The following is a 115,343-nucleotide window of genomic DNA, read 5'->3' as shown; positions in this document are numbered from 1 at the left end:
CAGTGCTTTGGGGAACCAGCGCGGGAGGTTTTTCCTCCATAGGTGTTTGGTGTTGGCTATGGCGACTTACTCGTGCAACGTCTCTTAAGAGGTTTGAATTCTGATGGTTAAATGAAAAAACTCTTTCTGGCTTTTGACTTAAAAGTTTTTAGAGGATATTTCTTCTATTTTTAGTGTCATCTCTTCTATTCATATCTTACACTTACCAAATGACTCACACCTAAAATAAATTACAGGCGAATGCTTTAACTCTGCTACATCTGGCTAACAAGATAGAGTTACTCTATTTTTATCTCGTTTTTGTGGGTTTAAATTTTGCGTATTCAGCAACTCAAAATTCACAAAACGAGAAATTAAAAATGGAAAAGCTAAATCTTGGCGATTATCCCAGCAATTATGGTATACAAATTAAATATTTGAAAACTTATTTACATATTCTCAGGTTTGGGAAGGAGCATCAATCTGTTTTTTAGCAAATTAAGCTCGATTTGAGCGCTTATAGAGGTTTTCACTCAAAAGACTTATAGTCTCCTAGTTGCTTCTGCCCAAACTGCCCCTCTGAAAGCGTTATAAATTATTCTTTGAATAAAGTATTTTTATGACTTTAGAGATATGCTTTGGTAATTAAGTTATGAAAAAATGAAAACCTTTCTAATATATCAGCAAAAATAGTAATTTTTACGGGTAGAATTTGGACTAAAAATACATGATTTGAAATTACCAATATTCCATCAGAAATACAATAAGCAAATAAAATACTTATAAAATTTGCCTGTTACGTCTTTATACTCTTGCTAAAATGGCAAGTCTTGTCTAAATATGGTTTAGCAATGCCAAAGCCAAAAGATTTATAAGTCATCTAAAATCTGCCAATATAAAGTGCAATAATACCCGTGCCTGTGTCTCAACTGCCCTCTCAACCCACTGATAATAATAGTAGCGCCGCGACGGATGTCACACCAGTCGTGGCACTCAAAGAACTCGTGGCAAGGTTGCACCGGGAACAGAACAAAATTCAAGATTTGCTAAGTTCTTTAGGATTTGCCCTGAGAAGTTTCAATAATTTGAATCAGTTTTTAGAACTGATTCCGCTGATGGCAACAAGAGTGACAGATGCAGACGGTAGCGCCCTGTTTCTCTACAAACCTAATGGTCAAGTCAGGTTAGAACAATTACACTGGCAAGATAGTGGCCAGCGCAAAAATATCCGCAAAGCGCTAGAAATAGCCAGTAGTCAAATTACGCTTTTGCCCAATAGTGCCCCCCTAGCGAATGCTACGGGGATTTTGGATGACCAGATGCATCGGTATTTGGGGCCAGATGTGCAAATTTTTGGTACGGCAATTCTGGTAAAGCATACAGAACGGGGATGGCTCTATGTCTTGAGCCGCGATCCAGAATATAGTTGGACAGAAACCAGACAAAAGTTAGTTAGGTTAGTGGCAGACCAAACAGCAGTAGCGATCGAAAACGATGAACTAGCTGTAGAACTAAGAAAAAAAGAACGCCTAGACCAAGAATTAGAAATTGGCGCAGAAATTCAACGGCGACTTCTACCACGTCAATGCCCTACAATCCCTGGTGCAGTCCTAGCGGCACGGTGTAAACCTGCCAATCGCGTCGGTGGAGACTACTACGACTTTATTGCTACCAATCATAATAAGATTCAGCCCAAGATCAAAGGTGGCAGCGAAACTAGTCGCTGGGGTTTGGTTATTGGAGATGTCATGGGCAAAGGTGTCCCTGCTGGACTGATTATGACGATGATGCGGGGAATGCTACGAGGAGAAGTGTTACATGGTAATTCCCCAGCCGGAATTCTACAAAACTTAAATAGGGTTATGTATGCGGATTTGGAAAATTCCCACCGCTTTGTAACGCTATTTTACTCAGAATATAACCCCCACAGCCGAATTCTGTCTTATAGCAATGCAGCGCACAATCCTCCCTTGTGGTGGCACGCAGCGACAAAAACTGTCACCCGTTTAGATACTTTGGGAATGTTAATCGGTTTGGATGCTAACAGCCAATATGAAGATGCACAGGCACAGTTAGAGCCTGGGGACACAATTATTTACTATACAGATGGCTTGACTGATGCCGCTGCTGCTGGTGGCGATCGCTTCGATGAAGACAATTTTGTTACTGGCTTCAATACGGCTTGTAAATACTGCAATGGGCCAGAGGAGATTGTGGATTACCTCTTTGACCAAGTTCAGCAATTCATCGGTGCTGATAAACAAAACACTGATGATATGACACTAGTTGTTCTGCAAATTTTATAATTATTGGCTATTTATACTCGATCGAGTCCATTGGTCAATGCTTGAGTTTATGGTGACAGAGGATTCACCACAGTGATTCCACTAAATTTAATTTTTTATTTATTTTTATTTGAATTTTCGTAGCGATCGCCCAAATGGTTGTACATCAACCTTTTTTGGTAACTTGTTTGTATTTAGCCTTTAGGATAATACATAAAAAATGATCGTTAGAATACTTTTCTGTTCAATTAAAAACTATATATTTTGCACATCTAGCACAGTAGGAAACGCCAAGGGGGAGAGCAGGTAAAAGGTAAAATGTACAAGGTAAAAAGTAAAAGGTAAATTTACTTCTTCATTTTTGCTTTCTTTCTATCCTTGTGACGCAAGCATTTGGTCTGCTCCCTTTTGGCGTTTTAATTTTTCCTTTCTCCGCCGTAGCAAGTTCACAACAGCTACGACGGAGTTTTGCTTTCTTTGTTTCTTCGTCCCAGATTTGGATTTTTTTAAACTTCCTTTAATGATTTGTCAAGATATTTCTGAAAATATTTTAGATGAAGAATTGAGATTGCTATTCTTGCGCCCCAGCTTTTTGCAGACTCCGCACCACATTTTTATAACCATTAAATTCTGCAATCATCAAAGCAGTATAACCGCCACGGTTTTTCAAATTTACATCTGCCCCAGCTTGGAGTAACAACTGCACAATTTCGTCATAACCTGCTGAAGCCGCCCACATCAATGATGTGGCCCTCGCTGAGTCTTGAAAATTCACATCTGCCCCCTTTGCTAGCAGCAAATGTACGATCTCTTTGTGTTTGCGTTCGGTTGCCTCGATCAAAGCAGTTTTGCCATCATCCCCTGGAATGTTGACATCAGCACCATAGTCTAACAACACTTGCACCGTTTGGGTGTGTCCTTGTGATGCAGCCAACGTCAAAGGTACTTCACCAAGATTTTTCCCATTTATATCTCCGCCAGAACGTAGTAGTGCCTCGACAATTTGGCTATGTCCCTGCAATGCTGCTACAAGCAGTGGTGTATCGCCCAAGTGGTTCTTTATTTGGACATCTGCACCCCTGTTAAGTAAGATTTGCACGACATCAATGTAGCCTTCCACAACGGCAAGGTGTAAGGCAGTTTCACCATCTCGATCTTGAAGATTAATCTGGGCACCTCTATCTAGTAAAGCTGCTACGATCGCACTGTGTCCAGCCGCTGCTGCTGCCGATAGGGCAGTTCCACCATCAGCGTTTTTCACATTCACATCAGCCCCTGCTGCTAGCAGTGCTTCCACAATCTCCAGATGTCCCAAATCTGCCGCTAGCATTAAAAGTGTCTCACCCTCCTCATCTGGGATATTGACATCGACACCAGTTTGCAGAATTGCTTGTAAAACTTCTATTTTTCCCTGCTTAACGGCAAGTTTCAACGCCGTATCATTATCTTTATCAGCAATATTAACTTGGGCACCAGCAGCCAATAAAACTCGCACTACATCGATATAACCTTTGAGGACTGCTGCCATTAATGCTGTACTGCCATCTTCATTAGTGGCATTGACATCTGCACCTTTGGATAATAAAAGTTGCAAAATGTCAAGCTGTTTGGCACTAGCCGCCAACATCAAAGCCGTTAAACCATAGAGTTTTCTGGGCAAGTTGATATTTGCCCCAGCATCCAGCAGCGATCGCACAATTTCGGTGTAGCCTAAATTGGCAGCAAACATTAACGCCGTGGTACCTTGGCGATCGCACGCGTCCACCCTCGCACCAGCAGCCAATAGCGCACACAGATCCTTAATATCACCACTTTTAGCAGCTTTGAGCAGCAAAGTATCGTTGTTTTCAGTCATGGATCAGATCCCACACAGGGGGTTTTGTTCGTCTACCCTCAAAATTTAGTCTGAGATTGTTTATCCACTTTGGCAAGAGGGCAAAGGAAAATAGTCGGGGGAGCCTCTTTTAATTTGTGCAAATTTAAGCACAGAAAATAGAGTTATGCTAATTTTTATGAAGATTTAATTATTAGGCGAGAACACGATGAGTCTGGAACTTTCTACGTCGGTGAAATATTGGCTGAACTTCTTCCATCCGGTGCTCATGTGGGCGCTATTAGTACTCTCAATTTATGCTGCCTATTTAGGACTGCAATTGCAGCGTACTAGAAATGCTCAGGGGGAAGAAAAAAAAGAATTGATTAAAGGTAGATATAACGTCAGACATTACCAAATCGGATCTATACTCCTAGCTTTGATGGTAGCAGGTGCGATCGGAGGGATGGCTGTCACTTACATTAATAACCAAAAGTTATTTGTCGGGCCTCACCTACTAGCAGGACTGGGTATGACAGGTTTGATTGCATTTTCTGCTGCCTTGTCCCCTTATATGCAAAAAGGAGCAAATTGGGCACGTGCAACTCATATTTTAATAAATTTCACCCTTTTGGGACTTTTTGCTTGGCAGGCTGTTACTGGCGTGCAAATTGTCCAAAAAATTCTCACTCAAGCATAGTTAGCAAAGTAGGGTAGCACAGCTGTGCTACCCTACAAACGTACAAATAATTTAGAATTATTGATTTTTTAGAAATCCCTATCAACGCTTTTGCTTAAAATTAGCAGGAAACGGTATTCCCAAAGATTTATGAAAATCTTCCTGAACTTTGCGAGTTAAGCGGCGGGAGACTTGGCGGACAATTTGATTAAGTAAGCGATCGCCTGTAGATTGAATTATAGACTTGGGTAATCGCTGAATAAACCGGGGAAAGTGAAGATAAACGATCAAATCCAATTCCCATTCAACTCTTGTAACCTTACCAATGCTAGTGGAAACATCGGCTTCTTTTAACTCTAGAGATGCGTGATAGTCTACGTCATAACCAGGCGGTTGGTAGTCAGGAATGGGAATTGTACGGATGCGGTAAATACCCTCTTCTGGGGGCAACAATTCCAAACCTATTTTCGGTTCTACTTCATAACCAAAAGAACCAAAACGACCAATTGTTAAAGCATAGCCATTTTCCCCAAGTGATTGTACCTTCATGGGTTCAGCGCAGCGCGAAAACCATGAGGCGTGAGAATTGAGATACTCAGCAACCTTCTCTACTGGGGCAGCCATTTCCATAAAATCTTGATAACGACCGTAAAATTTTGTCAGCGTCGCTACATTTGGTTCTGTTAATGTGTCCTCGGCTTCTTGGGTGGACACTACAGGTAAAACTGCTTCTGTTATTTCCCAGGATTTATATTCGCCTTTTCTTGAAAGCATAAATGCATTACTCTATATTTTGGCGTTAGTCTATATTAATGATTCCCCACACACCTGGGTCATTTCGCATTCAGATCCCATTTTGACCGAAACCTCATTAATCTGCGAGTAACTCCATAGAATTACTAAAATAAAGAACTGAACAAGCACACAATAGTTTCCCAGGATAGCATTTATCATGAAAGCATTTGTAGCAGGGGCAACAGGTGAAACAGGTCGCCGGATTGTGCAAGAATTGATCGCGCGGAATATTCCCGTCCGAGCCTTGGTGCGGGATATAGAGAAAGCTAGGGGTATTCTGTCTCCTGAAGCCGAATTAGTGGTAGGCGATGTGTTACAACCAGAAAGTTTAACTGCTGCGTTGGGAGATAGCACAGTTCTGTTGATTGCGACTGGGGCAAAACCTAGCTTTGACCCTACTGGCCCCTATAAAGTGGATTTTGAAGGGACTAAAAATTTAGTAGATGCTGCTAAGGCTAAGGGAATTGAGCATCTTATCTTAATTTCTTCTTTGTGTACTTCCCGGCTTTTCCATCCGCTGAACTTGTTTTGGCTAATTTTGTTGTGGAAAAAACAAGCTGAAGAGTATATTCAGAAAAGTGGTCTTACTTATACGATTGTCCGGCCTGGTGGGTTGAAGAATGAAGACAACTCCGACCGCATCGTGATGCAGAGTGCAGATACGCTGTTTGATGGTAGTATTCCCAGACAGAAAGTCGCCCAAGTTGCTGTTGAGGCGCTGTTTGAAGCAGATGCACGCAATAAAATTGTCGAAATTATTGCCAAACCTGAAGCAGCCTCAAAAAGCTTTAAGGAGTTATTTCAGCAGTGCTGATATTCCACAGAATTTTATTGCTTCTGTCTCTTAATTCTCATCTTCAAGATCGTCAGATCGCATCTTTATGGAAAAGTGATTCTTATGGCTCTACCTATGCACTTTTTCAATTCGCCCCTTGATTTTGCTCCTTAAAGCGATCGCTCTATCTTCCCTGCAAGGACTTGTTCCCAAATTGGCAGATCCTCCGGTCGGTCAACATCAGCTAAGGACAACAAGTCCGCGTATGATAATTTAAGTTTCTGGGCAATATCCACGGTTTTCTGGAATACTTGATCAGTTCCCCACTCGATGTTAACGAATAGCTCCGGGATGGGTTGGCGCAAACCAATTAAGTAATATCCACCATCGATCGCAGGCCCAAGTACGAGGTCAAAGGCGTGTAACTTCTCAAAAGCTGTTGCTAAAATCTGGGCATTCACTCCAGGGCAATCTGTACCAATGATAATTACTTTTTCTGCACCAAATTGAAAAGCATCAAAAAGCGATCGCGCCATCCGCAAACCTAGATCCCCTTCACCTTGAGACTGGTAAACCAAATCCAACCCCAGCCAGTCTTGCATGAGTTGCGAATCCCCACCTGTAAAACGCACTTCCACAGATATGTCAGTGGCTTTTTGCAATTCTTGAACCTGAAATATTGTATGCTCAGTCATTTCCCGTTGAAGATTGGCAGCACCAACATTTCCCAAAGCAGGTATCAATCGGGTTTTTGTCCTACCTGGTTCTGGATAACGGGTGAAAATAATCAGGTGCTGTTTTGGGCTTGCTGGTAAATTCAGCACAAAATACCTTATTTGAATTAACTAAAAATATCTTAATAGCAATACTTGTCGTTTTCGTTAGCTCTAGTATGATCTTTTCCCGTTCGCATAGCCCCCAAAATTGTAGAAACATAGACACAACGTCTAGCTTTACCACCATTCAAACTGTAGAATGTTATCTGCCCTAATCCGCCTACTGTACACTGATTTCCAATTTCAGAGATAGGACAACCGTGATAGTTAAATAAAACTCGCCACATTTGCTGTGAAGTATGTTTTTGTAAAGTTGTCTCCTTTTTTCCTTTATTGTTTTCCTCTTCATCAATGCCAATGTTTGGCTCAAGGTTATGCCATAGGTTGCTATTATTTTTAACAGCATCAGAAATAAATTGTCCTGCCTCCGCTTGATGAACTGCCCATTGCACGACACCATTTTGTATGCGAAAACTGGTTTGCCTGGTTAATTTATCTTTAGTAGCTTGGCTTTGCGCTTGGCGCATAGCATAATAAACCTCTTTTTGGGTAGCGTTGAGACGGCGAGTTTCCACAAAAGCCAGCCAATTGGATATTCCGATCGTAGCTAATATACCAATTAATACAATAACTACTAACATCTCTGGTAAGGTAAAACCACTGTTGGAATGATTATTCTTCAAGAAATTTTTTGCATAAACTAAAGATGGTAGATGCACTAGGCTATCCATTTTTATTCTGAGAGTTTTTCAGCTACTTAGCCGTTAAACAATTTTCAATTAGTTTAGTTTTTTACTTCGCGCTGGTTAGTAATATTTTCGAGCAACGTAGGCATCAAAATCATTATGAAAATTTTTAATAATAATTTTAAAGTAAAATTTATCCGCTGAAGTCTTGAAGAATTATTCAGAACATAATTACATAAAAATTTAGCCCCAGTTAAAGCTTTTTGTCGATTAAATGGCTTTTGTAGGGCTTTGCATGTTAAGTATTTATATAAATTTGTCAGACTTAGATTCCAAGTACTCTTAAGTGCTAAAGGTCTTTCCTTATATGCTCTTTCAAGCACCTGCAAGCAAGCTTTTTCTTGCCTTATAAGATTAGCAGAAACTGAATTAGCACTTATTCTGTACAATATTTGTACAGATGGTACGCATACAAAATCAAACTGGCAAGCTAATCGCAACCACATATCCCAATCTTGAGCAGCACTTAGAGATTCATCAAATCCACCTAATTTGATTAAAGCTTCTCTACGAATCAAAGGATTGGAGCCATTCTCTAAAAAGTTTGTCAACAATAACTTTTCATAAACGTCTCCATTGGCTGTAACGTGTGTACCAGAGAGTACTATTTCACCATTTTCATCGATATAATCAGTCCAACTGTAAGCAACTGCCGCAGTAGCATTTTCTTGTAAAGCCTGTAACTGAGATTGAAGCTTATCTGGTGTCCAAAGATCGTCCGCATCTAAGAAACTGACAAATTCTCCAACTGCAAGCTGTAAACCTCGGTTACGACTAACGTTTCCGCCAGCATTGGTATAGGAAAATATTTTTATTCGGGGATCTTTAATTTGTGTAACAACATCTAAAGTTGAGTCTGCTGAACCATCATTAATTACAATTAATTCTAGGTCACTCGAAGTTTGATTTAGAACAGATTGAATTGTTTGAGCAATAGTGTTTTCACTATTATAAGCGGGGATAATTACAGAAGTTTTCGGCAAATGTTGACTAGAGTTAATCATTTTATAGGGCTAATTTATTTTTTAATCCTTTGCGCAAATTAGATTTTAAGTAGTAAAAAGGACTCATCATACTAGCCAAGTAAAATTCCATTTCAAAAAGTGCAATTAAATTATTTTTCAATTCACCTCTATAGTGAATACGGTGCTTTAATACTCGGCGTAAATTCCCTAAAATAGTTTTTATAAACACTATTGGTTTTTGCCAATTTTTAGTATTTATCAAGCTTAACTGGAAAATACACAAGCCACAACCGCGTGCCAGAGTTAAGAGATAATCTCTCTCAAGTCGCCAGCGTGGTATTTGATGATAAGTGTGCATGGTAGGATTATACCAAATCTGCCAGCCTGCATAATGTATATAAAGCAATGGTTCATAGTCATCACCCTGTACCAAAATACCAGGCAACTTCCCACTTAAATTAGGACGCTGTGGTACATTTTCACGCCATACCTGTTTCCGAACAACAAGCGCTGCACCAGGAGGAAGTCTTAAGTTATCTGCGTCAAACAAATATGGATTTGAACCATGTTCTCTAATAGCTAAAAAAGCTTGAATTCTTTCAAAATTTTCTGGTGGGTTTACTTCAAAATCACCATGAATCTGTCCACTCCAAGCACCTGCTTGAGGATGCTCTAACCCAAAGGTATATGCTTCTGATAACCAATCAGGAGCAGGTAAATTATCATCATCTAAAAATGCGATTAGCTGCCCTTTGGCTTCACGTACTGCTCGTAATCTGGCAAAAGCTGCTCCCTGTTCGCGTTCTAAAAAATATCTTAAATGACAGTTTCCATTATATCCATTATATATTTTTTGGTAATTTTGAATTATTTCATACGTATTATCAGAACTATTATTATCCACAATAATAATTTCCCAGCTAAGTTGTTCTACTCCTGTCTGGGTTAATAGCTTATCCAAAATTTTAGGTAAACGGGTTGCTCCATTGTATGCAGGAATGGCTACGCTAATATCTAAACTTTCAGCTGTTAATTCAGTCATAATTCTTAATGTTTTAATAATTTATTTTTTAAAGTATCCATTTTTCCAAAGATAAAAAGGACTAATGAAACTACTTAAAAAAAGTTCCATTTCACAAGCAGCTACCAAATCATCTTTCAGATTAGTTCGATATTTGAGTAAGTGTAACGTGATTTTACGCAAGTCATTTATCATATAAGATAAAAGCGCAAATGGTCTATATATTTGTTTTATATTTATCATTCTAGTTACACAACGGCTAAGTCCAATCCCTCTAAAAAATGGGATCAAATAATCTTTTTGCAAACGTAATTTAGGTATTTTATGTGATATTTCCATTTCTGGGTTGTACCAGATTTCCCATCCTGATTTTTGGACGTAAGACAACATTTCTAAATCTTCACTGGTAAGCATATTGCCTTTAACTCTACCAGTTAAAATCGACTTATCTGGTACACTTTCTAACCATGCTTGTTTACGGACAACAAGTCCGGCGGAAGGGGGTAGTAGTTTTTTAGACGCTTCATATAATAGTGGTAAATTTCCCCGTTCTGTAATTGCTAAGAATGGAGCAATTCGCTTAAAGTTTTCCGGTGGTTCTACTTCCCAGTCTGGATGAATTTGGCTGCCATATGCTCCAGCTTTAGGATGTTTTTCACCAAAAGTATAAGCTGCAACTACCCAATTTGATACTGGGTAGTTGTCATCATCTAAAAAACCTATCAATTTACCTTTAGCTTCTAAAACTGCCTTTTTTCGAGCATAAGCTGCGCCTTGTTTTGCTTCAAAGCAATACTTTAGAGGATAAGGACATCGCCAATCTTTTTGATAAGTTTGAACAACTTTAGCTGTATTATCAGTGCTGTTATTGTCTACAACTATAATTTCCCAAGATAAATTTTCGGTGTGAAGTTGGTTTTTTAGTCGTTCTAGTAGTTCAGGCAAACGACTTTCACCGTTATAAGTTGGGATAGCTACAGTAAAGTCAAGGTTCTCAGTCATTTTCAGAAAAGTATATTTTGATGATGACGCTCTTTATTATGTTCAGGCAATGGCTAATTTATCAATGGCTCTTAAATAACTCTATCAAACATTAAAACTGCACATGATGTTTCAATTTTGCTATCAACGTGCAGTTTTATGTTCAGCAATATTACGTATTTTTAAACAAATCTTGGTATTTAAATTACTTAATTGCAATTATTATCTTTTGCTGTCACCATTGAGCCTAAGAGAGTTTTCACAATGACACATCGCTTTATGCTACTAGCCAATGTAGGATTTGCAGAGCTTGGTACAGCTACCACTATTTGTAACCCAGATGTTCCAAGACTTGCATTGGGTAAAGTTCCCATATAGTCAAAAGTAATTTTTGCTGATGGATTTAAAGAATAGGATACATTATCAGCAGTGTTTTCAGTAGTGCTATTTAGGTTTGTACCTAGCAAAAATTTATCAGAGCTAACACTTACATCCGTTCCTAAAGGCTTCCATGTGCTGATTCCAATATCGGTACGATAAATAGCAACCTCTTGGGTTGTGCTATTTTTCCGAAAACTGACACTGTAGCTAAGTTTTTTGATTTTAGCTTCGCGCTGTGCTTCTTGCAGTGCGGCGAAAACGGCGTCGTTAACTTTATTTATTCGCTGCCGATTTACAAAGGCAGCCCAACCAGGAGCTGCGATCGCTGCTAAAATTCCTACTAGCAGCAGTACTACTATTAACTCTATAAGACTAAATCCAGCATCTTGTTGCTTGTAGCCATTAGTGAAGGGTCTATTTGCTAAATATTGCTGCTTTAGTTTTGTTTTTCGGCTGTGCAACTGGAAATAATTTAATAGTCTTAAACTAAGAATATTCGCCATACTATCCTGCTTTTATTAATATTTGTCAAAGATAGAAGCTATTTGGTAAAGATAAAGCTACTTCCTTGAACCTTAATGTTTGCACTCGGAAAATAACTAGATTTACTCTGCGCGTAACGTGCTTTAGTTTCATCTTGTATTAAACGAGCTTGTGCATTACCCCTTAAATAAACTTCCGCAGCACTCCTATTATCTGCGCTAACTGAATCTACACAAGCATAAAAGCCTCTTCTAGCAAGGTTTGCGACTGCTGGAACTTGACTAAAGCCAGTAGAACAAGTCACTGTTGCTGTAGCTGTTGGGGTTTCTTGTGCTGTTGTTGTTTGATCTATAAAATCAACCAACACCACAGGAACTTGATCGTAACTCCCCCCTCCTGCCCAACTATTCATTTTTGCTTGTAATGTTATGCCCTTTTGTGACAAGTCAAATGGTTTAAAACCTTTATCTGGACATGGGAGATATTTGTCGGCTGTAGTAAATCCAGGACAATCAGTTCTAGCACTACTAGTACTATTTGGAACGCCATCTTTAATTTCCCATCTAGCGATACGTGCAGCGTTAGACCAAGTAGTATTAGTATCTTTAATTAAATAGTAGGCAACTAATGAGTAAACAAAAGTATCATCTTTTTGAGTGCCTGTAATTGTAATTGCTTGATTAATTAATTCTCGTTTCCAAAAAACAAGCACAGGAACTTTATCTGTTCCGTTAGGTAGTTGATTTCCAGTTGTACCTGCATTTGGGCAAGTGTTATCGGTACTAGCATCAACAGTACCGCTTAGACAAGCAATTCCAGTAGCATCATAAATATATATTGCTTGTTGGAGATCGCGAGTAATATAATCTAGTGCAGCTTTAATTTCTTGCTCAGAGTTTGCTTTGGCTTGTTCCTGACCATCAGTGTTTAAAATACTAATCATAAAACTTAGTAACGGCGTAATTACTAAAAATGCAATCAGCATAGCCACCAATAATTCAATCAGGGTAAAACCACTATTTTTATTTTGCTTGTGAGAGGGTTTTAGCTGAGTACTTAACAGCCACCTCAATATATTCATTTTGCTACAGGTTCTCCTTAATGACCGATACTGAGTCATAAAATTATTTATATTTAACGAGTTAATTATGGTTGACAACCACCAAGGCGATCGCACAAAGCGTTATAGGAGCTTTGACCCCTAACAATTTCAGTTGTCATTTCTACTAGGGGTGCTTTGCGATCGCCTAGTCCCCCGGTGAATGTTGCTGCTGTTTTTCCATTGCTATCACTACTTTTTTTCAAGCTACCAGTACCGATGAAGGCATCTGAACGGTATACCCGAACTCCCAAACGATAGCTTTGACCGCTATCAATTTGAGCGCTACTTGTGCTGATAGTTCCAACTGCATTGCCAAAAGCCTGGATGTAAAACTGGACAGGACTGGTTGTTTTGTAGGTTGTACAGTCGCTTGGTAGATTTATTTTGCCATCATTGTGAAAGCAATACAAACTAGTTGCGTCTGCGGGAACAGCCGCACTACTAATTAAATAGTCGCCACTGGTAGTTGAGCTTGATACTGTTCTAGGTGCAGCAGCAGTTGCAGCACTAAGTGAAGTAGTATTTGATACTTGATTTTCTGAGATTGTTTTAGACTTAATAGCATCAATAAAGGCTTTAGCCGCTCCTGTCGCCAATTCGACTCGTTTAGCTTGCACGCGAGTTGCTGTTGACATTACTAGAACGGGTGCGATCGCTACCAGCAAAATGGCAACTACGAGGATCGCCACAAGCGACTCAATGATCGTAAAACCAGAATCGTTGGACTGAGCAGATAATTCTTGTAGTTGGCGTGGGTTCATACTCAATTTCTTAATAAGGCTATGTTTTAAAGTAATTTGCGATCGGGTGTAATACACTCGTAACCTAATGGGGGAGAGGCTTTAAATTTTCCCCTCTTCTCCATTCGGGAAGAGGGGGCTAGGCTAGCTCTGTTAACGCGATCTGTTCACCCGAAAAGTGATCTAAAAACTCTCATTCAAACACTTTAGGATGGTTGGAGTTGGCAGCTAGTAGGACGTTCAGTTGCTGGTAGTGCAAATTTGAAACCGTTACCAAAGTAAGTAGTGTCCGCAGTATCAAACCCATCTGATGTTTGAGTTTGTACACTACATAACAGAGTTTTCACCCAAAGGTCATCGCGACCCACTTCTCTGAAGTATTCATTCGGGGGATCTGCTGCTGGAGTTACAAAGCGTTGGGCAAACAAGTCGGGGTTTTGCGCTAATAACGCCACATCAAAACCCCAGTTACGATTAGGAGGCATATAATACGGCGCTTCACCACTAGGATTAGTAATGTAAGTACTATCTGATGTGTAACCAGGTCTGTCAGAATACAGAACTCTGAAAAAGATACTGTTATTCTTGGCAAGGCTAGCAGCATCAGTATTATTAGGGTCAGAAGTGGTTGCAGCAGGAGTTGTGGGTCCTGGTCTGACAAGAGCTTGGAATGGTGCAGTAGCATAGATACTGCGTTTAAATTGGATGAATGAACCGTTGATATTGGCATCAATCCCATCCCAGTTTTCTAAGAAGCGCACAAAGTTATGCAAACCCCCATTGATTTCGTAGGTACTTGAACTCACACGAGCCGGAGTATCACCACCCGCAACTACTAGATTAAAATTGGTTGCACTTGCCTGAGACAACCATCTAGTGTTTTTAACGACACTAGATGCTCCTGCTAAAGCGGCGTAATTTAGAGTATCAGATGGTGCTGCGGTTGTTACTTGTAATTGCAATACAGGTTCAAATAGCGGCTGGTATGACGCATCTCTGGCGGGTGAAGCAGGGTTGAATAGTGACGCGTCTGTGGCTCCAGGAAAATCCCTCAGCGAACCAGAAGCCGGTAGTTTGGGGTATCTGTAGAATACACGATTAGTATTGTTGTATTTGATCTCGTTTATGGGGGACGGTGGTGGGCTAGTAGAAGTATTTATTGTGGTTGCAAACCATAGAGCATTAGAATTTAAGTCAGGTATACTAAGTGGGCTGACTACTGCACTTGCTCCAGTGCCTGTGATAATTAGCGGCAATTCTGCTACTATACCTAATTTAATACCTAGTGGAATGGGAGTAGCATTAGTAAAAATTATGGCATTATTACTAATATCAACAAGCTTGGCAAAATCAGCATTAGTCGTTGCTACATTATATTTCCGTTTGAACGCAACCCTACGAGCAAATCCTTCAAAACCAGCCCTTGGCGATCGCGCAGTTGTACCAGCTAAGAGTCTGGTAAGATCGGTTACACCTACTACTTCACTAGACCTTTTTAGGATTTCTGTGTTTAGGTCTAAAGCATTGCCTGTATTACTATCACTATCTAAACCTACATACCAGTCACCCGGTTGACACTCTGAAACTGGTATCTTGAAGCACATCTCCATTACATACTCTGGGAAACTTCCTCGACGCTGAATGGGCGTGACGAAGTTGTTCACGTAAGAACTGTTATTGTTTACTGAGTCGGCAGCAGCGGGAGTACCTGTGTAGTAGGTATCACCACCAGAGTCAGTCAAGAATTTAGATGAAGTGAGAAAGTTGTTATTCCAGAAACCTACCTTCAGTCGGCTGAGTATGACGTTAGGATCGCTCCCTTGGTTATTTCGCAAATCGTAATCACCCTCATTGCGGAAACCTTCACGGAAGTTACTAGAGAGCAAGGTAACAGCATCGGCAATTACTGATGCTGGTCGCCAAGTTTCGCCTGTTGTGCAATTGGGTAGTCTAGGGTCACTAGGCCGACAAGCAAAGTCAGGATCGCGATTTGCCGCAGCACGAGTGTAAAATTTAGTATCGTAGGTAGCAGCGCTGGGAGCAGGTAAAAGATCCGGGGTTTTGAATTCTTGTTTAGTGTGCAGATTAAAATCGCCTTTAACATACACTGGTAGCTCAGTTGCTAAAATTAAGCCTTTTTCTTCTGCTCTGTAATTAGTCTGGCGACTCAAGTTACTGCCATTTATCAACATAATGGCGTTAGGTCGCCGTTCTGGATCGAGATTGTAGTCACTAGCGCTGATATTTTCACTAGTTGGGTTACTACGATCTTTTTGAGCATCATCACGAGAGGCATAGATAATGCCGCTATTGGGCAATAGATATTCGTTATCCGATGCAGCGCCGATTGCTTGTGTGCGAAGCTGACCTAAATTTATGCTAGTGGCACGAATTTCTAGAGGCTGACGCTGTTCAACTTCTAAATTGTAGTTGCCAGTTAATGTACCACCTTTATCTATAGCTTTAATTTGTCGGGCATCAAGAAATGCAGTTTCTTTGATTGCGCCATCAGGAATGTAGGTAGTACTCCGACTCAGAGTGCCATCAGCAATCTGTATTGCACAGATAGTAGAGTCAATTGCTGATTGCTCAGAGAGAGTGAGTTTACTGGTAGTTGCTTTGGCCAGTGCTTGCCGTAGTAGAGGATTTACAAGGCGGCCATTGGGAAATACCAAGTTAGCTTGATACTTCAAGCGATTTAGCAAAGTTACACCAGTGTTAGTCACATCATCAGCATTAGCCCCAGGTGTAAAAAAACCATTGGTATCTACTGTTTGTCCTCTAGTTATACCATCAGATGCAGTAGCAGGAGCAGCATAAACAAGCCCATTGTTAGATGCTGCTACTGTTGTCGAAGTAAGGGGATCATAAGTGTTTGTAGTTGCTGTTGTCTGATTAGTAGGGTTGTAGTAGCTACTTACACAGGCCATGGGTGTTTGATAATCGTCTGGCGTACTCGCCTGAGGATTGTAAGAATCAAACTTGTAGTGATACACTACCGTTGCACGCATTACCAAATCACCACGTTTTTGTTTACTTGCATTCAGAGGATCGGTCGGATCGGATACAACCATAGGCATAGTATCAGGCCAGACTACAGTGCCATAACTTTCGTTGATTCCCGACGTGCTTGGATCGTCAACCAGTTCGGGCTTTCCTCCTCGTGTTGGAAGAGTAGGTTGGACGAGTGTTCTTAGTCCAGAACCTGTAGGTGTATATACTCCAGCACCTGTAATTACCCTCAGTCCACCAACTACATCAAGGGGATTAGATCGGGGTGAAGCGGCTGAAATTTCCCAAAAACCGTCACGTCCTGTTACCCCTAAATCTGATAACTGTCTGACGCGAGTGGTACGTGTTCGATCTTTGGTAGTACTACTTGTCCACTTCACAGCAGGAGTGATGGCTTGAGGTTCATCGTCTCCTACAAAGTCTCCTTTTGTGTTGTCCCATATAAGTTCAGGTAGGTTGTTGCCTACTACGATGCGATCGCCTAATTCTGTTTCTATTACAGGAGTATTATCTACAACGTCTGGATCTCTGGTAGGTAGTTGCGCTGTATTTAGTGTTAGTGTTGTATTAGTATCTGTTGGATAAATCCAGGCATCCATTGGACGTAGCGTATTAACAGAACCTTTCATAAAGGTTGCTGCATCTGTTATATAGTCGTAATCAGTAGTGCCAGTTTTTATAATAGCAGAAGTACCATAAGGAACTTCTTTAAATGGTACACGCCTAGTACGCTTACGGAACCAGTTTTCTAATTCTTCCTTACGTACTTTAGTGGAATCTAAGCTTGGATCGTTTAGAATCCGGTTAGTTATATTAGTTCTGATGTCTTGAGGATCTGTAGTAGCAGCATTGTTAAGTTGTGCCTTCACTAATAAGTCTATGCGTTGAGCATAAGCCTGAGTGTTATAGGCAATGTCATTTGAGTTATTTGAGGTAGTTTTATTAGTAGGTGCTAAAGTTTTATTTGTAGTAGGCGCACCATTTTCTACAAATAAATCTACGTATGTTCCACCTGTATTACTTGTACTGATTGGACTACTAGTTGCAATATTGCCGCCAACAACTATCTTGCTATTTTCTCGTTCGTAGTAACATGAATATCTACTACTGACCTGAAATAGGGTTATATCTTGACTAGTTTTAGCAGTAAATAAGTTACTGTTGGTAAAGATGCGTCCATTGAGACGGAATCGAGGCCCTGGTGTAATATCTAAGTCATCTTCATAAACAACGGCATTATTAGTAATAGAAACTTGGCTACGATCTTGTTGCATTTCTAATGCGGAAAAGCCCTTATTACCTCGATACTTCTCATATTTGGTTGTATCAAGAGAAGTAGCTTGAGCAATATCACTAATGGGAACCGTTACTGCATATACGAAAAAGCTTTTTTTCAATTCGCCAGTTGGTAGTTTATACCAACCCGAACTTCCTACTAAGCTGGCACTAGTATCACCAGCTACGTCACAAGCTCCACCTGCCTTAGCTGGTAGCATCGGAGGGGTTCTAGCATCTAGTGGGCTTCTATTTCGCAGTGTACCAGTTTGGGGGGGAGTACGGAAGTAGATACCATAGAGAATAAAGCTATCAAATTTACCGTTATTATCTGTATCGGCAGGAAATTTCCAGGCTGTTTGTATGCTTTCTTGATTTTCTAAAGCCATACTACTACTTGCTTCAATCATCGGAGTTGAAGTACTTTTATTAAGGTTATAAGCCAGGGATATAGGAGTTTCATCACCAAATGTATAGATAGAAAGTTTATTAACTAAGGTATTGTATAGTGTTAGATTTGATGGTACAGAACGTGGTAAAGTTGGGTCGGCGAACAGTGCACTTATTTTGGCTTTAGCCCTGTCTAAAGCAGGGGTGGCGGCTTGCATTGTCGCTTCATTTACGCGGACATTACTAGCATTTTTGGAACGCTCAAAAGACCGAAATAGAATTGCAGTTGTTAATAGTACAACTACCAAAACCACCATCGCCACTGTTGGCAATACAAAGCCAGAATTAACCGAACTGCGTCTTCTTTGAGTACCAGAGATAGTTCGCAAAAGCCAAATAAGTTGCTTATTAATTGCAGATAAAAGCTGCTTGCTAATTTGTCTGAAGGTTTTTTGAATTACCTTGAATAGCTGACGTTTTCTAGACATATCTGCTTCCTGGTCAAGTGGATTATAGCGAATTTTCTATTTTTTCAAAGTTTTCAGTCATGCCTATCAAGTATTGTTACAGGCATGACATGAGACGATATTTATCTAACGACTACATTTTGCTTTACTAACTTCCAAACTAAAGTAGCTATAAAAAAGATAATTTATTAAAGTTATATCATTTATGAATTGTTCATTTGCTCCGGTAAACACTGATTTTTTCAGAATTATTTAGTTCGAGGCTGAGAAATAATAAGAGCATTAGTTCACAGTAGAATTGCGTAAATGTGTTTTATTTGAAGACAAATTTATGAAGATGTTGTCAGCAGAGTAGGCTTATAATACCCATCTGTTAAAGGAAAGATATCAGTTAGGTGCAAAATCATCAGATGTGCGGCTTAGATTCCCGACTTTTTAATTAAAGAAGTCAGGAATCTTGTTGTTGACATTGCTTTGATTAATTACTAATTACTCACTAGTACAGTACACCTTGGCGTAAATCTCATTACCACCTTTAAAGGCAAGACAAGCTTCTGCCACAGGGTACTGATTTTTGGTACCTTGTGGCAGAAGCTAGTAAGGATCATAGATGCAACACACGGTTACATTAATGTTACAAAAATGCGAGTAAATCCCAACTATACGGGGTTTACTCACATTCGTGGGTTTCAAACCCTCAATTATTCTTATACTTTGTTTGTGTATCCAAAGTTTGGTCTTCTCCCTACAGCCTTTTGGGTACGTCCCGTTGAATGAAGGGGAGACACCAGGTGTTATGTAGCAATCTGTGGTACTGACACCTTCACCAGCACTTTTTTGCTAAAAGACAGACCATTTTCATTTTTGTCGATGATAATCGTGTCCCCAGAGATAAAAGTATTTTCCAATAACTTGGTGGCAAGGGGGTTTTCTACTTCTCGCTGAATTGCTCGTTTGAGTGGGCGGGCACCGTAAACTGGGTCATAGCCTGATTCGACAAGGTGATCGCAGGCAGATTGGGATATCTCAAAGAAGATTTTTTGCTCGCGGAGGAGATTTTCTACCCGTTTGAGTTGAATGCGGATGATCTGCCGCATTTCTGTGCGATTTAGGGTATGGAAGAGAATAATATCATCGACGCGGTTGAGAAATTCGGGGCGGAAATGCGATCGCAATGCTTCCATTACCCTAACCCGCATTGTCTCATACTTGGAATCATCACCAGATATATCCAAAATATGTTCGCTACCAATGTTACTGGTCATCACAATAACGCTGTTACGAAAATCTACCGTTCTTCCCTGAGAATCAGTAATTCTCCCATCATCCAACACCTGTAACAAAATATTGAACACATCGGGGTGCGCTTTTTCCACTTCATCCAACAGCACCACTGAGTAAGGACGGCGGCGAATTGCCTCGGAAAGTTGACCGCCTTCTTCATAGCCTACATATCCTGGAGGCGCTCCCACAAGACGAGAAACTGAGTGTTTTTCCATATACTCAGACATATCTAAGCGCACCAATGCATCATCAGAATCAAAGAGAAACTGAGCTAAAGCACGGGCGAGTTCGGTTTTGCCTACGCCTGTCGGGCCCATGAACAAAAATGAACCAATAGGACGAGAGGGATCTTTCATCCCCGCACGGGCGCGGCGAATTGCGGCGGCTACTGCTTCTACAGCCTCTTCTTGCCCAATGACTCGTTGATGCAAATGACTTTCTAATTGCAGCAATTTTTGTCGTTCCGATTCCAACAGGCGATTGACGGGGATTCCTGTCCACTTGGCGACGATTTCGGCAATATCGGATTCGGTGACTTGTTCTCTCAGCAACGTTGAACCTTGGTTTTGAATTTCTAAAAGGCTCGCTTCTTTAGCTTCGCGCTCGTGCTGCACTCCCTCCAATTTGCCATACTTTAGTTGGGCAGCTTTGTTTAGATCGTAGGCGCGTTCTGCCTGTTCAATTTGCACTCGCAGCGCATCTTCTTCTTTCTTTAAGGCGCTTATCGCCTCCAATAGTTGCTTTTCGCCTTGCCATTGTTCATTAAATATTTGCTGTTTTTCCGTTAAATTGGCGATTTCTTGTTCAATGCGCTGCAAACGTTCTTTCGTTTGGGGAGTACCCTTTTCTTCGCCAGCTAATGACAGCTTTTCCATTTCTAACTGCATGAGACGGCGATCGATGGTTTCCAATTCGGCTGGTTTGGAGGTAATCTCCATTTTCAACTGTGCTGCTGCTTCATCTACTAAGTCAATGGCTTTATCTGGTAAGAAGCGATCGCTGATATAACGCGCTGACAAGGTTGCTGCTGCTACCAAAGCCGAATCAGAAATTTTGACGTTGTGATGCACTTCATAGCGTTCTTTCAACCCCCGCAGAATGGAAATAGTATTTTCTACACTTGGCTGATCGACAAATACTTGCTGAAAACGGCGTTCTAGGGCAGCATCTTTCTCAATGTGTTTGCGGAATTCGTCGAGGGTAGTTGCGCCAATACAACGTAGTTCTCCTCGCGCCAGCATTGGTTTGAGCAGATTTCCCGCGTCCATTGCCCCTTGCTGGCTGGAACCTGTACCGACTACGGTATGTAGTTCGTCAATAAACAAGACAATTTGACCGTTAGATTCCGTAACTTCTTTGAGGACAGCTTTTAGGCGTTCTTCAAATTCTCCTCGCAATTTTGCCCCAGCAATTAAACTACCGATGTCTAAAGAGATGAGTTGGCGGTTTTTCAGAGATTCTGGAACATCACCATTTACCATCCGTTGTGCTAATGCTTCGGCGATCGCTGTTTTACCTACCCCAGGTTCGCCAATGAGTACGGGGTTATTTTTGCTACGACGAGATAATACTTGAATTACCCGCCGAATTTCGTCATCCCGCCCAATTACCGGGTCGAGTTTTCCCGCTTTTGCCTGTTCTGTCAAATCTCTGCCAAATTTTTGTAAGGCGTCATAGCGGGATTCTGGGGTTTGATCTGTGACTTTTTGGCTACCGCGAATAGTTTTGATCGTAGCTTCGAGTTTAGGTGCATCCGCATTAAAGCCTTTGAGTATTTTTCGTCCAATGCGATCGTCTTCAGCAAAGGCCAAAAGTATGTGTTCCACGGAAATGTAGGAATCTTTCATCCTGGCTCTAGCTTCCTCGGCTCGGTCTAGTAAAATATCTAAATTGCGGCTAAGGTAAAGCTGATCGCTTTTACCAACTTTGGGCTGGCGTTGGGTAAAGGCTTCTAACTGCTGCTGCAAGCGGATCGGATCGACCTCAGATCGAGCCAGGATACGTATTGCTAGACTAGTGGGTTCTTCTAATAGGGCAATAATTAAATGTTCAACATCTAGTTGCTGTTGTTGATAAGCACGGACTATATCCTGAGATTTAACAATTGCTTCCCAGGCTTTATCAGTAAATTTATTGGGATCTGTAGGTTGCATCTTTAGAATTTTGGAATTTGAATTTTTAGTTTAAGGATTGGGGATTATTAAAGGGAGTAGGGAGTGGTTGTAATGCTACTCCTTAATACCCAGATAATTATCCAAACATTCTCAGCGTATATCCGCGTGTATCTCCAGTGGCAATTTTGGATTGGCAATTGATGATAGTTTAATCCATTGCCTATTTCCTAATTTAAAACGAAAATACTGTTATGAGCAGACTTTCCCTGACGGTGTTATTGGAGCGATGTCTACGACGGGATATGACGCTCTCTACGAGACGCTACGCGTAGCTTGCTTCCCTGTAAAGGTACGCGGACTCGCTCTAAGCGAAGCCATGCCGTTGGCAAAGCCTCTCGTAGAGAAGGCTTTACGCTTCGCTATCGGCGTCGCTATTAGTGTTGCTCATCAAGGGCAGTATTCAATACGGTTCGGATAAGCATTTTTCACTTTCCTTGTGGTCTGGGGAATGTGTTTGCGGGTAAAGGAGAAAGGATGTATTCAAAACCTTTCCCCTTTACCCTTTCCCCTTTAACCGACCGTATTGGGGTGATACTAATAAGATTTACGTAGAGGAGATCCCCTAACCCGCCTAAAAAGGCAAAAGTCTCGCGCGTCTGGGTTTACTGACACGAGACTACACGGAAAGAATCAATCTCTCTAGCTCAACTTTTTAAGACATCAGCGTGGATTTTCCTATGGCTCTTAAGCACAAGTTGCTGTCCAGATTCCCGGCTTCTTGCAGAAGTCGAGGAGCTGAATCCAGCTTAAATAAATGACATTCCACCCTACGGACAATTTATTTTTTGGAAATCCCTGATAAAAATTACTGACTCACAAGTTGCTCTTGTGATTCCTGTTTGACTGCCGATCCTTGAGTTCCCAGTTGAATTAGTTCAATTTTATACCCATCTGGGTCTTCCACAAAAGCAATTACCGTCGAACCATGTTTCATCGCCCCTGGTTCGCGCACAACTTTACCGCCTTGATTGCGGATTTCTTCACACGTAGCGTAAATATCATCAACGCCAAGAGCAATGTGACCGTAAGCATTACCCAATTCGTACTTTTCCACACCCCAGTTGTAGGTGAGTTCGATTACCGAGTTGTCGCTTTCGTCGCCATAGCCAACAAAAGCCAGGGTAAATTCTCCGCCCGGATAATCTTTTCGGCGCAGCAGTTTCATTTTGAGAATTTCACAGTAGAACTTTAAGGATTCTTCAAGGTTGCCCACTCGCAGCATTGTGTGTAGTAATCGCATATTGACCTTTTCTCTGTAATTGATTTAGTGTTATTCTCTGCAAACATTTTACCTAGCTCAAAGTCTTAAGGGAAAAATGCCGTCACAGAACGAATTAAAAGCCGAAAGGACAGGATAAACAATTACCCATTTTTGGCATTGCTCCCGATCCTTATAATGGAAATCTTCTTTAATCTCAGCCGAGAAAGTCTCTTAACCGCCTATGCTAGCGATTGGGTTAGGCAACTGGACTGGATGCGTAACACACTCGAATAAAGGATAAAGTACAGATGAGTAAATTTCTAGATACTGCCATTGAGGCGATCGCAGCCCGTGAAATTCTTGATTCTCGCGGTAGACCGACAATTGAAGCCGAAGTGCATTTAGCTAACGGTGTTGTCGGACTGGCGCAAGTTCCCAGTGGTGCTTCTACTGGCACTTTTGAAGCCCACGAACTGCGTGATGGCGATAAAAGCCGTTACGGGGGCAAAGGGGTACTCAAGGCAGTACAAAACGTCAGAGAAGCACTTGCACCAAAATTACTAGGCTTGGATGCCCTCAACCAAGAACTCCTAGACCGGACAATGATTGCCATAGATGGTTCTCCTAACAAATCCAGTTTGGGTGCGAATGCAATTTTGGGGGTTTCCTTAGCAGCGGCGAAAGCAAGTGCTGAATCTCTAGATATTCCTCTATATCGCTATTTGGGTGGCCCTTTAGCGAATTTGCTCCCAGTGCCGTTGATGAACGTGATTAACGGTGGCGCACACGCTTCAAATAATGTGGACTTTCAAGAGTTTATGATTGTCCCAATTGGCGCAACTTCCTTCCGGGAAGCATTGCGCTGGGGTGCAGAGGTGTTTGCTACCCTCAGCCAGGTGTTAGATGAGAAGGGTTTACTTACTGGTGTCGGCGATGAAGGCGGCTTTGCCCCTAACCTAGAATCTAACCAGGTGGCTTTGGAATTGCTGGTTGCTGCCATTAAGAAAGCTGGTTACAAGCCAGGGGAACAAGTAGCTTTGGCGTTGGATGTGGCGGCTAGCGAATTTTACAAGAATGGTCAGTATGTTTACGATGGTAAACCTCACGCCCCGGCTGAATTTATTGATTATTTAGGACAACTAGTTGACCAATACCCAATTGTGTCAATTGAGGATGGCTTGCACGAAGAAGATTGGCAGAGTTGGCAATTACTGACCCAAAAGTTAGGTTCGCGGGTGCAATTGGTAGGGGATGATTTATTTGTGACTAACGTTACTCGCTTGCAAAGAGGCATCCAGGAAAAAGCCGCTAATGCCATTTTGATTAAACTCAATCAAATTGGTTCGCTCACTGAAACCTTGGAAACGATTGATTTGGCAACTCGCAACAGTATCCGTTCAGTAATTAGCCATCGTTCTGGTGAAACAGAAGACACAACGATCGCTGATTTAGCTGTAGCAACCCGTGCCGGTCAAATCAAAACAGGTTCTCTATGTCGCAGCGAACGCGTAGCAAAATATAATCGCTTGCTGCGAATTGAAGATGAACTAGGCGATCGCGCCGTTTATGCTGGTGCTGTAGGGTTAGGACCGAAGTAGAGTTAGGAGTTAGGAGTTAGGAGTTTTTAATTCATAATTCATCACTTTTAACTCCTAACTGATTTACGGATAAAATCCCAACTTGGGCAACCCCAAGGTTTCATCCCAGCCCATCATCAGGTTTAGACACTGAATAGCTTGGCCCGCCTGTCCTTTAATTAGATTGTCAATTGCTGACATAACAATTACGCGACCTGTGCGTGGGTCAACTTCTACACCGATGTAACAAAGATTGCTGCCGTTAGCCCACTTGGTTTGGGGGTAAACGCCGCTACCGCAGACTCTTATCCAAGGAGAGTTGCGGTAGAAGGCTGAGAAAATTGTGATTAAGTCATCTCGCACTAAACCGGGGTCGCTCATTGTGGCATATACTGTTGCCAAAATACCGCGTACCATTGGGACAAGGTGCGGTGTAAATTGAATCATGAGTTCGTGACCGGCTAAGTCACTGCAAATTTGCTCAATTTCTGGGGTGTGACGGTGACAACCAATATTGAAAGCGGCTATGGAGTTGTCGGCTTCAGCTAGTAATAAGTTGGTTTGAGCCTGCCGTCCACTGCTAGATGTGCCAGACTTGGCATCGATAATGGCTGTTTCTGGTCTGATTAAGCCTTGCTTTAAAAGTGGCGAAAGTGCAAGGAGACTGGCAGTGGGATAGGAACCAGGACAGCCAATGAGTTGAGCTTCAGAAATGCGATCGCGATAAAGTTCTGGTAATCCATAAACTGCTGTCGCTGCAATTGTGCGATCGCTTCTCTCCATACCATACCAATTGGTATAAGTTGTCAAATCACTAAACCGATAGTCTGCACTCAAATCTAGTACTTTACATCCTTTTTCCAACAGTTTGGGTGCGATTTGGCAAGCCAGACCATTTGGTAAAGACAGGAAAACTACTTCACAGCGGTGAGCAATTATTTCTGGTTCTACTGCCTCTATTAGCAAGTTAGTTGCATGAGCCAGATGCGGGTAGAGATCCCCAAAGGATTTCCCAATACTAGTCTCACCTCCTAAATAAACCATTTCGACTTCTGGGTGATCCATCAGTAGTCGTACTAACTGCACTCCACCATAGCCCGACGCGCCAACAATCCCAACGGGTACGCGTCTAAATTTGCCCATGATCTGAAATCCTTATCCCATGAATGGTTAATTCGTTCTCAGCTATCAACAATATCAGCGACCAGACGCGCAGCGCACAAAAGGTCTTAAACCCCTCTACTTTGTTCTGAGAAAATGGGGGAGCAAACAAATGATTATTATTCCTCATCCCCTTCATCCTTGACTGTCGCTGCACTTTACCGCCATTTTTAATGGCAAAAATTTTCGCCCCCTTATCAAATCATTGCTAGTCTACTTCTCTGCCTTATAAAGGAGCTACAATCTAAAAGAAGAAATTGTTAAAAAAATTTACGTTTATAGCTGGAAATCTTTCTGTGTCACAGCCTAATCCTACCCAAGCTTTTAAATTTGATTCGATTGATGCCGCTTTAGCAGACCTAAAAGCTGGTCGCGTCATTGTAGTGGTAGATGATGAAAATAGAGAAAATGAAGGCGACTTAATTTGTGCTGCCCAATTTGCCACACCCGACATGATTAATTTTATGGCGGTGGAAGCAAGAGGACTAATTTGTTTGGCAATGACAGGCGATCGCCTAGACGAGCTAGACTTACCCTTGATGGTAAGCAACATTACAGATACTAACCAAACTGCCTTCACTGTCAGTATTGATGCTGGGCCAGAATTAGGTGTCTCCACAGGCATTTCAGCAGAAGATCGCGCTCGGACTATCCAGGTCACTCTCAATCCAGCGACAAAACCCACCGATTTACGTCGTCCTGGTCATATTTTTCCGATTCGGGCTAAGGTTGGAGGCGTACTCAAACGCGCAGGACATACAGAAGCGGCTGTGGACTTAGCTAGGCTAGCAGGGCTATACCCGGCGGGGGTAATTTGTGAAATTCAAAACTCTGATGGTTCAATGGCGCGGTTGCAGCAGTTGGTTGAATACGCTAAACGTCACAATTTAAAAATTATTAGTATTGCGGATTTAATCAGCTATCGCTTACAGCACGATCGCCTAGTCTATCGTGAAGTTATTACTAAATTGCCTAGTCAATTCGGTCAGTTTGAAATTTACGCCTATCGTCATACTCTGGATAATACAGAACACGTTGCAATTGTCAAGGGCGATCCAGCTAATTTTAAAGATGAGCCAGTGATGGTGCGGATGCACTCAGAATGCCTAACTGGTGACGCCTTGGGTTCTTTGCGCTGCGACTGTCGGATGCAGCTGGTAGCTGCACTGAAAATGATTGAGTCTGCTGGTCAAGGTGTAGTTGTATACCTGCGTCAAGAAGGGCGGGGAATCGGGTTGATTAACAAGCTGAAAGCCTACTCGTTGCAGGATATGGGACTAGATACAGTAGAGGCAAATGAGCGTTTGGGATTTCCAGCTGACTTGCGAGACTACGGTATGGGGGCACAAATGCTCATGGATTTGGGCATTAAAAAGATTCGTTTAATTACTAACAATCCCCGTAAAATTGCTGGAGTTAAGGGTTATGGGTTGGAAGTAGTCGATCGCGTGCCATTGTTAATTGAGGCAAACGACTACAATTCCTATTATCTAGCGACAAAGGCGAAAAAGCTGGGTCACATGCTGTTACAAACTTATCTAGTAACAGTAGCAATCCACTGGCAAGATGACCCAGAAGCTGTGACGGAACGTTATGAACGCTTAGAAAAACTGCGACACTTAGCCAGAAGTAACGATCTATTGTTACAGGAAGAAGCGCGTCCCTTAGCGATCGCTATATTTGACGAGCCATCTTTAACAGTACACTTGGGTTTCGATCAGGCAAAAGTTGCTAGCTGTGATTGGTATCGCCAGGATGGTCATCCTTATATACAGGCGATCTTCCAAATTCTGGACAATCTCGCAACTGTGCCTTACATCCAGAAATTAGAATTTCTGATTTCCTCTGGTTGCGATCCTTTAAGTAATTTACAAGTCCAACTAGATCGGCAGACATTTGCGGATGGTACACTGCCTTCTTCAATTAGCGATCGCTTGGAGACGCAACAAATTTACAGCTTTAGCAAATAGCCACAACCCTAAAAGCCAACTTTTTAAGGGGTTGCAGGATTTATTGTGTGTAAGTCTTACATTCTCCCCGAACTTTTCAGCGTTTAACGTTGAGATCCATCTGTACTCAATCGGGGATCTCAAGAGAGGATTTTTTGTCTGCTTATGAGCAAATCTGAAAGGCTGCATCCCTTTTCACTCAAAAGACTCTAAAAGATACAGTCGCAAATAAATTCTTTAACTTAGCGATCGCATCTCTCCAGACAAGCTTACCAATAGACGATTCGTGAAAACAAAATGATATGCGATCGCTTTCCAAACTTTGAGTTTTCAGTGGAAAAATAGGCACACTAATAATAAGATTTGACACTTTAAGCTCAGAAATCTGAATGCTGAGATGTCGAAACTTCATTTCTAGAGACTGGGGAAGAATTTACTAATACCCATTCCCCATTCCCAATTAATAATGAGTTGCCGACTTGCGATGATGCACGGCTGTAACGCCATCAGTATCTAGCAATTTGCCGCTCTCAACAGTCGCATAAACCAGCCAGTGGTCGCCAGATTCCATTCGATTTTGTACAGAACATTCGAGATATGCTAGGGCATCGGTAAGTATGGGAGAACCGCTTTCAGCTTCTTCGGCGGCGACATCAGCAAATCGGTCTTGTCCTGGGCCAAAAGGTTTAAGGAAGTGCTTCATCAATCCCAAGTGATTCCCTTCTTTGAGGATGTTAAGGACAAATTTATTTCCTGTATGCGTCAGTGTTTCTACTGCGCGGTCTTTGGCAACAGCGATCGTTAAACCAGGTGGATTAAAGCTAGCTTGAGATACCCAAGAAGCTAACATGGCACTGGAGCGATCGCCTTCTTTGGCTGTGAGAACGCAAAGAGAACCGACAATCCGACCAACTGCTTGTTCTACAGTTGTCGCAGGTTGACTTGGCGATCGCACTTTTCTCGCTTTCTTCAGCGCTTGGGCAAAGTCGGTTCCAGCTTCTTCACATAATTGTAAGGTGGCATCGTCGGGTTTGAATTTTACGCGGATGGTATCAAAACCAAACCGATAGCCAGCATCTTTTAATTTACTCTCAATTAAATCAACCGCTTCCCCACTCCAGCCAAAGGAACCAAAAGCACCAGCGAGTTTATTGTTAGTAGCGGTGGATAAGACAATTCCTAAAGCTGTTTGTACAGGTGTCGGTGCATGACCGCCGAGAGTAGGAGAACCGATGATGAAACCACCGGCTTTTTCCACAGCCGCCCGGATTTCTTCTGGTTCAGTAAATTCGCAGTTAATCGATTCTACGGCAACGCCAGCTTTTGTAATACCACGAGCGATCGCTTGAGCTAATGTTGCCGTATTCCCATAAGCTGATGCATAAATTAGCGCTACTGTCAAGTCAGCAGAAGTTTGCTGTTGACTCCATTCCCGATAAGCTTTGGTTAGGTCGATTAAGCCATAGCGCACCAAAGGCCCGTGTCCATTGGCATACATTCGCACGGGAAAATCAGCAATTTTATCCAGCGCTGTCTCAACTTGACGGGCGTGGGGAGCCATGAGGCAATCAAAATAATAGCGCCGATCCTCGTTATATACTTCCCAGCCTTCATCAAATACCTGATCTCCACAAACGTGCGCCCCGAATAACTTATCTGTGTACAGAATTTCTGTTTGCGGGTCGTAGGTACAAAGTTGATCTGCATAACGGGGATTGGGGGTGGGAATAAATTGTAAATTATGCCCGTTACCCAAATCTAGAGTTTCTTCGCCACGCATGACAAGAATTTGCAAATCTGGATTTTCCAGCGCCGCACGTAAATTTCTCGCCCCTGGATTAGAACACACAAAGGTGATTTGCGGGGCAATTTCTAACAAAGCTTTTAAAGTTGTAGCCCGGTTAGGATTTACATGTCCCAAAATTACATAATCTAAATCTTCGAGATGGAAACGTTGTTGCAAAGCTTCTAAATAAATTTGCGTAAAGGTTTCCCCTGGAGGATCGATAATAGCGCTTTTCTCACTTTCAATTAAATAAGAATTAGCAGTTGTACCCTTAGCAAGAGCATATTCAATTTCAAATCTCAGCCTTGACCAACTACGCGATCGCAGTATTCTCGTATCTGTAGCAATGGGGAAAACTTGAACGTCACGGGGTTTATTTTTTGACATGGCTGAAACAATTTTAGATTTTAGATTTTAGATTTTGGATTATTAATTCAACATCTAAATTCGGGATATATATTAAGTAGGAAGGGCTATATTGCACAAATGCTTTATTGAGTATTTTTGGATTTTGGATTATTAATCTTAAATCCAAAATCCAAAATCCAAAATTAATAGTGGTTGCCAACTTTACGGTGATGCACAGCAGTCAAAGCATCTGGCTTAGAAACCCGTCCGGCGTAGACTGTGCTGTATACTGCCCAATGGTCGCCGCAATCCATTCTGCTGATGACTTCACACTCCATGTAGGCGAGGGCATCGTTGAGGATGGGCGCACCATTTTCGGCTGGCTGAGTTCTCACACCTTCAAAACGATCGGCCCCAGGGGCGAACCGTTTCAAAAAGTGTTTCATTAATGGTTGGAAATTGCCTTCTTCTAAAACGTTGAGAACAAAGCGATCGCCTACTTGCATAAGTGATTCAATTGCCCGATCTTTGGCGACTGCAATGGAAAATCCCAAGGGTTTGAAGCTAGCTTGAGCAACCCAGGAGGCTAACATCGCACTGGATACATCGCCTTTTTTGGCAGTTATAATATATAACCCGCCGCTAATTCTACCTAGTGCTTTATCTAAGTCAGCACCAAGAGATTTCATGGCTTTGATGTTGCGATCGCGTGTTACCCATTGAGCTAAGTCTGTACCCGCTTCTTCACACAACTTGTAGGTATTTTCCGTAGGCGTTTGTTTAATCCGAATCGCTGGAAAAACTGTTGTCAAACCCAAATTGCGGAATTTACTCACCAAAGGATCTATTGGCTCATCATCGCCACCACCGGTTTCAAATACGCCGATAGCTTGCTTTTCTTTGGCAGATCCTAAAACTGTGCTGAGTGCAGCTTGGATATTCGCAGCGCCAGAAGCCGGAGGTAATCCAACGACTAGTCCAGCACAGCGGCTAACTAGTTCCCGCAGTTCTTGTAAATCGACTTCCGATCCCAAATCGACAATTTCCACTGCGACACCGGTTTTACCGATACCGTTGGCAATTGCTTGCGCGAGGCGATCGCTATATCCGTATTCAGAAACGTAAAATATCCCAATTGTTGTTTCTGCCTTGGTTTGGCTTTGGCTCCAAGTGCGGTAACGTCCAACTAGTTCTTCAACATGGTGAGATAATAATGGCCCGTGCCCTGTAGCGATCGTGTCGATGGTTTTCAGCTCCGCCATCCGCTTCAGGGCAGACAAAACCGAGCGGGCATTCGGCCCCATTAAGCAATCGTAGTAGTAATGAAAATCTTCTTCGATCGCTGCCAAGTCTTCATCAAAAGTGCTATCTGAGCAGTAGTGCAACCCAAAAGCATCGCAGGTGTAGAGAGTTTTGGTTTTGTGGTCGAAACTGAAGATGGTATCCGGCCAATGTAAATTGGGAGCAATCACGAATTCAAATTCATGCCCATTGCCCAAATCTAAGCGATCGCCATTTTTCACAATCCGCCGCTTAAATGGCTGATGTACCAAATCTTCAAGAAACTGAATCGCCACTTTAGAACCAACAACGGTTATTTCTGGAGCCATTTGCAGCAAATCTTTAACTAAACCGCTGTGGTCTGGTTCCGTGTGGCTGATAATTAAATAATCAATCTCTGTTGGGTTGATTAGTCCAGTGAGCGTATCAAAGTATAGTTGACGAAACTTTTCATGGGAGGTATCAACTAAGGCAGTCTGCTCCCCACGAATGAGAAACGAGTTATAAGTAGTACCGTTTTGCAGACCAAACTCAATATCGAAGCGATCGCGATCCCAATCCAAAGAACGAATTGCCGTCGTCTCTTGAGCAATCTCTACAGTCTGTATGGTGAGCCGTTTTTCAGTTTTTTCGGTGAGCGCTACCATAACTCCCTCCTTGACACAATGAGTATTTCTTCCTCTTCTTTTATTGTTACACGGCTTTAATGTTAATTTTTATGAAAAAATCTATAGTTGACTTAAAAAAGTTAAAAGTGTGAAACCACAGAGCCACAGAGAGGAAATTTGGCTAGCCTTGGAAATTGGTAATTCGCGGCTGCATTGGGCATTGTTTATTGGCGAGACACTTTACTCAGCTTGGGATACCGACTATTTTTCTGAGTCTGTCATACAACATCTAGCTGACTGTCAAACCCTAGATGATTTATTACTGGCAATTTCTCCAAGCCATCAACAAAGTAATTTTCTCACAAATACTCCACGCCTTTGCGCTTTTGTCTCTCTGCCTCCGTGCCCTCTTCTCCTTGCCTCGGTAGTTCCCAGCCAAACTGCTATTTGGCAAACTTACCCAAACGTTCGCATTATTACCTTAGAGCAAATACCACTAAAAGGCGTGTATCCCACACTAGGAATTGACCGCGCTTTAGCTTTGTGGGGTGCGGCGAAAACTTGGGGTTTTCCAATGTTGGTAATTGATGCTGGGACAGCGCTAACTTTCACGGCTGTGGATACTAATCAGTGTCTAGTTGGAGGTGCAATTTTGCCGGGATTAGGTTTGCAATTTGCAACTCTCGGTCAACAAACAGGACAATTACCATTAGTAGAAATCCAAAGCTTTCCGTCTCTACCACCACGTTTTGCGCTGAATACTACAGAAGCAATTCAAAGCGGAGTTATTTACACAGTATTAGCTGGAATCGAAGATTTTATGGAGGCGTGGTGGGATTTATTTCCTGATGCTAAGATTGCGATTAAAGGGGGCGATCGCACTTTATTACTAAATTATCTGCAAGCCTTACATCCTGAAATTGCAGATATTTTAATTATGGAAGCAAATTTGATTTTCTGGGGAATGCGCGAAATAGTAATGGATGATAGCACAGATGGAATAAAATGAAGAGAGAAGTTTACCCATGACTCCCGAAACGATGCGAAAAACAGCCGAATTATGGGCATGGGTAAGAAACCAGGGAAAACCTACAGCAAGCAATGAAAGTTTGGATGGTGATGTAATTCTTGCTGCTCAGGCAATTCTCCAATTGAAGAGTTTTGCTCAAGTCATAATTGTAACAACAAACTTGAAACATATATCACGGTTTCAGAGCGAAGGAATATGTGTAGTAGATTGGCAACAAACCCTGAATGAGCTAGTTTAATTCGTTGAAATTATGACTTTTTAAAATACCTTGAATAAAGTCCCGAATTTCGCTCGCCACAACCTCAGCACAAGATTCTGGCAAGTCATTTCCCGCATGGGCAATCATTTTCAACTCGACTTTCGGTATCAGTTGAGCATAAACACGGCTTCTGGCTAAAGCATCTGGTGTATCTTGCCCACCCTGTAAAATAAAAACTGGGACATCTATCATATAAAGCTGCTTTTGCAGTAATTCCGCCTCAATTTCTACTTGTCGCCGTTTGAAAAGTAACTGGCAACCTATAGGATACGGCAATAGCGATTGACGCAACTGCAAGTCTTGTGCAATTTTTTCATGCCAACCCAGGATTTTAGTCAAAGGACTGAGCGATCGCAACAATTTAACTACTAGTGGTGGATAATTCAATAATCGCCGCATCTTCTGGCAATACTCTTCTTGTCCTGCTATTTCTACACCCTCTGGTGCTAGCAGTACCACACCATCAACTTTCTCTGGATACTTTAAAGCATAGCTAGCAGCAATCCAACCCCCAAGAGAATGTCCTACTAAATATACTTTTTCTAGCTTCACAGCTTGCAAAAATTCAGCTAGACACTCAACTTGTAAATCTATCGAATGGTGGATATTAGGATTTTCTGATTCACCAAACCCTAATAAATCAGGTGCAAAACAATGGAAATCTTGTGCCAGGGATTCCATCACAGATAACCATTGACTGCTCTCATTCCAAGCACCATGTAAAAAAATTATAGGAGTTTTTTCACCGACTTCACGCCAGAAAAGTAGCCCTTGAGAGAGCTTTCTCCGGGAGTTACGGAATAGTGTATCCATTTTATTTAGTAGTTAACTTTTAGCATCATAATAAATAGTCATTAGTTATTAGTCATTAGTCATTAGTCATTAGTTAAATTACAAACACAAAGGTGTGGTGCGATTCGTTTAGCATCTCCTTGGGGAAGCCTCTCGTAGAGAAGAAAGGATTCCTTAAATATAACTTTGGTGGCAAATAACCAATGACAAATGACGAATGACAAATGACAAAATATTATTAAGCCAGTGTTGTCAAGCCATTCAAGTAGTCTTGCAACTGCCGAGTATGGTCGTGAGACATCTTTCCTGAAGGTAGTAAACTGGGAGAGAAAGCTTGGATTTCCATGACTTCTAAAGTGTCTTGAATCTCCATTGTCCCATGCACCTCGGCTTCAACCACAATACAAATTGAATGGATTCTGGGATCGCGGTCTGGTGCAGAGTAAACTCCTACTAAACGGTTAATTTTCACCAATTCTAGCCCGGTTTCCTCCATTAATTCCCGGCGCACTGTATTGGGAATATCTTCTCCCCAATCTACAATCCCTCCAGGCAATGACCAAAGACCATTGTCGCGCCGTCGGATCAGTACAATCCGACCATCGGGTAAAATTGGGATGATACTAGTGCCAGTAATGGGATGACGAAATATTATACCCAATACTGTTTGTCCAAGACGCCATAAGCTACGTGTGGACTCTACAGCTGCCGGAAAAAAAGCAATAACGTTCAATCTTCAAAGTTTTGTGTTGTATTCTATAGTTCCCTACCACTTACATCTGCTCAACTAATAAAAATTTTGTTGAGTTTTGTTTTATACAAAAATGTTTGTGGATTGAGATTTTATTCTCACGATTTACGTAGAATATTATCAATTCTAACATCAAGTTTCATGAGAAGCACTGTATTTATATATACATGATATTTTTTGAAGCAGGTAAATTTTCAGTTCATAGCTAGCGTTAGTGTTGCTGAAACTAACTGTTAATAATAGATTTTTAGAATATATTAAAAAAATAATACGAATAATAAGTCAAAATTCCAAATTCTCAATTCTGAATTTATAATAGGCACTTAAGTAAGGTTTAAAACCTACAATTAATTAAAGACCACTAAATCAAAAATTAGACTCTATGCTTAAACTTAGCTATGCCTCCTGAGTTTTGATGACCCACTCTTGAATTATTTTTTAATAATATTAGTTATTTTCAAGAACAACCACTAAAGAGCTATAAGACTCCTATTTGATTTTTGAACAAGACTCAGTACGGATCTATGCCTTTTTTCCTGTTACCTGTCCACGCAAGTAAATTCAGGAATCAAACCGGATTCCTATAATTTACAATCAGTTGACAGATTGGAATCTCAGAAAAGATATTTTTCGTCTTACTGGCGGGGATAATTCAGAATTTTTATTGACAAAGTTAGGTCTAATGCGATAGACTAGTACACTGTTTAAAGCGTATTCATTGCTGCACTAGGCTAAAATTATATCAATAACATTGGTAGCTAATATTGCCTACGTGATGCCTAGTTGCTACTTTTTTGTTGTTTATTAATAGAGGTGAACATGGCCAAGCGCCGTAACCCGAAAAAAGAAAAGGCGCTACGTAACCAGGCGTATGCCAGAAAGTTTCGTAAACGAACTACGACAGGAAGAATGCAGAGAAGGTTCCAACAAAGACCACCAAAGAGTGAGGAAGAAGAAGGCGCAGCAGCAGCTGACACTGAATAAGTTGCCTGCCTAAATCCTTATTGTTTGGGTTATTTACCTTTTAGGGCGCACATCTATTTGTACGCCCTTATTTATTTTTGGTTTATTTTTGGGCATGGGGCAAATGGGCATTGGGTATAGAGCATTGGTGTCAACTTAAGCTGGAAATAGCTTATCTGTTGGCTTCCATGCCCGCCCGTCAATAAATTTTCGGGCTAATAGCTTAAGTCTACTGAAGTAGACTGGAGATTTTTGGCGATATTTAGTCATCTTCAGATGACTTTAGCTATGAGACGGGAATTTCAATTCCCGGCGGACAAGCGGTTTCACGTTAAGTTGACACCAATGGGTATAGAGAAAAGACAAGGGAGAGATTTATTCAATAATTCCCCTTGTCTCCCTTATCCCCCACTCCCCAATCCCTCTATTGAGCAATTTGAGCACGGGCGGCTGTGAGTGCTTTGTTTACCTGTGCAAAGCCAGTGCCACCGTAACTGTTACGCGCAGCAACAACTTGACGAGGGGAAATCGCCTCATAAATATCTGCTGCAAATGCTGGGTGTAGTTGTTGCCACTCTTCCAATTTCAAATCTTTTAAGAGTTTACCTGCGGCAATACTAGTTTTTACCACCTTACCTACAAGGTTGTAAGCTTCCCGAAAAGGAACGCCCCGTGCTGCCAGATAATCTGCTACATCGGTAGCATTAGAAAAATCTTCTGCCACAGCTGATGCTAACCGCTGGGTACGAAATTCTAAGCCTTCCCTGAGCAAAATCGTCATCGCTTCTAGAGAGGCTTTGACTGTGTTGACGCTATCAAATAGACCTTCTTTATCTTCTTGTAAGTCTTTGTTGTATGCCAGGGGTAGCCCTTTCATGATGACTAACATCGCCTGGAGATGACCGAATACACGTCCTGTTTTCCCCCGCACCAATTCTGGGACATCGGGGTTTTTCTTTTGGGGCATGATACTGGAACCTGTAGCACAGCTATCTTTGAGGGTGACGAAGCGAAATTCTTCAGATGACCAAAGAATAACTTCTTCTGCAAGGCGGCTGAGGTGAACCATAATCAAGCTAGCAGCGCACAAGAATTCGATCGCAAAATCGCGATCGCTCACTCCATCGAGGCTGTTAGCATAAATATCGTCAAAATTCAAGAGTTTGGCTGTGTAGTGGCGATCGATAGGGAAAGTAGTTCCTGCTAAAGCCCCACATCCCAAAGGTGAAATATTCACACGGCGAGAAACATCTCCTAAACGTTCCCAGTCACGTTGCGCCATTTGAAAGTATGCCAAGAGGTGATGAGCTAAACTCAGGGGTTGGGCGCGTTGGAGGTGAGTATAGCCAGGAATCAGGGTTTCAACGTGCTTTTCAGCTATATCTAGTAAAACACCTTGAAATTCTCGCAATTCGCTTTTAATTTGTTGGATTTGGTCGCGGAGGTAGAGTCTGGTGTCGGTGCCAACTTGGTCATTACGCGATCGCGCTGTATGCACCTTTTTACCCACATCGCCAACAATTTCTGTCAGTCGGCGTTCAACTGCAAAATGCACATCTTCAGCATCGACACCAGGCTGAAATTTCCCCTGGCGGTACTCTTGGCGAATTTGTTCTAAACCGGCAACCAGGTGCTCTCCTTCTTCTGGGGAGATGATGCCTGTGTGAGCAAGCATTTTGGCATGAGCTTGAGAACCAGTGAGGTCATATTCGATTAATTCAATATCAAAACTTATACTGGCATTAAAACGAGCGATCGCTGGATGTAACGCTGATTCAAACCGCTGGCTCCAAGTTTCTTTTTTGGTCATAAATTATCAGGGGAGGGCATCAATTTTGGATTTTAGATTTTGGATTAATCTAAAATCTAAAATCCAAAATCTAAAATTTCTTTAACCGTAGCTAGTTAGATTCCGAATCATATAGCCAATAACTAAACCAATCAACAATGCCCACACTTGACCTGTTTGTATAAAGTGGCTCCAAGCTTTTTGCATCTGACCCATAACGTTTGGATCGGTGATTGTTTGTGCTAGTGCTGTCAAATTTACAGGCAAATGCCAAAGTAACTGAGATGTCAAATCGCTGTAATGGCTCATATTTGGTAGTTAAGAAGTTAGGGCTGAAAAATTCCAGTATCAGTTTATTTTTTACATTAAGTACTGATATTTACTGAAATATTAGATATAACTTCAATGTCTTAACTCAAGATGCAGCCGATGCCAACCGCAATTTCTCGGCAGTCCGCAAAATCTGTCCCGCCAAAACTGCTGCACCAAAACCATTATCGATATTTACTACGCCTACTCCCGCAGCACAAGAGTTAAGCATTGTCAATAAAGGTGCTAAACCACCAAAACTTGCGCCATAACCAATGCTGGTGGGTACGGCAATCACGGGACAACTCGCTAAACCAGCGACAACGCTGGGTAAAGCGCCTTCCATCCCCGCCACGACAATCAACACTGATGCTGACTCAATCAGGTGACGGTTACTTAATAAGCGGTGAATCCCAGCAACGCCAACATCCCAGAGGCGTTGGACGCAAAAACCAGAAAGTTCAGCAGTGACAGCTGCTTCTTCAGCAACGGGTAAATCAGCGGTACCAGCAGACAGAATGCCAATTTCACCCGCAAATTGTGGTTCGATGGTAGGGGGAGCGATCGCACAAATTCGCGCCGATTCGTAATATCGCAAACCACTAACTTTTGATTGCAGCGCGGCATAAACTGCTGGTTCAATGCGGGTTGCCATGACTACAGGATTACGGAGGCGCATCACTTCCATAATTTGAGCAATTTGATCGGGAGTCTTACCAGGGCCCCAAATCACCTCTGGGAAACCAGTTCTGATCTGGCGATGGTGGTCAATTTTGGCAAATTCACCTACAGATTCATAAGTTAAGTCTTTGAGTGAGTCTAATGCCTTATCTGGCGTAACTTTACCATTGGCAACCGCAACGAGTAGCGATCGCAAAGTTTTTTCATTGGTCATTGGTTATTTGTCCTTTGTTCTTTATCAATTGTCACTTGTCATTCTTACTCTGCGAATAACCAATGCCCCATGCCCAATACCTAATCAGTTACTTTTAGTTCATAGAGATTCCAAAATGGGCCACCAAGAGCAGTATATTTAATTCCTTGGAAGCGATCGCGCACTGCTTGCAGATTCAACCTCTCCACTAAATGAATAAACGGCAACTGTTCTGAGGCAATGCGCTGATATTCATCATAAATTTCCTTGCGCTTGTTTTCATCCAATACCTGTGCGCCTTTAATGTAAAGCCTGTCAATTTCCTTTTCCCAGTCGGAAACTTCCCAGCCAATTATGGGTGGATCTCCCGGTTGTGGCCCCAAATTAAATGCGTGGGATGCACCAGTAATTCTCCATATCTTGCTAGCATCGTGGGGTTCAATACCGCCTTCAGTAAATCCTCCAAGGTAACAATCCCAATTATGCGTAACTTTGAGTTTTTCTAGATAGGAATTGAAGCTGAGAATTTGCAAATCTACTTGAACTCCAATGTTAGCGAGATCCCGCCTGATTTGGGATGCCATATCTCCTCTAACTTTTCTTTCCGAATTCGTTAAGAGTGTAAATCTGACTCTATTACCATCAGTATCTAAAAGCTGATTTTGGTCATTATATTTGAAACCAGCTTGTAACAATAATTTTTTCGATTTATCTGGTTCGTAATTATATACCTTTAGCCCTTTTTCTGGAGTCAGGAAATAGGGACTTTTGACATAAACAAATGAATTTTGCAGTTCACCCAGTCCCCGATAAACATTTGTTTTCATCGTTTCGCGGTCGAGGGCGTAGGCTATAGCCTGCCTGAATTCCTTTTTATTAAACCATATAGATTTAATTGGGTCTACAAAAGGTTTACCCTGAGAATTCTTTGCTTTAATTAGATTGAAAGCAATAAAACTCGTACTTGTACTTGGCCCACCGTTATAAATTTTAAACTTCGCCCGTTTTTCTTCTCGCTTCAGCAAACTGAAACCTTCAGGAGGAACTTCTAAATTATCCAACTGCCCAGAGCGAAAACTAATCAACTGGTTTTCAGTAGATTCAATAATTTGCCAAATAATACGCTCAATGTAAGGCTGAGAATTACCCTGAGCATCTTTGCGCCAGTAATATGGATTACGCCGAAATATAATTCGCTGACTGGAAACGTAACTTTCCATGATATATGGGCCGTTACCAACAATTTGTTTCGGATCAGTGCCTGTTCCCCACATTGAGAGAAACTTAGGATTTCCATCAGATCCAACTGTGCGAATTGCTTTCTGTAGAGCATGGGCTGGCATAATTGGGATACGACCTACATATCTTAAAAAAGGAGCAAAAGGTTCTAATATACTGAATTCAACTCGGCGCTCATCGATTTTTTTGACCTTTGGCAAAGTGCCCTTATCACCAATTCTTAGGGCATCCTTGGTAGAGGTGGGAATTTTGGGGTTGAGATAGATTTCGTTATAAGTAAAGACAACATCATCAGCAGTTATTGGCTGACCATCTGACCACTTAATTCCTTCTCGCAGAGCGATCGCAATCCGTTGACCATCTTCAGAAACTTCCCAGGCTTCTGCTAAAGCAGGCTCTAGTTTTGTAGTTAGGGGATTCTCATTAATCAATGAGTCATAGATGAAGCTAAAAACGCTATATGCTGATTCATTTAAAGCATAGTTAAAAGTTGAAGGCTCACTCAAAACAGCGGTGACGAGTTGCGGTATTTGAGCAGCTGCGCTTTTAAAGTTCGCTGGGTTGCAGGCGGTAAGTGTAAGTGCTATTGCTGAAGTCAGAATTATTGGCAACCAAAAATGCCTAATTGCAAAAAAGATGGAGGGTGATTTCATAGAATGAAATTTACTGGAATTCTGTCTAATTATGGTCAATAAATTCACCCGCAGGTTTATAGGACAAAGATTCAAGTGCGTCTAATTCTATATCTAGAGTAACTTTACCATTGGCAACCGCTTCTAAGAGCGATGCCTACGGCGGTAAACTACGCAAAGTTTTGTCATTTGTCATTGGTCATTTGTCCTTTGTTACTTATCAGTTGTCAGTTGTCAGTTGTTAGATGGCACTAATTACTAACTAATTACTAACTAATGACTAATCCGTTACTTTAATTTGTTCGATATTCCAGAATGCGCCACCAAGAGCAGAGAATTTAATTCCTTCAAAACGATTACGCACCGCTGACATTGAATAAGGATTAACCAAGTAAATAAAAGGTAAATTTTCCTGAGTAATCCGCTGTGTTTCGGCATAAATCGCTTTAACTTTAGCTTCGTCCAATTCTCGTGCAGCTTGAATGTAAAGATTCCCTATTTCTGCTTCCCAAGGAGCAACCTCCCAACCCTGAATCGGCTTTTGTCCTGCTTGGGGTTTCTGATTAAACATGTGTAATCCGCCTTCAGGTGCCCAGACATTAGCACCGTCATTCGGTTCTAATCCACCAGTCAAACCCATCAAAGAAGCTTCCCAATCTAAGGAGTTAGAAGTTTTATCAGTAAAAGTATTCCATGCCAACGGAGTGAAATCAACTTGAATGCCGATTTTGCTCAAGTCTTGTTTAATCTGCGATCCCATTGCTTCACGGATTTTATTTCCAGCATTGGTAAGCAAAGAGAAACGGACGCGATTTCCGCGATCGTCTACTAACTGATTGTTGTTGTACTTAAATCCTGCTTTTAGCAGCAGTTCCTTTGCTTTTTGCTGATTGTAATCGTAAACTTTTAACCCTTCTTTAGGGGAAAGGTAATAGGGGCTTTGCACAGAAATCGGTGAATCTTGTGGCACACCCAAGCCGCGAAAAGTGTTATTAATCATTGTTTGGCGGTCAATTGCATAAGCTATAGCTTGCCGAAATTGCACATTATTGAACCACCGAGACTTAACTGGATCGACCAGTGGTTTTCCGTCCCTTTTACCTTTGTTGAGATTAAACCAAACAAACGATGTAGCGGATGTTGGCCCACCATTATAAATTGTGAAATTACCCTGCTTTTCTTGCACCTTTAGCAAAGAAAAGTAATCTGGTGACACTCCTACAGTATCTAAACCGCCAGAACGAAATTGCAGCAACGAGGTATCTGTTGATTCCACAATTTGCCAAATTACTCGTTCAATATAAGGCTGGGAATTGCCTTGAGCATCCTTGCGCCAGTAGTAGGGATTACGCCGGAAGACGACACGCTGACTTGTATCGTAGCGCTCTATTTTGTAAGGGCCGTTGACAATAATTTGGTCGGGAGGAGTATCAACGCCCCATTGTGTCAGAAAAATCGGCTTCCCATCTTGGTCTTTCGTTTTTACCGATTTTTGCAATATGTGGGCGGGCAAAATTGGTGAACCTGTACTCAGTAGAAAAGGTCTAAAGGGTTCTGGTACGCTAAACTCAACCCGGCGTTCATCCAATTTTCGCACAGTGGGCAGTTTCCGACTTTCACCAACTCTCAAGCCGTCTCTCACATCTGTAGGAATTGCTTCGTTTAAGTAAATATCATTGTAGGTAAATACCACATCATCTACTGTTAGTGGCTGACCATCAGACCATTTCAACCCTTGGCGTAGGGTAAAAACAATCTTTAATTTATCATCGGAAATTTGCCAAGATTCTGCTAATGCTGGCTCGACTTTAGCAGTGATTGGGTTTTGGGTAATTAACCCCTCGTAAATTAGAGGAAAAACATTGGGAAACTCTTGACTCAGAGGGTAGTTGAAAGTTTTGGGATCGCTAAGAATGCTACTTACCAATTGCGGAACTTGAGCAGATGCACTTTTGAAGTTAGCTGGGTTGCAGGCGGTAAGTGTAAGTGCTGTTATTGAAGTCAAAATTATTGGCAACCAAAAATGTTTAATTGCCAGAAATATTTTTCTAAAAAATTTCATAGTTTCAAATTTATTTGCATCCTCATCAGTCTTGAATATCTTTATCAGAGGTTAAAAGAAAAGTTATTCTGAAGCAACTAGCAAGATAACAGCATAAGCACATATACCTTCTTCACGTCCAACAGGGCCTAATTTTTCGTTAGTGGTAGCTTTGATGGCAATTTGATTTGGTTCTAATTTTAAAACCGCCGCTAGTTTGTCGCGCATGTTGTGAATATGCGGTTTTAATTTTGGACGTTCTGCTACTACCACCGAATCAATATTTCCCACCTGCCAGCCTCGATCCTGAATCAGTCGAGCTACTTGAGTTAATAGTACTAAACTATCTGCTCCCGCCCATTTGGGATCGCTAGGCGGAAAATAATGACCAATATCCCCCAAGGATAATGCCCCAAGCATGGCATCCATAATCGCGTGGGTCAGCACATCAGCGTCACTGTGCCCCAACAAACCCAGTTCATGGGGAATTTGAATTCCACCTAAAATCAAAGGGCGATCGCTCACCAGTTGGTGAATATCGTAACCATTACCAATACGAATTTTTGTCATTTGTTCATTTGCCATTTGTTCAGTTGTCATTTGTGTGGAGTTAGAAATTATTCTCCTCTCCCTGCTCCCCTGCTCCCTTGCTTCCCTGCTTGTCCTGCTCCCCCTGCTGCAATTTCTTCAGGAGATCGGGGCGGCGATCGCGGGTTTTTTGAATTTGTTGTTCGTAACGCCACCGGGCGATCGCGGCGTGATTTCCACTGAGCAAGACATCAGGCACTTTCAAACCGCGAAAATTGGCAGGACGAGTATATTGGGGATAATCCAATAACCCCTCCTCAAAACTTTCTGCTGTTAAGGACTCCGTTTTGGCCACAGTCCCTGGTATTAACCGCACTACACCATTAATTAAGGCCATTGCTGGAATTTCCCCACCAGTCAGAATAAAATCGCCTAAAGATACTTCACGAGTTACCAAATGCAGTACCCTCTCATCCACTCCTTCGTAATGCCCGCAAATCACTACTAACTGGTCATAATTTGTCGCCAATTCTTTCAAAAGAGGTTGATTAATTGTTTGACCTTGTGGACTCATCAAAATTACTTCTCTTCGGGGTAGAATCGGCAGCGACTCCACAGCGGTAAAAATAGGTTCTGGCTTCATTAGCATCCCAACGCCGCCGCCGTAGGGTTCATCGTCTACCTTTCGGTGTTTGTCAGTGGTAAAGTCCCGTGGATTAATCAGATGCACTTCGGCAATCTGTTTGGCTAAGGCTTTACCTAGCAGCCCAGAATTGAGAACAGAGTTAAAACAGTCAGGAAAAAGCGTAACTATATCAAAGCGCACAGTTATTCGTATTCGAGGACACTAATCTTAAATTTGAATGTCTAGCAAACACCAGCAAGCCAAGGTCGGGTTAAACTCCAGTTAAACTTTATCAATAGTATCTAAAACTACCAGACCTCCTGGATTTTAGATGGGATCAAAAGTTTTTCTAATTACTTAATTTATGTTTAAATGTTGTCACAACTACATTTAAATTAATAATCATATCAAGTTAACAACTTCCAGGATGCATCGAGCCAGCCTCAGAAAAAAGCGTAGTCTTAATTGCTCTTCCCCAACTATAAAGGGGGAATCTAGCCACTTAAAGACTATTTTGCCCTGCTGCAAGTGGACAGGTGAAAAACAAGGCGCTGGCTTTGAGGAATGGGAACAAACACGTTTAGACTGAGGCAACGCGAGCGTTAAGCGAGAATTTGGAGAGTGGCTTTCCCCAGTTCCAAACTTCTAAAAAGTGTCCTCTCAAAGATGCAAAGCGCAAAAATTATCAGGCAACTGAACCTTGTTAAATTCACCTGAAGTTGTTGACAGGAGAACCAAAATGCCGCAATTACAAGCTAAATCGCTAGAAATGAGGACACCCCAAGCAACTAAAACCGCCGTTCTGGTTATCGGAGGTGCAGAAGATAAAGTTCATGGGCGCGAAATCCTACGAACTTTTTTTGGACGCGCCGGTGCTAGTAAGGCTTATATTACAATTATTCCATCTGCCTCTCGCGAACCTGCCATCATCGGTGGTCGGTATATTCGCATTTTTGAAGAAATGGGTGCCCAGAAGGTAGAGATTTTAGACATCCGCGAACGAGAACAGTGTGAAGCCTCCCAGATCAAAGCATCCTTAGAAGCCTGTAGTGGGGTATTTTTGACAGGAGGAGACCAACTGCGTCTTTGTGGCGTATTGGCAGATACGCCAGCAATGGAAATTATTCGTCAGCGGGTGAGGGCAGGGCAACTAACGTTAGCAGGCACCAGTGCAGGAGCGGCAGTGATGGGGCATCACATGATTGCTGGCGGCGGTAGTGGAGAGACGCCCAATCGTTCCCTAGTGGATATGGCAACGGGTTTGGGGTTTATTCCGGAAGTAATCGTCGACCAACACTTTCACAACCGTAATCGGATGGGGCGATTAATTAGTGCGATCTCAGCTCATCCCGATCGCTTAGGTATTGGCATTGACGAAGATACTTGTGCTGTGTTTGAACGTGATGGTTGGCTACAAGTTATGGGTAAAGGCAGTGTCACCATTGTCGATCCCACTGAGTTGACCCACACCAACGAACCCCATGTCGGTGCTAATGAACCTTTAACCGTACATAATTTACGTCTCCATATCCTCAGCTACGGCGATCGCTTCCACTTGTACCAGCGGACTGTATTGCCTGCTGTACACCGAATCTCCAGCTGACGGGATAGAGTATCTGAGGTTACACTGAGTTGGCCGCACATTTATTATTTCTTACCGTACAAAAATGATAAGAATACCATGTAAAAAGAAAAAACTGTTTTTAATGAACAGTTTAGCGGTCAATTCCAGTAAGAAACTAGAATTTTGGTTCCGAATCTCCATCTACCTATTCCCATGAGAATCCTCAAGATCCAGACATTACGCGGCCCAAACTATTGGAGCATTCGACGCCACAAACTGATCGTCATGCGCCTCGATCTAGAAACCCTTGCCGAGACGCCCTCGAATGAAATCCCCGGCTTTTATGAAGGATTAGTTGAGGCGCTGCCGAGTCTGGAGGGTCACTATTGTTCGCCTGGCTGTCGCGGTGGTTTTCTGATGCGGGTCAAAGAAGGCACTATGATTGGCCACATAGTGGAACACGTAGCCTTAGAACTGCAAGAATTAGCTGGTATGCATGTCGGCTTTGGTCGTACCCGCGAAACTGCCACACCCGGAATTTATCAAGTAGTAATCGAGTACCTGAATGAGGAAGCGGGACGCTACGCTGGACGAGCCGCAGTACGGCTATGCCAGAGTATCGTCGATCGAGGCCGTTATCCCAAGGCAGAACTAGAGCAAGATATCCAAGACCTGAAAGACTTTATCCGTGATGCTTCTTTAGGGCCTTCTACGGAAGCGATCGTTAAAGAAGCAGAAAAAAGAGGTATTCCCTGGATGGCGCTGGAAGCCCGCTTTTTGATTCAGCTAGGCTACGGCGTGAACCAGAAGCGGATGCAGGCGACAATGACGGACAACACCAGCATTCTGGGTGTAGAACTAGCTTGCGATAAAGAAGCCACTAAACGTATCCTCGCTGCTGCTGGTGCGCCAGTACCCAGAGGTACAGTAATCAACTTTTTAGACGATTTAGAACAAGCCATTGAATTCGTTGGTGGCTATCCCATCGTCATCAAGCCCTTAGATGGCAATCATGGGCGTGGGATCACCATTGATATTAGAACTTGGGAAGAAGCTGAAGCTGGGTATGAAGCTGCCAGACAAGTTTCTCGGTCAATTATTGTCGAAAGATATTACGTTGGGCGCGACCACAGGGTACTAGTGGTAAATGGAAAAGTAGTAGCAGTAGCCGAACGCGTCCCGGCTCATGTTATTGGCAACGGCAGATCCACTATTGCCGAACTGATTGAAGAAACAAACCTCGATCCAAATCGCGGTGAAGGACATGATAACGTCCTGACCAAGATTGAACTAGACCGCACCAGCTACCAGTTGCTAGAAAGGCAAGGTTATACCCTAAATAGCGTGCCACCCAAGGGTACTATTTGTTATCTCAGGGCAACAGCCAACTTGAGTACAGGTGGTAGTGCCGTTGACCGTACCGATGAAATTCACCCAGAAAATCTCTGGTTAGCACAACGAGTAGTCAAGATAATCGGTTTGGATATCGCCGGACTCGATATCGTCACCACAGATATTAGCCGTCCTCTACGGGAAGTGGATGGCGTGATTGTCGAAGTTAACGCCGCTCCCGGTTTTCGGATGCACGTTGCCCCAAGCGTGGGTATTCCTCGCAACGTCGCTGGTGCAGTGATGGATATGCTGTTTCCTAACGAGCAATCTAGCCAAATTCCCATCCTTAGTATCACGGGTACTAATGGCAAAACCACCACTACTCGACTACTAGCACATATTTATAAACAGACTGGGAAAGTAGTGGGTTATACTACTACCGATGGTACATATATCGGTGATTACTTAGTAGAATCTGGCGATAATACAGGCCCTCAAAGTGCCCACGTCATCCTCCAAGATCCCACAGTAGAAGTAGCAGTACTAGAAACAGCTCGCGGTGGCATTCTCCGCTCTGGATTGGGCTTTGAAGCCGCCAATGTAGGAGTAGTATTGAATGTAGCCGCAGACCATTTAGGAATAGGCGATATAGATACCATTGAGCAGTTAGCTAACCTCAAAAGTGTAGTGGCAGAAGCTGTATTCCCTGATGGCTATGCGGTACTTAATGCCGACGATCGCCGCGTCGCCGCTATGTCAGAAAAAACTAAGGCTAATATTGCTTACTTCACCATGAATCCTGATTCGGAATTAGTGCGAAAGCATATCCAAAAGGGTGGAGTAGCGGCAGTATATGAAAATGGCTATTTGTCAATTGTTAAAGGTGATTGGACACACCGCATAGAAAGAGCCGAAAATATACCTTTAACAATGGGCGGACGTGCGCCGTTTATGATTGCCAACGCTTTAGCAGCAAGTTTGGCAGCGTTTGTGCAAAACGTCACAATTGAGCAGATTCGTGCTGGTTTGAAGACCTTCCGGGCTTCAGTTAGCCAAACACCGGGACGAATGAATCTATTTAATTTAGGTAACTACCACGCCTTGGTGGACTATGCCCACAACGCCGCTAGTTACGAAGCGGTAGGTTCCTTTGTGCGGAACTGGACTACAGGACAACGAATTGGCGTAATTGGCGGCCCAGGCGATCGCCGCGACGAAGATTTTGTTACTTTAGGTAAATTAGCAGCGCAAATTTTTGATTACATCATCATCAAAGAAGACGATGATACACGGGGAAGACTACGGGGATCAGCTGCCCAGTTGATTATTCAAGGCATCACGGAAGTTAAGCCTGATAGCCGTTATGAATCAATTCTAGATGAAACCCAAGCGATCAATAAAGGCTTAGACATGGCTCCTGATAACAGTCTGGTGGTAATTTTGCCAGAAAGTGTTACTAGGGCTATTAAGTTAATTAAGCTGCGTGGTTTAGCGAAGGAAGAGACACACCAACAAAATCCCGGCACAACTGTCATCGATTCCCAAAATGGGATCGCACCTTCTTCTGTTGTTAATACCTTGCTGTAGTCAGGAGGAGTCAGTGCGCTGACTCTTGTATTCTGACTACTTTTATTATTGTTTTTCTTCTTCCTGATTGGTTTCCTCACTGGGAGTTTTCATCTCCTCTTTAAAACCTCGTAAGGTTTTGCCTAGTGCGGTTCCCAGTTCGGGAATTTTTTTTGGCCCAAAAATTAGAACAGCGACTATGGTGATTACAGCTATTTCTGGCCATCCTAGTCCAAACATATAAATTTCCTCTAAGGCATCTGTAATTAAATATAAACATTGATGGCTCAAATCTGATGAGTTCGCCACTTATAAGCGCTTGACCCCATAGAAGAACATACTATAGCAATCCGATTCATTTCTGAACTTCTTTGCCTTGAATTTGCGGATGGTAGCCAGAAAACAACCTCAAATGTATATACCAGCAATTCTCATAATAAGAGTAGTTATCAATAGTTTAAGAGTGATAACAGTATTATTAGTATTATATTTTACTTGTTTATTTGGAATTGCCATTACAGCTTCCTATTTGACTTCTTGGATGAGGGTTTGGCTTTGCACGACTTCTTTTAAGACTAGCGTTACTCATCCCATACACGCAAACGGTAGCAAATGATTCATAATTCATCATCAAGATTCGATGATATGAATTCTCGATTCCGATAAACAAGTGCGATCGCATCTAAGTAGATTATAAATTTATTAACTTATAAGTAAATCTTTGTTGAAAGATGAATCAAGTCTTAAGGAATAATTCTCCGGCGAAGTCTTAATTCAAGTTTTACTTTTATGATTAACAGCTAATGCTATTGGAATTTCGATCGTAAATTCCGTTCCATGAGCAAGTTCAGACTTTAGCTGGATATTTCCCTGATGTTTCTCAATAATTTGATGGCTAATTGCTAAACCTAGTCCCGTTCCTTTGTTGATAGGTTTAGTTGTAAAAAAAGGATCGAATATCTTGCTTTGAATCTCGGAATCTATTCCGTCACCGTTATCTCTAAATGTAATTATGACTGTTTCTAATTTAGTTACTTCAGTCTGAATCACTATTTGCTTTTGGATCTGACGATCTAGCTCTAGTAAAGCATCAATGCTATTACTAAGGATATTCATGAATACTTGGTTTAGTTGTGCTGGATAACATTGAACTGGTGGGAGATTTCCATATTTTTTAATAATCTCAATTTTTGGTTGTAGTCGATGATTTAAAAGTAATAAAGTACTTTCAATTCCTTCATGAATATTAACAGCTTTTTTCTCGGACTGATCGAGTCGAGAAAAGTTTTTTAGGGATAGCACGATGTCACGAATCCGATCGGTTCCTATCCTCATGGATGAAAGAATTTTTGGTAAATCATCGACGATAAAATCAAGATTAAAGTCACCAATTTTTTCTTCAAATAAAGAATACGAATCTGGATGTTCTTGTTGATATAGTTGGATTAAATTTAAAAGACAGTTTACATGGTTATTAAGATGATTAAAATTCCCGTGAATAAAATTAACAGGATTATTAATTTCGTGCGCTAAACCTGCAACCATCCGACCCAAGCTAGACATTTTCTCTGTCTGGATCAATTGAACTTGGGTAGTTTGTAATTCTCGTAAGGTATTTTCTAACTGTTGTGCTTGAAGTTGGGCAGTAGCAGTTGCAGTAGTGAGTGCTTTGAGGTTATTGTAAGCTTTGGAATGATAACGAATGCGGGCTATTAACTCAACTGGATCGGGTAATTTAATTAGGTAGTCATTGGCACCTTCAGTAAAAGCTTCTGCTTTGAGCTTTGCTTCTTCTTTACTGGATAGCATGACGATCGGAATATCACGAGTTACTGGATGAGAGCGAAACCAACGCAGTAACATTAATCCATCGATATCTGGCATGATCATATCCAAGAAGATTACCGTTGGTTCTATGGCGATCGCATCTTGAATAGCTTTAGCTGGATTGCTTGTGTAATGAAGGGAAATATCTGTTTCTGTCGCAACCATCCGACGGAAGGCTTCGCTGATAATTACTTGATCGTCAATTAGCAAAAGCCTCACTGTGGATATTTTAGCATCCAGAATAAATGGCGCAGCTTGTGGAGTTTGTGGTTGACTCCAGTTTGGTGATAATTTTACTGTCTTTGGAGATATTTCTAAGAGTGCTGTTTCTTGCAGGCTCATTTAGCACCTCTAAATAGGTCTTTGTTTTCAATACTACAAACTAGTCAGTTAAATATACTAGTCTGTAATTGTCGCAATCATATCTCAGTAATTTAAATTGTTAGTGTTTTGCAATACTTCGTAAAGGTAGTTTAAGTATTTGCTTTCATGCACATCTTGCGATTAGAAGTATAATAAAACACTATTTAATTAAGTATTATGCCGTAAACTTGATGCAGGCTGATGCGATCGCCTCAACTGGCAAAACCTCCACCACAGCTTTTAATTCTACGGCTACTTTCGGCATACCATAAACAACGCAAGTTTTGCGGTCTTGAGCAATAGTATGCCAACCTGCTTCGCGCAATTGTTTTAAGCCTTGAGCGCCATCTCCACCCATCCCCGTCAGCAACGCCCCAACCCCTTTTTCAGTCCAATTTTTAGCCACACTGTTGAAGAAAACATCAACTGATGGACGATAGGAAAAATGTAGTGGTTCTTTGTCATAGCCAAAGGTGAGGTCGGGACGCATCACTAAATGAAGATTTGTGCCAGCAAGCAGAACTTTACCAGGCTGTGGTGTAGAACCTGCGATCGCTAGTTGCACAGGCATAGGAATTTGCTCGTTCAACCAGGCGGCAAAACCTTGGACAAATTGGGCATCTATATGCTGAACAATAACCACAGCCGCCGAAAAGTCTTGGGGAAATTGGCAGAGAATAGTTGTCAATGCCTGGGGCCCACCAGTGGAAGCCCCGATAACAATTAGGGGTGGAAGTGATTTTGAGTGATGGACAGGCAGCGATCGCCGATGTGAAGATTTGCCAATTAAACGGGCGATCGTGGCAATTTTATTTAGTAGCCCATCATCACCTAAAATTGGCGTATTGATGGCATCCAAGGCTCCATAGCCCATTGCTTCAAAAATCTTGGCAGCATAGCGATTAACGCTAGCTGTTACCATCACAATCGCGCAGGGAGATTGCCTCATGATATGCCGTGTAGCTTCTACTCCATCCATACTGGGCATCAGCACATCCATCAAAATCAAGTCAGGAGTATCAGCCGCACACTTACTCACAGCTTCCGCACCATCGTAGGCAACCCACGCCAGCTTGTAACCTGGTATTTTTACCACAGCCCGCCGCAGTACCTCTACAGCCATGAACATATCGTTAGCGATCGCAATTCTCACAGGCTATACCATTTGGGATTGTCAAAGGTTTATTGCTAATTTTCTTTGTGGTTGGTTCCTTGATTTCTCAATTTAAAGTTGACACAATAACTATCGGTTAAGGCAAGAGACGCGATAAATCGCCGTCTCTACAAAAGATTTGGATCTATAATTTTCATCAAAAATACCTTTAACTCTTACTTTTTAACTTTTTCCTAAAATCTGATTCGGAATTAAAAATGTAAAACCCGAGAAGTATTGAATAGTATTGTCTGAAAAGAAAGATTTTTAATCCAAAATCCCAAATCTAAAATCTAAAATTGGTTTATGCTTCTCCAATTAAATCAATCACCGCTTTTAACAGAGTGTCATCATGAAAGCTGCTCTTAGTTAAGTAGTAGTCTGCACCTGCTTCTAACCCTTGCAGTCGGTCTTCTTCCCGGTCTTTGTAAGAAACGATAATTACAGGTATTTGCTTCAACTTGGCATGAGTTTTTATCTGGCTGGTAAGTTCAAAGCCGTTCATCCGGGGCATATCAATATCTGTCACCACCAAGTCATAATCGCCGCTGCGGATTGCATTCCAACCATCAATACCATTAACCGCCACTTCAGCTTTGTAACCGTTGTTTTCTAAGAGTTTGCGCTCCATTTCGCGCACAGTGATCGAATCATCTACCACTAACACTCGCTTGTAAGTTTTGGTAACTGCCTGATGAGTAGACTGATTTACCTGAGAAAGTTGTCCGGTGGAAAATACCTTCGCAATGGAACGTACCAAATCTTCAACATCGACAATCAACACTGGGGAACCATCATCCATGAGGGCGGCGGCGCTAATGTTGGGGACTTTACCAAGGCGGGGATCTAAGGGGCGGACAACCAAGCTGCACTCGCCGAGAAACCGATCTACAACTAATCCATAACGATTGAGGCGATCGCTAATTACAATCACTGATAGCGATTCTATATTCACCGCAGGCGAGGCTAACTCTAAAACTTGACTTGCTAAAATCAACTCCACAGGTTGATTATTTATGACGAAAAATGGGCGATTTTCCGATACAGCAATCTTAGACTTCGATAATATCAACACCTGTTCAATGCGTGTGAGTCCAAAAGCATAAGGTTCGCCAGCAATTTCCACCAACAGGGTGCGAATCACAGATAGTGTCAACGGTAACTGCAAGTGAAAGGTCATACCCCTTCCCAACACAGAAACCGCCCGCAGCGTACCGCCAACTTCCCGCACTGTACTATGGGCGATATCCAGCCCCACACCTCTACCCGAAATTTCAGTTACAGTTTGGGTTGTGGAGAAACCAGGTAAAAACAAAAACTCCATCAACTCAACTTCGGTAAGTTGGGCTGCCATTTCCGGGTTTGTCAGTTGTTTGCTGATGACTGCTTGGCGCAAAAACTCGATATCGATTCCCCGTCCATCATCTGCAACGGTGATAAACAGCATTCCGGCGCGATGGGTAACTTCAATACGAATAATTCCTTCTTCTGGCTTTCCTGCTGCTAAACGATCCTGGGGTAGTTCAATCCCATGATCGATCGCATTCCGCAAGATATGAGTCAACGGAGCTTCCAGACGTTCTAAAATATCTCGATCTACCAAAGTAGACTTACCAACGATTTCCAGTTTCACCCGTTTACTCAATTGTCTCGCTAAGTCGCGCACCATCCGGGGAAATCCCTGTCCGCCATCCGCAAAGGAACACATTCGAGTAGCGATAACTTCTTGATATAGGCGCTGGGCAAGGTTAGCAGAACGCTGAGAAAATTGTTCTAGTTCGTTTTGGCGATCGCTCATCATCTGGTAACATTCGTTAGCTTTTTGATGAGTTGCACTCAAGGTTTCTTTAATTTGCCCATTTAGATGATAGTTGCCCAATAACTCCTGCAACTTCTCCAGCAGATTGGACAATTCCCCCTGATTGCTTCTTAGTTTCAGCAAAGAGTTAGCAAATGGTTCTAATAAATTCGCCTCAACTAAAGACTCTCCTGCTAAACCCATCAAGCGATTCAGATTTTCAGTACTCATTCGCACCGCCCGATTTTGGGTGATGCCTAGTTCTTCTAACGGGGATGGGGAAATAAGGGTTGTCTGTTGGTTATCTTCTAACTGCGCTGTTGTCACTAGGGGATGAATTTCTGTAGAGGTTGCCTCTAGAGTTAGGATATTAGCGATCGCACTCACTAACGATTGAATGCCAACATCTTCTAACACCTGCAAATTTGGGTTGGCTGTAACCCTTTGAGCTATACGCAAGAGCATATCTACCCCTTGCAACAATACATCAATGCGATCGGCAGTTAAGGTAACTTTTCCCTCTTGAGCTGCCACAAAGCAGTCTTCCATGACATGGGCAAGGTTGACAGCCGGATCGATTTGGACAATTCGGGCAGCGCCTTTAATGCAATGGGCTGCCCGCATTAAAGCTGCCAATTCTGGTTGGGGATCGGGCTTAGTTTCCAGTGCCAACAGGCGATCGTTCAATACCACAACTTGAGCTTTTACTTCCATGTTGAATAAATCAAACAAGGAAAGATTGCTGACATCAAATTCTTCTAACATTACTGCACCTTCCTAGACACACCGATTCATTAATCCTGGAAGAACCTCTCCCCCTACCCCTCTCCTACGAGGCTACGGTGTACACACAAGTCTGAAATAGTTTACTCACCTGGTTTTTCGCGTCAGTTTTACCCCACCCTAACCCTCCCCTTGGAAAGGGGAGGGAACTAGATTCCTGTTTCCCCCCTTTATAAGGGGGGATTAAGGGGGTAATTTGATTACAGCACCTTCCTAGCTAAGGTGGTGAATAACAATTCATCATCCAAATAGCTGACAGATCGCTCCATTTGCGATCCGCTAGGTTGCCAGTGAAATAACCCTTTTGTATAAGTTTGAGTCAGACTCTTAGGCGGATCTTGTAACTCATCCCGGTGAAATCGGTGTACTCCATAAAGTTCATCTACACCAAACACCCAAGTTTTATCTGCTTTTTCCAGCACCACCATGCGCGAATACACCACTGAACTGAGCGTTTGTACTTCTGTATCGGCAGTTTCCAGATTCAACAGATCGCTCAAAGAAATACACAATCGCAATTCGCCTCGGATACTTACCAATCCCCGCAAGATTTGGTTGCTGCGATGCGGTAGGGTATGAACCACGCTGGGAGGGGAAATTTCTTTGAAGATTTGGGCAGAAAGTGCCAACCATTCTCGTTGCAGACGAAAAATCACAACTGTGATTTGAGTGGTGGCTAAAGTAGCGGATATCTGGGAATTTTCATCAGTTCTAGATTTAGCTAGTAAGTCAGTCCACTGATGGCGATAATCTTCAGGTATGGAGCGCTCTAGTAGATAGCGTCCAGCAGTAGAGTAAACGGGGCAATTGCGGCAATGGGTATAGGTGGCTAATTGCGGACAAGAGCGATCGCCCTCAATGCCGATAAAATTCCAACAACGTTCAATATTTAATGGCGTAGCGAGGTTCATAAGGGCTGCTCAAGAGAATTGGTGCAGGGGTATAACGTTTTCTGCTTGCACCTGAAAGCGGGCAATTTCTTGACGCAATCCCTGCGCCACTTGGTTAAGTTGGGCTATGGCATGATTAATTTCCCGCAAAGAATCCGTACTTTGCACAGAGGTACTGCTCAACTGCACCATCGTTTCACTAATTTGTTGCGCTCCCACAGATTGGGTTTCCATACCCTGGTTGACAAACTCAAATCGCGGATTCAGGTCTTGCACTTGCTGGATAATTTGCCCAACCTGTGTACTAATACTGGCAACATCTTCTATATTCCGCCCAACTTCTGCGGCAAACTTGTCCATTTCCATCACACCTGTAGAGACTGACGATTGCATCTGCTTCACCATCTGCTCAATATCGAGGGTAGCAACGGCGGTTTGATCTGCCAGTCGGCGAATTTCTCTAGCAACCACAGCAAAGCCCAAGCCATACTCTCCAGCTTTTTCGGCTTCGATCGCAGCATTTAACGACAGCAGATTCGTTTGGTCTGCCACCTTGGTAATTGTGACGACGATAGTATTAATGTTATTTGCCTTTTCGCTAATTACTCCCAATCGGGCAGCGATCGCATTAGTGGCTTCTGCTAACTGCCGCATAGTGGTTTCCATCCGCACTATATCTTTTTGACTATCATTCGCTGCTGTAGTTGTGATTTGGGAAATGGTTGCAACTTGTTCCATTGCACTTACTAATTCCCTAGAGGTAGCGGAAATTTCTTTGGTAGCGGCAGCTACTTCATTCGTAGAAGCTACTTGCTCAATAAGCGTCCCTTCTAATTGTTTACCCGAAGCTGCTATTTGAGTCGCTGAGGAAGTAACCTGTATGCCTGAATGCTGTACCTGACGAATCAGAGTGTTCAGATTCTGAGTCATAGTTTGGAAAGCACTTAATAGTCTATTCATTTCATCTTTGCTGTTAGAGTCAGCCGCAATTTTAGTTGTTAAGTTTCCCAGAGAAATTTGCTCTGCAACTCTAATAACACTAAAAATCTGAGAAGTAATTTGTCGAGAGATTACAAACCCAAGAGTAATCGCAGTTATCGGGCCAATGGCAATTCCTACAGAAATCCAGAAAATACTGCGAGCCACATTCTGTTCGACTTCTTTTTGTGTATCTGATATGAAGCCTTCATTGAAACTTAAAAGTTTTTTTGCCTGTTCTATAGTTGCTTTAAATAATTTTTCTTCCAGCTTTTTTGTCTCAGAATCAATTTCATTACGTAATTCAAATCCCTTTTTTATATTGGCTGGAATAGCTTTTACTTGCCCTTGAAGAATTAGTTCCAGTTGTTTCCTCCAAGGATTCTTAATTCCATTTTGATTTATCCTTTCTTCAATTTCTAATACTTTTTCATGGACTTTTTTCCAATCTTCCAAGTGTTCTTTAAGTAAATTATATATTTTTAATTCTTCTTCAGTGGATGGAGTTGCGTCGTACTGTGCAATACCTTCGTTAATCTGTTTCCAAGCGTTCTGAATTTCAGTGATTACACTCTCTCTTTCACTAACAGTAATTTCCGGATTAAATAATAATCGTTCTGCGGATTGAATTTGTGTCTGACCTTCCTTAATCTTCCATACCCCAGACAAGCTGGGGATGTTATTTAAGGTTAGTGAGTTAATTGACTGATTTAACTCGTTGGTAACGAACCATGCCAGCAAAGCCATTACGAATACAATCAGTCCTATGAATAAAAATGAACCGATCAACCGTGTTTGCAAGGTGATGTTTTTGAACATTAGATATCCTATTGTTCCTCTGTTGCTGTAAAACGCGTTCATCTCTTAAAATTCCCAAATTACAAACAAGATCAACAGTCTGCATTTTTATTTTGAAACAAATTATTTAAGCCTATTTACGTTGCGTAATACCGTTTTTTTTGGGAAACTGCATATAACCCCCCAGCGATCGCCGTGGGGTATTATTATGTGTATCTTTATACATAATTGGGATAATATAATTTGGTTTATTTTTTAATTAGATTTATTGCTGACGAGTTAAATCGGAATATTCTTTTTTCACTTGAAAGCGGGCAATTTCTTGACGCAATCCCTGCGCCACTTGATTAAGTTGAGCTATGGCATGATTAATTTCTCGCAGAGAATCCGCCGTTTGTACTGAAGTGCTACTCAACTGCACCATCGCATCACTAATTTGTTGCGCTCCCACCGACTGGATTTCCATACCTTGGTTCACAGACTCAAAGTGAGGTGCCATGTCTTGCACTTGTTGGATAATTTGCCCAACTTGAGAACTAATGCTGGCAACATCTTCTACACTCCGTCCGACTTCAGCAGCAAACTTGTCCATCTCCATCACACCTGTAGAGACTGACGATTGCATCTGTTTTACCATCTGTTCAATGTCAAGGGTTGCAACAGCAGTTTGATCTGCCAGTCGGCGGATTTCTCTAGCAACAACCGCAAAACCCAAACCGTATTCTCCAGCTTTTTCTGCTTCAATAGCAGCATTTAACGACAGTAGATTTGTTTGATCTGCCACTTTCGTAATCGTGACAACAATATTGTTGATATTATTCGCCTTTTCACTAATTACTCCCAGTCGAGCTGCAATGGCATTGGTAGCTTCTGCCAACTGCCGCATAGTGGCTTCCATGCGAACTAAATCTTTTTGGCTAGTGCTAGCAGCCGTCGTCGTGATTTGTGAAGTAGTTACAACTTGTTCCATAGTATTTACCAGTTCCCTGGAAGTAGCTGCAATTTCTTTAGCAGTAGCAGTTACCTCATTCGTAGAGGCTACTTGTTCGGAAATTGTCGCTTCTAATTGTTTACCAGAAGCGGCAATTTGAGTAGCCGAAGTAGTTACCTGAATACCTGAATTTTGCACCTGAAGTATGAGGTTATTCAGGTTAGAAATCATATTTTTCAGCGCAGCCATTAACTTGCCAATTTCATCATCTGAGGTAACTTCAACCTGGGTTGTCAAATCACCCGCAGAAACCTGCTCTGCTAGACTAAATGCCGACTGTAAAGAGCGACTCAAGGAAAGACTGAGGACGCGGACAATAATTAGTGATACAACGAATGCAACAATCATAATACAGAAGAAAGTAGCGAAATTAACAAAATTAGCAAATGCCTGAAATTGACTTGTTTGCTTTTGCCTCTCTTCTAAAAGTTGCTCTTCTATTTGCAGCATTTCATTCAGATTTTGCCTGATTGCATCCATAATTTTTTTGCCTTTATCTGAAATAATCAGGGCTAGTAGTTCTTGTTCTTTGCCAGCCTTCTTGAGAGCTATTGTTGCTTCTAGCTCACTCACTTTTTCTTGGGATAATCTATCAAACTCATCTAAATTATTGATTTGTTTCTCATTGTCTGAAATCTTTTTTCTTAATTCTTTAAATTTATCCTTAATTTTATTTTTAGCAACTTCATAAGGTTCTAAATATTCTGGTTTGTTTGTAATAATAAATCCTCTTTGTCCAGTTTCGGCATCAACCAAGATTTTTTCAATTTCTTTTAAATCCAATTGTACTGAATAAGTATGCGTTACTAAAGCATTAGAATCAGTTAAAGAATCGTTTGCTGATTTGGCGAAAAAACTAGCAATGCCTGTTAATATTACAATGATTCCAAATCCACCCATGACAAATTGGTTAATTCTGATTCCTTGTTGCATATACTTTTGAGATTTTACTTTTTATAAATAGGTGTACTATGGCAAAAATTTAGAAGATAGAAGAAATATTACTTATTTCATCAGTTTTTTAAAACAATACGCTTGGTTTTTAGAGACGCGATAAATCGCCGTCTTTACAAGTGTTTTAGTCTTATCTGAACGTATTGCTTTTTAAACTAGATAGCTATTTTTCCCACGCTGTCCTTAATGTATGTTTCTGGATAGATAGAAATTACTTTAGGTTTGCTAAATTAGCCAATTAGATTTTTTGCAAAAGTAAGTTTTGCAAGAAGCCAGTGAAGCTTATATGGATAGGGGCATACAGATTTACGCAATTACAGCCAATTCATTTGTTGTAAAGATTTTTGAATATGATATCAAAATTCTTTGGAAACACTTGCAATTCCTAGAGTTCCCAAATAATGAACCGGATTAACAGTTCACATATTCAATTTTGAAACAAATTATTAAGCACTTTCTCACCAAAAAATTGCTGATACTATTTATTTGTGAGGCTACGCCAAATTTTCTTTCTTTGCGCCTTTTGCGGTAGCCTGCGCCAAGCCGCTTTGCGTCTACGTTCCTTATATAGTTTGGTGCATCTTCATACAGAATTGGTATGAATAACTATTATTTTCTCAACATTTAAAAAGTACTATATATCTCAATACTTCTCGGTTAATGGGAAAAGGGGAAGGGGAAAGGGGAAAGAAAAAACCTTTAACCTTTACCCTTTAACCTTTTCCCCAAACCCAATTCTAATTTAAAATGCTTAACCGAGCAGTATTGCTATATATCTCTATTTCATTTTTTCTTTAATCGGTGAATTCGCTGCCAAAGGATATTTGCGCTACCAGTCTTTCCTTGATGTTCTCTGAGTAATGCCAAATGAATAAGTGCCTCTTCATGGGTAGGTTGCAGGTATATTGCTTTTTGAAAAGATTGTTCTGCCTGCTCATTTTGTGCCATTGCTTGCTGCACTTGACCAAGTAGAAGATACGCTTCAATACTGACCTGATTTTGATTAAGATAGTCGTTGCATAATTTAGCAGCCTCATTCAACTGACCTTGATTAGCTAAGTTTCTGGCTGTTTCTAACAAATTTATCTTCAGGTCTTTTGGTAATATGGGGTTTTGAGGAGGAAGATTCAATCTCGCTTGTGCGGCAAACTTGGAATGGTTTTTGTTCGGTAGTTGTCGCTTGTTGAGAACATCGATATTTTTGCTTGTAAAGTCTTGTTTCTGAAGATTGGGATGATGATTTTTACGAATATTTTCGCACCTTGGGGACTTTCGATGAACAACTACTGAATCTTGACGAACTGAAACAAATTGAGTTTTAAATAATAACCAAGCTTCAGCATGTCCAACAAATAGCAAACCTTGTGGGTTTACCAACCTTTCTAGAACTCTAATAGTATGTACCTTGGTGACACTATCAAAGTAAATCAGCAAGTTACGGCAAAAGACAATATCGTAGGGCGGCGTACCCAATAAAAAATCGGTATCTACTAAGTTACCGTGCAAAAAATTCACCATGCATTTCACCTGTTCACATAAGTGATATCCTGCCTCAGTTGGCTGAAAATAGCGCTCTTGAAAAGATTGGCTATTGCTACGAAACGAGTATTGATGGTAGATTGCTCGTTGAGCTTTTAGTAGGCACTTGTTGCTAATATCAACAGCATCGATGTGAATGTTCGCAGGGTTCAATCCTGCTTCCAAGAGAGCGATCGCAATGGAATATGGTTCTTCACCCGTTGCACACGGTACACTCAAAACCCGCAGTACACTCTGGGGATTTTTTGGCAACCATTCAGATAATACGTAATGCTTCAGAAATGCAAAAGACTCTGGTTCTCGAAAAAACCAAGTTTCTGGAACAATTACACTGTCAATCAGTGCTTCCCATTCCTGAGTAGATACCTGTAACTTTCCCAGGTAGTGAGCAATATCCGTGATGCCACAATCTGCCATGCGTTGATAAATTGCGCTAGCGATCGCATCAGCACCAATAGAATTTGCATCTAAACCAATCTTGCTTTTTAGTAAAGCTTCAATAACAGATTGTGCCATTTATAGAGTCTTCAGACCAATCTAAAATCTAGTATTGTGATGACTTTCTGGCAAGAGATTGACTTGCTGCGCTTCTGACAACAAGTACTCAATGCGAAGGCACTGAATCATCCCTCGATCATCTACAATCATTTTGCCCAAATATGGCGCTGTATCTATCTGGATATTGGGATTAACAAATTCAGACTCAGATTTATGTAATGTTTCTACAACTTGCTCTGTCATCAAACCCAAAATATAGGGAGCCTGAAGTTCTGTATTATTACTCCCCCAATAATTGACTAGGACAATTCTAGTACTCAGGTACTCACTGGAAGGTTTACCACGCATCAACTGACATAAATCGATTACTGGTACAATCCGTCCCCGATAGTTAAAAACACCAGCAATATGCTCAGGCTGCTGGGGCAAAGTTTTGAGTACAACAAGTGGTATTACTTCTATAACCTGTCGGCTTTCTATGGCATATCGCTCATTTCCAATGTTGAGAAGTAACATTAACACTAATTTTCATCTCCAGTGCTAGCTTTTGTATTACTTATAGACTATGCAAAACGCCTATAATGTGTAGTAATAGTAGGTTGGGTTAATGCAAGGAAACCCAACACTAACAAATTTAATTTTTATCAGCAATACGTGATACCCATTTTTTAAAGTTGCCATGTATGACAATATCTGTAAATTCATTGCTGAAAACTTCAAAGATGACTTGGCAACTTGGTTACTAGGTTCACCGATTAAATTAACAGAACTTAGCCCTACGGAATTATCAAGCGAACCAATTCGCGCCGATTCATTAATATTATTGCAATCTAATGATTTAGTTCTACATACCGAATTTCAAACCGATCCTGACGAAGATATTCCCTTTCGGATGTTAGATTATCGAGTTAGGGTTTATCGCCGCTTTCCTAACAAAGAAATGCGTCAAATAGTAATCTATTTGAGAAAGACAAATTCACAATTAGTCAGTGAAAACACTTTTAGATTAAATAACACTTACCATCAGTTTGAGGTAATACGCTTGTGGGAACAACCGACAGACAGGTTTATGAGCATTCCAGGGTTATTACCCTTTGCCGTGCTAAGTCAGACAAACGATCCTACAATGGTATTAACCCAAGTAGCCAAAGCGATTGAAGCAATTAGCGTAGGCTAGCCCGCCGCAGGCATCGCCAGCTACAAAGAAATATAGCTGCTGCCAGTGGCATCTTAGCAGGTCTGGTATTAAAAAAAGATGTAATTAGCAAGATTTTAAGGAGTGAGATTATGCGCGAATCAGTCATTTATCAACAAATCCTAGAAGAAGGCGAAGCTAAAGGTGAAGCAGAAACAAGAAGAAAGTTGGCTTTAAATTTGTTGCGAATTGGCATGAGTTTAGAACAGATTGCTCAAGTTACTGAATTATCTCTTGAACAAATTCAAGTTTTACAACAGGAGATTCAAAATTCTTAATTTTAATTAATCGCTTTAAAAAATACGTGGCTATACAAATAAAACCCGCGAATGCGGGTTTCAAAGTTTTTATTAATCCGCGCAGACGGAATTGGTTTGTATAGACGCGATAACAGGTCTAAAATTTAACCTAAAACTCAGCACTTTGTGGTGTACGCGGGAAGGGAATCACATCACGAATATTTCCCATACCAGTTATAAATTGCACGAGTCTTTCAAAACCCAACCCAAAACCAGCGTGTGGAACAGTACCATAACGACGCAAATCCATATACCACCACAAGTCTTCTGGCTTTAACCCTTGCGCTAACACGCGGCGTTCTAATACTTCTAGGCGTTCTTCACGCTGGGAACCGCCGACAATTTCGCCAATTTTTGGTGCGAGAATATCCATTGCGCGGACGGTTTTTTCATCGTCGTTCAAGCGCATATAAAAAGCTTTGATTTGCGCTGGGTAATCTGTGACAATTACTGGCTTTTTAAACTGTTGTTCAGCTAGGTAGCGTTCGTGTTCTGATTGTAAATCTAAACCCCAACTCACAGGATATTCAAATTTAACATCAGCTTTTTCTAAAAGTGCGATCGCTTCTGTATAAGTTAACCGTTCAAACTGATTATTAATAATATTCTCGGCTGTTGCCAATACAGATTTATCAATGCGTTCATTGAAAAATTCCATATCTTCTGGGCAAGTTTCCAACACATATTTAAAAATGTGTTTGAGAAATGCCTCAGCTAAATCCATATCGCCTTCTAAGTCACAAAAAGCCATTTCTGGCTCAACCATCCAAAATTCTGCTAAGTGGCGGGAGGTGTTGGAATTTTCTGCACGGAAGGTAGGGCCAAAGGTGTAGACGTTGCTAAACGCCATCGCCATCACTTCCGCTTCCAACTGGCCGCTAACTGTTAAATATGTGGGTTTAGCAAAAAAGTCTTGGCTGTAATCTACTGCTTGATTTTCTGTGCGGGGAATATTCTTTAAATCCAAACTGGTAACGCTAAATAGTTCACCCGCGCCTTCGCAGTCGCTAGCGGTAATTATGGGTGTGTGTACCCACAAAAAGCCTCTTTGTTGGAAAAATTGGTGAATTGCTGTCGAACAAGCATTTCTGACGCGGAAAACTGCACCAAAGGAATTAGTGCGCGATCGCAAATGTCCAATGGTTCGCAGAAACTCAAAGGAATGGCGTTTCTTTTGCAGAGGATATGTATCGGGATCAGCTTCACCGAAAACTTTCACTGTCTCGGCTTTCAACTCAATCCGTTGTCCTTTACCTAGAGAAGCCACTAGTACCCCTGTCGTTTCGACAGCAGCACCTGTATTCAGTTTTTTCAATATAGCTTCATAATCTGGCAAATCCTGATTAATGACGACTTGCAAATTAGCTAGCGATGAGCCGTCATTGACTTCAATAAAAGCAAACCCTTTGGACTCGCGCTTCGTCCGCACCCAACCTTGAACTTGGAGGGACTCATCAGGTTGACCACTTCGCAATATTTCTGCAATCCGTCGATTTACCATATTTACCCAGCATAAGACTTTAATATCCAGCCTATGATAACGCCCATTCCACCAAAGCGGACGACTTGCCAGAAAGGTTTTTTGAGGCTACGCCAAGAAAATAACTGGCTTTCTAAGTTCACTTCTAGCCTTTCCAACTGCTGTTGAATTTGCCGTAACTCTGCTTTGATTTCTGGTGTCTGAGATTTATTGTGCTTTAGTTGATCCCGGCGCTGTTGCCATTGTGCCTGTTGTTGGCGATCGCGTTGCACTTGATCGTAACGTTCTCTTAAGGATAAGAGCGATCGCTCTACTTCCTCTAGTTCTTGTTCAAAATCTGGTTCGGGATTTTCTGCTGACGGCTGTGATTGTTTAGGCGGCTTCATTTACAAGTAGTAAAGTAGAAGTAAATGCAAATGTGCCAATAGTTATGTCCCAATCTACCCAGCTGCCGAAAACCAGTCAACTGAATGAACTTAGTACTCTAGAACTTGCTCAAGCCCTCATGGAAAGACTAAGCATTTCCCCTAACGATTGGCATCGCCTCAAGTCTAACCGCAATTCCCGCGCTAATGAACAAGTGGCAGCAGCTATTGTCTATCTTTTAAAGAATCAGCCACAAGAAGCTCAAGCTAGATTAGAACAGGCAATTGGTTGGTTAGATCGGTCTATTTCTGCCCCTCCCTGTCCAACTCACGGGAAAAGTTAGGAGTTATGAATATTATTCAACTCCTAACTTTTAACTCCTAACTCCTAACTACATCATCGCCGCAGAGATAATCCCCGGCGATTTTCCATTTGTTTACAAAGTCTCAATTCTGTGCCTTTACGGTTCCACTCTACCTGATCAAAAATTTGATGCAGAAGACATAAACCACGACCATTTTCTGACTCATCTGGTGGAAGATAGTCTGTTGGTTCTTCATTACTAGTAGATGAAGGAGTAAACCCACTACCTTGGTCTGATATTATCCACCAATATTGATTATCTATTACGGAAAAACGAACTACGACTGTTTTACTCGGATCGAGATTATTACCATGTTTAGCTGCGTTGACTAGGGCTTCTTGAAGTCCTAGCCGCAGTTCTGCTTGTAATCTTGCTGGAATTTCTGCCAACAATAAATCTAAGATGGGACAAAGGTAGAGGGTTGAGGCAAAACTAATAGTGCCCCAATAACGTCCAACTGGACGGAGTGAAATAGTAATCACAAGAGAAACCCCATAGCTTTCAGTTAGCTAGACATCAGTTTGCTATTACAGTCACCCTGATAAAACTTGAGGTGGTCATGCTGCCTTCAAACTTGCGTCTTTAAAACTAAATTTTGAAAATGCTAGGGAGCATTGGCTCTATAACTATGAATTGGAATTGTTTAGGTATATATCGGCTGGAATAAATTTGAGAATGAGGTCAGCAAATTAAGAATATGCTGGTAATTTTAGAGAGTATTGGCATACTCTTGTTAGTTGCCGATTTATAATTTACGCAATCTTCTTCATGTTTTTAAGAACCCATGCAACTTGAATTTATTTAAACAAAAGGAATTTTTATTTTTGGCTTAATTCAATTTTAGCATCTTTAGTATGCACTAGACTAAAATTTTCAAATTTCAGTTTTTTTGAAGGAATTACTACCCTTGTCAAAATGTGATAGCACAAGAAAGGCGGCAGTTTCAACATGAGCAGTTTGAGGAAAAAAATCAGCAGGTTGTACCCGTGTGATGGTATATTGCCCATCTTGACAAAGCAATTTCAGGTCACGGGCGAGGGTAGCTACTTTACAGCTGACGTAAACGATCCGAGATGGTTTCAATTGCCGTAAAGTATCTATGACTGCGCGATCGCACCCCTTACGTGGCGGATCGAGTATTACTACTTCTGGTATTGTGCCCATTTGGGGAAGCAATTTCTCTACTGCCCCGACAAGGAAAGTCACATTATCAATTCCGTTGCGGTGGGCATTCAAAATTGCTTGTTCTACTGCTGCTGCTTGCACTTCCAATCCTGTAGCAATACGTACTTTTTTGGCGAGGGGTAAAGTTAAAGTTCCAATCCCACAGTAGGCATCAACTAGGAACTCATGCCCTTGAAGATTGAGTTCTGATTGAATTACCTGTAATAGTGCCTCTGCTGTTTCGGTATACACTTGGAAAAATGTATCTGGGCGTACTTTAAATTCCAGTCCAGCAAAATTTTCACGCAGGTGGGGTACTCCAGCGATGCAACGGGTTTCTGATCCAAAGATAGCATTTGTGCGATCGCTATTGCGGTTGAGTGACACTCCTACTAACTGCGGATAACGCTTTAACCATTCCTGCGCTTGGGTTTCAATTCCTGATAAATTCCAGTCCTTTACCACCAAAGTCAGCAACATTTCTCCAGTATGTCGGCCAATGCGTAAACCGAGATGGCGAATTTTTCCTTGGTGGCGCTGTTCGTCGTAAATTTGCCAACCTTGCTGTTGAATATCCTGCTTAACTTCGGCAAGTAAGGGATTTAATCGCGCATCTTGGACTGGACATTGGTTTAAATTAATTAATTGGTGACTACCTTTTTGGTAGTAACCAGCTTGTACCTGTCCTGTTGCCGATAGCGAGAAAGGATATGTAGATTTGTTACGGTAGCCGAGAGCAGAAGGAGCAGCAAGTACCGGATCTACTGGTGGTTGGATAAAACCGCCAATGCGCTCCATTGCTTGGATAACTTGATTTTGCTTGGCTACTAGCTGGTAATCATAATCAATATGCTGCCACTGACAACCACCACACTTATCCGCCACAATACAACTAGGTCGGATACGGTGGGGAGATGGTGACAATAGCTCCTGGAGCTTCCCGTGTCCGTATTTTGGTTTAACGTGTACCAAGCGAACAAGGGCGCGATCGCCTGGGACAGTATCTGGGACAAACACTACACGATCATCAGCGCGTCCTACACCATCGCCTGTATCACTCAGGTTAGCGATCGTCACTTCGATTAATTCACCCTGTTGCCAAATTGTTTTAGTCATTTGTCATTTGTCATTTGTCATTTGTTATTGGGAATTGGGAATTAGTTATTTTTTCTTGCTCCCCCTGCTTCCCCTGCTCCCTACTCTCCCCAAATAGATAAATTCAATACATAAGTAACTCCGATCCCTTCACTTGTGTACCTCCAACTCGCTAAACTAACAGATAATATTTCAGGTGATTTCAATCATCATGACTGTAATTAGCCAAGTTATTCTCAAAGCCGACGACGAACTGCGTTATCCCAGCAGTGGCGAACTTAAAAATATCAAAGACTTTTTGCAAACCGGCGTACAACGGACGCGGATTGCGGCTACCTTAGCCGAAAACGAAAAAAAGATCGTTCAAGAAGCAACTAAACAACTTTGGCAGAAGCGTCCTGACTTTATCTCCCCTGGAGGTAATGCTTACGGTGAACGCCAACGTTCTCTATGTATCCGTGATTTTGGCTGGTACTTACGCCTAATTACTTATGGTGTACTTGCCGGTGACAAAGAGCCAATTGAAAAAATCGGTTTGATTGGTGTGCGGGAAATGTACAATTCATTGGGCGTTCCCGTGCCTGGAATGGTAGAAGCGATCAATTCCCTCAAAACAGCCTCTCTTAGCTTACTGAGTGCGGAAGACGCTGCCGAAGCAGGACCTTACTTTGATTACATCATTCAAGCGATGTCTTAAGACAAAGTGTGTGCTGGTTCTAGGAATATAGTTTCGGTCTACTAGAGTGAGTGCGAGGTATTAGCACTCGATAGGCATAAAATCCCCAATTTGATCATACCTTCCCCACATTTGGTAGTGGCTGTGGCAAAATCTCTGTCAAGTTACCGACCAGTTGTGGGGAAATTTTATAGATATGGGCATTGGGCATGGGGCATTTGACTAATGACCAATGACTAATGACTAAGGACAAATACAAAAAACCGACAGTCCTTGATTAAGGCTGTCGGCTATTAAGTGTGTTCCCTATTAATGACTCGGCTAGAGTTCAGTTGTCATTAATTATGCCTAGTTACCAATCGCTGGGAGACGATCCTAATCATCGATATGTGTGATTCTCGTCACTTGATTGTTACATCTAAACTGCATATACCCGAATAATCTCTGAGTGAGACTAGACTCACGTAAGTAAAGGAGCTAGAAATTTCACTAAGATTAAAAAATAAAGTTATCTTTACAGACTAAAGCATTTTGTGTGCTAGCGATCTTAAATTTTGTCTATCTTATGGTCGGAATAATCCTGTTGAGTGCATTCTGGGGTTGTACTACCCTTCCATCCAAGAAACAAGTTCGCTTGTAATAAAGGCTGTATAAGCATCTACTGCCAATATTTACCAAGATGGAAATATAAGTATTTAGTTAGAGTTTAAATTAAAGAGCGATCGCGCTTCAATCTACAAAAAGTAAAAGTGCGTAGCTTGCCGCCGTAGGCATCGTGTTTTGCAACATAATGAGTAAATCACAATAGGGCGATAAGGTAGAGTTAGCAGCAGAAGTGATTCATAACTGGCAATGAACCTAGCTTGGGGTAACGATGGCAACAGAACAAAAGCACAGCACTTATTTATCAGAAGCCGAAAGCCGTTTGCGTCAACTTTCTATTGAAAAGTTGAGATTAGCAGTTGCGTTTCTGGCTTATTTGCAAGAAACAGAAGAAAACGAAGTTACTGAAAAAGTATTATTAAATATTCCTGATTTTGCCAAATCTTTCCGCGAGATTGGACAAAATGAAGACAAATTAGAAAATACTGCCTCAAATCAGATCGCCTCAGATGAAGAGGTATGGCAGGCTTATTTAGCTTCTAAACAGAAATGGCAGGAGGTTTACCGTCGCCTTGCAGACTCCTAGATTTCTTTCTATTTCTCAAGTCCTAGATATTCACCAAGATGAGATCAACAGCTTTGGTGGAACATCTGGTATCAGAGACGAAAGTTTGCTAGATTCAGCATTGGCACAACCTCAAGCTACTTTTGGCGGCGAACTTCTCCATCCTACAATTCACGAGCAAGCAGTAGCATACCTGTACCATTTGGCGATGAACCATCCGTTTATTGATGGCAACAAACGCACTGCATTTGCGGTTATGGATACCTTCATAACCTTAAACGGCTACAGTTTGAACCTATCTCAAGAGCAAGCTTACAACTTGGTGATTCAAGTAGTTCAGAAAGAAATATCCAAAGAAGAATTATCTGCATTTCTGAAACTGTACTTACAGGGCAAGTAAATCGATAGAATAATGCTCTGTCCCCCCAGAGTGCATTACTTCCATGACTGCAACCTCAAAACCAGCGTTTTCCCCCCAAGAAATTGCTGCTGAAGGTCTTAAACCAGAAGAATACGCAGAAATTGTCCGTCGGCTAGGCCGTCATCCCAACAAAGCTGAACTAGGAATGTTTGGCGTGATGTGGTCAGAGCATTGTTGTTACAAAAATTCTCGACCCCTACTCAAACAATTTCCCATCGATGGTCCCCGCATCCTGGTGGGGCCTGGTGAAAATGCTGGTGTTGTAGACTTGGGTGATGGACTCCAACTAGCTTTTAAGATTGAATCTCACAACCATCCCTCAGCAGTCGAACCCTTTCAAGGAGCTGCAACGGGAGTCGGAGGTATTCTCAGAGATATTTTTACAATGGGTGCGCGTCCCATTGCCCTATTAAACTCGTTACGCTTTGGTTCCTTAGAAGATCCCAAAACCCAACGGCTATTCACTGGTGTGGTGGCAGGAATCTCTCATTATGGTAACTGTGTAGGAGTACCCACTGTTGGCGGCGAAGTTTACTTTGACTCTGCTTACTCTGGAAATCCTCTGGTGAACGTTATGGCATTGGGGTTGATGGAAACCTCAGAAATCGTCAAATCTGGAGCATCTGGCTTAGGCAATCCCGTGCTTTATGTTGGTTCCACCACTGGGCGCGACGGTATGGGAGGCGCGAGTTTTGCTAGTGCAGAATTGAGCGATCAATCCATAGACGATCGCCCTGCTGTGCAAGTGGGCGATCCCTTTTTGGAAAAGTCGTTGATTGAAGCTTGTCTGGAGGCGTTTAAAACGGGTGCAGTTGTCGCTGCCCAAGATATGGGAGCAGCGGGAATCACCTGTTCTACTTCAGAGATGGCGGCAAAAGGCGGTGTGGGAATTGAACTAGATTTAGATAAGATTCCCGTCAGAGAAATGGGGATGGTTCCTTATGAATATCTGCTTTCGGAATCTCAAGAGCGAATGCTGTTTGTTGCTCATAAAGGGCGCGAGCAAGAATTAATTGACATTTTCCATCGGTGGGGACTTCAAGCTGTTGTGGCTGGTACAGTCATTGCTGAACCTATTGTGCGAATTCTCTTTCAGGGTGAAGTAGCAGCAGAAATTCCTGCTGAGGCTTTGGCAGAAAATACCCCACTATATAACCGGGAGTTATTGGCAGAAGCACCGGAATATGCGCGTCAAGCTTGGGAATGGACTGCTGATTCCCTACCTCCTTCCACAACTGCTGGAATAGAACTTCAAGGAGGACTGCAAAGTTGGAATGATATTCTCTTAACTTTGCTCGATACACCCACGATCGCTTCTAAAAATTGGGTATATCGTCAGTATGACCATCAGGTACAAAATAATACAGTAATGCTTCCAGGTGGTGCAGATGCGGCTGTTATCCGTTTGCGCCCTCTTGAAGAAATCCCAAATCTCAAATCCCAAATCCCAAATCTCAAATCAGGAGTGGCGGCGACGGTAGATTGCAATCCTCGTTATGTATATCTTGACCCTTATGAAGGAGCTAAGGCAGTGGTGGCAGAAGCTGCACGCAATCTTAGCTGTGTGGGTGCAGAACCTCTGGCGGTGACGGATAACCTAAATTTTGGCTCTCCAGAAAAACCCATTGGTTACTGGCAATTGGCAGAAGCTTGTCGCGGTTTGGCGGAAGGTTGCCGAGAATTGGCAACACCAGTCACAGGCGGAAATGTCTCTTTGTACAACGAAACTCTTGATTCTCAAGGCATCCCACAACCCATTTATCCCACCCCTGTTGTCGGAATGGTGGGCTTGATTCCCGATATAACCAAAATTTGTGGTCAAGGTTGGCAAGCAGCCGGCGATGTGATTTATCTTCTGGGATTGCCTCTGGCATCCGAAATCAGTTTGGGAGCATCTGAATATTTAGCCACTATCCACAATACTGTTGCCGGAAAACCACCACGGGTAGATTTTGGCTTGGAACGTCGCGTCCAGAAAGTTTGTCGTGAAGGAATTCGTAATGGTTGGGTACGTTCAGCCCACGATTCTGCTGAGGGAGGAGTGGCGATCGCACTAGCCGAATCTTGTCTTGCTGGCAATCTGGGTGCGGAAATCAATTTAGAAATAGCACCAACACAGTTAAACCGTTTAGACGAGGTGTTGTTTGCCGAAGGTGGTGCCAGAATTTTAGTTTCTATAGCATCAGCACAACAAGAAATTTGGGAATCATATTTACAGGAACATCTGGGTCAAGAGTGGCAAAAACTGGGTGTAGTTAGTAATTTTGAGACGGGTTTGGGGGTTTTCACCACTGATAACCAAACCTTAATCAAAGTTAGTATCGAAGATATGAACGATCGCTATTCCCATGCGATCGCCAAACGTCTCGCCATCCATACCACTACTTCTGAGCGCTGAATGCTGAGTATTTAGACTTCACTCATAACTTTTAGCGTCTCTGAGCAAATTTACGGTACTGTTTTAATGGATGGTTAAAGATTTGTTAAGAACTCCCCAGCCATCTATATAATCCCAGTGACTGACTGCCAATTTTAGATTTTGAATTTTAGATTTTGGATTAGGGGCGTTGCTTCTAGTTCATATCTTGCTCTTACTGGGCAAAAAATCTAAAATCGCCATTCTAAAATCTCAAGCCGCATCTTTACTACGGTGCGATCAATCCAAAATCGTCAATCGTTCGACTGAGCGTAGCCGAAGTCTCAAATCCAAAATTGATTGACCCCCCCCCACCAGGAGCAAAGCTAGCATGATTTCTATTCATTCTGTCACTTCGGATGAATACCCCGACCAGACCAACAACCCAATCAATAGTCATGAAGATCAGCCTGACAAGCCAGAAGAAGCTTGTGGTGTTTTTGGCATCTACGCCCCAGGAGAAAACGTTGCTAAACTGACCTACTTTGGATTGTATGCCCTCCAGCATCGGGGTCAAGAATCAGCTGGTATTGCCACCTTTGAGGGTACACAAGTACATCTCCACAAAGATATGGGCTTGGTGTCTCAAGTTTTTAATGAATCTGTCTTGGATCAATTGCCCGGTAGTCTTGCTGTTGGTCACACTCGTTATTCCACCACAGGTTCTAGCCGCAAAGTTAATGCTCAACCCGCAGTGCTGGAAACCCGTTTAGGTTCCATAGCACTTGCACACAATGGTAATTTAGTCAATACTGTGCAACTACGTCAAGAGTTGCTTGAAAATAAATGTAACTTAGTCACAACAACAGACTCAGAAATGATCGCTTTTGCGATCGCCGAAGCCATAGATACGGGCGCTGATTGGCTAGAAGGTGGAATTCAGGCATTTCAACGTTGCCAAGGAGCCTTTAGTTTAGTTATTGGCACTCCCGTCGGTGTTATGGGTGTCCGCGACCCTAATGGAATCCGCCCGTTAGTAATTGGCACTTTGGCTGGTAATCCAGTCCGTTACGTTTTGGCTTCCGAGACTTGTGGTTTAGACATCATTGGAGCCGAATACCTGCGAGACGTAGAACCAGGTGAATTAGTTTGGATTACTGAAGAAGGTTTAGCTTCTTACCATTGGAGTCAAAAGTCCGAGCGGAAATTGTGTATCTTTGAAATGATTTACTTTGCCCGCCCTGATAGCGTCATGCACAACGAGAGTTTGTACAGCTATCGAATGCGATTAGGACACCAGTTAGCTAAAGAATCTTTTGTAGATGCCGATATTGTCTTTGGTGTTCCTGATTCTGGTATACCTGCTGCTATTGGATTTTCCCAAGCGTCTGGTGTCGCTTACGGCGAAGGACTGATTAAAAATCGCTATGTTGGGCGAACCTTCATTCAACCAACCCAAACCATGCGAGAATCGGGTCTGCGGATGAAACTCAACCCCCTCAAAGATGTGCTGCTAGGTAAACGAGTAATTATTGTAGATGATTCGATTGTACGGGGTACTACCAGCCGTAAATTAGTTAAAACTTTACGTGAAGCAGGTGCAGTAGAGGTACACATGCGAATTTCTTCTCCGCCTGTAACTCATCCCTGCTTCTATGGCATCGATACCGATTCTCAAGATCAGCTAATTGCTGCTACCAAGTCAGTGGAAGAAATTGCCAAGCAACTGGAAGTAGACAGCCTCGCCTATCTGAGTTGGGAGGGAATGCTAGAAGCGACACGAGAAGACACCAATAGTTTCTGTTCTGCCTGCTTCACCGGAGATTATCCCGTGACGATTCCTGAGCAAGTGAAACGTTCTAAGCTGATCTTAGAAAAAGTAGTGGTGTAGGCAATACCTTTCGGTTAAGGGGAAAAGGGAAAAGAAAAACCTTTAACCTTTACCCCTTAACCTTTTCCCCAAACCCAATTTCAAGTTAAAAATGCACAAAGCGAACAGTATTAATGGTGTAAGGGCTTCAAACAGAAGAACCCCACCCCGCCAAAGCTACGCTTTGTCTCCCCTCCCCGCAAGCGAGGAGGGAATTAAGCAATGGGGTGTAAGATTAGGATTCTTCTGGGGATGATTCTGATTTTTCTGGCTTAAGTAAGGGGAAGGCGATCGCATCCCGAATACTGGCACAATCAGTTAATAACATCACCAAGCGATCGATCCCAATCCCTAAACCACCTGTAGGCGGCATACCGTATTCCAAAGCTGTTAGAAAGTCTTCATCTACACCTTGGGCTTCTAAGTCACCAGCAGCTTTCCGAGCCGCTTGTGCTTCTAAACGTTCTCTTTGGTCGATGGGATCGGTAAGTTCTGAGAAACTATTCCCAGTTTCTCGCCCGACTATAAATAACTCAAATCGTTCTACCAAACCAGGCACAGAACGGTGAGGTTTTGCTAGGGGCGAAATTTCTACAGGGTAATCAATTACAAAGGTAGGTTGAATTAAATTAGCTTCTACTTTCTCTTCAAAGGCTAAATTTAGTAACTTACCAATTGATTGGGCTTCATCTATACCAGGAATACCAGCATTTTTACTTGCTGTTTTTGCTTCTTCCAAACTTCGGAACGAATTAAAATCCAAGCCCGTAAATTCTTTAACTAAATCGTGCATTGTCACCCGCCGCCAAGGTGGTGTCAAATCTATCGGTTCCCCTTGGTAGGTAATTTGTAATGTGCCGAGTACCTCTTGGGCGACAGTGGTAATAATCCCTTCAGTCAACGCCATCATATCGTTGTAGTCGGCGTAAGCTTGGTAAACTTCAATCGTCGTAAATTCGGGATTGTGTCGAGTCGAAATTCCCTCATTGCGGAAAACCCGCCCCAATTCAAACACCTTTTCAAAACCACCCACAATCAACCGCTTGAGATGGAGTTCTGTGGCAATTCGCAGATACAATTCCATTTCTAAAGTGTTGTGATAGGTGATAAATGGACGCGCATCTGCACCTCCAGTCTCACTTTGCAAAACTGGCGTTTCAATTTCCAGAAAATCTCGCTGTTCTAAATAGCGGCGAATACCGGCAGTAATTTGAGCGCGACGGCGGAAAGTTTGCCGCACTTCGGGGTTAACAATCAAGTCAACGTAGCGCTGACGGTAACGCTTGGCAACATCCGTTAATCCATGCCACTTGTCGGGTAGAGGTAACAGGGATTTAGTGAGGATAGTATATTGTTTAACGTAGACAGATAACTCGCCCTTTTCAGTCCGTTTAATAGTACCTTTAGCTCCTAATATGTCACCTGCATCTGTAAGTTGTTTCAGGTGATTGAAGGCATCGGCATCAATATCTGCCATACCTTCTTGGATGCGATTTTTATCCAAATAAAGCTGAATTGTACCGGTTTCATCTTGCAAGGTGAAGAAAGCCAATTTACCGAAAACGCGACGCGCCATAATGCGTCCGGCTATGGCAACTTCCAAATCAACTTCTTCGCCACTGGATAAATCGGCAAATTTTTCTTGCAACTGTGCTGCATGATGGGTGGATTCCCAACGATAGGCATAAGGATTAGTCCCTAGCTGCTTGAGCTGTTCTACTTTCTCCAGCCTGGCGGCTCGGATATCTTCTTCCGACATGGTAACGAACTAAATAGGGCAAGATTAATTATAGATGCTGCCAAAGTTGAGAGTAAAAGATAATCGCCTAAAAGTGATGTGCGATGGCCAAAGGAAATCCAATGACACAAACTAAAGTGCGCCTGTGGACTGTAAACGAATATCACCGGATGTTTGAAACGGGTATTATTACAGAGGGTGAACGGGTAGAACTGATTGATGGGCAAGTTATGCCCATGAGTGCCAAAAATCCTCCCGATGCAGCGACAACGCTTTGTGCATCTGACTACCTCAAGCGGCTGCTAGCAGAAGTTGCCTTAGTTCGGGTACAAGACCCCATTCAGTTAAGCCAATATTCGGAACCTGAGCCAGATATTGCTGTTGTCCAGATTGATGCGCGAAAGTATATCGATCGTCATCCTGCACCGAATGAAATCTTTTTACTCATTGAGGTAGCCGATACAACCTTAGAAACGGATCGTAAACAAAAAGCGCCTCTTTATGCTAGAGCAAAAATTCCTGACTACTGGATTTTGGATGTGAATCAGCGTCAGGTTTATGTTTTCCACAAACCGGGTTTGGAAAGCTATAATATTGAATTTATTTTGCAGGAGGATGCAACATTATCCTTGATTGCATTTCCAGAAATTGAAGTTCCAATTAGTCAACTGTTTCCCTAGTCTTGACGAACTCCGCATTCGACTTTTGTCAACAGCATAATTAACAATGACGCTTTTACTAATGACAGGTTACAACAGAATATTGTATAAAACGAAACTTGTTTTATTCTGCTGAAGCCATAAATAGCTATGTTCCTAACCCCTGTTATATCGGATGTCCTCTTTACCCTGCTGAAAAATGCTGCTTATAGCCTTGGGCAAAAACTTGGAGAAGTTGCTGGTGACTATATTGGCTCCAAGGTTGAGCGTTCGAGTATTTCTGCTTTGTTGCCGTCTTCAGTGAAAGAAGACCCTCGTTATGTGGAAGCATTAACAAAATATGAGCAAAGTCTTACTTATGCCAATCAGCTTAAAAAACAAGAATTACAACAGCAGAAGGAGTCTAATAAACAACTTTTGGAACTTAAAGAACAAGAATTACAACATCAGAAGGAGTTTAGTAAACAACTTTTGGAACTTGAAGAACAAGAATTACAACAGCAGAAGGAGTTTAGTAAACAACTTTTGGAACTTGAAGAACAAGAATTACAACAGCAGAAGGAGTTTAGTAAACAACTTTTGGAACTGTTGCGGGAATGGCAAGCAATCAAATTCAAGGTAAGCTCAAAGAAATTCAGGCAATTTTTGACCAGAAAAACTTAGCGACTATTTTTAGTCGAGAAGAAAGCTATAACATTTTGGTAGAGGGACAAAGAAAACACCGTTTATTAGTATTAGTTGCACCGCCAAATGTGAGTCCAAGTTGCCCATCATCTTTACAACACGACCTACAAATAGAACTACCAGAGAAGTTAAAAACTTTCTTGAATCAGTATTATAGTCTGGATAGTGATTTATGCCCTGTTGAATGTTTTGGCGACTATTTTAACCGTGCAATTGGGGATGCAGATATTCGCCAGCTACAGACAATTTTGGCTCCTGTGCCAACGGTTATATTACATAGCAAAGTTACTGATTATGAAGTTTACTTTCACGTCACTTTTTGGAATCCGCAAAGCAGCGCTATTGCGAAGTTTTCTATAGCAGCTTGGAACTGGGAAGACGCAAAGGAATCTTTACAAGCAGCAGGTAATAACGAGACGCAAGCTATCCGCATCATTCGGCAAATTATCGTCACAGTTCAACAACTTTTAGCAGCTTTCATTGCTGATTGGTATTACTTAAATCTCAACCCAACTTATGAACCACAATTATTTTATCTAGAATCAGCTTTTGTATCGGGTGGTTTAACAAGAGATTTGGTAAAACCGTATATTAACAGTTTACAAGAAATTCAGCAGCAGCAACGGGAAGCTTATGAGCAGAAGTTAATGAGACTTAGACGAAAAATAACTAAAAAAGAGCCTAAAAACTATACACAGAATGATTTGGACATCGTTTTGCTTAGTTTCCTGATATATATGAGTTTCAACCATTTTTGAACATTTGCTGTATTTCTCTACCCATACATAGGTTTGAGGCTTGTTTCTCCCTTAAAAATGTTTAAGTCTCGTTAAAAAGGTTCGCTGATAATAAGCTTGTAATAATCAAAGCGATTACCCTAATATTAAAAAGCAATCGCTTATTATCAAAACTTTCCAGTATTGTTTAAACCTTTATTGTTGTCCAGTGAATGCCTAGATAAAACAGCCTTCATTTTCAAATTAGTAAATTGCACGATCGCCTTTACAAAATCTTGCTGTTCTGGTTGCAAATTCAGTTTTTCTAGGGCTTGCTTGATATTATTACCAGCCCGGAGATTGTGATTAAGTTGGGCACGCTGGGCTGAGTTTAACACTGCCTCAATTTCCCTGTTTCTTCTCTGACGCACAGCCTGGAGTTCTTGCCGTTGTAAGGGAGTCAGGTTAATCTCTGACGAGGTGGAGTAGCTTGCAGTTTTGGTAGTTTGGGCGAAAATAATACCAGAAGGAGTATTGATTTGAACGGGTGCAGCTAAGGCAATTCCCGGCATAAAGAGGACAAGAGCAAGAATATTAGCGAACACAGATAGCCGTTTTGTCAAGTAAATTGCCATATTGAGAAATATCTAGTACACTGCGGCGGAAGTTTGCTTACTTTAACAAGTTGCTCAAGTTCCAAAACCAGGAATTAAACGCTTGATGGCACGACCGGCAACGTCGCCATAGCGCAGTTCTCCACACAGAATCTTACCCATGATTTTCGCACCGGAAGGACGCTTAACACCAACTTTGTAGCCAATGCTAGGAAAGCGATAAAATGCTCCACCTAATTTTTGCGCCCAAGCCATTTCAGTACCCCATTCTTCATTAATGGCTTCGCTATATTTTTCTAAAGCGTTGGTATCACCAGAAAGTGCTTCATTAATGGCTCCTGCTGCAATTAAACCGCTAAAAATTGACGGACGAATGCCTTCTGCTGTCATTGGATCGACTATACAAGCAGCTTCCCCAGCTAAAACTGCATTTTGGGTATGCAACTTTTGGTTGCCATCCCACAAGCAAAGAGGATAGCCATATTGCTTGCTAGTTTTGATATCTACATTAAACGATCGCGCGTACTCATCTAAAATTTTCTTAAAATCCTGCGGTTTGCCGCCGACAAATGTACCGACACCAATGGAATAACCATCAGCTTTTGGAAAATTCCAAATGTAGCCGTTTTTCACCAAGCCAAACTCGAAATGAATTGTCGATTTATCCTTGACTTCCGCGGCCACTTCTGCTTCCAAAGCTCCTGCTAAACGGCGTTTACGATCTTTGAAGCCTAGCCATTTTGCCATTGGCCCTTTGACACCATCAGCCGCGATTAAGTAGCGACCTGTAACCGAGCCATTAGCTGTGTTAACTTGCCAGTAGTCGCTTTGAAACTCAATACCCGTTACTTCCGTATTATCTCGTAGTTCAGCTCCTTGCTTTTGCCCTTGCTGCACTAGGAAATGGTCAAAAATATCTCGTCGTACCATCCAGACTGGTTCTTTTGTAGCGATTTTTGCTTCTACGGGGTCGCCCAAATTCCAGGTAAAGCGAAGGGAGTCGGCTTTTACAGAAATTACTGGGCTAAAATCAAAGTCGAACCATTGAGCGATCGCTGGAGATACACCACCACCACAAGGTTTATATCTTGGCAGAGATTCTTTTTCCAACACTAATACTGAGCGACCTTGTTTGGCTAAATGATATGCAGCTGTTCCACCAGCTGGCCCAGCGCCGACGATGATGCAGTCGTACATATTGGATTTTTGCTCCAGAATTAGTTTATTTTCTATTGAGAGGGGCAATTTAGGAATTGTTCCTACAATAATTATTCATGTCTAGTTACTTACTCGATCAATTTTTCTAAGATTTATGCAATCACTAAGAAATGATAAAGGCTGAAGAATTTATCCATTATCCTTCAGCCTTTATGCTTAAGACTTGAGACTTTAAACAGTCGTGATGTCTTTTTCTTTTTCTGCCAACAACGAGTCTATTTTGGCAGTATACTCATTTGTCAGTTTTTGCAAGTTGTCTTGTTGGTCTTTTGATTCATCTTTGGAGATTTCAGAGGCTTTCTCCTGTTTGCGAATGGCGTCTATGGCATCGCGGCGAATGTTGCGAATAGCAACACGACCCTCTTCAGCATACTTGGATGCCATTTTGACGAATTCTTTACGGCGTTCGCTCGTTAAGGGCGGAATATTCAACCGGATTACAGAACCGTCGTTACTGGGTGTTAAACCCACATCTGAGAGGGAAATAGCCTTCTCAATGATGTTTAGGGTGTTGCGCTCGTAGGGTTGAATTAAGATCGTCGTAGCATCTGGCGTGCTAATGTTTGCCAGTGATTTCAAGGAAGTAGGCGAACCGTAATAGTCCACCAACACCTTATCTAATAGACTCGCATTGGCGCGACCAGTGCGAATCGAGTTAAAAGCTCGTTGAGTTGCCTCAACGGTTTTTTGCATCGTACTTTCAGCTTCAGCTAATTTCACAAGAACCTCCCACAAGGGTGCCGATGGATTCTCCCAAGACTGCTCGGTGGATATTTCCTCGCACCGTTAGGTCAAATACCAGAATTGGGATATTATTTTCTTTACACAAGGCGATCGCAGTACTATCCATCACCCGCAAATCTTGGGCTAAAACGTGCGCGTAGGTTAAGCTATTGTAACGCTTGGCGTCAGGATAAATATGAGGATCGGCATCATATACTCCATCTACTTTGGTGGCTTTAAAAATCACCTCAGCATCGATTTCTGCGGCTCTTAATGCCGCAGTCGTATCTGTAGTAAAAAAGGGATTTCCAGAACCAGCACCAAAAATTACCACCCGTCCTTTTTCAAGATGACGGATGGCACGACGACGAATATATGGTTCTGCTAATTCTTGCATAGCGATCGCGGTTTGCACCCGCGTCTGTACTCCTATGTGTTCTAGCGAATCTTGCAGCGTCATGGCATTCATTACCGTGGCAATCATCCCGATATAGTCAGCTGTTGCCCTGTCCATCCCCGCCGACGCTGCTTTGACGCCACGAAAAATATTGCCGCCGCCAACAACTATGGCGATTTGAGTACCAGTGGCTATCACTTCTGCTAATTCTTGTGCTATTCCTTTGACCACTTCTGGATCAATGCCATAGCCCATGTTTCCCATTAAGGCTTCACCGCTCAGTTTGAGTAAAACCCGTCGGTAATTCGTTCCCATGAAGTTACGCTTTATCAAAAAAGTTGCAATTGCCTCCAATTTAAGATAACAGTTACAGGGACTATCTATGTCTAGTTACGCCAAATCAATGTAGTCCCAACTGGTTCTGTTTGTGGTATGGCTATTTCTTCGCCTTTAAACAGAGAAGCGATCGCAGTTCTCAAATAATCCTCTCCCACTGATAATGGATCTTGGGGATGATTATCAATTTTACCTTTGTAACGGACTATACCATTTGTGTCTATAAGAAAGGCTGTTGGTGTTTTTGTTGCGCCGAAACTACCCGTCACATCTTGCGTTGAGTCCCACAGGTAGGGGAAGTTCAACTGGTGACGTAGGGCAAAAGCTTTCATATTTTCAAAGCTTGACCTAGTGTCGTAGTCAACATTACTACCATTCAGTCCAATTAGTGTGAAGCCTTTTGGGGCAAATTCGGCTTGAATGTTTTTTAGTCTGCCTAAATACCGATCGACATAAGGGCAGTGATTACACATAGAAATAACGCCGACTGCTCGGAACTTCTCAAGATAGCGCCTGAGATGGTGTACTTGACCATCAATTCCTGGCAATTCAAAATCTGGTGCGTAGCTCCCAACGGGAGTATCAATTGTTTCTAGTAGATTCATGATTTCTGGCTCGCAGAACTAGGAACAAGAAAAATATTGTTAAATTCAGCGTCAGTTTCCAGTTGCAAACCACCCCTTAGCCGATGCCTCATATTCGCCAATCTTATAGACCAAATTTGCGATCGTAAATTGTGAAACTACTGAATCTAGCACTGATGCTAATTCGCTCACATCTAAAAAATAGCCCAAATATTACTCACATTAGAAACGTTATGATTTTTAATACTGACATAATCTCAGTTGTGAGTAAATTACCTCTATCAATAAGATGAAAACTCTCTATACTGGATAAAACTATTAGCTTAGAAGCTTTTGTGGTATATGTATAGGCTATCACTAGAGCCAAGGATTTATTTTGAAAATCTGATAAATTTTCTGCAAATTCAAAACAATTTTATTTGTACTTTGCTGCTAAAAAGCTTTTAGCATTCTTTACATCAAATTTACCATGACAACCTCAAGTTCAAAAACAGCACTTAACTCTACAAAAACCTGGATTTGGCAAGATTTTCCGATCTGTTACCAAACCCAAGGAACTACTGGGCCAGCTGTTGTCCTGGTGCATGGATTTGGTGCTTCTTGGTGGCACTGGCGAAAAAATATTCCGGTATTAGCGGAAAATTGCCGTGTTTATACTATTGATTTAATTGGTTTTGGCGCTTCTGCAAAACCTCAACCTGGTGAAAAAATTAACTACACACTAGAAACCTGGGGACAGCAAGTAGCAGATTTTTGCCGTGAAGTTGTCGGTGAGCCAGCTTTTTTAGTGGGAAATTCCATTGGTTGTATTGTCGCCATGCAAGCAGCAGTCAGCAACCCAGATATTGCCTTGGGAGTTGCTTTACTCAACTGTTCTTTACGGCTGTTGCACGATCGCAAACGGGAAACTTTACCTTTATCTCGTCGTTACGGAGCGCCTTTACTGCAACGCCTGTTATCTATCAAACCAGTTGGTGATTTCTTTTTCAATCAACTCGCCAAACCGAAAACGGTACGGAAAATTCTGCTGCAAGCTTATGCAAATGCTGAGATGGTGACAGATGAGTTGGTAGATATTCTCACTTCACCTGCAAGCGATCCGGGGGCTGGGGCTGTGTTTCTTGCCTTTACTTCTTATTCTACAGGGCCATTACCAGAAGACCTTTTGCCATTGTTACAGTGTCCGGCGATTATCTTGTGGGGAACAGCCGATCCGTGGGAACCAATTAAATTAGGAAGAGAATTAGCTAACTTTGGGCAAGTAGAAAAGTTTATTCCTTTAGAGGGAGTTGGGCATTGTCCGCAGGATGAAGCGCCGGAGTTAGTCAATCCGATTTTACTCGATTGGATTTTGGAGCGATCGCGGTAATAGACTATTTTGATGCGATCGTTTTCAATGCTGGGGAAAAGCAAACTATTGCTGGTTAGTCTTTATACAATCGCGAAAAAGATGCTTCCCAAGATAATCTGAAGCTTTGGTCATAAATGTGAATTCTTGTTAACTGGTTCAGATGAATGTGATTTAATCGTTTCGGATACTACCATCAGTCCAAATAGTGTTCTGATAAATATTACCTTCGAGCCAAGTACACTCGATATTAGCTCCAGTCAGGTTGGTGTTAGTTAAGTTGCTGTTGACGATTTCGGCAGATCGCAAATTTGCATACGTCAGAGCGGCTCCAGTCAGATCAACTCTATATAGACTAGCTCTAACCAAGATAGCTCCACTCAAGTTAGCCCCACTGAGATTAGCTCCATCCAAACAAACCGAATTGAAAACAGTTCTACTCAAATTAGCCCTGCTCAAATTAAAGTTTTCCATGTAGGAGTCAGACAGATCGAGTCCACTGAATTTGACTCCACTCAGGTCAGGAATAAAACTAACACAGTAAATATCACCACCGATATACAATTCATACCCAGTGAAATCTCTAACCCCAGTAGCGTAGAGTTCGAGTATCTCCCCATTCTTAAGCAATGGTTTGCTTACACTCATAGTGCGTTTTTTACTCGATTGGATTTTATCTCAGCAGAATACTTATATATCAGTGCATTAGACGTAGGTTGGGTGGAGCGGAGCGCAACCCAACTGATTATCAGGATGTTGGGTTACGCAAAGCCTCCACCCAACCTACAATTTTTTTGCAACATTTTTAGCTAACGAAACCATTCTTCAGCAGTCATTTTCCAAATAATATTACCTCTGATTTACGTCCAAGAACTTTTAACTACTTCTCCTTATCTTCATCTAGTGCTTTTTGGATAGCTTGGCGACAAAATTCAGGAGGGTCGTCTTTAGCCTTTATCTCTTCCTTCATTTCCTTGGTGACACGGAAACTCAATTGTTCAGTTAATTCCTTGCTTGGTTGGTTTCCAAAATTTTCAGGTTTACCCTTGCGGTCAGGCATTGTTTAGAAAAGTAAATATAGCTTGAAGTCGATGAAACCATCGGGTTAGAGTTTTTGATCGGTGAGTACTTGCCTGGAAAACTTGTAACTCACCGATACCACTTTTACAAATGGGTAACTCTATTTTATGTTCACAAGGTCAGAACTCGAAATCAAAACCACTGCTGAGCTGAGAGACTTGTGTAGGCGTTACGGATTGAAGCCTACTGGGAACGGAGGGTACAAGACCAGTTGGATTGTTACCTTGATGGCATTTCCACAGATAGCACTGGCTCAAATAAGGCAAGGAAGAGGGTTGAAGTCACCAGGCTTTAGCGTTATTCAATTCCTTGAAGGGGTGGTAGATGAGATGAATTCACCCACTGATGAGCAAGCGGCACTGATTAAGCTGACAATGGAAGGCAAAGCGATGAGCTACCCTGACAGATACGATCAAGAGAGCTTGCTTAACTTGCACAAGGCTAAGATGTATCTTGAAATGGCGATCGGACTGCTAAACCAGTAAATCAGTTTTGAGGGTTTGTAGTAAGCACTTTAGTGCTTAGAAAATAAGAAGGACTAAAGTCCTTACTACAAACTTCCTTACCCGTATTGGACTCAACCCACTAACTCTATATTTATTAACTAACAAGAAATTTTTGGCACTATCTCTTATTGGCTCAATTAGGAATAGCACTCAAGGCAATTACTAATTCAAAACTAACTGAGTTAAAAAGAAGGTAAGGCCTGCACTACCCAAAGGAACTGTCAAATTGTCAATACCTAAAAATGAAACAGCTTCTAAAGCCGTAGCTATAACTGCCACTATCAGTGATATCGCCCAAGTTTGCCAACTGTTTCCTTGAGTTCCAACTAAAATCAAACTACTGACGACATAGCTAACGAGCATCATAGTTAGGGAGCCTTCCCAACTTTTTTCTGTCCCAAAAACTTTATACTTATGTTTACCAAAGCGTTGCCCAATTAAGGCAGCTAATCCATCTCCCCAAGTCATCACCAAAATTCCGAGTGCTGCGTACTGGGGTTGTTGTAAATACCAGAACCAGGCAACTAAAATACCGAAACTGACAGAGTAAAAAAATGTTCCTAAGCTTTGCCGTCCAACGCTATTAATACCAGGAAGAATTGGTAATCGGTAGGATAATAAGGTGATTGCACTCGCTAAAATAGAAGCTGTAATCCCTACACTGGCGGGAATATCTAGCCACCAAGCGATTAAAATCACGTTACCAGTGCCAATATGAACTATCTTCCGCACGATTTCTGGCTTGTCAGCAAAGCGGTTTACCACCCCTGCAATTACGAGTATGAGTAACACCCAGATTGCAGCCGACGCAATTTTCAGCCAGAAAACCGGAATTGAGGTGAAGTCAGAAAATGTAATTAACAAAGATGCGACAAATGAAAAGTTTTACCCTTGTTACTAATTTATAAGATTTGGGTAGCTGCAATGAAATTATTATTTATTTGGCTGATTCGGGGGTACCGAATGTTTATCTCGCCCTTGTTTCTCCCGACTTGCCGCTTTCAACCAACTTGTTCGATGTATGCTATTGAAGCTATTGAGCGATTTGGAGTGTTGCGTGGTAGCTGGATGGCAACTCGGCGGATTTTGCGCTGTCATCCGTTTCATCCAGGTGGTTACGATCCAGTGCCAGAGGTGGTGGAAAAGGTGAAGGAGGAGTAGTTTTGTGTAAATGGTGGGGAATTGAGGATTGGAGTTTAAACGCAAAGGGGCGCAAAGGGAAGCGCAGAGGGACGCAGAGAATGAGAGGAGGGGTAAATTATTTAGAGGATGTGTTTGTGAGTATAGGTATTTGGGGAGATGTCAATAGATAAGGTTGTCATCTAGCGTGGGGAGGTTGAATGATTTAATTTAGATTTACGATGATTAATCCTACTGCGATTTCTATACCCGAACCACAAATTCCTACTCCTGGCCCGAGTCCGCTACCTAGCCCCAATCCTGAGCCGAATCCGCTACCTAGTCCTGAACCTGTACCGGGGCCAGCGATTCCTCAACCCTTACCGGGGCCTGTACCAGAACCAGTACCTGCTCCCATTCCTCAGACGGTTCCAGGGCCAATTCCCCAAACCATACCGGAACCTGTTTAGATTACCTTGGTAATGTAATCCAAAATCTCAAATCTAAAATCCAAAATGCTAAGAGCCGGAATTGTCGGACTTCCCAACGTCGGAAAATCTACTTTATTTAATGCTGTAGTTGCTAATGCCAAAGCTGAAGCAGCTAACTTTCCTTTTTGCACGATTGAACCGAATGTCGGCGTTGTCGCAGTACCGGATGAACGGTTAAATGTTCTTGCTAAAATTGCCAGTTCAGCACAAATTATCCCAGCGCGGGTTGAATTTGTAGATATCGCCGGTTTAGTTAAAGGCGCAAGTCAGGGTGAGGGACTGGGAAATCAATTCCTGTCCCACATCCGGGAAGTTGATGCGATCGTCCATGTGGTACGTTGTTTTGAGAATGACGATATTATCCACGTTGCTGGTTCTGTTGACCCAGCGCGAGATATTGAAATCATTAATATAGAACTGGGTTTATCAGATTTAGCACAAATTGAACGGCGAATTGACCGTACTCGTAAACTAGCTCGTACCAGCAAAGATGCACAGTTTGAAATCACAGTCTTAGAAAAATTAGTTGCGGCTTTAAATGAAGGGAAATCGGTGCGTCAGGTAAGCTTGAATGAAGAAGAAACAGTAATTATTAAAGGATTAGAACTGCTCACTTATAAACCGATTATTTACGCCGCCAATGTATCTGAGGATGAGTTGGCAACTGGTAATCATTTTGTGGAAACAGTGCGGCAAATTGCAGCAACTGAAAATGCCCAAGTTGTGATAGTTTCGGCTCAAGTTGAAGCTGAATTAGTGGAATTACCAGAGGAAGATAAAGCTGATTTCCTGGCGTCTTTGGGTGTGGAAGAAGGCGGTTTGAAATCATTGATTAGGGCAACTTACACGCTTCTAGGCTTGCGGACATATTTCACTTGCGGCCCCAAAGAAACCCGCGCTTGGACAATTAATGCGGGAATGTCTGCACCTCAAGCTGCTGGTGTAATCCACAGTGATTTTGAGCGGGGATTTATTCGCGCTGAAACTGTCGCTTATAAAGATTTGGTAACAACTGGTTCGATGAATGCCGCGAAGGAAAAAGGGTTGGTTCGCAGTGAAGGGAAAGAGTATGTCGTGCAAGAAGGGGATGTAATGTTGTTCCGATTTAATGTGTAGATGTAGTTAATCAGTGACCGTTATCGATAAGATAATGGTCAACTTAGATTAAGTTGTGTAGGCTTTGCCCGCCGTAGGCATCGCACTCTAAACCTTGACAAAATGCTCAATATATGCATTTCATTTTAAGGAAGTTGCGAGGCGATCGCAAATAAACCAGCAATCCTTCCACCCATAATATAGCCAAGCTGTGAGTATCGGTAAAATGAGCCTGTTAACGGATGCTCAATCATATCAAATCCTACCAATTTGCACTCGCTTAACAAAGCAGCACTTTGTACTCACAACCAACAGTATACTTACATACTTATTTGATTTATGATAGTACTTTATGCAAAGAAAGCAATAATTCGTGGACAGTATAGGGCTTTGACAAAAACGTATTGACACCAATAGCTGCTACTGCACTGAGCTTCTTATCGGACATAAGTCCACTGCTGGCAATAATTTTGACTTGGGGGTTGATTTTTTGCAAGGTACGTATGGCTGTTAAACCATCCAGTGAGGGCAGCATAATATCCATGAGGACGGCACTAATTTTGTCTCTATTTTGAGCATATAGCGCGATCGCCTCAATGCCATCACTAGCCACTAAGATTTTGTAGTTGTGAGCTTCTAGTGATATTATCGTAATCTCTTGAATGGCCGCTTCATCATCCACAACCAAAATCAATTCTCCATGCCCTGTCTGTGGCGGTAAATTTTCGGGGCTGCGTGTTTCTATTCCCCCCACTGCTGGCAAGTAAACCTGAAAGCTAGTGCCACTTTCGAGTTCACTATACACGTTCACAAAACCTCCGTGACTTTTAACAATTCCCAATACTGTGGAAAGTCCTAAACCAGTGCCCTGTCCGACATCTTTTGTAGTGAAGAATGGCTCGAAAATTCTATCTAGCATTTGTTTTGGAATCCCAACTCCAGTATCGGAGACAGTAATCACTATGTAAGGCCCCTCTTTGGCTTCTAGGTTCATGCGGGCATAATTTGCGTCAATCAACATATTTTCGGCAGAGATACTCAAAGTACCACCATTGGACATAGCATCGCGGGCGTTAACGCAGAGGTTCATCAGAACTTGATGCAGTTGAGTACTATCTCCAGAAACCATCCACAAATCTTGCGGTAAATTAGTACTGATTTCTATCGATTTGGGAAATGTCTCTTTAAGAATCTTGGCAGTTTCCATAATTATATGTCTGAGTTGCAAAGTGATGTGCTTCCCTTCTACACCCCGTGCAAAGGACAGTACCTGTTTGACTAAATCAGCACCGCGTCTAGCGTTAATTTCTAAAATTTCTAGTAGATGACGAGTCCGCTCATCTGCATTAGGAAATTTCAGCGGCAGCAGTTGCGCTCCTGCCAAAATCGGTGTCAGGATGTTGTTGAGGTCATGAGCAATACCACTTGCTAAAGTGCCAATACTTTCCAGGCGTTGAGCGCGAAACAACTGGGCTTCTAGGTGCTTTTTCTCGGTAATATCTGTGTCAACGGTGAGAATTGATTTGGGTTTTCCTTGTTCATCGCATACCAGAGTCCAGCGACTAGCCACAAGGACTTCTTTGTTCATTTTAGTAAGTTTTGTTAATTCGCCCTGCCACTTACCTTTACTAATAGCTTGTAATAGAGCTGCTTCAATTTCTGGTGAAGGTTCGTCATACAAAAGCTCACTAGCATTTTTACCCCAAGCCTCTGTAGCTTGCCAACCGTAAAGTGTTTCTGCACCTTTATTCCAAAAGATAATTTGATTGTTTAAATCTCGGACGCAAATAGCATCTGTGGTGACATCTAGTAATGCTGCTTGTTCGCGAATTTTTTCTTCTGCTAGCTTGCGATCGCGCAGCGCAGCTTGTCGTTCGCTAATATCTATACTGGCGCATGTCACTCCAACAATTTCTTGGGTTTGATTCCGTAGTGGCTCGACGGTTAAATCGTAATATCGCGTTGTATCTTTGATGGTAATTGATACTTCTTCTCGCGTTCCAATGCCTGTAGTCAGCACTCCACGTTTAATTGCGATCAGATGTTGAGCATCTTCTACTGGGACGATATCTAAGTCTTGCTTGCCCAATATTTTCTCAACTGTCAATCCAGATGGGGGATTGTAAACCCAGGTGTACCGTAAATCTCTATCTTGGTTGTAGACAAAGATTGGAGAGCTTTTAAGAGCAACCCGAAATCGCTCCTCGCTCTGCCGCAGTGCGTTGTCTGCCCGTTGGCGTTCGATGGCATAACGCATAGATCGCACCAGCAAGTCACCAGTTACTTGTCCCTTGACTAAATAATCTTGCGCTCCTTGTTGCATTGCTCTAGTTGCCAGCGTTTCATCATTTATACCCGTCAGCACAATGATTGGAGTCGCTTTTGCCTGATTGTGAGCAATAACAAAGGTTTGTAATCCCTGGCTATCTGGCAGCGAGAGGTCTAATAAAATCACATCAAAAGTTTCGTTTGTTAGGTAGTTGACTGCTTCATAAAGCCGTTCAACGGGCATCAACTCAACTACAACTGTGGTAACTTCCTTAAATAACTCTTGTAACAATAAGACATCACCAGGGTTGTCTTCTACTAACAAAACTTTAATAATATTTTCACCTGCCATTTCCACTACTCCGGTGGCAGTTTTACGATCGCAAACCAGAAATTTTCTATTGATTGGACAATTTTAACGAACTGATCGAAATCTACTGGCTTGGTTATATAACAGTTGGCAAAAAGGTTATAGGCTTTGAGGATATCTTCTTCAGCTTGGGAAGTAGTCAAAACTACTACAGGAATTCGTTTGAGGTTTTCATCTCCTTTTATTTCTGCTAATACCTCTCGTCCATCTTTTTTCGGAAGGTTAAAATCGAGCAGCACAATATCTGGATGAGGTAATTTAGCATATTTTCCCTGTTTTCGCAAGTATGCCATTGCCTCTACACCATCCTCGACTACGTTTAAGTGAATTGAGATTTTACTATCTTCTAGGGCGATGCGTGTAAGTTGGACATCGCCAGGATTATCCTCTACTAACAAAACCTCAATAGGCATAATCGCTGTTATGGTGTTTACCATTGCTTACCTACTTTATCTGGAATTGTGAAGTAGAAAGTCGAGCCTTGACCCGGTTTCGACTCAACCCAGATCCGGCCGCCGTGGCGTTCGATAATTTTCTTACAAATTGCCAGACCAATTCCAGTACCTGGATACTTGTCTCTGCCGTGCAAGCGCTGAAAAATTATAAAAATACGTTCGGTATATTGGGATTCCAAACCAATCCCATTATCACGCACAAAGAACAACCATTCATCCTCCGACGGGATAAAATTTAAATTTTTTCCATTTATATTGACATCTCTCTTACTTACGCCAATGTGAATTCGTGGCTGTTGACGATCGCAAAATTTGATCGCGTTGGCAATCAGGTTTTGAAATACTTGTGTCAATTGGGTAGCATCAGCCATCACTTGAGGTAGAGTATCGTAAGTGACAACTGCTTTTCTATCTGCGATCGCAACTTGAAGATTAGCAAGCACCTGTTCTAAGACAACATTACAATCAACTGGCACAAAAGGCTGTCCACGGGTACTGACGCGGGAATAGTTTAACAAATCGTTGATTAGGGTCTGCATCCGACTGGCCCCATCTACTGCGTATGTAATAAACTGATCCGCACTGGCATCCAGTTTGTTTTTGTATCTCCGCTCCAGCAGTTGTAAATAACTAGTTACCATCCGCAACGGCTCTTGCAAATCATGGGAAGTTACGTAGGCAAACTGTTCTAATTCTGCATTAGAACGAGTAAGTTCCTGACTTTGCTGGGTTTCTTTTTCTAATAGTTGTGCCTGAGATAAAGCAATTCCAATTTGGTTCGCTAATTGCTGTAACAAATCCATCTCAAACTGATTCCACTGTCGAGGTGCGCTACACTGATGAGCTAGCAATAAACCCCAAATATCGTCCCTGATAAGAATCGGCACTACCAGATTAGCCCTGACAGCAAACTGCTGAAGAAATTCTCGATGGCATGGTTGGATATGAGCAGCTTCAATGTCTTCAAGGGCACTTACTCTTCCCTGGCGATATCTCTCTATATATTCTTCTTTAAAGCAGGAGTCAAAAATATTTTCTCCTAGAATTACCGGCCAACCAGGCAGGACTGCTTCTTGTACGACTGTTCCCGAACCGTCAGGTTCCAGTCGAAAAATTAACACCCGGTCAGCTTGTAGTAGTTTTTGTACCTCTGTGACAGTGGTTTGAAGAATTTCATCTATTTGTAAAGAGTCTCGAATTTTGAGAGTTATTTCGGCAAATAGTTGCGATCGCAGATTTTGCCGCTTTAATTCTTCATCTGCTCGCTTGCGATTTGTAATATCAGTATAAGAACCGACCATCCGCACTATATCACCCAATGCGTCCCAAAGTGCCTGTCCTCGATCTAGAATCCATTTATAGCTGCCGTCTTGGCACTGGACTCGATATTCACAGACGTAAAACGGTGTTTTCTTGGCAAAGTGGTCTTGGAAAGCCTGAAGTACCCAATCTCGCTCATCGGGATGGATTCGTTTTGTCCATTCATCCCAACGGTTGGAAACTTCGTAGTCTTTATAGCCGAGCATTTCCTTCCATCGAGTTGAGAAGAACACTTCATTAGTCTTGAGGTTCCAATCCCAAATACCATCATTATTACCATGTAATGCTAATTGCCAACGTTCTTCACTTTCTCGTAGTGCTTCTGCTGTTTTCCGTCGTTCAGTAACATCTTGAAGATATACAGACAAGCCGTCTTTTGCCGGATAAGCGTGAACTTTAAGCCACTGCTGCTGTGGCAGATACAACTCCTCAAATTCGACACTAACCTGTTCTAAGATTGCCCTGCGATATTCACAATCAAATCTTGTGTCGATAATTTCTGGAAACACCTCCCAAATGTTTCTACCCAAAAGCTCATTGTGAGTTTTTTGCAACAGCCGTTCTGCTTGACCATTAATATAGGTGAATTGCCACTTTTGATCCAGGGCAAAAAAACCATCAGTGATACTTTCGAGAAGATTGGTGATGCGGGTTTTGGCTGCTTCAGACTGGGCGCGGGCTGCTTGCTCGTGTGCCACTAGTTTCTCTGTAACTTTAGAGACCTCACTTATATGACGCCTGAGTTCAAGTTGGTCGATTACCAGGCGACTCAAACCCACAAACGCCTCCACTTGTTTTTGGCTTAGTTGTCGTGGAACTTGGTCAATTGCACACAGAGTTCCCAACATATCTCCCTTCGGAGTAATTAAGGGTACACCTGCATAAAACCGTATATATGGATAGCCAGTTACTACCGGATTACTTGCCAACTTCTCATCAGCTAGGGTATCAGGAACCACCACAACATTACGCTGCTCTTGGCAAAGATAAGATAATCCAATAGTCCGGGGCATTTCTGATACATCTAAACCTATTTTTGCCTTAAACCATTGACGGTTTTCATCAATAAAATTGACCAAGGAAATGGGAGTGCCACAAATAAAGGCCGCTAACTGAGCAAGATTGTCATAGGCTTCTTCGGGTTCTGTGTCAAGAATTTGATACTGGCGGAGGGCTTCTAACCTCGCTACTTCTGTATCAATATGTCTAGGTTTCATTAACTTTTTTTAATAAATCTCAATGTGATATCGAGTCGTCAGCGTGATTATCTTAAAAAGAGCTTAACGTTTTTTAATAATTGTTAGCCCTTTCCTCACCTTTGGCTGTTCAGCGGTTCTTAAAGGATGTTTGAAAAATATTTTTCATCACATCTAAGCCTTAGAAAACTAACTCTCTCAGTCCTCTTCCCCTACAAGAGAATGGCTGTTTCAAAGCCTCTCTCCGTTTCGGGGAGAAGTTTGGAGAGGGGTTTTGAGTATACTTTACAACTTTTCAAACAAGCTCTTATCAGCCACTGCCTGTTTATGCCGCAAAGTTATTGTGTAGGCGTAGCTCGTCGTAGACATCGCCCTAATCCTAGTGTAGAGAAGTTTAGGACTGAGGACTAAACCATTCTAGGTCGATGCGATCGTCTTCTACTGTCTTGGGATTCTCAGGAAAACTGGCTTATACATTAATACGAAATTTATCTGCATAGCATTAATTAGCTCAAATATCAGCATAGATGCACAGAGGCTGATTGTGAGATATCGCTCTAGTATTTCCACTATATGGCTAGGGTATCCTCAATTAGCTCATCAGTCTACTGCAAATGTATAAATAAACTCCGCTAAAAAACAGCAGTAGTAATATGGTAGTCGCGCAAGTGTATCAAATTGACAGACAGCAGCGAGTAGCCTAAAGTATCTTTTTTACTAAACTTTTTAAGTGATTCAGCTTAAATTACGTATTTATACGGCTAAAGAATAGCTCAATTTTTGAGTTGTGGTGATTTTGCTGAGGTTGAATTTTTGCTCAAGAATTACACTCTTGTTGCAGTAAATCTGCTTAATCCTATTTAATCCCTTTACGAACAGGATAAGAAATCAAACTTTTTGACTATCTATATTTACTGAAACACTGTTGAATCCATCGAATCAAATAAATCCAAAGACTAAGTATTAAAAAATGGTTAAGTTTTGAGATTAGCCAATACTCAATAGTTTGAATAGCCAAAAATTTTATTCTGAAAACATTGAAAAACTCAAATCAAAAAAGTATCAAGATCTCCCTAATGAGATTCAAAAAAAAGGCCAGAATTCTGGGCATGTTTTTGTTATTTTCAACAATTTTATACAAAATTGTATTTATTAAATTATCTGCGATCGCTCTAGGCATAGATAGGCAAAACAATATTGATTTAATCGCTAATCATAACAGCTCGTTAATCAAGTCTGATAAAAAAATAAATAACTTTCAAGGCAAAGAATTGTTAAAAGAGGCTTTAAGAAAGTCTAATTCTAACCTAGAAAAACCAAGACAGTTACGCAAATTCACCATTGCTGACGTTATCCCGATTGAAGAATACAAAGAAAAGCCTCCCCAGCTACCTGAAGAAGATCGAGAAAAGCCTCAACCAAATACAATTCAACCATCAAATTCAAATCCATTAAAACCATACACACCCCGGCAACAAATATTAATAGAAAAACTACGTCGAACAAAAAAGCAACCACAGGCAATCCAAAAAACAATAATTCTTGATGCTCTAACATTTAGTGCCGATAAGTATCCTTGGATTGTTAACCCTACAGATAACCTTACTTTTTCCACAGAATTATTTAAGCCAAATAAAAATGAAAATTATATAGATACGGATATAAGAGTAAGATTTTCTGGAGAGAATCAGATTATCGATAAGTTTACTTATGCAAAATTTCCCAAGACTGACCAGTTTTACTGGGTTTTAGATGGCAATAGAATAGTAGTTGAAACGAAAGGCTCCCAAGCCGGTATCATCTATCAAGGAAGACAAACTCATACTTATATCACCCAAAATGTTACTTCACAACAGGCATTTTGGGGATTGCAAACTCTGTTCGCTATACCTGCAGATTTTCAGAATTTATTTGGAGACGTTGATACTCAGAATTTTTCCATAACCTCAATAGTTGGACAATTGGTAAATCTTGAAGGGATACCTGCTGGCAGAGTTACCATTAATAGTGGAATTGACTCAAATAATCCTAATGTCACAGTTTTAAGAAATCCTATTCCAGCTATTGGTAGTGGTTCTACTTTGAGTATCAATGGTGGACAAGCTTTGTTTCAAGCTTTAGATGCTGTCAATGCCCCCAAAATTTTGCAAGGCTTTCCAACGACGAATATACAACCTTTACTAGATGATGGAAATGTCAAACTCAAAATAGGCGAAATCATTCCTAATAGTGCCCTAGAAGCTACTGGTATCTCCTGGGGAAATATCTTGACAGGAAAAGGTTTTGGTTTTAATGCTCCTATCTCTTCCTTACCAGGTATTAAGGTTGCTCAACTTGGCAAATTTGATAACTATGATTTATTAAATGTAGCAGTCAATCCTTTTCTTTCTCAATCGGAGAAAGACTTTCATTATTTTAACTCTTTACAGTGGGTATCTTTAGGAAGAAGAGAACCAGTATTTGAGACTTTATCTCAAACTCAAGATAGTTCAGATTGGCATAGGCTATATGTTAGCCGTCCTCATAATCGTAGTTTAATTCAATACGACCCAGTTGCAGTTAAGGCTACTTATTCTAATATTTTTTCTGCTCCAGGATTATCTCTAACAGCTAAATTCAGCGATACTAGTCTTGATGCTATTCAATCAGTAAATTCTACATTAGGTTTATTATTAGGTGAAGTTTTTGAAGCTATTAAAATTGATAATATTCAACAAGGTATACAAGAAGCTAGACAAAAATTCAAGGACGGAGAAGGCTTTAATTCTTTACATACAACTGCTACATCTGAACAAAGAAGACAAATCAATAACAGGCTGAATCGCACTTTATCTTATGCTAATGCATCTAGTGGACTAGAGCAGGTATCTGGAACTTACACATTTCCTAGTCAAGTCACTCCTCAAAACTCTAGTATTTTACAAATAAGAACGGGAAACCACAAACGAGCAGTTCAATTTCTTGGAAGAGATATTTCTATTTTAAAGGAAGGCAATACATTCTTTTCTGATTTAAGGCTCTCTAATAAAACTTTTGGACCTCTGACTTACATTGGTATTCCAATTCCTTTAAATGATACTTCCATTAATCCTATTAATCAATCATCTGCTGCCGAAGTAATTTTGACAAGTCCCCAAGGACAACAATTTGTACAAAAATTTAATTCCTCAGATTCGACAATAGTACCAATTGAAGCGCGAGCAGCCGATTTAGCATTCGATTATATGGAACTCACTAGAGTTGACAAAATTGGTGTTAGTTTTAATAGTTTTAACGGTTATCTCTCATTACCAACAGTTGAATTATTAGCAGCAGGTTCTTCTGGAAATTTTAATTATAGTGCTAATGTAGGAACATGGTTGAATATAGATGCTAACTCAGCTCCAGGCGTTTCCAATAATAATTTAGGAATGGAAGAACCAACCTTAGGTTTCTATACTAATATACTTCTTAACTATATTAAAACTGATGTGCGGTTAAATTCAGCCAAAAGGCCTGTAGCTATTAACACTCACGTACCATTTTTGAGAGTTGATTGGAATAGTGCTTCTAATAAAAATAATCCTTTTTCTACTTATTTAAGTTATTTATATCAGCATCAAGAAAGAAATTTTGGTTTTACTTTAGCTCCTGGTATCGCTTTTGTTGAGAATAATAGCAATGGTGAATTTCTAGGTCTTTTTAATGGAGAATTTAGTACTAGTCATGGTTTGAACCTCAAGACTAATTTAGAGATGGGTAAAGAGTTTTTCTTTCAATTTCAGGGTTTACACAAAGTTAGCAAAAATCTCTCTGCTGGCATTTATTTTAAAAATTATGCTATTAATAATATAGGTTTGAGCAACCGAGTTTCTGGCTTCAATTATGGAGTTATTCTCAGACATAATTTTCCAGATAATAGTGTGTTTATAGAAACTCAAATCGGTACAGGCGAGAATGGATTTGACCTACAGCTTCAAGGTGGTTATAGATTTTGATGGCATCGTAAAATATCCCCGACTTCTCAAAGAAATCGGGGATATAAGCTTTTAATTTGTCAATTTTGTTTAATCTAAACCATTTAAGCCATTATTACCACCGACCGCTCGGATTACAGTTGTTAAATCTTCAACAGAAGTAGTATTTTTTAATAAGTTTGCTGTTGTATCAATAAATGGGTTTGGGTTAGAGAGTGTAGTAGTTTGAACTAATCCTGGGCTTATAGTCAAACTAGTTATTGTTTCGTCATTTCCACCTGCGATACCTCCATAAGTAGGAGAAATTGTTACACCTCCGTTAAAGTAAGAGCCAGAAGGTAAAGTTACCTCGCCACTGACACTGAGAAAAGTGCCAGAAGGTCTAATAAGAGTAACAGCACCACGAGCAGTAGCTTGTTGTGCGTTTGCTGGTGCGGCTAAAAAGTTTCCTACACTTATTAAGCCTAATAAACAGATACTTCCCCGAAGACTTATAGATAATTTTTGGGATAAGCTATTCATGTTTTATAAACTCCTCATATTCTTCGCCTTAGCTTGTTTCCAGATTTTGCTTGGAAATGCAAAATTAACCTCGACTAGCAAAAGTAGAGGCAGAACCCTTTGTTATTGGGCTTTTATTCTTTCAGTGTATAAAAATATAAAACCTTTGTTGGGAGCGTTTTGTGAAAAATGGACATTTTGAGGCTTCGTATTTTTACGCAAGCTCTCTATTCAATATTCAGTGAGAGTTTCAGGGTTTATATTGATATCACTAAAGCTATGTAAAAGATTGATGAGGAGTTAGATGGCAATTCAATAAAGGACTAAAATCCTAGTTTTCAGTAGGGGCAATTCATGAATTGCCTTTACTGAGTTTAAACGTAAAACCTTTTAAAACCTCGCTTCCAGTCTCTAGCTGGAAATGCTTGTCATTGCGGCTCTACCTCAAGACTTGAGGTGGACAAAATGTGCCTTTCCAGTCAAGAGATTAGGAACGAGATAATGTCTCAAAGCATTCTTGCTTACTAGCTTTCACGTTTAGTTGACACCAATAGACTTCTTGCATAAGTCGGGAAAAGGGGAAGGTGGGGTCCCAAGAAGGGGATAAAGGGCAGAGGGGAAAAGATTCTGTATTGTCCCTTTCCCCTTTAACCTTTACCCTTTTCCCTAAGAGTGCAAAAAGCACAAATGCCAAGAGGTCTAATGACTCCAGCTATGCGTATCTGCGAAAGACCCATACAACAAAATTCCCGACTTTTTGAATAAGTCGGGAATCTGAGCCACAAAATAAATATAGGGAACAGATATAGCATTGCTATTTCTCCTCCCTATGATCTATTAATTTATTCAACTGTTTTGTCAGTTGTTAAAATTTTTGTAAGTACTTACAAAGCAAAAATTCAATCTACTCTAAACCACCACCAGCACCAGCTGCTCTGACAAGGGTTGCTAAATCTTCAACAGCTGTGAAAGAACCAGCAGCAATCTGTGCTGCAATAGCTGCTGAAATTGTGGTGGGAGGTGTGGTTGAAGATGTTCCAGTTGTTGGGGTTAATGTAAGACCTGTGACAGTTTCTTGGTTTGTACCCATACCAGTATCATTATTAACAACAACATCTAGTGCGGTAAAGTCTGTACCCGGAGCTGCAACCAACTCACCACTGACGCTGAGAGAAGAACCTGATGGTCTAACTATTGTAACTGCACCACGAGCAGAAGCTTGTCCTGCATTTGCTGGTGCAGCCAGGATATTACCAACGCCAACCAAACCTAGCAGACAAATGCTTCCTTTAACGATCGCAGAAATTTTCATGATTAACAAACTCCCCGTGTTGTTTTTCTTTACGTTATCAATATAACCATTGCCTGCCAGAAACATCTCAGAGATTGTACTGAAGTTTTAAAAAATTGCAGAGGTCATAAATTAAAAAAACTAATAGATGGAAGTATTGGTGTAGCTTTGAATAAAAGCTTCAAATACCTCATAAAAATCGAATTGCAGTAAGGCTTATGCCTACTAAATGCCTGTATACAAGTTGTAGTAATGATTACCAAACTTTTGTTTTTGCCAAGCCAAATCCATCAAGTCTTGTAGGTAAGCCTTTAGACTGCTTACAATGTCCCAATACCCTGTAAACACTGCTTAATAATTCGTTAAAACTTGTTAGATATCGCTATGTCATATCTTTGCTAAATCTTAAGTGCATCTTTATAGGTAATATGCTGTGGGCAACGATTTGAATCCCCAGACCGATCGCAGTTATTGTATGGATGCAATATTTTGAAAGGGCAGATAACTATACGCCAATACCATATTCCACAAAATTGAAAACGGCTATAAAATCTAGTTATAGGTTGGGTGGCTAGGGTGGTTATCTGGAAGATAGCCAAGGCGATGTCTACGACGGGCTATGCCTACGCGCAAAGCACCCAAAAATTTCTTAGGAATGTTGGCTTTCGTGCCTACACAAGTTAATTTTTGAGTCTTTGACTAAAGTTATTTAAATACAAATAGATTTTTGAAAGTTATGATGTCTGTCCTTTACCAGTAGCGAGGTAGAGAATCAGCACAGCCAAAAATTGCCTCAGCGTTACCCTCAAGCACCATTTAACTTACTATATTTATTGTCCCCCAGTTGAATGGGCTACATCTGCCTGCCTTTAGGTCATTATGGCAAAATCTAAGAAAAGCGCTACCCCCATCAATCTCAGCGATCCACAATATTATCTTAACCGAGAGTTAAGCTGGTTAGAATTTAATGCCAGGGTATTACATGAAGCCTGTGATGAGCGCACCCCACTTCTGGAACGTCTTAAGTTTTTGGGAATATTTAACTCTAATTTAGATGAGTTTTTTATGGTGCGCGTTGCTGGCTTAAAGCAACAAGTAGAGGCAAAAGTTAGCCTGTTAACTCCTGATGGTCGCACACCACAACAACAGCTAGACGATATTAGGTCTACCCTCACTCCCCATGTCAACAAGCAGCACCAACATTTTGAGCAAGTGCTTCGTCCTCTACTAGTAAATCATGGCATTCATATTCTGAATTACATAGATTTAAATCAAAAGCAGCGGACTCATCTCAACAGCTATTTTGAGGAACAAATCTTTCCAGTTTTGACTCCTCTGGCTGTCGATCCTAGTCATCCCTTTCCGTTTATTTCTAATCTCAGTCTGAATCTGGCTGTTGTGGTCAAGAATCCAGACACCGAAGAAGAATTCTTTGCCAGAATCAAAGTCCCTAGCGTTCTGCCGCGATTTTTACCCATACCGCCTGAATTAGGAGATCAGAACAGCGAAAAACCTGCCCACTGGACTGGTGTACCCTTAGAACAGGCGATCGCTCATAACTTGGAATCACTATTTCCGGGGATGAACATTCAAGAATATCATCCGTTCCGCATTACCCGTGATGCCGATTTGGTCTTAGAAGAAGATGAAGCAGATGATTTGTTGTTAGCGATCGAACAGGAATTGCGAAAACGGCGGCTGGGTGGTAGTCCAGTCCGGCTAGAAATTCAATCGCAAACTCCGGAAATAGTGCGATCGCGATTATTGCAAGATTTGGAATTAACAGAAAGTGATGTTTACGAAGTAGATGGTCTTTTGGGACTGCGGGATTTAATGTACTTTATGTCTTTGCCGTTGCCGGAACTCAAAGATCCACCACGCCAATCTGTTGTACCATTACGCCTGCAAAGGTTGAGAGAACCGAGTTTAGACCCAGATGCGCTGGAGACGGACGAAGGAAAAGACTTTTTTGCTGTAATTCGGGAAAAGGATTTACTAGTACACCATCCCTATCAATCCTTTTCGGCTACAGTTGTGCGCTTTATTACCCATGCTGCCTACGATTCGAATGTATTAGCCATCAAGATGACCCTTTACCGGACTTCTGGTGACTCACCCATCGTCAACGCCTTAATTGCCGCTGCTGAAAATGGCAAGCAAGTATCTGTACTGGTGGAATTAAAGGCGCGATTTGATGAGGAAAATAATATTTACTGGGCAAAACGACTAGAAAGAGTTGGAGTTCATGTTGTCTATGGTTTAGTTGGGCTAAAAACCCATAGTAAAACCGTCATGGTGGTACGGCGCGAAAAAGACCGGATACGTCGCTATGTACATATTGGGACTGGTAACTATAATCCTAAAACAGCACGACTGTATACAGATTTGGGATTGTTTAGTTGCCGTGAAGAATTGGGTGCTGACATTACAGATTTATTTAATTTCTTAACTGGATATTCTCTGCAAAAATCTTATCGAGAGTTGCTGGTTGCGCCTGTGAATATGCGCGATCGCTTTTTGGCATTAATTCACCGCGAAATCGAAAATGTTCAAAATGGGTTTTCTGGACGGATTGTCGCCAAAATGAATTCCCTAGTCGATCCAGAAATTATCGCCACTTTATATGAAGCTTCCCGTGCCGGAGTGCAAATAGACTTAATTGTTAGGGGTGTTTGTTGTTTACGCCCAGGAATCAAAGACATTAGTGAAAATATTCGCATCATCAGTATTGTCGGTCGCTTTTTAGAACACTCTCGGATTTATTATTTTCATAACAATACACAGGAGGAAATTTATATCGGCAGTGCTGACTGGATGCGCCGCAACCTGGATCGCCGAGTCGAAGTAATTACCCCAGTAAAAGACCCAGATATTGCCAAAGATTTGCAAGAAATTATGGGAATTATGCTTGCAGATAATCGCCAAGCTTGGGAATTACAAGCTGATGGTACTTACATTCAACGGCGTCCTTATGATGATTCTCCAGAAGCTAATTCACAAAAAATTCTTATGAACATGGCATTACGCTCAACTGGTGTCGTCCCAACCTGATTGATTAAAAAATAAGTTACTTATACCTTGACAACTATATCGACTTAGTTTAGTTCCAAAAATTGAATTTTTTGAGCAGTTGTCTAAGTTCTTTATCATCATAGGTTCACACAAGTTATACCAATTTGAAAGAAGAATGTAACAAATAGAACATCTTGTAGAGACGCGATTCATCCCGTCTTGACCCAAGGATGTGTTGCAATCGTTAATTGAACTGGTATTATTCAACCATAGGATAGAGTTAGTGCTGGCACTTGTTCTCATAAACTGGAGGGGTTACTCTGAATAAATTTGTCTTTCCCCTCAATGTTAATGTTATCCTGCGAGCTTTCTACCTTGCGTGTTTTAGTAGTCGACGATCACGAACTGACTCGTTTAACCTTGCAATTGGTTTTTTCTTGTCAGGAAAATATTCAAGTCGTAGGTTTAGCCAGTAATGGTGAAGAAGCTATAGAAATGGTTAAACTTTGCCATCCTGACGTAATTGTTCTAGATTTACAGATGCCTGTCATGGATGGCTGGAGTGCGTCTAGTCACATTAAAGCTATATCTCCGAACACCCAGATACTTGCTTACTCCTCAGTGGAAGATGTGAATTTTCACGGGACAAAGGCAATGTCTAGCTTTGATGACGTTTGTAAGAAAGATGTACCAACAAGCGAACTTATTGCCTTAGTTAGGCAGCTGGGTCAGCGTGCAGGAGATGGTTCACTGGCAGGATAAATGATGCAGTGATTATTGCTTCATCAACTCAGGCTTAGTTAAATTGCGGGGGTTTGAAGACATGAGACTAGTAAATAACGTCGGTCTAACCAGAAATTGAGGTTAAACCGACGTAATTTTTGATAACTTCTACTCTACCGGAATAGTGCGTGTAAATTCATCGATTAGTTCATCCAGTTCTTCCAAAGCCTGATTTACGTCAATTCTCAAAGTTCCCAGGTTTGGTTGCTCAAGTAAGCTTAATAGGTAATCGCGTTTACTTTGAACTGCGACAATTCGTTCTTTTATAGTCTGTAGATCCATTATTTTTTTCCTGTCTTTAACTACCTTTAAATTTAAAGTTAACTTAAAATCTAATATTCTGGAACACTATAGGCCCTTAGCGGTCAACTTAGAGTCACTTGCCTTCCCTACGAGATGCTGCGCGAATGTAGACTAAGGAAAAATTGAGTGTTTGAAAACCACAAAGACAAAGGTGAGTAAAGTCTCGTTTAAACGAAGCCAATGCTTTAGGCGGTAATGTAATGCCTGACTTGTTCGCTCTTACTGTGTTTCCCTTCCGTCTCTTTAGCAACTGGCGTGTGGTTTCTAACTGCCTTAATATGGCAATTTAGGATTAGTTGAATACTGACGCCTGGGGACGATGTTCTTCCCTAATTTGTTACTCATAGCCGATGATAATAAAACTAAGGTATTCAGACTTTATACTAATTTAAGCTCATGCTACGCCAAATCTCTTTGGGAACACTCGGTCTAACTATCGGTGGTATATTAACCATCATTGGCTTCGTCGCCTATGCTGATAACAATGCCACACTCAATCTTGTCGGATTTTTTTACGGGATTCCTCTATTATTGGGAGGACTGGCACTAAAAGCTAATGAACTTAAGCCAGTACCATTTACCCAAACTACGTCACCGTCAGCATTGATACTGCGTCAGCAGCAAGCAACTGATACTCAAAATAAAATTCGCAAAGACATCACCCGATATTGCTACGGTCAAGATGCTCATCTAGATACAACACTTTCTTTTCTGGGTTTAAGTCCCAATGACCAGGAACGGCCAACAGTCACAGGGTTACGAGAAACAGAAGTTAATGGAAGGTATGCCCTAATTTTAGAATTTGATTCACCGCTAATACCAATTGATGTGTGGCAAAAAAAGCATGAAAAAATGACCAATTATTTTGGTCCTGGATTGGAAATTCAAATAACGCAGCCATCTGAAAATACAATTGAGCTAGCGCTAATCAATACTCAAAAAGAATCACTAGTAAGTAGTCAATAGTCAAGAGCAAAAACTATCGTTTCCCAAACTTCATTCTTTTATGACTTGTTGTTACCCATATTTTTGCAACAGTCAAAATAATTAATAATTCATAATTACAATTAGTGGTGGCTCCTGTACTCTCCATTCTCTTGTTGACCACTAAATTGTTGATGAGTGTGTAGTCTTGTGTACAGTGTCTTTAACTATAAATTATGAATTAGTAATTATTCTTTTGGGAATTCCCTTAACCACGATTTAACTCCCCAATTTATTCAATAAGTTGGGGAGGTACTCAGCATTTTTGCTTAAGATTTTTTGGGATTCTCTTCAGCACTTACCAAAAAGTTACTTTTCTAAACGAACTGCGTACCACTGTAAATATTTACCAGGGCCAATATCTAATTCGCAGCTAGTGTCAATTAAATATTGGGCTTGAGTTTCCACAGTCTCAAACTTTTGCAAGTCAGGTGGTAAATCTTGAAGTATGAGTTGCTGAAGAGTTGTTTTGAGCTTTTCTAATAGCTCTGATGGGGTCATAAATTGTTCTGGTTGATTTGTTTCTAGAACAACAAAATTATCTTGTTGGTACATTAATGAGTCTGGCATTTTAAAGATTTAGCGAATGTCAATAGGTTTGGATGGTTTTTGTAAGAGCTTTTGCTTGTTTGTATAACCAACGTGAGTTCTGGGCGGTTTATGGCTAGAATGGAATGGTTATGAAGTCACTTGAAAATAAAGTTTTGCACTAAGTTTTATCTCAATCTTATGTAATTATACTAAACCTTAGCAAGCCTTGTCGGATAGACTGAATAAATTTCAGTCAGGTGATATTAGTATTTAGTATTAACTATCTTCTGAGGGCACTTTGGCAATTGCCTTGTTCTGGATTGCTAAGTTTCTCAACTAACTACAGAACTAAAGAATTAAGGTGTGTATTTGTAATTCTCAAAAAAATCGTAATTTGACTTTAACAATAGGGAAATATAAAAGTAACATTTTCTCCCACAACCATCGCTGAACAAAAAGGCAGCAATTGCCTTCGCGTTCCAATTACAGATTGTCTATGCAACTTATTTATCTACCGCTTGCTTGGCCCAATAATATTGGGCAGTCCATTGTCAAAAAACAGTTGATTGTGAAGCCAGACACGCCTCTGCCGCAAATCCTGGCATTGATGAAAATAGCGATCGCCCCCATGCGATTGAGTTGCACAGCCTTTTTCAGGATAGTCCCGCAAATGGAAGGCAACTCATGTCAGGCATAAGCCCATTTTCTGTTTCTAAGCAACCACCACTGATTCTAGTGGCTGATGATGACAAGACCATCCGGGTATTGTTGCGTAAAGCAATGGAACAAGAAGGTTATCGAGTGGTCGAGGTTAATGATGGTAAGCAATGTTTAGATGCTTACGAGACTATCAAACCGGATATAGTTTTGCTAGATGCTGTAATGCCTGTGATGGATGGCTTTACTTGCTGTAAGCACTTGCTTCAGATTGCCAGGAATAATTTAATCTCAGCCCTTGCCACCTTTGATACTGACTCGACTCTTAACAATACGGTTATCTCCAAGATATGGGAGCGTACTCCCATCTTGATGATCACTTGCTTGGACGATGAGGAATCTGTAAACCGTGCTTTTGAAGCAGGAGCGACTGATTATGTCACTAAGCCAATTCACTGGCCTGTATTACGCCAGCGATTGCGCCGACTGCTACAGCAAGCACAAGTATACAAACAGTTAGAGGCGGCAAACGAAGCTTTGCATCACCTTGCCAATGTAGATGGCTTAACTGAGTTGGCTAATCGTCGCCGCTTTGACGATTATCTTAATACTCAATGGATTAATCTTGCACAAGAGGGATTTCCCTTGTCAATGATTTTGTGTGATATCGACTTTTTTAAATTTTATAATGATAAATACGGCCATCCGGCAGGAGATGTATGTTTACAAAAGGTGGGTGCTGTCTTAAGCCTTAAGGCACAAAAACATCAGGATTTAGTAGCGCGTTATGGTGGCGAAGAATTTGCTGTGATTATGCCATACACTCCTGCATCTGGCGCACTTCACGTTGCCGCCGCAATCCAAGCGGGAATCAAAGATTTGCAAATTGTTCATGACGGTTCTGCGGTGAGTCAGCACGTCACTCTCAGCATGGGGGTGGCAACTGTTGTCCCGACTTGGGAATCTTCACCTTCAGAGTTGATCGTGCTGGCAGATAAAGCACTCTATCAAGCAAAAGCCGGGGGACGCGATCGCTTTGTCTCAAGTTCTTAATTGTCATTAGTCATTAGTCATTGGTCATTTGTCAATACCCATTACCTAAGAAGGATAAACTGGCAGTGTGAAGTGAAACCATGCTCCGTTATTGGGGGCAGAGTCTACCCAAATTTGACCATAGTGTGCCAGGACGATACGTTGGCATAAACAAAGGCCAATGCCATAACCTTCTGTACCTTCATCCCGTTGCAGGCGGAAGTGGTTTTCAAAGATGCGATCGCGATTCTCTACAGGAATACCAGGCCCGGTATCGCCAATACTAAACTGAACTTTTTGAGTAGTGCGGTGCAATCCGGCAATGCTAATCTTGCCACCTTCTGGGGTGTATTTGATGGCATTATCCAACAGATTTACTAGCACTTGCCGGATGCGTTCTGGGTCAGCATATACATAAGGTAAGTCGTTGGGAATATCTGTTTCGACCTCTTGGGATTTGGCGGTGTAGCGATCGCACAACTCTTCTAGTACATCTAAGCACAGTTTACCTAGCTGTACCTTCTGTGGTAAAATTGGAAACTCAGTATCTTTGCCGCGACCTACCTGCAAAAGGTCGGCAATCATCCGATCGATGATTTTAGTTTGATTACGGGCTTGTTTTAATAGATGCGCCGTTAAGGATGGTTTGAGGCGCTGAAATTGCCCTGTTTCTAAATTGTAGTTAGATTGGAGAGTTTCGATGGCGATCGCGGCGGCTGTTAGGGGATTGCGGAGATCGTGTGCCAGCATCCCAATCACCCGATCTTTAAACTGTAGCTGCTCTTGAAGGTTATCTTTTTCTTGTTTTAAGCGAAAAATTTCGTCTGAGAGTCGGATGAGTTCGGCAGAAACAGCAACTGAACGGATAGTGGATTTGGGTGATGTCGCCTTAGCAGTATCGTCTATCCGTTCTTGTAAGTCTTCCTGTAATTTCAAATAGGCGTCTACAGCGGCTTGCCAGCGAGGCCACCAGTTTTTCAATTGCGCTATGATATTACTCCCAGCCAAAACCTGTCGTGGTTCCGGGTGAATTTTGATTAAAGCTGGCGTTGCTACCAGTTTAAAGTGTTCTGCTAAGTAAGGTTGTTGACCAACATCAATAGTTTGAAGTTCAAAACTATACTCAGCCTGCAATTCTTTTAAGTAAGCACGTATTCGCTGCACCTGTTGGCGGGACTTGGGGCGTCCATCGACAAACAGCAACAGCTGGAGTGGAGCTTCAGAATAAATAGGCTGATCCTGGGAAACTTGCATGTAATCGTGTTTCAGCACTGGTAACAACCCGGTGACGCTTTACAGAAAGTAAAAAGGACTGACGGTTGTCGATGGTCGTTGTTTTTTCTTCTTAATATCTATTTTAGATTTTCATACTCCTATCCGATCTGCGTTTTTGACATCAGACATATCTGATTCAGCCTTTTGCTCCCGTTTAGTTAACTTTATCTCCAAGAAACACCCAAGTCCCTGAATATAAGTCTTAATTTGCCCTGAATGAAAAATTTTCGCCAGAGCCAGCAGGTGAAAGGTTTAATGCTATGTCAAATCGGCTAGTCCAGCACTATGTCAATTTGAGTACTCGCTTTCAGCAAGCGATCGCCCAAGAAAATACAGATGCTAATTGTATCTAATCTATCAGGAAGCTGTTAACTGTTCAGACCAAGTTTGTAGAGGTTTTTTCAACCGCCAGTGCATTTGATGAAGTGTCTTTTTCGCCTCAAGCCAATCATTAACTAGGATTGGGAAAAACAGCCATAGATAACTATGTACTACTTCTATAACTTGCGAAGCGCACCTTCCAGCCTTCCTAAAAAACCACAGCCCTATCCCAGAATAACAGGGGATGGGTTGATTGAGGGAAAGTTTTGGATAACATAGAGGCGATGCCTACGGCGGTAAACTACGCACTTTTAGAGGAAGCACTCACTGCTTTCGAGGTTGTCAAGAAACTCTTGACTACAGCACAAGTAGCGCTTTCTCCAGAAAATCAATTTAGAGATACTAGGGAAACTGCTGCGACACTTGACTGCTTTACCTATTTACCCCAATCGCCAACAATAACAGAACTTACGCTAATTTCCTGGAATTGTTTAACACTGGCATTTTCCAGAGATTGCCTTAGTCACCTTACCATGGTCAGATGAATAATTTCCAGAATCGATTGTCAGCCAGTATTAGTTAACTCGATTTATTCCCCTTTTGGGTGAGGCTAAGAGGGGGCTTTATTCCTAGTCTATCACTTCAGTTGCTTGGCGTAGGCAATGCCTGCCGTAGGCATCGCATTACAACTAGTGTATCTGGAAGTAGATTCAAGCTTTTGCTAGCTAAACTGTTTTTTGACCAGTTATCAATCAGTTATCTGCTCTACAACTTGGATGTTTAGATAACTATCTGAAAAATTGATTCGCAATCAAGTATCGATCGGTTTGTAGTCGGTGGCCCGATTCCTCATCTAAAGACTAAATTCTTTACTACGAACCTTCAACTCATAAAACTCTTATTAAGCAAGGATTTCAGAATTTATTTATATTTTTCTCAAAAATGTTAGTTTTTCAGAATTTTAGGGAACTCTATAAATAAGCATAGGAATTATCAAAACCTAATGGCTGTAAAACGAAGACAATACGGTAGCTTTTGCTACCGTTTACTCATTTTTCGAGATATCATCACCAACATAGACATTTAGGAAGAAGACGTAATAAATCGGTAGTGTCTTTTGGTGATTATAGAGAGTCAGAGGAGAGCAGGGGCATAAAGGAGAATAACCATGTCCCATGCCCCATTCCCATTTAATGGACAGTCTGCGCTAGGGTAGGAATTGAAACTCAATTTGTGATTTCCTGTGCTTCCCTGTAAACGTCCAGCTGTATTTCTAATTTGGGCTGTTATACTCACTTCGTTAACAGCCTGTGCTAATAGTCCAGTCGCCAAAAACCTTGAAGAATCTTTGGCGGCAGATCCGAAACTGCAAAGCAATCCAGTTGTCTTTGGAGAATCCCCAGGTAATCAACCGCAAGCACAGCAAAATGAATCAGCAGTTCAGTTACCAGCTGATTTTCCTAAAGATATCCCCTTATATTCCAATGCCAAACTACAGGAAGTTACACCTGCTAGCGGCTCAGAAAACAAAATCTCAACTCGTTGGTTAAGTTCTGACCCCAGTAATTTTATTGCTAGTTTTTATCGCAGCCAGTTTCAAACAAATAATTGGCAGATTTTACAACAGCCAACAGATGATACAGGAGGCGCTTTTGAGGCACGTCGCAACGATTTGCTGTTGAAGGTTTCCATTCAGCCCAAATCAGTTACTAACGCCACACCTAATCAACCACAAACAGCCACTGAATTACTGATTGATTACCTACCGAATAGTACTGCAACAACACAACCTACTTCAACTACAAATCCTAATGAAACTGCTAACGCCGTTCCTCAACCGGGAAATTCACAGTTCATTGGCCCAATACCACCCGCAAACTTGGCAGCACAGCCACCAAGCACAGCTAATAACCAAATAATCCCTACAAGTAGCCCTAAATCTCAGGAATTCAACGATCTGAATAAGGCACCGCAAGAATGGCGGCAACATATCCAAGACTTAGCTGCATTAGGTGTTTTATCTATAGAAGCAAAGATAAATAAGAGCAACTCGACTAATACAACTAACCAGTTTGAACCCGGTAAAATCGTTACACATCGGGAATACGCCCGTTGGTTAATTGCTGCTAACAATGCTGTATATGCAAACAATCCAGCTAAACAAATTCGCTTGGCATCAGAAACTACTCAACCAGCTTTTAGTGATGTGTCCGCAAAAGACCCTGATTTTCCAGCAATTCAGGGATTAGCCGAAGCGGGGTTAATTCCCAGTTCTTTGTCGGGAGATTCTACAGTAGTTTTGTTTCGTCCTGATGCACCCCTAACGCGGGAACAGTTGCTGCTGTGGAAATTACCTTTAGATAGTCGTCAAGCTCTACCCTCTGCTAATTTAGATACGGTCAAACAAACCTGGGGTTTTCAAGATGCAGCACGAATTGACCCCAAGGCTTTAAGAGCAGTGTTGGCTGATTACCAAAACGGCGAACAATCGAATATTCGGCGGGTGTTTGGTTATACGACTCTGTTTCAACCCAAAAAACCAGTAACTCGTGCTGAGGCTGCTACGGCTTTGTGGTACTTCGGCAGTCAGGGTGAGGGTGTATCAGCGACTGAGGCTTTGAAATTAAAGCGAAGTTAAAGCGAAGTCTAGGATGGGTTACGTCATTCTGTTGCCGTTAGTTCCTCTTTAGCAGAAAAGTGGTCAATACCCACGGTTTAGCATAGAAAGTTTGCGATTTCTTTGTAATAGACTGATTTTTTATCAAGAAAATGTAAATATAAGTATTTTCAGCGTTTTTACCTGTGTTGAATGAATTTTTGAGGCATAGTTAGGTAAAACAACGTAAATTAACTCAATAGATGTACTTACTTGTGAAGTAAGTCAAAAGAGAAGTTGTTAGGCTATTGCCCTTTCATCACTTGTAAACAAATTAAAAATATGACAGGTAAAACAAATATGAAAAAACAAGCTGTAGCGGTAGGATTTATTCTCTTATCTTTCATATTACCGACCAAAGCCTCGGCTGCGAGTTTTGATCGGCTTTTTGTATTTGGCGATAGTCTTTCCGATCCAGGCAATACATACAATGCTACTGGTAAAACATTTCCTCAAAGCCCACCTTATTTTCAAGGGCGTTTTTCCAATGGGCCGCTCTGGGTAGAGTATCTGGGAGATCGGCTAGGGTTAAAGCCTGCTTTATTCACTACTATTCCTGCTACTCCTCCTACCCAAGGAATAAACTTTGCTTTCGGTGGTGCTAGCTCTGGTTTAGATAATGCTGTTGTTCCCAAAGTAGGATTACCGGGAGTGCTCAAACAAGTCCTTGGTTTTGCCGGAACTCTGCAAGCAAATAATCAAACTGCTGACCCAAATGCACTTTATACATTGTGGGGAGGTGCTAATGATTTCTTTTTTCTCAACCCTGAAGACTCGACCACGCCAATTAATAATATATCCCTGGCGTTGAATACTCTGGTAGGAGTCGGCGCGAAAAATATTTTGGTGTTTAACTTGTCCGATTTGGGAAAAGTACCAGCAGCTAAAATCAACGGTCGCAATCCTGCAACCCTTAGCAAATCTACTAATGAGTTTAACTTGGGTTTAGCAAAAACTGTAAGTGCTTTGAGCCAAAACCCGAATCTCAACATCATCTCGGTTGATACTTATTCTTTATTTAATCAGGCAAGTGCATTAGGTTTTACGAATGTAACCGAGTCTTGTCTATCTAGGCTAGATATATGTGACCCAGGTAATAACAAGTTTCTTCTCTGGGACGATTTCCACCCAACCACTGCTGCTCATCAGGTGATAGCAGATGCTGCACTGGCGGCGATTGAGGCTAAGTCTGTTCCTGAACCCTCGATAAACTTAGGGATTTTAGCCCTTAGTGCTTTTGGCGCGGTAGGAGTGCTGAAGCGTCAACAAAAAAGGTCAGCAGTCCGGGTTATGGATGCGCAATTTTCTCATATAACAGTTAAAAACTAAACTAATTGATGTGAGATTGCGATCGCTTATTTGAAATACTTGAAGAATTAGTTATGCACCATTCTCTGAGTGGTGCAGAAGCCGAGATTAACCAGTTGTTGATGCAACGATTTGCGGCGTGGATGTAGAAGTCTGGTGCGTAGCGTGCTGCGTGTTTGGCGTTTCCTACACAAAATACCCACGGTTATGAAATTGCTCATTTAGGAGCGATCGCTAATTGTATCGATTTGTTAAAAGCTTTCTGTAAAACTGAGTTTGAGTGATTTGTCGAGGCTTTAATTTGAAAGAGCGATGTCTACGACGGGCTACGCCTACGCATATCAACCCAAAATAGCCAGAAAAAGGTTTTGCAAAGTCTGAAGGTCTGGTTCCTCAAGTCGTCCTAACTTTTTAATCACTAACCCTTTATCTATGGTAGTCAAAACTGGTTTAATAATTGAAGGCTTGAGAAGACCAGCCACTCGCCATCCAGCAATTGTGATTTCACCAAAGGAAGTTGCTGGATTTGCTTGACTGGTAATCGCTATCAATATTAAATCCGAACGCTCACGTTGATAGCTATCAGAACTCACAACTACTGCTGGACGTTTTTTAGTAGTAGTCTGGTCAGTAAAGGGAAACGGCACTAAAACAACATCACCAAATTCATAGTTTGTCATATTCTGCATCATCAGGGTTATCCCAGATTTTGAGCAGAACTGGTTCAGAAAGTTTTGCTGCTGCAAAGGTAAGGCTATGATCTGTACTTTGCCGATCCAAAGAATCAATAAAATCTTCAACTAGCAAAACTTTTTCGGGAGGTAGCTGGCGAATTTTTTGAAGTAACCTTTGCTCTGAAATGCTATCAGCCTGCATTATTTCGATTCTCCTAACTTTGCTTGTATTGGTTGCTTTATGCATTCATTATAGTTTTTGGTTGTTTCTAGCGATGAAGGCGATCACTAATTGTATCGATCTGTTAAAAGTTTTTTGCAAAACTATTAGAGGTATAATTGCTGAAACTTCGTGTATTTATTTAAATGATTACCGTTACACCAGAGGAAATTACTCAGTTTCGCAGCCAGTTGGCGGATAGTCCAGGCGCTTTAGCAGCTTTGGATACTATAGAAGAGTGTGAAGGCTATTTAGACGATGCAGTTCCACTGCTGGTTATGCGGGAAACTGCACAGGAAGCAGATAGAGGATTAAATGATTGGTTGGAAAAATCCCGCCAATTTGTCTGTCAGGAAGAAGTTAGACAAGCCTTGGAATCTGGTTTACTTGCTCCAGCTATAGAAGCGATCGCTATTGGTATTGCCATTCCTCCTGGTATAGCAACTGCACTCAGTATATGCGTGTTTAAACTGGGTGCGAAAAAGTTTTGTAAAGTACCGGAATCTGGTGCTTAAAGTCCAGAAGCTGTAAATCCAGCCCAGTAGTAGGGATTTGCAAAAGGTAGGGGTTGACGTTGCTTGATTAGTTTCAAAGATTCTTGAAATCTGATGCGTTGTCCTACTCTTAGTTGAGCAAGGACTTTTTCAATCTGGGTTTTGTGTTCCTTCAGAAATATGTCTAATCCCTCAATAGTCAGATTTCGCAGCCAGTTTTGAGCTTCCTTCAGGGCTATGGCAACATCTCCTGCTTCCAATCGACCGAGTTTGAATAAGTTTTCGTAGAATTTAATCATCAAAAAGCTGGTGGAAAGGTCATCTACTTTCCATAGGCAACTAACGACACTGGGACTACCTGCTAATAGAAAACCGCTAGGTAAACCAATATATTCATCGCTGGTATTTTGAAAATCAATTAATCCAGTTTCGCAAGCGGAAAGGGTGACAAGGCGGCATTGTTCTAATTTGAGAGCGAAGATTTTATCTAAAGTCAGGCATTTTTCTAAATCATGGGTTTCACCCAATCGCAAATTCAGATAACGTTCAGAGTCGGGTTTTGTTGGTGTGTCTGCGACGGGTGCATTTGCCAAAATTAAGGCTGAATTACCGGGATTTGTGAAGTTAAAATACCCGTGACAGCTAAAGTGGGCGCAGTGATAAGTATTTAAGTCAGTATTATTAATAGCTGTGAGTGTCGCTGCTGTTTTTTTAAAAACGTTGGAAGTATTAAAGTAGCTTTGAATAACTTGTACTTCTAAATCGGTGTAATTCAGGTCTTCTGTAGGATTTTGAATCGCAAATAGAGATTGAAAATCAGGACGTTTGCGCTCTTGTACCTGTTGCAGTAGTTGACAACTGGGTGCATAGCTGACACCACCAGCAAATAAATCCAGAAGACAAGACGAATTTTCAGAATTTTGATTTACTGGGAGCGCATGAAGGGGGAATAAGTGCAAGAACCGATGGGGAATTAGGATGAGTTTATCGCAGTGGTTTGGTATCTGGGTCAATATTTCATCAATGTGCAGAATTTTTGCTAGCAGGTGCAGACGGGTAGTTAAGCGGCGTTGCCAGTAGGATTTTTTATAACTATAGGCTTTCAAATAGCTGTTTGTCCATTTTGCTAATTTGTTCAGGTCTACCAAATTGGATGATAAAGTAATTGGTTGTTGGGTTTGCTTGGTAATAATAAAGACGAGCAGCTTATTGTTTGTAATGTAAAACTCAACAATTGCAGTGCGATCGCTCAGAGTCGAGCGGAATGAGTCAAATTTGAAACCAAAACCAACGGGTAAATAGCCGTTTTGCAATTCATTTCGCTGGTTTCGCAACTGTTGTAGATGTTGTGCAAGGACTTTGGGATTTTCAGCTTTGCCATTTTGGATTTGATATTGTCCTACGGCTATTTCATCCCTGTATTTTTCTAATTGAGTGAATACTTCTGAAGGGAAGATGGTTTTAGAGTCACGTTCGAGGATTTGTTCAACTAAATTGCGGGTTTTACTACGTTCAACATATTCAATTGCTTCGGTATTCTTATTTAATTCCCTGCAAACTTCTACCATGCGGCTATAAACTTGGTTAAAGTGTTCAGCTTGTTTACGTTTGCTTTCCTCCCCAGAAACTATTTCCTTCCCAGAAACTATTTCCTCCCGCAAAGATTCTACTGTGGCAATGGCAGACTCAAAAGTATTGCACGCTAAGGCAAACTGGTTTGCATTTTGGTAAGCAATTCCCAGTCCCCACAAAGTTTCTGCATGGTTTTGAGGCAAAGCTTCCCTAGTGTAGACACCTAAAGCAGCAGTAAAAGCAGCGATCGCTTTTTCGATGTTATCTGCCCTGTCTCCTTTTATTCTATCGCTGTAGGCAACAGCGAGATTATCTTGCGTCATTGCCCAATCAATAGGCAAAGCTTCTCTGGTTCTGACAGTTAAAGCAGCAGTAAAAGCAGTGATCGCCTGTTCGATGTTATCTGCCCTGTCTCCTTTAATTCTATCGCTGTAGGCATTTGCGAGATTATTTTGCGTACCTGCCCAATCAATAGGCAAAGCTTCAGGAGTGTAGACATCTAAAGCAGCAGTAAAAGCAGCGATCGCAATTTCGATGTTATCTGCCTTGTCTCCTTTAATTCTAGAATAGTAGGCATTTGCGAGATTATTTTGCGTTGCTGCCCAATCAACAGGCAAAGCTTCAGGAGTGTAGACACCTAAAGCAGCAGTAAAAGCCGCGATCGCTTTTTCGATGTTATCTGCCCTGTCTCCTTTTATTCTATTGCTGTAGGCAATTGCGAGATTATTTTGCATTGCTGCCCAATCAACAGGCAAAGCTTCAGGAGTGTAGACACCTAAAGCAGCAGTAAAAGCCGCGATCGCTTTTTCGATGTTATCTGCCTTGTCTCCTTTTATTCTATCTCTGTAGGCAAGTCCGAGATTATTTTGCGTACCTGCCCAATCAATAGGCAAAGCTTCTCTGGTTCTGACAGTTAAAGCAGCAGTAAAAGCAGCGATCGCTTTTTCGATGTTATCTGCCTTGTCTCCTTTTATTCTATCTCTGTAGGCAAGTCCGAGATTATTTTGCGTCATTGCCCAATCAACAGGCAAAGCTTCTCTGGTTCTGACACTTAAAGCAGCAGTAAAAGCAGCGATCGCTTTTTCGATGTTATCTGCCCTGTCTCCTTTTATTCTATCGCTGTAGGCAACAGCGAGATTATTTTGCGTTGCTGCCCATTCTTGAGGCAAAGCTTCAGGAGTGTAGACATCTAAAGCAGCAGTAAAAGCAGCGATCGCTTTTTCGATGTTATCTGCCCTGTCTCCTTTTATTCTCTCCCTGTAGGCATTTGCGAGATTATTTTGCGTTGCTGCCCATTCTTGAGGCAAAGCTTCAGGAGTGTAGACATCTAAAGCAGCAGTAAAAGCAGTGATCGCCTCTTCGATGTTATCTGCCCTGTCTCCTTTTATTCTATCGCTGTAGGCATTTGCGAGATTATTTTGCGTTGCTGCCCATTCTTGAGGCAAAGCTTCAGGAGTGTAGACATCTAAAGCAGCAGTAAAAGCAGCGATCGCTTTTTCGAT

The 115,343-nt window shown here is 41.6% G+C and carries 91 protein-coding genes and 3 pseudogenes; 36 read left to right on the top strand and 58 right to left on the bottom strand.

What is annotated here, in order from left to right:
- Nucleotides 1–893 precede the first annotated feature (893 nt).
- Entirely contained in the window at nucleotides 894–2,285 is a 1,392-nt protein-coding gene (locus tag V7K45_RS14800; RefSeq protein WP_335004588.1) for a PP2C family protein-serine/threonine phosphatase, read from the top strand.
- A gap of 550 nt (nucleotides 2,286–2,835) precedes the next feature.
- On the opposite strand, the gene V7K45_RS14795 is transcribed toward V7K45_RS14800, so the two are convergent.
- Nucleotides 2,836–4,119 (bottom strand): ankyrin repeat domain-containing protein, encoded by a 1,284-nt coding sequence (locus V7K45_RS14795; protein WP_335004586.1) that lies wholly within the window; start codon nucleotides 4,117–4,119, stop codon nucleotides 2,836–2,838.
- 187 nt (nucleotides 4,120–4,306) lie between these two features.
- Between V7K45_RS14795 and V7K45_RS14790 the strand changes: the two genes are divergently transcribed.
- The gene (locus V7K45_RS14790) at nucleotides 4,307–4,777 is read left to right on the top strand and encodes a DUF4079 domain-containing protein (protein ID WP_099099590.1); all 471 of its coding nucleotides are present in this window, start codon (nucleotides 4,307–4,309) and stop codon (nucleotides 4,775–4,777) included.
- 81 nt (nucleotides 4,778–4,858) lie between these two features.
- On the opposite strand, the gene V7K45_RS14785 is transcribed toward V7K45_RS14790, so the two are convergent.
- A complete protein-coding gene (locus tag V7K45_RS14785; RefSeq protein ID WP_335004584.1) occupies nucleotides 4,859–5,530 on the bottom strand; it encodes a DUF1997 domain-containing protein in 672 nt (223 codons plus the stop codon).
- A 178-nt stretch (nucleotides 5,531–5,708) separates the two neighbouring features.
- On the opposite strand from V7K45_RS14785, the gene V7K45_RS14780 reads away from it, so the two are divergent.
- Nucleotides 5,709–6,365 (top strand): NAD(P)H-binding protein, encoded by a 657-nt coding sequence (locus tag V7K45_RS14780; RefSeq protein WP_335004582.1) that lies wholly within the window; start codon nucleotides 5,709–5,711, stop codon nucleotides 6,363–6,365.
- Between the two features lie 131 nt (nucleotides 6,366–6,496).
- On the opposite strand, the gene V7K45_RS14775 is transcribed toward V7K45_RS14780, so the two are convergent.
- From V7K45_RS14775 to clpB, 10 genes are all read right to left on the bottom strand, one after another.
- Complete coding sequence (locus tag V7K45_RS14775) at nucleotides 6,497–7,150, bottom strand: TIGR04282 family arsenosugar biosynthesis glycosyltransferase (RefSeq protein WP_335004580.1); 654 nt, start codon at nucleotides 7,148–7,150, stop codon at nucleotides 6,497–6,499.
- Between the two features lie 32 nt (nucleotides 7,151–7,182).
- The gene (locus V7K45_RS14770) at nucleotides 7,183–7,833 is read right to left on the bottom strand and encodes a pilus assembly FimT family protein (protein WP_335004578.1); all 651 of its coding nucleotides are present in this window, start codon (nucleotides 7,831–7,833) and stop codon (nucleotides 7,183–7,185) included.
- Nucleotides 7,834–7,886: 53 nt separating this feature from the next.
- Nucleotides 7,887–8,852, bottom strand: a complete 966-nt coding sequence (locus V7K45_RS14765; protein WP_335004576.1) for a glycosyltransferase — start codon at nucleotides 8,850–8,852, stop codon at nucleotides 7,887–7,889.
- Between the two features lies 1 nt (nucleotide 8,853).
- On the bottom strand, nucleotides 8,854–9,855 hold the full coding sequence (hpsE, locus tag V7K45_RS14760; protein WP_335004574.1) for a hormogonium polysaccharide biosynthesis glycosyltransferase HpsE: 1,002 nt from the start codon (nucleotides 9,853–9,855) through the stop codon (nucleotides 8,854–8,856).
- 21 nt (nucleotides 9,856–9,876) lie between these two features.
- A complete protein-coding gene (hpsE, locus tag V7K45_RS14755) occupies nucleotides 9,877–10,836 on the bottom strand; it encodes a hormogonium polysaccharide biosynthesis glycosyltransferase HpsE (protein ID WP_335004572.1) in 960 nt (319 codons plus the stop codon).
- A gap of 188 nt (nucleotides 10,837–11,024) precedes the next feature.
- Nucleotides 11,025–11,699 (bottom strand): prepilin-type N-terminal cleavage/methylation domain-containing protein, encoded by a 675-nt coding sequence (locus V7K45_RS14750; protein ID WP_335004570.1) that lies wholly within the window; start codon nucleotides 11,697–11,699, stop codon nucleotides 11,025–11,027.
- 38 nt (nucleotides 11,700–11,737) lie between these two features.
- Complete coding sequence (gene hpsC / locus V7K45_RS14745; RefSeq protein ID WP_335004568.1) at nucleotides 11,738–12,760, bottom strand: hormogonium polysaccharide secretion pseudopilin HpsC; 1,023 nt, start codon at nucleotides 12,758–12,760, stop codon at nucleotides 11,738–11,740.
- 65 nt (nucleotides 12,761–12,825) lie between these two features.
- Nucleotides 12,826–13,542: a hormogonium polysaccharide secretion pseudopilin HpsB gene (hpsB, locus tag V7K45_RS14740; protein WP_335004566.1), complete on the bottom strand. Its 717-nt coding sequence runs from the start codon at nucleotides 13,540–13,542 to the stop codon at nucleotides 12,826–12,828.
- A 185-nt stretch (nucleotides 13,543–13,727) separates the two neighbouring features.
- Nucleotides 13,728–18,686, bottom strand: a complete 4,959-nt coding sequence (gene hpsA / locus V7K45_RS14735) for a hormogonium polysaccharide biosynthesis protein HpsA (protein ID WP_335004564.1) — start codon at nucleotides 18,684–18,686, stop codon at nucleotides 13,728–13,730.
- 773 nt (nucleotides 18,687–19,459) lie between these two features.
- Nucleotides 19,460–22,102: an ATP-dependent chaperone ClpB gene (gene clpB, locus V7K45_RS14730; RefSeq protein ID WP_335004562.1), complete on the bottom strand. Its 2,643-nt coding sequence runs from the start codon at nucleotides 22,100–22,102 to the stop codon at nucleotides 19,460–19,462.
- A 247-nt stretch (nucleotides 22,103–22,349) separates the two neighbouring features.
- On the opposite strand from clpB, the gene V7K45_RS14725 reads away from it, so the two are divergent.
- Nucleotides 22,350–22,541, top strand: coding sequence for a hypothetical protein (locus tag V7K45_RS14725; protein WP_335004560.1), 192 nt, complete (start codon nucleotides 22,350–22,352; stop codon nucleotides 22,539–22,541).
- 387 nt (nucleotides 22,542–22,928) lie between these two features.
- Here the strand turns inward: V7K45_RS14725 and gloA are convergent, their stop codons facing one another.
- On the bottom strand, nucleotides 22,929–23,363 hold the full coding sequence (gloA, locus tag V7K45_RS14720; RefSeq protein ID WP_335004558.1) for a lactoylglutathione lyase: 435 nt from the start codon (nucleotides 23,361–23,363) through the stop codon (nucleotides 22,929–22,931).
- 269 nt (nucleotides 23,364–23,632) lie between these two features.
- On the opposite strand from gloA, the gene eno reads away from it, so the two are divergent.
- Nucleotides 23,633–24,922 carry a phosphopyruvate hydratase gene (eno, locus tag V7K45_RS14715; RefSeq protein ID WP_335004556.1) on the top strand — a complete coding sequence of 430 codons (1,290 nt, stop codon included), beginning with the start codon at nucleotides 23,633–23,635 and terminating at the stop codon, nucleotides 24,920–24,922.
- Nucleotides 24,923–24,985: 63 nt separating this feature from the next.
- Here eno and argC read toward each other — a convergent pair whose 3' ends face one another.
- On the bottom strand, nucleotides 24,986–26,044 hold the full coding sequence (gene argC / locus V7K45_RS14710) for an N-acetyl-gamma-glutamyl-phosphate reductase (protein ID WP_335004554.1): 1,059 nt from the start codon (nucleotides 26,042–26,044) through the stop codon (nucleotides 24,986–24,988).
- A gap of 314 nt (nucleotides 26,045–26,358) precedes the next feature.
- Here argC and ribBA point away from each other — a divergent pair, with 314 nt between their 5' ends.
- Nucleotides 26,359–28,032, top strand: coding sequence for a bifunctional 3,4-dihydroxy-2-butanone-4-phosphate synthase/GTP cyclohydrolase II (gene ribBA, locus V7K45_RS14705; RefSeq protein WP_335004552.1), 1,674 nt, complete (start codon nucleotides 26,359–26,361; stop codon nucleotides 28,030–28,032).
- A gap of 439 nt (nucleotides 28,033–28,471) precedes the next feature.
- On the opposite strand, the gene V7K45_RS14700 is transcribed toward ribBA, so the two are convergent.
- A complete protein-coding gene (locus tag V7K45_RS14700) occupies nucleotides 28,472–30,184 on the bottom strand; it encodes a diflavin flavoprotein (RefSeq protein ID WP_335004550.1) in 1,713 nt (570 codons plus the stop codon).
- Between the two features lie 164 nt (nucleotides 30,185–30,348).
- Nucleotides 30,349–32,073: a diflavin flavoprotein gene (locus V7K45_RS14695; RefSeq protein ID WP_335004548.1), complete on the bottom strand. Its 1,725-nt coding sequence runs from the start codon at nucleotides 32,071–32,073 to the stop codon at nucleotides 30,349–30,351.
- A 109-nt stretch (nucleotides 32,074–32,182) separates the two neighbouring features.
- On the opposite strand from V7K45_RS14695, the gene V7K45_RS14690 reads away from it, so the two are divergent.
- Both V7K45_RS14690 and V7K45_RS14685 read left to right on the top strand, forming a co-directional pair.
- Entirely contained in the window at nucleotides 32,183–33,043 is an 861-nt protein-coding gene (locus tag V7K45_RS14690) for a pantothenate kinase (RefSeq protein WP_335004546.1), read from the top strand.
- A 10-nt stretch (nucleotides 33,044–33,053) separates the two neighbouring features.
- A pseudogene (locus tag V7K45_RS14685) lies at nucleotides 33,054–33,302 on the top strand (type II toxin-antitoxin system VapC family toxin); the annotation flags it as partial.
- Here the strand turns inward: V7K45_RS14685 and V7K45_RS14680 are convergent.
- Together V7K45_RS14680 and V7K45_RS14675 are read right to left on the bottom strand one after the other, a co-directional pair.
- The gene (locus V7K45_RS14680) at nucleotides 33,294–34,136 is read right to left on the bottom strand and encodes an alpha/beta fold hydrolase (protein WP_335004542.1); all 843 of its coding nucleotides are present in this window, start codon (nucleotides 34,134–34,136) and stop codon (nucleotides 33,294–33,296) included. The pseudogene V7K45_RS14685 and the gene V7K45_RS14680 sit on opposite strands and share 9 nt — an antisense overlap.
- Nucleotides 34,137–34,353: 217 nt before the next feature.
- Nucleotides 34,354–34,848, bottom strand: a complete 495-nt coding sequence (locus V7K45_RS14675; RefSeq protein WP_335004540.1) for an NUDIX hydrolase — start codon at nucleotides 34,846–34,848, stop codon at nucleotides 34,354–34,356.
- A gap of 837 nt (nucleotides 34,849–35,685) precedes the next feature.
- On the opposite strand from V7K45_RS14675, the gene V7K45_RS14670 reads away from it, so the two are divergent.
- A complete protein-coding gene (locus V7K45_RS14670; RefSeq protein ID WP_167407613.1) occupies nucleotides 35,686–35,850 on the top strand; it encodes a hypothetical protein in 165 nt (54 codons plus the stop codon).
- Between the two features lie 403 nt (nucleotides 35,851–36,253).
- Here V7K45_RS14670 and argH read toward each other — a convergent pair whose 3' ends face one another.
- The 7 genes from argH to trmD form a co-directional block, all read right to left on the bottom strand.
- The gene (gene argH, locus V7K45_RS14665; protein ID WP_335004538.1) at nucleotides 36,254–37,639 is read right to left on the bottom strand and encodes an argininosuccinate lyase; all 1,386 of its coding nucleotides are present in this window, start codon (nucleotides 37,637–37,639) and stop codon (nucleotides 36,254–36,256) included.
- 81 nt (nucleotides 37,640–37,720) lie between these two features.
- Nucleotides 37,721–37,927 carry a hypothetical protein gene (locus V7K45_RS14660; protein ID WP_335004536.1) on the bottom strand — a complete coding sequence of 69 codons (207 nt, stop codon included), beginning with the start codon at nucleotides 37,925–37,927 and terminating at the stop codon, nucleotides 37,721–37,723.
- A 106-nt stretch (nucleotides 37,928–38,033) separates the two neighbouring features.
- Complete coding sequence (larB, locus tag V7K45_RS14655) at nucleotides 38,034–38,822, bottom strand: nickel pincer cofactor biosynthesis protein LarB (protein WP_335004534.1); 789 nt, start codon at nucleotides 38,820–38,822, stop codon at nucleotides 38,034–38,036.
- 80 nt (nucleotides 38,823–38,902) lie between these two features.
- Complete coding sequence (locus tag V7K45_RS14650) at nucleotides 38,903–40,693, bottom strand: ABC transporter substrate-binding protein (RefSeq protein WP_335004532.1); 1,791 nt, start codon at nucleotides 40,691–40,693, stop codon at nucleotides 38,903–38,905.
- Between the two features lie 259 nt (nucleotides 40,694–40,952).
- Nucleotides 40,953–42,734, bottom strand: a complete 1,782-nt coding sequence (locus V7K45_RS14645) for an ABC transporter substrate-binding protein (protein WP_335004530.1) — start codon at nucleotides 42,732–42,734, stop codon at nucleotides 40,953–40,955.
- 63 nt (nucleotides 42,735–42,797) lie between these two features.
- The gene (gene ispF, locus V7K45_RS14640) at nucleotides 42,798–43,283 is read right to left on the bottom strand and encodes a 2-C-methyl-D-erythritol 2,4-cyclodiphosphate synthase (protein ID WP_335004528.1); all 486 of its coding nucleotides are present in this window, start codon (nucleotides 43,281–43,283) and stop codon (nucleotides 42,798–42,800) included.
- A gap of 40 nt (nucleotides 43,284–43,323) precedes the next feature.
- A complete protein-coding gene (trmD, locus tag V7K45_RS14635) occupies nucleotides 43,324–44,067 on the bottom strand; it encodes a tRNA (guanosine(37)-N1)-methyltransferase TrmD (RefSeq protein WP_335004525.1) in 744 nt (247 codons plus the stop codon).
- Between the two features lie 538 nt (nucleotides 44,068–44,605).
- On the opposite strand from trmD, the gene V7K45_RS14630 reads away from it, so the two are divergent.
- A complete protein-coding gene (locus tag V7K45_RS14630) occupies nucleotides 44,606–45,469 on the top strand; it encodes a cyanophycinase (protein ID WP_179068376.1) in 864 nt (287 codons plus the stop codon).
- A 174-nt stretch (nucleotides 45,470–45,643) separates the two neighbouring features.
- Complete coding sequence (cphA, locus tag V7K45_RS14625) at nucleotides 45,644–48,349, top strand: cyanophycin synthetase (protein ID WP_335004743.1); 2,706 nt, start codon at nucleotides 45,644–45,646, stop codon at nucleotides 48,347–48,349.
- Nucleotides 48,350–48,394: 45 nt separating this feature from the next.
- Here cphA and tatA read toward each other — a convergent pair whose 3' ends face one another.
- From tatA to V7K45_RS14580, 9 genes are all read right to left on the bottom strand, one after another.
- On the bottom strand, nucleotides 48,395–48,568 hold the full coding sequence (gene tatA, locus V7K45_RS14620; protein ID WP_196527662.1) for a twin-arginine translocase TatA/TatE family subunit: 174 nt from the start codon (nucleotides 48,566–48,568) through the stop codon (nucleotides 48,395–48,397).
- A gap of 534 nt (nucleotides 48,569–49,102) precedes the next feature.
- Complete coding sequence (locus V7K45_RS14615; RefSeq protein WP_335004523.1) at nucleotides 49,103–50,497, bottom strand: ATP-binding protein; 1,395 nt, start codon at nucleotides 50,495–50,497, stop codon at nucleotides 49,103–49,105.
- Between the two features lie 196 nt (nucleotides 50,498–50,693).
- Nucleotides 50,694–51,671: a chemotaxis response regulator protein-glutamate methylesterase gene (locus tag V7K45_RS14610; RefSeq protein WP_335004521.1), complete on the bottom strand. Its 978-nt coding sequence runs from the start codon at nucleotides 51,669–51,671 to the stop codon at nucleotides 50,694–50,696.
- A gap of 304 nt (nucleotides 51,672–51,975) precedes the next feature.
- The gene (locus tag V7K45_RS14605; protein ID WP_335004519.1) at nucleotides 51,976–54,234 is read right to left on the bottom strand and encodes a hybrid sensor histidine kinase/response regulator; all 2,259 of its coding nucleotides are present in this window, start codon (nucleotides 54,232–54,234) and stop codon (nucleotides 51,976–51,978) included.
- Between the two features lie 218 nt (nucleotides 54,235–54,452).
- Complete coding sequence (locus tag V7K45_RS14600) at nucleotides 54,453–55,163, bottom strand: chemotaxis protein CheW (protein WP_335004517.1); 711 nt, start codon at nucleotides 55,161–55,163, stop codon at nucleotides 54,453–54,455.
- A 9-nt stretch (nucleotides 55,164–55,172) separates the two neighbouring features.
- On the bottom strand, nucleotides 55,173–56,981 hold the full coding sequence (locus V7K45_RS14595; protein WP_335004515.1) for a HAMP domain-containing methyl-accepting chemotaxis protein: 1,809 nt from the start codon (nucleotides 56,979–56,981) through the stop codon (nucleotides 55,173–55,175).
- 202 nt (nucleotides 56,982–57,183) lie between these two features.
- On the bottom strand, nucleotides 57,184–58,842 hold the full coding sequence (locus tag V7K45_RS14590) for a methyl-accepting chemotaxis protein (RefSeq protein ID WP_335004513.1): 1,659 nt from the start codon (nucleotides 58,840–58,842) through the stop codon (nucleotides 57,184–57,186).
- A gap of 804 nt (nucleotides 58,843–59,646) precedes the next feature.
- A complete protein-coding gene (locus tag V7K45_RS14585; RefSeq protein ID WP_335004511.1) occupies nucleotides 59,647–60,918 on the bottom strand; it encodes a CheR family methyltransferase in 1,272 nt (423 codons plus the stop codon).
- Between the two features lie 21 nt (nucleotides 60,919–60,939).
- Nucleotides 60,940–61,416: a chemotaxis protein CheW gene (locus V7K45_RS14580; protein WP_335004741.1), complete on the bottom strand. Its 477-nt coding sequence runs from the start codon at nucleotides 61,414–61,416 to the stop codon at nucleotides 60,940–60,942.
- 163 nt (nucleotides 61,417–61,579) lie between these two features.
- Between V7K45_RS14580 and V7K45_RS14575 the strand changes: the two are divergent.
- Nucleotides 61,580–62,373, top strand: a pseudogene (locus tag V7K45_RS14575) (Rpn family recombination-promoting nuclease/putative transposase).
- Nucleotides 62,374–62,503: 130 nt separating this feature from the next.
- Here the strand turns inward: V7K45_RS14575 and asnS are convergent.
- Together asnS and V7K45_RS14565 are read right to left on the bottom strand one after the other, a co-directional pair.
- Entirely contained in the window at nucleotides 62,504–63,895 is a 1,392-nt protein-coding gene (asnS, locus tag V7K45_RS14570; protein WP_335004509.1) for an asparagine--tRNA ligase, read from the bottom strand.
- A 2-nt stretch (nucleotides 63,896–63,897) separates the two neighbouring features.
- Entirely contained in the window at nucleotides 63,898–64,260 is a 363-nt protein-coding gene (locus V7K45_RS14565; protein ID WP_335004507.1) for a hypothetical protein, read from the bottom strand.
- Between the two features lie 44 nt (nucleotides 64,261–64,304).
- On the opposite strand from V7K45_RS14565, the gene V7K45_RS14560 reads away from it, so the two are divergent.
- Nucleotides 64,305–64,583 (top strand): DUF6439 family protein, encoded by a 279-nt coding sequence (locus tag V7K45_RS14560; protein WP_094328229.1) that lies wholly within the window; start codon nucleotides 64,305–64,307, stop codon nucleotides 64,581–64,583.
- 53 nt (nucleotides 64,584–64,636) lie between these two features.
- Here the strand turns inward: V7K45_RS14560 and V7K45_RS14555 are convergent, their stop codons facing one another.
- Nucleotides 64,637–65,086 carry an ATP-binding protein gene (locus tag V7K45_RS14555; RefSeq protein WP_094348589.1) on the bottom strand — a complete coding sequence of 150 codons (450 nt, stop codon included), beginning with the start codon at nucleotides 65,084–65,086 and terminating at the stop codon, nucleotides 64,637–64,639.
- Nucleotides 65,087–65,477: 391 nt separating this feature from the next.
- Nucleotides 65,478–66,884: a 23S rRNA (uracil(1939)-C(5))-methyltransferase RlmD gene (gene rlmD, locus V7K45_RS14550; RefSeq protein ID WP_335004505.1), complete on the bottom strand. Its 1,407-nt coding sequence runs from the start codon at nucleotides 66,882–66,884 to the stop codon at nucleotides 65,478–65,480.
- A gap of 190 nt (nucleotides 66,885–67,074) precedes the next feature.
- On the opposite strand from rlmD, the gene V7K45_RS14545 reads away from it, so the two are divergent.
- From V7K45_RS14545 to purF, 5 genes are all read left to right on the top strand, one after another.
- On the top strand, nucleotides 67,075–67,560 hold the full coding sequence (locus V7K45_RS14545; protein ID WP_335004503.1) for an allophycocyanin subunit alpha-B: 486 nt from the start codon (nucleotides 67,075–67,077) through the stop codon (nucleotides 67,558–67,560).
- An 853-nt stretch (nucleotides 67,561–68,413) separates the two neighbouring features.
- On the top strand, nucleotides 68,414–68,728 hold the full coding sequence (locus tag V7K45_RS14540) for a hypothetical protein (protein ID WP_335004501.1): 315 nt from the start codon (nucleotides 68,414–68,416) through the stop codon (nucleotides 68,726–68,728).
- Nucleotides 68,715–69,107: a type II toxin-antitoxin system death-on-curing family toxin gene (locus V7K45_RS14535; RefSeq protein WP_335004499.1), complete on the top strand. Its 393-nt coding sequence runs from the start codon at nucleotides 68,715–68,717 to the stop codon at nucleotides 69,105–69,107. Before V7K45_RS14540 ends, V7K45_RS14535 begins: the two co-directional genes overlap by 14 nt.
- Before the next feature lie 43 nt (nucleotides 69,108–69,150).
- Nucleotides 69,151–71,526 carry a phosphoribosylformylglycinamidine synthase subunit PurL gene (purL, locus tag V7K45_RS14530; protein WP_335004497.1) on the top strand — a complete coding sequence of 792 codons (2,376 nt, stop codon included), beginning with the start codon at nucleotides 69,151–69,153 and terminating at the stop codon, nucleotides 71,524–71,526.
- A gap of 349 nt (nucleotides 71,527–71,875) precedes the next feature.
- Complete coding sequence (purF, locus tag V7K45_RS14525) at nucleotides 71,876–73,375, top strand: amidophosphoribosyltransferase (protein ID WP_335004494.1); 1,500 nt, start codon at nucleotides 71,876–71,878, stop codon at nucleotides 73,373–73,375.
- Nucleotides 73,376–73,589: 214 nt separating this feature from the next.
- On the opposite strand, the gene lysS is transcribed toward purF, so the two are convergent.
- Nucleotides 73,590–75,113: a lysine--tRNA ligase gene (lysS, locus tag V7K45_RS14520; RefSeq protein ID WP_335004492.1), complete on the bottom strand. Its 1,524-nt coding sequence runs from the start codon at nucleotides 75,111–75,113 to the stop codon at nucleotides 73,590–73,592.
- Between the two features lie 101 nt (nucleotides 75,114–75,214).
- Here lysS and V7K45_RS14515 point away from each other — a divergent pair, with 101 nt between their 5' ends.
- From V7K45_RS14515 to V7K45_RS14505, 3 genes are all read left to right on the top strand, one after another.
- Nucleotides 75,215–75,772, top strand: a complete 558-nt coding sequence (locus V7K45_RS14515) for a Uma2 family endonuclease (protein ID WP_335004490.1) — start codon at nucleotides 75,215–75,217, stop codon at nucleotides 75,770–75,772.
- A 129-nt stretch (nucleotides 75,773–75,901) separates the two neighbouring features.
- Nucleotides 75,902–76,414 (top strand): hypothetical protein, encoded by a 513-nt coding sequence (locus tag V7K45_RS14510; RefSeq protein WP_335004487.1) that lies wholly within the window; start codon nucleotides 75,902–75,904, stop codon nucleotides 76,412–76,414.
- A complete protein-coding gene (locus tag V7K45_RS14505; RefSeq protein WP_335004485.1) occupies nucleotides 76,348–77,193 on the top strand; it encodes a hypothetical protein in 846 nt (281 codons plus the stop codon). Before V7K45_RS14510 ends, V7K45_RS14505 begins: the two co-directional genes overlap by 67 nt.
- A gap of 146 nt (nucleotides 77,194–77,339) precedes the next feature.
- Here the strand turns inward: V7K45_RS14505 and V7K45_RS14500 are convergent, their stop codons facing one another.
- The 5 genes from V7K45_RS14500 to V7K45_RS14480 all read right to left on the bottom strand — a co-directional run bounded on the left by V7K45_RS14500 (nucleotide 77,340) and on the right by V7K45_RS14480 (nucleotide 81,044).
- Complete coding sequence (locus V7K45_RS14500; protein WP_335004483.1) at nucleotides 77,340–77,786, bottom strand: hypothetical protein; 447 nt, start codon at nucleotides 77,784–77,786, stop codon at nucleotides 77,340–77,342.
- 54 nt (nucleotides 77,787–77,840) lie between these two features.
- Nucleotides 77,841–78,962, bottom strand: a complete 1,122-nt coding sequence (locus tag V7K45_RS14495) for a geranylgeranyl reductase family protein (protein ID WP_335004481.1) — start codon at nucleotides 78,960–78,962, stop codon at nucleotides 77,841–77,843.
- 192 nt (nucleotides 78,963–79,154) lie between these two features.
- A complete protein-coding gene (gene frr / locus V7K45_RS14490; protein WP_289796885.1) occupies nucleotides 79,155–79,703 on the bottom strand; it encodes a ribosome recycling factor in 549 nt (182 codons plus the stop codon).
- The gene (gene pyrH, locus V7K45_RS14485) at nucleotides 79,690–80,418 is read right to left on the bottom strand and encodes a UMP kinase (protein WP_322669722.1); all 729 of its coding nucleotides are present in this window, start codon (nucleotides 80,416–80,418) and stop codon (nucleotides 79,690–79,692) included. The genes frr and pyrH overlap by 14 nt, the downstream gene beginning before the upstream one ends.
- A gap of 71 nt (nucleotides 80,419–80,489) precedes the next feature.
- A complete protein-coding gene (locus V7K45_RS14480) occupies nucleotides 80,490–81,044 on the bottom strand; it encodes a thioredoxin family protein (RefSeq protein WP_335004478.1) in 555 nt (184 codons plus the stop codon).
- A gap of 448 nt (nucleotides 81,045–81,492) precedes the next feature.
- Between V7K45_RS14480 and V7K45_RS14475 the strand changes: the two genes are divergently transcribed.
- Nucleotides 81,493–82,392: an alpha/beta fold hydrolase gene (locus V7K45_RS14475; protein ID WP_335004476.1), complete on the top strand. Its 900-nt coding sequence runs from the start codon at nucleotides 81,493–81,495 to the stop codon at nucleotides 82,390–82,392.
- 153 nt (nucleotides 82,393–82,545) lie between these two features.
- On the opposite strand, the gene V7K45_RS14470 is transcribed toward V7K45_RS14475, so the two are convergent.
- Together V7K45_RS14470 and V7K45_RS14465 are read right to left on the bottom strand one after the other, a co-directional pair.
- Nucleotides 82,546–83,019 (bottom strand): pentapeptide repeat-containing protein, encoded by a 474-nt coding sequence (locus tag V7K45_RS14470; RefSeq protein ID WP_335004474.1) that lies wholly within the window; start codon nucleotides 83,017–83,019, stop codon nucleotides 82,546–82,548.
- 232 nt (nucleotides 83,020–83,251) lie between these two features.
- Complete coding sequence (locus V7K45_RS14465; protein WP_335004472.1) at nucleotides 83,252–83,431, bottom strand: hypothetical protein; 180 nt, start codon at nucleotides 83,429–83,431, stop codon at nucleotides 83,252–83,254.
- A gap of 247 nt (nucleotides 83,432–83,678) precedes the next feature.
- On the opposite strand from V7K45_RS14465, the gene V7K45_RS14460 reads away from it, so the two are divergent.
- Nucleotides 83,679–83,936, top strand: a complete 258-nt coding sequence (locus V7K45_RS14460) for a hypothetical protein (RefSeq protein ID WP_335004470.1) — start codon at nucleotides 83,679–83,681, stop codon at nucleotides 83,934–83,936.
- Nucleotides 83,937–84,119: 183 nt separating this feature from the next.
- Here the strand turns inward: V7K45_RS14460 and V7K45_RS14455 are convergent, their stop codons facing one another.
- Nucleotides 84,120–84,791, bottom strand: a complete 672-nt coding sequence (locus V7K45_RS14455) for a diacylglycerol/polyprenol kinase family protein (RefSeq protein ID WP_335004739.1) — start codon at nucleotides 84,789–84,791, stop codon at nucleotides 84,120–84,122.
- Between the two features lie 90 nt (nucleotides 84,792–84,881).
- Between V7K45_RS14455 and yidD the strand changes: the two genes are divergently transcribed.
- From yidD to ychF, 3 genes are all read left to right on the top strand, one after another.
- A complete protein-coding gene (yidD, locus tag V7K45_RS14450) occupies nucleotides 84,882–85,118 on the top strand; it encodes a membrane protein insertion efficiency factor YidD (RefSeq protein WP_012412579.1) in 237 nt (78 codons plus the stop codon).
- A 200-nt stretch (nucleotides 85,119–85,318) separates the two neighbouring features.
- Nucleotides 85,319–85,546 carry a hypothetical protein gene (locus V7K45_RS14445; protein ID WP_196508711.1) on the top strand — a complete coding sequence of 76 codons (228 nt, stop codon included), beginning with the start codon at nucleotides 85,319–85,321 and terminating at the stop codon, nucleotides 85,544–85,546.
- Nucleotides 85,547–85,591: 45 nt separating this feature from the next.
- Nucleotides 85,592–86,683 carry a redox-regulated ATPase YchF gene (gene ychF / locus V7K45_RS14440; protein WP_335004467.1) on the top strand — a complete coding sequence of 364 codons (1,092 nt, stop codon included), beginning with the start codon at nucleotides 85,592–85,594 and terminating at the stop codon, nucleotides 86,681–86,683.
- Between the two features lie 316 nt (nucleotides 86,684–86,999).
- On the opposite strand, the gene V7K45_RS14435 is transcribed toward ychF, so the two are convergent.
- From V7K45_RS14435 to V7K45_RS14425, 3 genes are read right to left on the bottom strand one after another with little or no spacing between them, the layout of a single operon-like run.
- Nucleotides 87,000–89,282: a hybrid sensor histidine kinase/response regulator gene (locus V7K45_RS14435; RefSeq protein WP_335004465.1), complete on the bottom strand. Its 2,283-nt coding sequence runs from the start codon at nucleotides 89,280–89,282 to the stop codon at nucleotides 87,000–87,002.
- A gap of 5 nt (nucleotides 89,283–89,287) precedes the next feature.
- Nucleotides 89,288–89,737: a response regulator gene (locus V7K45_RS14430; protein ID WP_322698234.1), complete on the bottom strand. Its 450-nt coding sequence runs from the start codon at nucleotides 89,735–89,737 to the stop codon at nucleotides 89,288–89,290.
- Nucleotides 89,731–92,292, bottom strand: a complete 2,562-nt coding sequence (locus tag V7K45_RS14425) for a GAF domain-containing protein (protein ID WP_335004462.1) — start codon at nucleotides 92,290–92,292, stop codon at nucleotides 89,731–89,733. The genes V7K45_RS14430 and V7K45_RS14425 overlap by 7 nt, the downstream gene beginning before the upstream one ends.
- A gap of 1,088 nt (nucleotides 92,293–93,380) precedes the next feature.
- Here V7K45_RS14425 and V7K45_RS14420 point away from each other — a divergent pair.
- Nucleotides 93,381–96,248 (top strand): hypothetical protein, encoded by a 2,868-nt coding sequence (locus tag V7K45_RS14420; RefSeq protein ID WP_335004459.1) that lies wholly within the window; start codon nucleotides 93,381–93,383, stop codon nucleotides 96,246–96,248.
- Nucleotides 96,249–96,317: 69 nt separating this feature from the next.
- Here V7K45_RS14420 and V7K45_RS14415 read toward each other — a convergent pair whose 3' ends face one another.
- Both V7K45_RS14415 and V7K45_RS14410 read right to left on the bottom strand, forming a co-directional pair.
- Nucleotides 96,318–96,749: a hypothetical protein gene (locus V7K45_RS14415; protein ID WP_335004457.1), complete on the bottom strand. Its 432-nt coding sequence runs from the start codon at nucleotides 96,747–96,749 to the stop codon at nucleotides 96,318–96,320.
- Nucleotides 96,750–97,632: 883 nt separating this feature from the next.
- Nucleotides 97,633–98,040: a hypothetical protein gene (locus V7K45_RS14410; protein WP_335004455.1), complete on the bottom strand. Its 408-nt coding sequence runs from the start codon at nucleotides 98,038–98,040 to the stop codon at nucleotides 97,633–97,635.
- Between the two features lie 858 nt (nucleotides 98,041–98,898).
- On the opposite strand from V7K45_RS14410, the gene ppk1 reads away from it, so the two are divergent.
- Together ppk1 and V7K45_RS14400 are read left to right on the top strand one after the other, a co-directional pair.
- Nucleotides 98,899–101,070 (top strand): polyphosphate kinase 1, encoded by a 2,172-nt coding sequence (ppk1, locus tag V7K45_RS14405; protein ID WP_442941999.1) that lies wholly within the window; start codon nucleotides 98,899–98,901, stop codon nucleotides 101,068–101,070.
- Between the two features lie 306 nt (nucleotides 101,071–101,376).
- The gene (locus V7K45_RS14400; RefSeq protein WP_335004737.1) at nucleotides 101,377–101,793 is read left to right on the top strand and encodes a response regulator; all 417 of its coding nucleotides are present in this window, start codon (nucleotides 101,377–101,379) and stop codon (nucleotides 101,791–101,793) included.
- A gap of 129 nt (nucleotides 101,794–101,922) precedes the next feature.
- Here V7K45_RS14400 and V7K45_RS14395 read toward each other — a convergent pair whose 3' ends face one another.
- Entirely contained in the window at nucleotides 101,923–102,096 is a 174-nt protein-coding gene (locus tag V7K45_RS14395; RefSeq protein WP_094348556.1) for a hypothetical protein, read from the bottom strand.
- Nucleotides 102,097–102,513: 417 nt separating this feature from the next.
- Here V7K45_RS14395 and V7K45_RS14390 point away from each other — a divergent pair, with 417 nt between their 5' ends.
- Nucleotides 102,514–103,083, top strand: coding sequence for a DUF2854 domain-containing protein (locus V7K45_RS14390; protein ID WP_335004453.1), 570 nt, complete (start codon nucleotides 102,514–102,516; stop codon nucleotides 103,081–103,083).
- A gap of 327 nt (nucleotides 103,084–103,410) precedes the next feature.
- Here the strand turns inward: V7K45_RS14390 and V7K45_RS14385 are convergent, their stop codons facing one another.
- Nucleotides 103,411–103,671, bottom strand: coding sequence for a chlororespiratory reduction protein 7 (locus tag V7K45_RS14385; RefSeq protein WP_335004451.1), 261 nt, complete (start codon nucleotides 103,669–103,671; stop codon nucleotides 103,411–103,413).
- Between the two features lie 457 nt (nucleotides 103,672–104,128).
- Here V7K45_RS14385 and V7K45_RS14380 point away from each other — a divergent pair, with 457 nt between their 5' ends.
- Together V7K45_RS14380 and V7K45_RS14375 are read left to right on the top strand one after the other, a co-directional pair.
- The gene (locus V7K45_RS14380) at nucleotides 104,129–104,329 is read left to right on the top strand and encodes a hypothetical protein (protein ID WP_335004449.1); all 201 of its coding nucleotides are present in this window, start codon (nucleotides 104,129–104,131) and stop codon (nucleotides 104,327–104,329) included.
- Nucleotides 104,317–105,342, top strand: a complete 1,026-nt coding sequence (locus V7K45_RS14375) for a PleD family two-component system response regulator (RefSeq protein WP_322737812.1) — start codon at nucleotides 104,317–104,319, stop codon at nucleotides 105,340–105,342. Before V7K45_RS14380 ends, V7K45_RS14375 begins: the two co-directional genes overlap by 13 nt.
- 45 nt (nucleotides 105,343–105,387) lie before the next feature.
- On the opposite strand, the gene V7K45_RS14370 is transcribed toward V7K45_RS14375, so the two are convergent.
- On the bottom strand, nucleotides 105,388–106,593 hold the full coding sequence (locus V7K45_RS14370; RefSeq protein WP_335004445.1) for a histidine kinase: 1,206 nt from the start codon (nucleotides 106,591–106,593) through the stop codon (nucleotides 105,388–105,390).
- Nucleotides 106,594–108,160: 1,567 nt separating this feature from the next.
- Here V7K45_RS14370 and V7K45_RS14365 point away from each other — a divergent pair.
- The 3 genes and pseudogenes from V7K45_RS14365 to V7K45_RS14355 all read left to right on the top strand — a co-directional run.
- Nucleotides 108,161–109,555, top strand: coding sequence for an S-layer homology domain-containing protein (locus V7K45_RS14365; RefSeq protein ID WP_335004443.1), 1,395 nt, complete (start codon nucleotides 108,161–108,163; stop codon nucleotides 109,553–109,555).
- A gap of 318 nt (nucleotides 109,556–109,873) precedes the next feature.
- The gene (locus V7K45_RS14360; RefSeq protein ID WP_335004441.1) at nucleotides 109,874–110,902 is read left to right on the top strand and encodes an SGNH/GDSL hydrolase family protein; all 1,029 of its coding nucleotides are present in this window, start codon (nucleotides 109,874–109,876) and stop codon (nucleotides 110,900–110,902) included.
- A 143-nt stretch (nucleotides 110,903–111,045) separates the two neighbouring features.
- Nucleotides 111,046–111,165: pseudogene (locus tag V7K45_RS14355) on the top strand (M42 family peptidase); the annotation flags it as partial.
- A gap of 57 nt (nucleotides 111,166–111,222) precedes the next feature.
- On the opposite strand, the gene V7K45_RS14350 reads toward V7K45_RS14355, so the two are convergent.
- Nucleotides 111,223–111,561, bottom strand: a complete 339-nt coding sequence (locus V7K45_RS14350) for a type II toxin-antitoxin system PemK/MazF family toxin (RefSeq protein WP_335004439.1) — start codon at nucleotides 111,559–111,561, stop codon at nucleotides 111,223–111,225.
- Nucleotides 111,548–111,757, bottom strand: coding sequence for a toxin-antitoxin system, antitoxin component, Xre family protein (locus V7K45_RS14345; RefSeq protein WP_335004437.1), 210 nt, complete (start codon nucleotides 111,755–111,757; stop codon nucleotides 111,548–111,550). The genes V7K45_RS14350 and V7K45_RS14345 overlap by 14 nt, the downstream gene beginning before the upstream one ends.
- Nucleotides 111,758–111,921: 164 nt before the next feature.
- On the opposite strand from V7K45_RS14345, the gene V7K45_RS14340 reads away from it, so the two are divergent.
- Nucleotides 111,922–112,290 (top strand): hypothetical protein, encoded by a 369-nt coding sequence (locus V7K45_RS14340; RefSeq protein WP_335004435.1) that lies wholly within the window; start codon nucleotides 111,922–111,924, stop codon nucleotides 112,288–112,290.
- Here V7K45_RS14340 and V7K45_RS14335 read toward each other — a convergent pair.
- Nucleotides 112,287–115,343: CHAT domain-containing protein (locus tag V7K45_RS14335; RefSeq protein ID WP_335004433.1), on the bottom strand; the 3,057-nt coding region annotated here is incomplete at its 5' end. The two genes, V7K45_RS14340 and V7K45_RS14335, sit on opposite strands and share 4 nt — an antisense overlap.

Origin of the sequence: Nostoc sp. (assembly GCF_036917375.1) — a bacterium.
GTDB lineage: Bacteria > Cyanobacteriota > Cyanobacteriia > Cyanobacteriales > Nostocaceae > Nostoc.
Note: the sequence above shows the minus strand (reverse complement) of the source record. Positions and strands in the feature narration are given on the sequence as shown.

What these genes read in the sequence shown, in the direction of transcription:
- V7K45_RS14585 (WP_335004511.1), bottom strand. Translation starts at nt 60,918, where the DNA reads ATGGCACAATCTGTTATTGAAGCTTTACTAAAAAGCAAGATTGGTTTA.
- V7K45_RS14345 (WP_335004437.1), bottom strand. Translation starts at nt 111,757, where the DNA reads ATGCAGGCTGATAGCATTTCAGAGCAAAGGTTACTTCAAAAAATTCGC.
- tatA (WP_196527662.1), bottom strand. Translation starts at nt 48,568, where the DNA reads ATGTTTGGACTAGGATGGCCAGAAATAGCTGTAATCACCATAGTCGCT.
- V7K45_RS14480 (WP_335004478.1), bottom strand. Translation starts at nt 81,044, where the DNA reads ATGAATCTACTAGAAACAATTGATACTCCCGTTGGGAGCTACGCACCA.
- V7K45_RS14380 (WP_335004449.1), top strand. Translation starts at nt 104,129, where the DNA reads ATGCAACTTATTTATCTACCGCTTGCTTGGCCCAATAATATTGGGCAG.
- ychF (WP_335004467.1), top strand. Translation starts at nt 85,592, where the DNA reads ATGCTAAGAGCCGGAATTGTCGGACTTCCCAACGTCGGAAAATCTACT.
- V7K45_RS14540 (WP_335004501.1), top strand. Translation starts at nt 68,414, where the DNA reads ATGGCAACAGAACAAAAGCACAGCACTTATTTATCAGAAGCCGAAAGC.
- cphA (WP_335004743.1), top strand. Translation starts at nt 45,644, where the DNA reads ATGAGAATCCTCAAGATCCAGACATTACGCGGCCCAAACTATTGGAGC.
- V7K45_RS14375 (WP_322737812.1), top strand. Translation starts at nt 104,317, where the DNA reads ATGTCAGGCATAAGCCCATTTTCTGTTTCTAAGCAACCACCACTGATT.
- V7K45_RS14790 (WP_099099590.1), top strand. Translation starts at nt 4,307, where the DNA reads ATGAGTCTGGAACTTTCTACGTCGGTGAAATATTGGCTGAACTTCTTC.
- ppk1 (WP_442941999.1), top strand. Translation starts at nt 98,899, where the DNA reads ATGGCAAAATCTAAGAAAAGCGCTACCCCCATCAATCTCAGCGATCCA.
- V7K45_RS14770 (WP_335004578.1), bottom strand. Translation starts at nt 7,833, where the DNA reads ATGGATAGCCTAGTGCATCTACCATCTTTAGTTTATGCAAAAAATTTC.
- gloA (WP_335004558.1), bottom strand. Translation starts at nt 23,363, where the DNA reads ATGCGATTACTACACACAATGCTGCGAGTGGGCAACCTTGAAGAATCC.
- V7K45_RS14600 (WP_335004517.1), bottom strand. Translation starts at nt 55,163, where the DNA reads ATGAACCTCGCTACGCCATTAAATATTGAACGTTGTTGGAATTTTATC.
- V7K45_RS14465 (WP_335004472.1), bottom strand. Translation starts at nt 83,431, where the DNA reads ATGCCTGACCGCAAGGGTAAACCTGAAAATTTTGGAAACCAACCAAGC.
- V7K45_RS14350 (WP_335004439.1), bottom strand. Translation starts at nt 111,561, where the DNA reads ATGACAAACTATGAATTTGGTGATGTTGTTTTAGTGCCGTTTCCCTTT.
- argH (WP_335004538.1), bottom strand. Translation starts at nt 37,639, where the DNA reads ATGACCAAAAAAGAAACTTGGAGCCAGCGGTTTGAATCAGCGTTACAT.
- V7K45_RS14445 (WP_196508711.1), top strand. Translation starts at nt 85,319, where the DNA reads ATGATTAATCCTACTGCGATTTCTATACCCGAACCACAAATTCCTACT.
- lysS (WP_335004492.1), bottom strand. Translation starts at nt 75,113, where the DNA reads ATGTCGGAAGAAGATATCCGAGCCGCCAGGCTGGAGAAAGTAGAACAG.
- V7K45_RS14515 (WP_335004490.1), top strand. Translation starts at nt 75,215, where the DNA reads ATGACACAAACTAAAGTGCGCCTGTGGACTGTAAACGAATATCACCGG.
- V7K45_RS14495 (WP_335004481.1), bottom strand. Translation starts at nt 78,962, where the DNA reads ATGTACGACTGCATCATCGTCGGCGCTGGGCCAGCTGGTGGAACAGCT.
- V7K45_RS14780 (WP_335004582.1), top strand. Translation starts at nt 5,709, where the DNA reads ATGAAAGCATTTGTAGCAGGGGCAACAGGTGAAACAGGTCGCCGGATT.
- V7K45_RS14765 (WP_335004576.1), bottom strand. Translation starts at nt 8,852, where the DNA reads ATGATTAACTCTAGTCAACATTTGCCGAAAACTTCTGTAATTATCCCC.
- V7K45_RS14470 (WP_335004474.1), bottom strand. Translation starts at nt 83,019, where the DNA reads ATGAGTGTAAGCAAACCATTGCTTAAGAATGGGGAGATACTCGAACTC.
- V7K45_RS14385 (WP_335004451.1), bottom strand. Translation starts at nt 103,671, where the DNA reads ATGCCAGACTCATTAATGTACCAACAAGATAATTTTGTTGTTCTAGAA.
- V7K45_RS14650 (WP_335004532.1), bottom strand. Translation starts at nt 40,693, where the DNA reads ATGAAATCACCCTCCATCTTTTTTGCAATTAGGCATTTTTGGTTGCCA.
- asnS (WP_335004509.1), bottom strand. Translation starts at nt 63,895, where the DNA reads ATGGTAAATCGACGGATTGCAGAAATATTGCGAAGTGGTCAACCTGAT.
- V7K45_RS14420 (WP_335004459.1), top strand. Translation starts at nt 93,381, where the DNA reads ATGTTTTTGTTATTTTCAACAATTTTATACAAAATTGTATTTATTAAA.
- hpsE (WP_335004572.1), bottom strand. Translation starts at nt 10,836, where the DNA reads ATGACTGAGAACCTTGACTTTACTGTAGCTATCCCAACTTATAACGGT.
- V7K45_RS14645 (WP_335004530.1), bottom strand. Translation starts at nt 42,734, where the DNA reads ATGAAATTTTTTAGAAAAATATTTCTGGCAATTAAACATTTTTGGTTG.
- V7K45_RS14410 (WP_335004455.1), bottom strand. Translation starts at nt 98,040, where the DNA reads ATGAAAATTTCTGCGATCGTTAAAGGAAGCATTTGTCTGCTAGGTTTG.
- V7K45_RS14700 (WP_335004550.1), bottom strand. Translation starts at nt 30,184, where the DNA reads ATGTCAAAAAATAAACCCCGTGACGTTCAAGTTTTCCCCATTGCTACA.
- V7K45_RS14505 (WP_335004485.1), top strand. Translation starts at nt 76,348, where the DNA reads ATGGCAAGCAATCAAATTCAAGGTAAGCTCAAAGAAATTCAGGCAATT.
- V7K45_RS14435 (WP_335004465.1), bottom strand. Translation starts at nt 89,282, where the DNA reads ATGGCAGGTGAAAATATTATTAAAGTTTTGTTAGTAGAAGACAACCCT.
- V7K45_RS14795 (WP_335004586.1), bottom strand. Translation starts at nt 4,119, where the DNA reads ATGACTGAAAACAACGATACTTTGCTGCTCAAAGCTGCTAAAAGTGGT.
- V7K45_RS14545 (WP_335004503.1), top strand. Translation starts at nt 67,075, where the DNA reads ATGACTGTAATTAGCCAAGTTATTCTCAAAGCCGACGACGAACTGCGT.
- V7K45_RS14785 (WP_335004584.1), bottom strand. Translation starts at nt 5,530, where the DNA reads ATGCTTTCAAGAAAAGGCGAATATAAATCCTGGGAAATAACAGAAGCA.
- V7K45_RS14695 (WP_335004548.1), bottom strand. Translation starts at nt 32,073, where the DNA reads ATGGTAGCGCTCACCGAAAAAACTGAAAAACGGCTCACCATACAGACT.
- larB (WP_335004534.1), bottom strand. Translation starts at nt 38,822, where the DNA reads ATGACCAATGAAAAAACTTTGCGATCGCTACTCGTTGCGGTTGCCAAT.
- V7K45_RS14475 (WP_335004476.1), top strand. Translation starts at nt 81,493, where the DNA reads ATGACAACCTCAAGTTCAAAAACAGCACTTAACTCTACAAAAACCTGG.
- hpsA (WP_335004564.1), bottom strand. Translation starts at nt 18,686, where the DNA reads ATGTCTAGAAAACGTCAGCTATTCAAGGTAATTCAAAAAACCTTCAGA.
- V7K45_RS14360 (WP_335004441.1), top strand. Translation starts at nt 109,874, where the DNA reads ATGAAAAAACAAGCTGTAGCGGTAGGATTTATTCTCTTATCTTTCATA.
- V7K45_RS14595 (WP_335004515.1), bottom strand. Translation starts at nt 56,981, where the DNA reads ATGAACGCGTTTTACAGCAACAGAGGAACAATAGGATATCTAATGTTC.
- V7K45_RS14395 (WP_094348556.1), bottom strand. Translation starts at nt 102,096, where the DNA reads ATGGATCTACAGACTATAAAAGAACGAATTGTCGCAGTTCAAAGTAAA.
- V7K45_RS14390 (WP_335004453.1), top strand. Translation starts at nt 102,514, where the DNA reads ATGCTACGCCAAATCTCTTTGGGAACACTCGGTCTAACTATCGGTGGT.
- V7K45_RS14590 (WP_335004513.1), bottom strand. Translation starts at nt 58,842, where the DNA reads ATGCAACAAGGAATCAGAATTAACCAATTTGTCATGGGTGGATTTGGA.
- V7K45_RS14510 (WP_335004487.1), top strand. Translation starts at nt 75,902, where the DNA reads ATGTTCCTAACCCCTGTTATATCGGATGTCCTCTTTACCCTGCTGAAA.
- V7K45_RS14400 (WP_335004737.1), top strand. Translation starts at nt 101,377, where the DNA reads ATGTTAATGTTATCCTGCGAGCTTTCTACCTTGCGTGTTTTAGTAGTC.
- yidD (WP_012412579.1), top strand. Translation starts at nt 84,882, where the DNA reads ATGAAATTATTATTTATTTGGCTGATTCGGGGGTACCGAATGTTTATC.
- V7K45_RS14725 (WP_335004560.1), top strand. Translation starts at nt 22,350, where the DNA reads ATGTCTACGACGGGATATGACGCTCTCTACGAGACGCTACGCGTAGCT.
- V7K45_RS14340 (WP_335004435.1), top strand. Translation starts at nt 111,922, where the DNA reads ATGATTACCGTTACACCAGAGGAAATTACTCAGTTTCGCAGCCAGTTG.
- V7K45_RS14560 (WP_094328229.1), top strand. Translation starts at nt 64,305, where the DNA reads ATGTCCCAATCTACCCAGCTGCCGAAAACCAGTCAACTGAATGAACTT.
- ispF (WP_335004528.1), bottom strand. Translation starts at nt 43,283, where the DNA reads ATGACAAAAATTCGTATTGGTAATGGTTACGATATTCACCAACTGGTG.
- V7K45_RS14630 (WP_179068376.1), top strand. Translation starts at nt 44,606, where the DNA reads ATGCCGCAATTACAAGCTAAATCGCTAGAAATGAGGACACCCCAAGCA.
- hpsB (WP_335004566.1), bottom strand. Translation starts at nt 13,542, where the DNA reads ATGAACCCACGCCAACTACAAGAATTATCTGCTCAGTCCAACGATTCT.
- purL (WP_335004497.1), top strand. Translation starts at nt 69,151, where the DNA reads ATGACTGCAACCTCAAAACCAGCGTTTTCCCCCCAAGAAATTGCTGCT.
- pyrH (WP_322669722.1), bottom strand. Translation starts at nt 80,418, where the DNA reads ATGGGAACGAATTACCGACGGGTTTTACTCAAACTGAGCGGTGAAGCC.
- clpB (WP_335004562.1), bottom strand. Translation starts at nt 22,102, where the DNA reads ATGCAACCTACAGATCCCAATAAATTTACTGATAAAGCCTGGGAAGCA.
- V7K45_RS14500 (WP_335004483.1), bottom strand. Translation starts at nt 77,786, where the DNA reads ATGGCAATTTACTTGACAAAACGGCTATCTGTGTTCGCTAATATTCTT.
- V7K45_RS14750 (WP_335004570.1), bottom strand. Translation starts at nt 11,699, where the DNA reads ATGGCGAATATTCTTAGTTTAAGACTATTAAATTATTTCCAGTTGCAC.
- V7K45_RS14680 (WP_335004542.1), bottom strand. Translation starts at nt 34,136, where the DNA reads ATGGATACACTATTCCGTAACTCCCGGAGAAAGCTCTCTCAAGGGCTA.
- V7K45_RS14660 (WP_335004536.1), bottom strand. Translation starts at nt 37,927, where the DNA reads ATGAGCCATTACAGCGATTTGACATCTCAGTTACTTTGGCATTTGCCT.
- hpsC (WP_335004568.1), bottom strand. Translation starts at nt 12,760, where the DNA reads ATGAATATATTGAGGTGGCTGTTAAGTACTCAGCTAAAACCCTCTCAC.
- V7K45_RS14430 (WP_322698234.1), bottom strand. Translation starts at nt 89,737, where the DNA reads ATGGTAAACACCATAACAGCGATTATGCCTATTGAGGTTTTGTTAGTA.
- V7K45_RS14460 (WP_335004470.1), top strand. Translation starts at nt 83,679, where the DNA reads ATGGCATTTCCACAGATAGCACTGGCTCAAATAAGGCAAGGAAGAGGG.
- V7K45_RS14615 (WP_335004523.1), bottom strand. Translation starts at nt 50,497, where the DNA reads ATGAGCCTGCAAGAAACAGCACTCTTAGAAATATCTCCAAAGACAGTA.
- purF (WP_335004494.1), top strand. Translation starts at nt 71,876, where the DNA reads ATGATTTCTATTCATTCTGTCACTTCGGATGAATACCCCGACCAGACC.
- argC (WP_335004554.1), bottom strand. Translation starts at nt 26,044, where the DNA reads ATGGGCAAATTTAGACGCGTACCCGTTGGGATTGTTGGCGCGTCGGGC.
- V7K45_RS14670 (WP_167407613.1), top strand. Translation starts at nt 35,686, where the DNA reads ATGGCCAAGCGCCGTAACCCGAAAAAAGAAAAGGCGCTACGTAACCAG.
- V7K45_RS14565 (WP_335004507.1), bottom strand. Translation starts at nt 64,260, where the DNA reads ATGAAGCCGCCTAAACAATCACAGCCGTCAGCAGAAAATCCCGAACCA.
- eno (WP_335004556.1), top strand. Translation starts at nt 23,633, where the DNA reads ATGAGTAAATTTCTAGATACTGCCATTGAGGCGATCGCAGCCCGTGAA.
- hpsE (WP_335004574.1), bottom strand. Translation starts at nt 9,855, where the DNA reads ATGACTGAATTAACAGCTGAAAGTTTAGATATTAGCGTAGCCATTCCT.
- rlmD (WP_335004505.1), bottom strand. Translation starts at nt 66,884, where the DNA reads ATGACTAAAACAATTTGGCAACAGGGTGAATTAATCGAAGTGACGATC.
- V7K45_RS14425 (WP_335004462.1), bottom strand. Translation starts at nt 92,292, where the DNA reads ATGAAACCTAGACATATTGATACAGAAGTAGCGAGGTTAGAAGCCCTC.
- V7K45_RS14580 (WP_335004741.1), bottom strand. Translation starts at nt 61,416, where the DNA reads ATGTTACTTCTCAACATTGGAAATGAGCGATATGCCATAGAAAGCCGA.
- V7K45_RS14415 (WP_335004457.1), bottom strand. Translation starts at nt 96,749, where the DNA reads ATGAATAGCTTATCCCAAAAATTATCTATAAGTCTTCGGGGAAGTATC.
- V7K45_RS14605 (WP_335004519.1), bottom strand. Translation starts at nt 54,234, where the DNA reads ATGTTAGAAGAATTTGATGTCAGCAATCTTTCCTTGTTTGATTTATTC.